This window comes from Pseudoxanthomonas japonensis (assembly GCF_043632995.1).
Classification (GTDB): domain Bacteria; phylum Pseudomonadota; class Gammaproteobacteria; order Xanthomonadales; family Xanthomonadaceae; genus Pseudoxanthomonas_A; species Pseudoxanthomonas_A japonensis.
Genome location: NZ_CP171632.1, coordinates 3,702,422 through 3,817,158, shown reverse-complemented (window position 1 = coordinate 3,817,158; position 114,737 = coordinate 3,702,422). Strand labels below are relative to the sequence as shown.

Sequence of the window (114,737 nt, the reverse complement as noted above, 5' to 3'; positions counted from 1 at the left end):
AGCAGCGCTTCCGGCGTGCTGGCGTCGCTCAGCACGAAGCGGACCTGCTGCTTCACGTACACCGCCTTGGCGAACGGACACAGATTCAGCCCGATCACCGCGCGTTCCACCCAGCGGCGGGTGGCATCGAGCGGATCGGGCATGTCGCCGGGCGTGGTCGGTGCGTCAGTCACGGAAGTTGTCGAACTGCAGCGGCAGCTCGAACTCGGTCTTCTTCAGCAGGGCGATGACGTCCTGCAGGTCGTCGCGCTTCTTGCCGGTGACGCGCAGCTTGTCGCCATTGATCTGCGCCTCGACCTTCAGCTTGGCGTCCTTGATGGTGGAGACGATCTTCTTGGCCAGCTTCTGCTCGATGCCCTGCTGGACGGTGATCTTCTGGCGCGCGCCGGCCAGGTTGGTCTCCACGTCGCCGAAGTCCAGGCAGCGGGCATCGATCTGCCGTGCGATCAGGCGCGCGCGCAGGATGTCGGTCATCTGCTTGAGCTGGAAATCGCTGGGCGCGGACTGGGTGATCAGCTTCTCTTCCAGCACGAACTTGGCGTCCACGCCCTTGAAGTCGAAGCGGGTGGAGAGTTCGCGGTTGGCCTGGTCCACGGCGTTGGTCAGTTCGTGGACGTTGACTTCGGAGACGACGTCGAAGGAGGGCATGGAGAAAATCCTGTAGCGGGGCCGCGGAATTCTACCGCGCGTCGGGAAGCGGCACCGCACCTGCCGAAGCGCGAGCGCGTGCGGATCGCCGCAGACCCGCAAGGCGGCGGACGGCTTCGCACACCAGCAAGGGGACGATCCAGCTGCACCAGAGCAGGGTCGCGATCAGGGTCGGCGACGGCGCGAGTCCGCCGGCGATGGCAAGGGGCAGCGACAGGCGGAAGATGATCGGTGCCAGTGTCACCGCGTAGTTGCGGACCATCCAGCGACGGTGCCGCTCCACCGCGCCGCGCAGGATGGCGGCCAGTCCGGTGAGCGCCGTGGTGAGCCAGGCCAGCGCGGTGGCAGCGAACGCGGCGCGGATGGCGAACGGGGCGGGCGAGGTGGCGATCAGTCCGGTGGCGCCCGTCGCGGCGACCAGCATGCCCACCAGATAGATGCGGCCGGTCAGGCGATGCAGGCGTGGCTGGCGCAGGCGCCACTGGGTCAGGAACTGCACCGGTCCGAGCAGGACGGTGGTGAGGCCGCCGGCAAGATGCAGCCACAGCCAGCCCCGTCGCGTCATGAACATGCCGTACGCGGCCGAATCGAGATGCCGGTACTTGCCGTAGGCGGCGATCAGGAATTCGGCGCTGGCGATCGCGAGCAGCAGCCACAGGCTGGCCCAGGCCAGGCGCAGGGCAAGACGGGAAGGTGGTGAGGCGTCGGTACGCGGAGCGATCCCTGTCATCGGCCTGCCTGCGCGGGTGGGTGCGCGCAGGGTAGCGCACGCCGGTGCCATGCGGTCTTCCAGGGCGATAATGGCCCATGTCCGTCGCCCGTCCCTCGCTCGCTTCCGCCGTCCTGCTGATGCTGGCGGCCGTACTCATGTTCGCCCTGATGGATGCCGGCCTGAAGCTGCTGTCGGCGCACTACCCGCCGTTGCAGGTGGCGGCTCTGCGCGGCCTGTCGTCGCTGCCGCTGGTGACGGTGTGGGTGCTGGCAACGGTGCCCGCGCGTTCGCTTTTGCGCGTGCATTGGCCGCTGCACCTGCTGCGTGGCGCGCTGGGCGTGGCGATGATGGCCGGCTTCGTCTACGGGCTGCGCACGATGCCGCTCTCCACCGCGTATGCGATCACGTTCGTCGCACCGCTGCTGGTCACGGCGATGGCGGGACCCTTGCTGAAGGAGAGGGTCGGCGCCGCGCGGTGGACGGCGATCGGTATCGGACTGGTCGGCGTGCTGGTGATCCTGCGGCCGACCGGTGAAGGCATGTTGACCGGCGGCGGTCTGGCGATCCTGGTCGCGGCGATCTGCTATGCGTTGGGCGCGATTACCGTACGCATGCTGGCGCAGCGCGACAGCACGCAGGCGATGGTGTTCTGGTTCGTCGTGCTGCTCTCGCTGGGTGCGTGGCTGCTGGCGTTGCCGGCGTGGAAGCCGCTGCAGTCGCAGCATCTGTGGATCATCGCCGGCGTCGGCGTGTCCGGTTCGCTGGCGCAGGTGGCGCTGACCGAAGCCTTCCGCCGAGGCGAGGCGTCGCTGATCGCGCCGCTGGAATACACCGCGCTGCTGTGGGGCGTGCTGCTGGACGTGGCGTTGTGGTCGGTATTGCCGGACGGCGTCACCTGGATCGGCGCGGGCATCATCGTGGCCAGCGGGCTCTACCTGTTGAGGCGCGAAAAGGTCCACGTGGAAGCCGAGCATCCTTGACGCGCATTGCGGCATGATGCGGGCATGCCCATCGTCCTCGTCCTGCTGTTCGTCTTCCTGCTGCTCGCCCTGTGGGTGGTCCTGCTGCCGCTGTCGCTGTGGCAGCGCTACCGCTATGGCCGTGCCCGCCGCATGGCGCGACGCTGGCTGCTGACGCTCAATGCCTGGAGCCTGCTGGTGTCGGTTGCCATCTTCGTCGCGGTCAGCGCCTTCGGCCTGTTCTGGTGGCCGGACAGCCTGGTCGGCGCGGGCGTCGGGTTGCTGGCGGGCAGCGTGCTCGGTCTGCTCGGCGTCTGGCTGACGCGCTGGGAGGTGGCGCCGCAGGGCGTGTTCTACCAGCCCAATGCCTGGCTGGCGCTGTTGCTGGTCGCCATCGTCGCCGGCCGCATCGTGCTGGGCATGGTGCAGATGGTGCAGTACTGGCGCTCGGATGCCGCACCGGCGACGCACGCGTTGCTGAGCGGGCACGGCAGCCTGCTGGCGGTGGCGGGTCTGTTGCTGGGCTACTACCTGGTCTATGCGTGGTGCGTGAAGTGGCGCGTCGCCCGCCTGGAGCGGTTGCGCGGGCACTAGCTCGTCGCATGGTCGATATCGCGTCCGGTGGATTCCTGTGCAGCGGAGCGAGCTCCGCTCAAAAAAGGCGGCGGGCCCGGAGGCCCGCCGCCGTATCGACGCGTTGGAGCGATGGATCAGAAGCGCGCGCCGATACCCACACCCACGACCCACGGGTCGATCGTCAGTTCTTCACCGGTGCCCTGGCCGCCGACGCGCACACCGGCGTCGCCCTTCATGTAGCGCGCATCGGCGCGGGCGAACCAGGTCTGGTTGATGTTGAAGTCCATGCCGGCGGTGGCCATGGCGCCCTTGGCGGTCTCCAGGCCCACGTGCGCACCGTCACCGCCGATGCTCTCGTTGCTGAAGTTGGACTCGTAGTAGCCCAGGCCCACGAACGGACGCATCACCTGGTGGGGCGCGCCGAAGTGGTACTGGCCGCTCAGCGCGATCGGCTGCTGGTCGACCGTGCCGATCTTGCCCGGCCCGTCCGCCTTCACGCGATGGTTGAACTTGTCGGCCGCACCCCACAGCTCCACGGCGATGTTGGGCGTGGCGTACCAGCTGGCGCTGATGACCGGCGCCACATCGCCGTCGATCTTCAGGCCGGGTGCCGGATCGCGATCGGGCTTGAGGATGGCGGCGCCGCCGACCACGGCAAAGCGCTTGTCGTACGCGGAAGAGCCGGCGTCGCTGGACGCATCCTGTGCGAAGGCCGCGGGGGCGGCGGCAAGCGCGGCAAGGGCAATCGTGAGGGTTCGAATGGATTTCATGCAGGAATCTCCTGTGTTGTTTTCTTATGGTCCCGTCCCGCGATGCGTTGTGATGCGACATCGCCGTCAGGGCGAGCGCACCGTAACCACCCACGCATGAACGCCTCCCACGTCGCGACGTGAACGAAAAGGGAATCCGCGTCACCTGCGCGCTCGATCCGTCCGTATTTCACTGCGCGTGCATGTTGCTGACCGCATCGGTCTTCATCCTTTGCCGCGCACGTTTCGTCCGGACCGCGACTCGCAGGACAGCGCGCGCCTGTCGATCGGCGGGTGCCGCCATGACGTTGCCCGGCGTGTTGCGCTACTGTGGCGGCCCGAGGGGAGGGCGCCATGGCCACCAGCACCGCCAAGACGGTCGACGAGTACCTGCAATCGCTGCCAGACGCGCGCCGCGCCGTGGTGTCGGCAGTACGCGACCTGGTCAACCGGCACCTGCCCGGCGGCTATGTCGAAACGATGAGCTGGGGGATGATCTGCTGGGAGATCCCGCTGTCGCGCTATCCGACCACCTACAACAAGCAGCCGCTGTCGTACGTCGCGCTGGCCGCGCAGAAGCAGTACTACGCGCTCTACCTGACCACGTGCCATGACAACTCCGCGCAGGACGTCGTGCTGCGCAATGCCTATGCCGATGCCGGCAAGCGGCTGGACATGGGCAAGAGCTGCCTGCGCTTCAAGGCGCTGGAGGACCTGCTGCCCGACGTGATCGGTGTGGTGATCGCTTCCACGCCGGTGGACGCGTACATCGCACACTACGAAGCCAGCCGCGCACGGAAGTGACCCGCATGCCTCCCGCCAAACGCAAGCTGCGCAGCAAGCGCGCCGTGACGGAACTGCCGTCGCCCGGTGGCCACCTGACGATGGCGGACCTGGCGAAAGTGGCCGGCGTGTCCGCGATCACCGTCTCGCGCGCGCTGCGCGACAGTCCGCTGGTCAATGCGGAAACGCGCGAACGTGTGCGCCAGGTCGCGCAGCAGTACGGCTACGCGTTCAACGTCAGTGCCCGCAACCTCAAGCTCCGGCGCAGCATGACGGTGGCGGTGGTGGTGGAAATGAAGCCCACCGTCGAACGGCAGATGTCCGGGCCGTATCCGCTCGACCTGCTGGGCGGCATCACCCAGGAGCTCACGTCGACCGGCTACAGCGTGCTGCTGACGTCGCTGCAGGGCGGTGCATTGCCGAACGTGCAGGCGGCGGACGGCGTGATCCTGCTCGGCCAGGGTGCGCACGAGGACGCCATGCATGAAGTGCAACGCTGGGGGCGGCCGATGGTCGTCTGGGGCGCGGTGAGCCGGCACGAGTCGCAGATCGTGGTGGGCAGCGACAACCGGCGCGGCGGCGCGCTCGCTGCGGAGCGTTTCATCGCGCTCGGCCGGCGGCGCCCCGCCTTCCTCGGCGATCCGGCGCACGGTGAGTTCGCGGAACGGCTGGAAGGTTTCGCGGGTGCGCTGGCGCGGCACGACATCATGCCGCTGACGCCGACCGTCGGCAGTTTCACCGTCGGCGCCGGCGCGGAAGCCGTGCATGCGCTGCTGGACGCGAATCCGCAGGTCGATGCCCTGTTCGCCGCCAGCGACCTGCTGGCCATCGGTGCGATCCGCGCGCTGATCGAGCGCGGCCGCCGCGTGCCGGAGGATGTCTCGGTGATCGGCTACGACGACACCCCGCTGGGGGCCACCTATGTGCCGCCGCTCACGTCGGTGCACCAGAACTTCATCGATGCCGGCGTGCTGCTGGCGCGCAAGGTCCGCGCCCTGATCGAGGGCGAGGCAGCCGTCTCCGAGACCCTGCCGACCCACCTGGTGGTCCGCGCCACCTGAGCGCAGGACGCTGCTGCATTGCAGCGTCCATCCGGTGGACATCCGCGCCGGCGACGCGTGCCGCGATTCCACGTAACCATTTGATTCTGAAAATGATGTCGACGCATGGCGCACGCGTGCAGGCGCTGCTCGACTCACTGTAGCGGTTGCCTGATATCGATAACTTGACATCGATAACAATGACTCCTAGCTTCGCCCCGCCATGGCGCCTGCCGTGGTGACCAGTGCAACGGGAGTCGGGATGTCGGTGGAACAGCAACGGGCGGCGGTGATGCGGACGGGCGAGGCCAACGGAGGCCGCACCGATCCGTGGCGACTCACCCAGCACGGCTTCGACGCGACGCGCGCCGCCCGCGACGAAACCCTGTTCGCGCTGGCCAACGGAACCCTGGGCGTCCGTGGGGCACTGGAAGAAGGCGACAGCACCAGCGACGGCACCTTCCTGTCCAGCGTGTTCGAACAGAACCCGATCCATTACCACGAGCGTTTCCCCGGCTTCACCCGCAGCACCGACACGCGCGTTCCGGTGGCCGAGGGCAAGCACATCCGCCTGCGCCTGGGCGACCAGCCGCTGCGGCTGGCGGAGGCCGACTGGCTCGATTTCGAACGCACCCTGGACCTAGCGGCCGGCGCGCTGGACCGTCGCCTGCGCCTGAAGACAGCGGAGGGGCATACGCTCGAGATCACCGCGCGCCGCGTGGTGCCGCTCGCCGAGCGCGCGCTGCTGGCGATCCGCTTCGAAGTGGCCTCCATCGACTACGAGGGCCCGCTGACGCTGGTCTCGTCCATCGAGACGGGACGCCAGGCGATCGAGCAGGGCGACGACCCGCGCATTGGCGTGCACGGCGGCAAGGGCCTGCTGGTGTCCGACGAACACGCCGATGCCGACGGGGCCCAGCTCACCCAGCGCACGCACCACAGCGGCGTGGCACTGGTCTGCGCGCAGCGGCATCGCCTCTCGCCCGGTCTCATCTTCGAAGGCGCGGGGACCGGAACCGGCCGCGTCGAGCAGCGTTTCGTCGCCACGCTGACGCCGGGCGCGTCGGTGGTGATCGAGAAGTTCGTCGCGTACGACGATGGCAATGGCACCGCGGCCGATGGCGTCGATGCCGTGCTGGTGCGCGCGCATGCGGCGGGTTTCGATGCCGTCGCCGTGGCACAGGCCGGCGCGATGCAGGCCTTCTGGCAGCACGCCGGTTTGTCGGTGGACGGCGATCCCGCCGCCGAGCTCGCGCTGCGCTTCAACCTGTTCCACCTGCTGCAGTCGGCAGGTCGTGACGGCATCACCGGCACGGCGGCCAAAGGCATCACCGGCGAGGGCTACGAGGGCCACTGCTTCTGGGATACCGAAGCCTTCGTGCTGCCGGTGATGGCGTTCACTGCGCCGGACGTGGCGCGCGCGATGCTGATGTACCGCTACCGCACGCTGGACGGCGCACGCGACACCGCGCGTGCGATGAACCATCCGCGTGGTGCGCTGTATCCATGGCGCACCATCGCCGGCCGCGAATGCTCCGCGCACTACCCCAGCGGTTCGGCGGCGTACCACATCAACGCCGCCATCGCGTACGGGATCGGGCTTTATCTCGACGCCAGCGATGATCTCGACTTCCTCAGCGAGGCTGGCGCCGAGATTCTTTTCGAGACCGCGCGCATCTGGCCGCAGGCCGGGCACTTCAATCCGCGGCTCGGCGGTGCGTTCTGCATCCATGAAGTGACCGGCCCGGACGAGTACACCACGCTGGTCAACAACAACTGGTACACCAACCGCATGGCGCAGCGGCACCTGCAGCGCGCCGTCGCGGCCTGGTCGCGCCTGTCCGCCGAGCGTCCGCAGGCGCTGGACGCGCTCGCGTCGCGCATCGGCCTGGACGCCGACGAAGTGGCCCTGTGGCAGCGCGCGGCCGACGCCATGTACCTGCCCGTCGACGATGCGCTGGGCATCCATCCGCAGGACGATGACTTCCTGGGCAAGCCGCGCTGGCCGTTTCCGAAGCGCGAAGGCGCGCATCGTCCGCTGCTGCTCGACTACCACCCGCTCACGCTGTACCGCCACCAGGTCTGCAAGCAGGCCGACGTGGTGATGGCGCTGGTGCTGGCGGGCGACGGCATCGACGCCGGCAGCAAGCGCCGCGACTTCGACTATTACGAGGCGGTCACCACCCACGATTCCACGCTGTCGGCGCCGGTGTTCGGCATCCTCGCCAGCGAGGTCGGGCAGGACGAGAAGGCGTGGCGCTATTTCGACGCCAGCCTGCGCGTGGACCTGGACGACCTGCACGGAAATACCGACCACGGCGTGCACATGGCCGCGATGGCCGGTAGCTGGCTGGGCCTGGTGCAGGGCTTCGGCGGCCTGCGCGTGGTGACGGGCCGGCTGCAGTTCGCGCCCACGCTGCCGGCGGCGTGGAAGGGATACAGCTTCAACCTGCGCTGGCGCGGCTGTGCGCTGCGGGTGGACGTGGACGCGCGTGGCGTGCGCTACCGGCTGGACGAGGGCGACGCGCTCGCGTTCCGCCATGCCGGCAGCGAGGTGGTGCTGGCGCGCGGGCGCGAAGCGCTGTTGCCGCTGGCCGTGCCGGCGCCGCCGAAGGCCGTGTTCCCGCGCGCCTGCGATGCGCTGGTCTTCGACCTGGATGGCGTGCTGACCGACACCGCGCACACGCATTACCGTGCGTGGAAGCGGCTCGCCGACGGGATCGGCGTGCCGTTCGACCTGCAGGTCAACGAACGGCTGAAAGGCGTGGACCGGATGGCGTCGCTGGAGATCATCCTCGAGCGCGCATCGCGCATTTACTCCTCGGATGAGAAGCGCGCGCTGGCCGACACCAAGAACGGCTACTACGTGCAGGAGATCGCCAACGTCGGGCCGCAGGACCTGTTCGATGGCGTGCGCGAGGTGCTGGACGCCGCACGCGCGGCCGGACTGAAACTGGGGTTGGCCTCGGCCAGCCGCAACGCACCCGCGCTGCTCGACAAGCTGGGCATCGCCGACCGGTTCGATTACATCGCCGACGCGGGCCGCATCGTGCGTGCGAAACCCGATCCGGCCATCTTCCTGGATGTCGCGGCCGCGCTCGGTGTACCCGCGCACCGCTGCATCGGCGTGGAAGACGCCGCCGCCGGCATCGAGGCCATCCACGCCGCCGGCATGGCGGCGGTAGGCATCGGCGACGCGCGCGCGCTGCGCCATGCCGATGCCGTGATACCCCGCATCGCCGACTTCGATCTGAGGACGTTCGTTTCGCCTTGACCGTACGTGGCCACAGAAGCCGCGGCGGCAGCCTGTCACTACAACAACAAACGCACTACGTGGAGGGAGAGACCATGAAACACACCAAGCACCCGATGCGCTACGCCCTGTCGGCCGCCATCGCGCTGGCGCTCGCGCCGACGCTGGCCGCTGCCCAGGACGCCGCTCCTGCGGCCGCAAAGGACGACGCGACCACGCTGGACGCCGTCGTCGTCAGCGGTACCGCCAAGTTCAAGGGCCTGCGCAAGCGCGACGCCAGCTTCTCGATCAGCACGGCCACGCCCGAGCAGATCCAGGAAACCGCGCCCACCAGCACCGCCGACCTGCTGAAGATCGTACCTGGCGTCTGGGCCGAGGCCAGCGGCGGCGGTACCGGCGCCAACGTCTTCGTGCGCGGCATGCCCTCCGAAGGCGATGCGCCGTTCTTCACGCTGCAGCTCGATGGCTCGCCGATCTTCCCGCCGCCGACGCTGTCGTTCCTCGAGAACACCACGCTGTTCCGCATCGACGACACCATCGCCCGCGTCGAAGGCCTGCGTGGCGGTCCCAGCCCGATCTACTCGAACGGCCAGCCGGGCGTCACCGTCAACTTCATCCAGAAGAAGGGCGAAGACACGCCGGAAGGCCTGGTGCGCATGACGCTGGGCACCGACAGCCTGCGCCGCGTCGACTTCTACGCCGGTGGCCCGCTCAGCGCCGACAGCGGCTGGTACTACAGCGTGGGCGGCTTCTACCGCGAGACCGATGGCGTGCGCCAGACCGGGTTCCCGGTGGAGAAGGGCGGCCAGCTGAGTGCGACACTGACCAAACGCTGGGCCGAAGGCGAGTTCAACCTCTATGCGCGCCACACCGACGACCAGAACACCTTCTACACCGCGGTGCCGCTGGTCTCGCGCAACGACGGCAAGGACATTTCCAGCTTCCCCGGCCTGGACGCCACCACCGGCACGCTGGTCGGCGACGACTTCCGCCGGGTGACGCTGCCCACCGGCGTGGGCAACCAGACGATGACGCGCGACCTGGCCGACGGCCGTGGCGTGGACATCGACGTGTTCGGCGGGTCGCTGGACTGGTACGTCGGCAACTGGACGATCAGCGACAAGTTCAACTACCTCAAGGGCGACGCGCCGACCACCGCGCTGTTCACCGGCGCCAACCCGCAGACGCTGTCGTCGTACATCACCGACACCTACGGCGCAGGCGTGACCGGCACCGGCACGTTCGTCAATGGCGGCGGCGTGGTCGACCCGAACCAGCAGGTGCTGACCGCGGGCCTCTGGGTGGTGGAGAAGGAGATCAGCTCGTTCAACAACGACCTGCGCTTCAGCGTCGACCTGACCGACCGCAATTCGCTGACCTTCGGCGTGTACTACGCGGACTACTCGTCCAAGGACCGCTGGTGGCTGGGCAACAACATGCTGCTGACGGCGCAGGACAACGCACGCCGGGTGAACCTGGCGCTGTCCAACGGCCAGGTCGCCACGCGCGACGGTTTCGTCGGCACAGCGTTCTACAACATCCGCGGCGATTACGACGGGCAGAACACCGCCTTCTTCATCGCCGACGAGTGGACCGTCAACGACCGCATCCGCCTGGATGCCGGCGTGCGCTACGAGCGACAGGAAGTGAACGGCACCGTCTGGGATCCGGTCACGGTCGACCTGGACGGCGATCAGAACACCCTGTACGACAACACCACATCAGTCTCGACCACGCCGCGCAGCATCGATCAGAACGACAGCGACGTGTCGTGGACGGCGGGCCTGAACTACACGCTCAACGACAGCGTCAGCCTGTTCGGCCGGGTCAACTCGGGCTTCACCTTCCCGCAGTTCGACAACCTGCGCGATGGCGCCAACAACAAGACCGAGATCGACCAGTACGAGCTGGGCCTGAAGGCGGGCGGCGCGACGTACGAGATGTACCTGACCGCGTTCTTCAACGATTTCACCGGCCTGCGTTACCAGGCCTTCGACAACAACGGCAACAACGTCGTCATCATCGGCGACTCGAAGGCGCGCGGCCTGGAGTTCGAAGGCGCGTGGCGTCCGGCGGGCAGGTTCGAGTTGGCGTGGAACGCGACCTGGCTGCGCGCCAAGTACGGCGACTTCGCCGACTACGACGGCAACCAGGTGGTGCGCCAGCCGAAGTTCCGCGCGCGGCTGACGCCGAGCTACTACTGGTCGCTGCCGTGGGGCGACCTGAAGGCGTTCGCCACCTACACGCACGTGGGCGACCGTTACTCCGATCCCGCCAACGGCCAGGTGCTGCCGAAGTACGACACCTGGGACATCGGTGCCAGCGCGCATGTGGGCGATCACTGGGAGTTCACTTTCTCCGGGCGCAACGTCACCGACGAGATCGCGCTGACCGAGGGCAACGCGCGCGTGCTGGGCAATGCGACTAGTGGGGGCGTGTTCATGGGGCGCCCGCTGGAAGGCACGTCGTACCAGGCATCCGTCGCCTACCGCTGGTAAGGCACCGCGGCCCACGCCTGCGTGGGCCGTCGTCCGCCGTCGCGCCGTCTCTCCCGGCGCGGTGGCGGATACTCTTTCGATAAGGAGGGAGGCACCGCAGGACGGTGCCGCCCTCTCCCGCGATCCGACCGGAACCGTCCATGACGCGCACCCGCATGATCCTGGCGATGATCCTGACCTACATGATCTTCGCCATGCTGTTGAATTCCGTGGGCACGGTGATCCTGCAGTCCATCCAGGGCTTCGGCATCGGCAAGACCGACGCCAGCCTGCTGGAGGCGTTCAAGGACCTGCCGATCGCGATCACCTCGTTCCTGATCGCCTCGTTCCTGCCGCGGCTCGGCTACCGGCGCGCGATGATGCTCGGCCTGCTGCTGGTCGCCGCCGCCTGCGCGGCGATGCCGCTGCTGCAGGCGTTCTGGGCGACCAAGCTGCTGTTCGCCACGGTCGGTGTGGCGTTCGCGCTGGTGAAGGTGTCGGTCTACTCCAGCATCGGCCTGCTGACCGAGGACGCGAAGGCGCATGCCGCGCTGACCAGTACGGTGGAAGGCTGGTTCATGGTCGGCATCCTCGGCAGCGCCTGGCTGTTCGCCGCCTTCATCAATGCCGATGCACCGGGCGATCCGGTGTGGCTGGATGTCTACTGGGTGCTGGCCGCGATGTGCATCGCCGTGGTCGTGCTGCTGTCGACCTGCACGCTGGACGAGCGCGCGGCGCAGGACGGCCATGCCGCGGGTGAGTCCTTCATCGACATGTTCCGCCTGCTGGCGCTGCCGCTGGTGGCGGTATTCCTGGTGTCGGCGTTCCTCTACGTGCTGATGGAACAGGCCATCAATACCTGGCTGCCGACGTTCAACCGCGAGATCCTGCACCTGCCCACCACGCTCAGCGTGCAGGCGGCCAGCATCTTCGCCGGCTCGCTGGCGCTGGGCAGGCTGGGCGGGGGCGTGCTGCTGCGGCGGATTCCGTGGTTCTGGCTGCTGTCGGCCTGTGTGGTGGCGATGGCGGTGCTGGTCTTGCTGGCGCTGCCGCTGGCGGCCAACCTGCAGGCGCGCGAGGGCATGACCTGGTGGAACGCGCCGGCGGCGGCGTACGTGTTCCCGATGATCGGCCTGCTGATGGCGCCGATCTATCCGGCGATCAACTCGGTGGTGCTCAGCGCGCTGCCGAAGGCGCGGCATGCGGCGATGACGGGGCTGATCGTGGTGTTCTCCGCGCTGGGTGGCACCACGGGTTCGTACGTGACGGGGCAGCTGTTCGCGCACTTCGACGGCGCGCGCGCGTTCTACCTGCTGCTGGCGCCGATGGCGATGCTGCTGGTGTCCATGGCGCTGCTGCACCGCGCGGTATCCAGACGGCAGGCTCTCCCACACCCTGCGTGACGCCGCCGCATTGACGTCGCGGGCAGGGCGGTCTGGCGTATCGTGCGACCTCCCGATCTGGACGAGAGAACGCATGAACGCGACCGGCGTGGCCCTGGCCCTCTTCATCGGCATGCTGTTGCCGTTGCAGGCGTTGATCAATGCGTCGCTGGGCAAGCAGACCTTCGGTCCGGTGTTCGCCTCGCTGGCATCGTTCATGGTCGGCACGCTGGTGCTGCTGGCCTGGTGGCTGCTGACGCGACCGGTGTTCGTGCCGGCGGCGCTGGCGAAAGTGCCGTGGTGGGCATGGGCCGGCGGTGTGATCGGTGCGGTGTTCGTCGCGTCGGCGACCCTGCTGGTGCCGCGGTTGGGCGCCGCGTCGCTGATCTGCCTGGTGGTGGCGGGGCAACTGGTCGGTTCAGTCGTGCTGGACCATTTCGGCGTGTTGCATGCGCGACAGCCGGTCGATGCACTGCGCGTGGTCGGCCTGCTGATGGTCGTGGCGGGCGCACTGCTGGTGGTGAAGCCTTGGCAGCCTGCGGGCGGCTGAGCGTGGACGATCTGCTGACCGGGCTGCCGCCGGTGGTCGCGCCCGATTGTCGCGTGCTGGTGCTGGGGTCGATGCCGGGTGCGGCGTCGCTGCAGGCAGCGCGCTACTACGCCCATCCGCGCAACCGCTTCTGGCCGGTGATGGCCGCACTGGCCGATGTGCCGGCGAATGCGCCTTACGAGGCGCGGCTGGTCGCGCTGCAGCGTGCCGGCATCGGACTGTGGGACGTCATCGGCGAATGCCGGCGCGCGGGAAGCCTGGACAGCGCGATCGTGCGCGGCAGCGAGCGGCCCAACGCCCTGGTCCCGCTGGTCGCATCGCTGGGACAACTCCGCGCCATCGCGTTCAACGGCGCGACGGCGGCCTCGCTGTTCCGCCGGCACGTCGAGCCGGCGGTGCCCGAGCGTCTGCGCGAGCACGTCGCGCGTGTCGCGTTGCCGTCCACCAGCCCTGCGCACGCTGCCATGGGGCTGGAAGCCCTGCGCGAGGCGTGGGCAACGCTGGCGCCGTGGCTTTCCGGATCAGCCCACGACGGCGCGCGCCCGCGGACGCAGGCGTAGCCAGGCCGTCTGCACCGCCAGCACGACGGCGATCGCGAGCGCGACCAGGGCGGCGGTATCGCTGCCGGGAACGGTCCAGCCGGACTGTTTCACGTACACCGCCGCCAGGGCCCATAGCGCCGCCGCCACGAACGGCAGGTTGTCGCGCATGCGGCGGTTGGCCCACAGCAACAGCGCCGTCGCCGCGCCGAACAGCACCAGCGTCCACGGCAGCATGGCGTCGGTCGGCAGCAGCTGGTATGCCACGATCACCTGCGCGGTGTTGAGGAAGGCCGCCATCGACAGCCAGCCGGCGTGCAGCGACAGCGGAATCCACACCCAGGTGCCCAGGCCGGGCGTCCCCGCACGTGCCGGGGACAGCCGGAGCGCGCAGGCCAGCAGGCAGACCAGCGCCCCCCAGATGATCAACAGCGCCAGCCAGAACAGCTGCTGGGAGAACACCGGCATCCACACCGCCGTCAGGGCGAAGCCAGCTGCGGCCAGGGGACGGATGCGGTCGAGCGAAGCGGCCCGGGCGTTCTTCGCGAACGCCTGCCAGACGCCGAACGCGACGTCCCACAGGAAGATCAGTCCCCAGATGGCGAATGCGTATCCGGCGGCGACGATCAGCGTGGGATAACGATCCGACAGGGCACCATTGGTGGGCCCGAACACGCCCTGTTGGGACAGCCAGGACACGGCAGGCATGGCGAGCGACAACAACAGGACGAGCCAGCGCATGGGAATCTCCGAGGAGGAATGGGCCGCGATGCTAGGTGCGGGCCCGTGAACACCGGATCCAGATACGTGCGGATGCGTTCGCCGGATGAACAATGCGGGTGCGTATTGCCGGAAGGCACATTGCGCGATCGTCCGACCAAAGCGATACCACTGCATGCCATGCACGGCGCAATGTCCCGGAGAGGACAGCAATTAACACCAATGAACGGTTGGCGCATCGCGCCACTGCGGACACAATAGGGGTTCCCCTCTTCACGCCCGCACCGGAGTAATGCCATGTCCGACATCAAGGAAGCCAAAGTCCCCGATATCGGTGACTACGACGGCGTACCGGTGATCGAGATCCTCGTCGCGGTCGGCGATACGGTGAAGAAGGACCAGGGCCTGGTCACGCTGGAGTCCGACAAGGCGACGATGGAAGTGCCGTCGCCGTTCGCCGGCGTGGTCAAGGAGATCAAGGTCAAGCTGGGCGACGAGATCGCCGAAGGTGCCGTGGTCGCGCTGATCGAAGCCAGCGAGGGTGCCGCCGAGGCGAAGCCCGTCGCCGCACCCGCGCCGACCGCCACCGCCGAGACCGGCGCCAAGGTCGAGCCGGTCGCCGTGGCGCCGACGCCGGACAAGCTGGCGCAACGCGAGATCGCGCAGGAGCGCGCCGCACCGGCCGTGGCGCCCGCCGCCTCGCGCGTGCTGGACGACAAGCCGGGCATCGATCCGGAAGCCTCGCCGCCGCGCACGCCGCCGGTGGAATTCAACGCCGACCGCGTGCTGCCCGAGAAGGTCGCCTACGCCAGTCCCGCCGTGCGCCTGTTCGCCCGTGAGCTGGGCGTCGACCTGAACCAGGTCACCGGCAGCGAGCGCGCTGGCCGCATCAGCAAGGAAGACGTGCAGAAGTACGTCAAGGGCGCGCTGGCAGGCGGCGTGGCAGCGCCGGCAGCCGCTGGTGCGCCGGTCGCTGCAGGCGGCGGCCTCAACCTGCTGCCATGGCCGAAGGTGGACTTCAGCAAGTTCGGCGAGACCGAAGTCGTCGCGCTGTCGCGCATCAAGAAGATTTCCGGCGCCAACCTGGCGCGCAACTGGGCGATGATCCCGCACGTCACCCAGCACGACCACGCCGACATCACCGACCTGGAAGCGCTGCGCGTGGCGCTGAACAAGGAAAACGAGAAGGCGGGCATCAAGCTGACCATGCTCGCCTTCCTGATGAAGGCCAGCGTCTCGGCGCTGAAGAAGTTCCCCGACTTCAATGCCTCGCTCGACGCCAGCGGCGAGAACCTCACGCTGAAGAAGTATTTCCACGTCGGCTTCGCTGCGGACACGCCGAACGGCCTGGTCGTGCCGGTGATCCGCGACGTCGACAAGAAGGGCGTCAACGAGATCGCGCAGGAAAGCGGCGAGCTCGCCAAGAAGGCGCGCGAAGGCAAGCTCGGCCCGGCCGAGATGTCGGGCGGCTGCTTCTCCATCTCCTCGCTGGGCGGCATCGGCGGCGTGGCGTTCACGCCGATCGTCAACGCACCGGAGGTGGCGATCCTCGGCGTCTCGAAGTCGTCGATCCAGCCGGTGTGGGACGGCAAGCAGTTCCAGCCGCGCCTGATGCTGCCGCTGTCGCTGAGCTACGACCACCGCGTGATCGACGGCGCCGCTGCCGCGCGCTTCACCGCCTATCTCGCCCAGCTGCTCGGCGACATGCGCCGCGTGCTGCTGTAAGGAGACCGAGACCATGGCGAATACGATTGAAGTCAAAGTCCCCGACATCGGCGATTACAGCGATGTGCCGGTCATCGAAATCCTGGTCGCCGTCGGCGATACGGTGAAGAAGGACCAGGGCCTGGTCACGCTGGAATCGGACAAGGCCACGCTGGAAGTGCCCTCGTCGGCCGCCGGCGTGGTGAAGGAACTCAAGGTCAAGCTGGGTGATGCGCTGTCGGAAGGCAGCGTGGTCGCCGTGCTGGAAACGGAAGGCGCTGCGGCCGCTGCACCCGCACCGGCAGCACCCGCCGCTTCGGCGCCCGCGACGCCTGCGGCTGCACCTGCCGCTGCCGCGCCGGCTCCCGCCGCGCCGGCCGCTGCGCCCGCGCCGTCCGGCGGTGGTGGCCTGATCGAGGCCAAGGTGCCCGATATCGGCGATTACGACGGCGTGCCGGTCATCGAGATCCTGGTCGCGGTCGGCGACACGGTGAAGAAGGACCAGGGCCTGGTCACGCTGGAATCGGACAAGGCGACGATGGAAGTGCCGTCGCCCGCCGCCGGCGTGGTGAAGGAGATCAAGGTCAAGCTCGGCGACTCGCTCGCCGAAGGCAGCCTGGTCGCGATCCTGGAAGGCGAGGGTGCCGCTGCGGCGCCCGCCAAGGCCGCTCCGGTGGCGCCGTCCCCGGCCGCGCCCGCCGCACCGGCGACCTCCGCGCCGAAGCCGGCGCTGGGCACCGGCAAGGCCGCCGACATCGAATGCCGCATCGTCGTGATCGGTTCGGGTCCGGGCGGTTACACCGCCGCGTTCCGCGCGGCCGACCTGGGCCTCGACACCGTACTGATCGAGCGCTACGAAACCCTCGGCGGCGTCTGCCTCAACGTGGGCTGCATTCCGTCGAAGGCGCTGCTGCATGCGGCCGCGCTGATCGAGGAGGCCTCGCACTCCGACGACATCGGCATCAGCTTCGGCAAACCGAAGATCGACCTCGACAAGCTGCGCGGCTTCAAGCAGGACAAGGTCGTCGGCCAGTTCACCAAGGGCCTGGCCGGCATGGCCAAGCAGCGCAAGGTGCGCACGGTCACCGGCGTGGCGAAGTTCGTTTCGCCGAACGAGCTGGAGATCGCCGGCAGCGACGGCAAGACGCAGTTGCTGCGCTTCGAGCAGTGCATCATCGCCGCCGGTTCGCAGGCGGTGAAGCTGCCGAACTTCCCGTGGGACGACCCGCGCGTGATGGATTCCACCGATGCGCTGCAGCTGGCCGAGGTGCCGAAGAAGCTGCTCGTCGTCGGCGGCGGCATCATCGGCCTGGAAATGGCGACCGTGTACCGCGCGCTGGGCGCGGAGGTCACGGTGGTCGAGTTCATGGACCAGCTGATGCCGGGCGCCGACAAGGACCTGGTGAAGCCGCTGGCCGACCGCCTGAAGAAGCAGGGCGTGGCCGTGCACCTGAAGACCAAGGCCGCCAAGGTCGAGGCGTCGAAGAAGGGCATCACCGTCGGTTTCGAGAGCGCGACCGAAGGCCAGACGCCGGAACTCGAATCCGGCACGTTCGATCGCGTGCTGGTGGCCGTGGGTCGTTCCCCCAACGGCGGCAAGCTGGATGCCGGCAAGGCCGGCGTCAACGTCACCGACCGCGGCTTCATCCCGGTCGATGCGCAGATGCGCACCAACGTGCCGCACATCTTCGCCATCGGCGACCTGGTCGGCCAGCCGATGCTGGCGCACAAGGCGACGCACGAAGGCAAGCTGGCCGCCGAAGTGGCGGCCGGCGAGAAGAAGGAATGGGTGGCGCGCGTGATCCCGTCGGTCGCCTACACCGATCCCGAGATCGCGTGGGTCGGCGTGACCGAAACCGAAGCCAAGGCCAAGGGCCTGAAGATCGGCGTGGGCAAGTTCCCCTGGGTCGCGTCCGCGCGCGCGGTCGGCATCGGCCGTGGCGAGGGCTCGACCAAGCTGATCTTCGACGAACACACCCACCGCATCATCGGCGCCGGCATCGTCGGCGTGCACGCCGGCGACCTGATCAGCGAACTGGCGCTGGCGATCGAGATGGGCGCGGAAGCGGCTGACATCGGCGCGACCATCCATCCGCACCCGACGCTCAGCGAGTCGGTGGCGATGGCGGCCGAGGTCTACGAAGGCACCATCACCGACCTGTACATCCCGAAGAAGAAGTAAGCGCCGGCGGGACGGTGGAGACGGAAAGGCCGCGCGTGAGCGCGGCCTTTTCTTTGGATCGGGCGATGCCTCAGGCAGGCAGCGGTGTCGCCTTCGCGGCCCTGCGCGCCTCGATCCGCTTCCACACCTTCTCATGGAAGTGGAAGACGACCGTGTTGCAGGCCGGTTCGATCAGCGCAAGCGCGCCGCCCACCAGCAGGCTGCCCGTGAACAGGTAGCCCAGGGTGAAGGCCACCGCGAAATGCAGGATGGCGAAGCTGAGGGTCTTGTTCACGGCGGGACTCCAGATGAGAACAGGTCTCAAGTATGGGCGCCCCGTCCGTGCCGTCCAATGAAACGTTCCGCTTGTATCGATAATCAAAACCTATCGATCAGCCACATCAGAACCGGAACGTCACGCCCGCCATCGGGCCATGGACCTTGAACTGGCCCGTCAGCTTGCCCGTCACATCAACGTTGCCAACGCCAGACTCGGCGGGCGCCTCGAACGAGCCGCGGTAGTCGTCGCTGAGCTTCAGGCGGAACCAGTCATAGCCCATGTGAATGCCCAGGCGTTCGGTGACCAGATACTCGACGATCAGGCCGCCGCGCTCGAAATGGCCGCGCTCGTCGACGAAGTCACCCCAGCGTGTGTCCAGGTACTGGGCCTGTGCTTCCACGCGCAGGCGTTCGGTGGGCGCCCAGCTGACCCGGGTATGCAGATTGGGTGACGTGCCGTCCTTCTTCCAGCGGAACGACTCCCACTGCGGATCGATCTCGCCGGTACCGGTGCTGGTGCCCGTGCCGCGGGCTTCCAGTACGGCGTGCGTGACGCCGGCGCCCAGGCCCCACTGGAACCGCGGCGTGTCGACGACCGCGAATTCGTAGTTGAGGCTGGCCAGTTCGAAGCTGAGGCGGCCGTCGATGTCCACGGCCGGGATTTCCACCGGCTCGCCGGGGATCTCGACCTCGTCGAAGACATTGCCCGGATCGATCCAGTCGCCGTCGAAGTTCCACGACTGGTTGCGCCGGTAGTCGTAGTAATTGAGGCGCAGCGACTGGCGCGGGGTCATGTTGAAGGCGAACTCGCCGCGTGGCCGCCAGCGGCCGTCCGAATCGATGGTGCCTGCGGCCGCCAGGTCTTCCGAACGCTCACCATCGGTGGCCACGCCGGTACCGGCGAGCCGGATGTTGGCTTCCGGATTGAAGGCCGACAGGCGGATTTCGAAGCGGGCGTCGTCGCTGAAATCCTGCGCGGCAGCGCCGGTGGCGAGCAGTGCCAACGGCAGGCAGGCAAGCAGGGATACGAGGGTGGGGGTATGGCGGGGGCAGGGCCGGTTCATGGGCGCTCCATGCGTCGAGGGGGAGCACTACCTTCATCGCGGACCGGTCGTCGTCAGGTGAATGGGATGAACGACCCGGCGGATCGTCGTCTTCGAACCCTGCAAAAAGTGAAGCCCCGGGGGCAGCCGGGGCTTCGTGGAAGGCCTGTGGCGGAGCATCGGACGAGGAAGTTGAGCAGCAGGCCTTGCAAGGACTGACAGGGAGTTTCCGGCAAAGTTCCGGAAAGCGTCCGGGAGAATTCTGAACAGGGGAAACGGTTACACGCAGGCGCCGCAAGGGCTCCGGCCTGATCGTGCCCGCGGACCGGCTTTCGACCTTTGGCGGTTGTCCCGGAAATTGTCCCGCTGCTATAATTTTGCGGCTCGGCGAGGCGCATCACTGCCTCTTACCCGCCAATTCCGTAGGGCTTTCGTGTGCTGAATTCCGTCGCTGCGGGTCGGCGGCTGGTGTTGCGCGCCGCTGTCTGGCAGACGGGGGCGGTACTGCTGGTCGCGCTGCTGTTCCTGCCCTGGGGCCTGCCCCGAGCGGTTGCGGCGGTCGTCGGAGGGTTGGCGATCGTGGTCGGCGCGCTGCTGGCGGCCTGGATGGCCTTCGGCGGTGGTGTGCTCGGAGCCGTCTCGGCGGTGCTGAGGCTGGTCGCGGGCATGGTGGTGAAGTGGGTCGTGGTGATCGGTGTGCTGGTCGTTGGCGCGGGGCTGTACAAGCTGCCTCCGCTGCCTCTCCTGGCGGGCGTGATCACCGGACTGGTGGCACAGGTGCTGGTCGCGACCGGCAAGCAGCGATAACCCAACTAGAAAGGTTTCCGACTCATGGCGGGCGAGGCTCTTACTCCCACCAGCTACATCCAGCACCACCTGAAGAACCTCACGGCCCAGGTGGGCGGTGACGGTCCGTTCTGGACGATCAACGTCGATACCTTCGTGACCGCCGTGCTGATGGGCCTGGTCATCGTGTTCGCCTTCTGGATGGCCACGCGCAAGGCGACCGCCGGCGTGCCGGGCAAGTGGCAGGCCTTCGTCGAGATCATGCTCGAGTTCGTCGACAAGCAGGCCCGCGACACCTACCACGGGACCAGCAAGCTGGTGACGCCCATCGCGATCACCATCTTCTTCTGGATCCTGATGATGAACCTGCTGAAGATGATCCCGGCAGACTTCATCGCCAAGCCGCTCGAACTGATGGGCGTGCACTACTGGAAGCCGGTCCCCACCGCCGACGTCAACGCGACGCTCGGCATGTCGATCAGCGTGTTCTTCCTGATGCTGGTGTTCGCGTTCCGGTCCAAGGGCGTGGGCGGTTTCGCCAAGGAATTCCTGACGGCGCCGTTCGGCAAGTGGATGATGCCGTTCAACCTGATCCTCAACATCGTCGAATGGGTCAGCAAGCCCATTTCGCTGGCGATGCGACTGTTCGGCAACATGTTCGGCGGCGAGATCGTCTTCCTGCTGATCTGGGTGCTGGGCGGCGCGGGCATCGTGGGCATGCTCGGCGGCGCCGCGTTCGGCCTCGGCTGGATGCTGTTCCACCTGCTGGTCATCCCGCTGCAGGCCTTCATCTTCATGATGCTGTCGATCGTCTACCTCAGTTTGTCGGAAGACAGCCACTAACGTTTCCGCTTCACCGTTTCGCTTCGTACCATCCACCTTTCAAGCACTTAAGTTCCGGAGATCACCATGGAAAGCATCCTCACCAACCTCGCCCAGGTCCAGGCTTCGACCGCCCTCGCCATCGGCATCATGATCGGCCTGGCCGCGCTGGGCGCGGGTCTGGGTCTGGCCATCATGGCCGGCAAGTTCCTGGAATCGGCTGCCCGCCAGCCGGAACTGATCCCGGTCCTGCAGGTGCGCATGTTCATCACCGCCGGCCTGATCGACGCCGCGTTCATCATCTCGGTCGCCGTCGGCCTGCTGTTCGCCTTCGCCAGCCCGTTCATCACGATCTTCACCGAACAGCTGGCCAAGCTGGCGGGCTGATCCGTCGCGTGCACGCCTGACCACGGGCCTCGGCCCGCGGTCAGTCACCAGGCGTAGCTGGGCCGGCGCATCGTGCGCGGGCCCTTCATCACCGGCAGGTTTACGATGAATATCAATCTCACTCTGTTCGCCCAGGCGCTGGCCTTCGCCGGTCTGATCTGGATCATTGCGACCAAGATCTGGCCGCCGCTGCTGGCTGCCATCGAAGAACGCCAGCAGAAGATCGCTGAAGGTCTTGCCGCGGCCGACCGCAGCCAGAAGGATCTGGCGCAGGCTCAGGAAAAGGTCAACGAGGCGTTGAAGGAAGCCCGCGTCAAGGCCAACGAGATCATCGACCAGGCCCATGCGCGCGCCAACCAGATCGTCGATGCGGCCAAGAACGAAGCGATCACCGAAGCCAACCGCCAGAAAGAACTGGCGCAGGCCGAGATCGACGCCGCCGCTACGCGTGCCCGCGAGGATCTGCGCAAGCAGGTGTCCGCGCTGGCCGTCAGCGGTGCCGAGAAGCTGTTGAAGCGCGAGATCGACGCCAACGCCCACAAGGCGCTGCTCGACGAACTCGCCGCCGAAATCTGATCCGGACGATCCGATCGATGAGCCAGGCCCTGACTGTCGCCCGCCCCTACGCCCGCGCCGCCTTCGCGACGGCACGCGACGAAGGCAACTTCGCCGCCTGGTCGCAGGCGTTGGGTTTCGCCGCGCATGCCGCGGCGGACCCGCGCGTGGCCGCGCTGCTGCCGAATCCGCAGTTGCTGCCCGCCGACGCCGTGTCGCTGCTGTCGCCCGACGGCGCCAGTGAGGCGTTCATCCGCTTCCTGGGCGTCCTGGCCGATGCACGCCGCCTGCCGCAGTTGCCGGAAATCGCCGGGCTGTTCGAAGAGCTGCGCGCCGACGCCGAGCATGTCGTGAAAGCGAAGGTCACGTCCGCCGCGGACTTGCCCGCCGGCGAGCTCGACGTGATCAAGGCCGCGCTGAAGAAGCGCTTCGGTCGCGAGGTCGAGGTCGAGACGGCGGTCGACGCATCGCTGATCGGCGGCGCCGTGATCGATGCGGGCAGCGTGGTGATCGACGGCTCGCTGAAAGGCAAGCTGGCGCGCCTGCAGTCCGCGCTGACGCACTGAATTCCCATTGAACCGCCGCGCGCGAGCCGGCACACAGGACTTACCCATGGCTACCACGCTCAACCCCTCTGAAATCAGCGACCTGATCAAGACCCGTATCGAGAAGGTCAAGCTGGCCGCGGAGTCGCGCAACGAAGGCACGGTCACCTCGGTGTCCGACGGCATCGTGCGCATCTTCGGCCTGGCCGACGTCATGCAGGGCGAAATGATCGAGCTGCCCAACAGCACCTACGCACTGGCGCTGAACCTGGAGCGCGACTCGGTGGGCGCCGTGGTCCTGGGCGACTACGAGCACCTGCGCGAAGGCGACGTGGCCAAGACCACCGGCCGCATCCTGGAAGTGCCGGTCGGTCCGGAAATGCTCGGTCGCGTCGTCAACGCGCTGGGCGAGCCGATCGACGGCAAGGGCCCGCTGGGCACCTCGCTGACCGCACCGGTGGAGCGCGTGGCCCCGGGCGTCATCTGGCGCAAGTCGGTCGACCAGCCGGTGCAGACCGGCTACAAGTCGGTCGACGCCATGATCCCGATCGGCCGCGGCCAGCGCGAGCTGATCATCGGCGACCGCCAGACCGGCAAGACCGCGATGGCGATCGACGCCGTGATCAACCAGAAGGGCACCGGCATCAAGTGCGTGTACGTGGCGATCGGCCAGAAGGCCTCGACCGTCGCCAACATCGTGCGCAAGCTGGAAGAGAACGGCGCGCTGGCCCACACCGTGGTCGTCGCCGCCACCGCTTCCGAGTCGGCCGCGATGCAGTACATCAGCGCCTACTCGGGCTGCACCATGGGCGAGTACTTCATGGATCGCGGCCAGGACGCCCTGATCGTGTACGACGACCTGTCCAAGCAGGCCGTGGCCTACCGCCAGATCTCGCTGCTGCTGAAGCGTCCGCCGGGCCGCGAAGCCTATCCGGGCGACGTGTTCTACCTGCACTCCCGCCTGCTCGAGCGCGCTGCCCGCGTGTCCGAGGAGTACGTGGAGAAGTTCACCGAAGGCAAGGTCACCGGCAAGACCGGTTCGCTGACCGCGCTGCCGATCATCGAAACGCAGGCCGGCGACGTGTCCGCGTTCGTGCCGACCAACGTGATCTCGATCACCGACGGCCAGATCTTCCTGGAAACCGACCTGTTCAACGCCGGCATCCGCCCGGCCGTGAACGCCGGCATCTCGGTGTCGCGCGTCGGTGGCGCCGCCCAGACCAAGATCATCAAGAAGCTGTCGGGCGGCATCCGCATCTCGCTCGCCCAGTACCGTGAGCTTGCCGCGTTCGCGCAGTTCGCCTCGGACCTGGACGAAGCCACCCGCAAGCAGCTGGAGCGCGGCCAGCGCGTCACCGAGCTGATGAAGCAGAAGCAGTACGCGCCGATGTCCATCGCCCTGCAGGCGCTGTCCATCTACGCCGTCAACGAGGGTTACCTGGATGACGTGCCGGTCGGCAAGATCCTGGCGTTCGAAGACGCGCTGCACGCGCACTTCACCAACACCCAGGGCGCGCTGGTCGACACGATCAACAGCACGGGCAACTGGAACGACGAGATCGAAGGCGCCTTCAAGAAGGGCATCGCCGAGTTCAAGCAGACCGGTACCTGGTAACGAAGCCGTGATGTGTGATTCGTGATTGGTGATTTGCCGGCGCAACGGCGGATCACTGGACCCACGAATCACCCTTCACGAATCACGAATCACCGCGAGCGAAGCGAGTAGACATGGCAGGCGGACGCGAAATCAAAACCAAGATCAAGAGCGTGCAGAACACCCGCAAGGTGACGCGCGCGCTCGAGATGGTCTCGGCCTCCAAGATCCGCAAGGCCCAGGACCGCATGAAGACCTCGCGCCCGTACGCGCGCGCGATGAAGCAGGTGATCGGCCACCTGGCCCAGGCCAACACCGACTACCAGCATCCCTTCATGGTGGAGCGCCAGGACGTCAAGCGCGTCGGCTTCATCATCGTGTCGTCCGACCGCGGCCTGGCCGGCGGCCTGAACAACAATCTGTTCCGCAAGATGCTCGGCGAGATCCGCCAGTGGAACGAGAAGGGCGTCGAGGTCGACGTGGTCACCATCGGCCAGAAGGCCTCGGTGTACTTCCGCCGGGTCAAGGTCAACATGCTGGCCAGCGTCTCGCACCTGGGCGATGCGCCCAAGCTCGACCAGCTGATCGGCGTGATCAAGGTGATGCTGGACGCCTACACCGAAGGCAAGCTGGACCGCGTGTTCGTCGTCTACAACGACTTCGTCAACACGATGACCCAGCGCGCCGCGTTCGACCAGCTGCTGCCGCTGCCCGCGTCGGAGACGCAGGTCGCGCACCACGACTGGGACTACATCTACGAACCCGATGCCGAGACCGTGCTCGACCACGTGATCACGCGCTACATCGAGTCGCTGGTGTACCAGGCCGTGCTGGAGAACATCGCGTCCGAACATGCGGCGCGCATGGTGGCCATGAAGGCCGCCAGCGACAACGCCAACAAGCTCATCGGTACCCTGCAGCTGGTCTACAACAAGGCCCGCCAGGCGGCGATCACCCAGGAAATCTCCGAAATCGTCGGCGGCGCGGCGGCGGTGTAGGAGCCGTGATTGGTGATTGGTGAGTCGTGATTCGTTGGAGCTGCGCAGCGCGCTTCGACGAATCACCCATCACGAATCACGAATCACCAAGTAATCCAACGGGCGGCCCAGCCGCACAACTGAACAAGTTAAATCGGAGCAGCAAACATGAGTCAGGGCAAGATCGTTCAGATCATCGGCGCGGTGGTTGACGTCGAATTCGCGCGCAACGAAGTGCCGAAGGTGTACGACGCGCTGAAGGTGGAGAACACCGCCATCACGCTCGAAGTGCAGCAGCAGCTTGGCGACGGCGTCGTGCGCACCATCGCCCTCGGTTCCACCGACGGCCTGAAGCGCAACCTGATCGCCGTGAACACCGACAAGGCCATCTCTGTGCCGGTCGGCGCGGGCACGCTGGGCCGCATCATGGACGTGCTGGGCAACCCGATCGACGAAGCCGGCCCGGTGCAGGCGTCCGACCATTGGGAAATCCACCGCTCGGCCCCGTCGTACGAAGATCAGTCCTCGGCCAACGACCTGCTGGAAACCGGCATCAAGGTCATCGACCTGATGTGCCCGTTCGCCAAGGGCGGCAAGGTCGGCCTGTTCGGCGGCGCCGGCGTCGGCAAGACCGTCAACATGATGGAACTGATCAACAACATCGCCAAGGCGCACTCGGGTCTGTCCGTGTTCGCCGGCGTGGGCGAGCGTACCCGCGAGGGCAACGACTTCTACCACGAGATGAAGGACTCCAACGTCCTCGACAAGGTCGCGATGGTGTACGGCCAGATGAACGAGCCGCCGGGCAACCGCCTGCGCGTCGCGCTGACCGGCCTGACCATGGCCGAGTACTTCCGCGACGAGAAGGACGCGTCGGGCAAGGGCAAGGACGTGCTGCTGTTCGTCGACAACATCTACCGCTACACGCTGGCCGGTACCGAAGTGTCGGCGCTGCTCGGCCGCATGCCGTCGGCCGTGGGCTACCAGCCGACGCTGGCCGAGGAAATGGGCGTGCTGCAGGAGCGCATCACCTCGACCAAGACCGGTTCGATCACCTCGATCCAGGCCGTGTACGTGCCCGCGGACGACCTGACCGACCCGTCGCCGGCCACCACGTTCGCCCACTTGGACGCCACCGTCGTGCTGTCGCGCAACATCGCCTCGCTGGGTATCTACCCGGCCGTCGATCCGCTCGACTCGACCAGCCGCCAGCTGGACCCGAACGTCATCGGCCACGAGCACTACGACACCGCGCGCCGCGTGCAGGCCACGCTGCAGAAGTACAAGGAACTGAAGGACATCATCGCCATCCTCGGCATGGACGAACTGTCCGAAGAAGACAAGCAGGCCGTGTCGCGCGCCCGCAAGATCGAGCGCTTCTTCAGCCAGCCGTTCCACGTGGCGGAAGTGTTCACCGGCTCGCCGGGCAAGTACGTCTCGCTGAAGGACACGATCCGCGGCTTCAAGGCGATCGTCGACGGCGAGTACGACCACCTGCCGGAGCAGGCGTTCTATATGGTCGGCGGCATCGAAGAAGCGGTCGAGAAGGCCAAGAAGCTCGCCGAGAAGGCGTAAGCGCAGGGATTGGTGATTAGTGATTCGTGATTCGTAGGGGCGGCGATAGAGGGTTGGCGGGGTTTGATGCTCTTGCCACTCACGAATCACCCATCACGAATCACCTTCCGAACGCAGTGAGGAATACATGAGCACCATCCGTTGCGATATCGTCAGCGCTGAGCAGGAAATTTTCCACGGTGAAGCCACCCTGGTCGTCGCCACCGGCGAGCTGGGCGAGCTCGGCATCGCGCCGAAGCACGCGCCGCTGATCACCCGCCTGAAGCCGGGCAAGGTGGTGGTGACGCTGGCCAATGGCGAGCAGCTGGACTTCGCCATCTCCGGCGGCATCCTGGAAGTGCAGCCGCAGGTCGTCACCGTGCTGGCCGACACCGCGATCCGCGCGCAGGACATCGACGAAGCCTCGGTCCGCAAGGCCAAGGAAGAAGCCGAGCGCATCCTGTCCAAGCAGGACCCGAAGATGAGCATCGAGGAAGCCCAGGCCCAGCTGGCCATGAGCATCGCCCAGCTCAGCGCGCTCGAGCGCCTGCGCAAGAACCTCAAGCACTGAGTTTCATCGCCCTGGCTTCATCGGAACGCCGGCCTTGTGCCGGCGTTTCCGTTTGCAGCGTGCGCCGCGCGCACGACGCACGGCACGGATCACGCGACGTTGTCCGCATCACGCGATGCCCGCATCGTGAGGTCGTGCGTACCCCTCAGCGGTAGACCACGTGCCGCCACAGGAAAAACGCCACCACCGCGAGCGCGCCTTCCACCAGTGGCTTGGCCAGCCAGGCATGCGCCAGTCCCAGTGTCCCGGCGACCCAGGCGACCGCGAGCGTGCTGATCACGGTCAGCGGAATCCAGACCAGCAGGAACCTCGCGAAGCGGCGCCAGCCGAGTCGCGCGCTCCCGGCCTGCGCGAATGTCACCCGCCCGTTCAACCAGAAACCCAGCAACGCACCGCCGACGCGGCCAGCGAGGTTGGCGGGTGCCGCCGGCGCCCCGAGCGCGGTCAGTGCGACGAACAGCGCCCAGTCGACCAGCAACTGCACCGCACCGACGACGAGGAAACTGCCGCCCTGGCGCAGCAGGGTAAGCCTGGAAGAGTGAGGTGCCATGCGGGGATGTTACCCGCAGGCTCGCGTTCGTTGCCGTGTAAGATGCGGGCGCCCGTCGTCGACCCGGACCGTCGCCTTGCGCATCGCCGTACTCATTCCTTGCCATAACGAAGCGCTCACCGTGCAGAAGGTTGTCGTCGATTTCCGCCAGGCGCTTCCGGAAGCCGAGGTGTGGGTCTTCGACAACGCGAGCATGGACACGACGGCGTACCTAGCAGCGCAGGCCGGGGCGCATGTGCGGCATGTGCTGGCCAAGGGGAAAGGAAACGTGGTGCGCGCCATGTTCCGCGACGTCGATGCCGATATCTATGTCATGGTGGATGGCGATGACACGTATCCCGCCGCTTCGGTCCGGATGCTCATCGAAGACGTCGCGCAGGGGCGGGCGGACATGGTGGTGGGCACGCGGCTGGAGTCTCATGACCGTGCTTCGTTCCGGCGCTTCCACGGATTCGGCAATCGCCTGGTGTGCAGGTGCATCGGCGCCCTGTTCGGCCATCCGGTGCGCGATGTCCTGTCCGGCTATCGCGCTTTCTCCCGCCGATTCGTCAAGTCCATGCCGGTGCTTTCCCGTGGGTTCGAGATCGAGACAGAAATGACGGTGTTCGCACTGGCCAATGGTTTCGTGCTGTCGGAGCAGGTCATCGACTACGGCAAGCGGCCCGAGGGCAGCGAATCCAAGCTCAACACGTATCGCGACGGCATCCGCGTCCTCAAGACGATCCTGTTTCTGTTCAAGGACATGCGCCCCTTGCTGTTCTTTGGCACCTTGGCGGCGGCCTGCGTGATGTCGAGCTTGGGATTCGGAGCCATCGTCATCAATGAGTTCGCGCGTACGGGCCTTGTCACCCATCCTTCCACCGCCGTGCTTGCGGTGGCGTTCGCGCTGGTCGGCGTGGTGTCGATGGCGACCGGCCTCATCCTGGACACGGTCAACCGCCGCTCGAACGAAATCCAGCGGTTGATCACGGACCAGCTGGTGTCGCAGCGCAGACCGTCGGCGTAGGCATACGGCGCACCAGCGGACACAGCTCGAGCGCGTCCAGGCTCGTCGGCATGGGAAGGCAGGTGCCCTCTGCCGCCAGGCCGTAGGCGAGGACCGCCTCCGGCATTGGCGATCCGGAGACTTTCCGCAACAGGAAGATCGGACCTGCGTGCTGCCGCACACGTTGCTCGGCGATCGCCTGCAGGCGGGTACAGCGCTCAGGCGTCATGAAGTTGTTCTGGATCGATATGGCCGGTACGGTCCGGGGGAGGTAGGCAACGGCGTAGGCCATGGGGTTGTCGTCGGCCAGCACCACCAGGCTGTCGGCGGGGATCGCCGGAGTATGCACGGTCAGCATGGGACTGCTGAAACGGGTCCTCCCCCAACCTGGTCGATTTGTGCTGATCACCACGAGCACGGCCAGGATGATCACGGCGGCCTGGGCATGGCGGGCCCGCACCCAGCTCGACACCACGCCGATGATGGCGATTGAACAGACGAGCTCAAGTGCGAACAGGTAACGGTAGATGCCGTAGAGCTTGATCCAGACGCCGAGACTGACAAGCACGAACATGAGCGTTGCGCTGGCGACGGCGAGCGCGTTCGCGTCCTGCGTCCTGCTGCGCCATGCGGATGCCCACCAGGCAGCCAGTGCAGCGAGGCCGAGCAGCACGCGGGGGTCCGACAGTTTTCCCTCCGAAAAGCGGTTGCTGTCGGTCAGCAGGCGGAACGGGACCAGCAGGGCGTCAAGCCCGTGGGGAATGAAGCGTTCGTCCTTGTGTCCATGCGGCAGGGCGTCGGGCGACTGGAACCACTCGTTGAAATAGGGAAACAGCGGATTGCCATGTTCCTGCCAAAGATGGAGGGCCCAAGGACCTGCGGTCAGCGCGGCGCCCGCGATGCCGCCTGCGGCGAGCGCGAGGAGCCGCCATGGCGCAGCACGCATCGGGCCGCACACCAGTGCGGCGGCGATGAAGCCCACACAGTACAGCGCACCGGTGAGCTTCAGGCCCGCGCACAGTCCCGCCATCAGGCCCGCCGGCAACCAGGTCGCCCACGGCTGGCGGCAGCCCTGCGAATCCGCGATCCACCAAAGCGACGCCATCATGCCGGCCGCCACGACGGCATCGTTGAAGGTGGTGCCGATACTGGGCATGACGGCAGCGCCCGCCACCGCCATCACGCCGGCCGACGCGGTCCGCGTCGCGCTGCGCCCTGCCGGCCATAGCTGGTCCAGCAGGCGGAGCGCGAACAGCACCGCGAGAAACGCCGGCAGTGCCAGCCACAGCGATACGACCCATCCGGGCAGTTCCGCCCTCACCAGCCATGCGAAGGGAAAATCGATGGTCGGGTTGTGCCATGTCTGTAGTTGCGCGGCGGCGATGTCGTCGCCGAAGCGGCCGTCCAGCAATGCGGTTGGCGTATAGAGGTGGTAGTTGCGCAGGTCCCAGTTGGCATCCTGCCCCTGCATGCGGAGCGCCAGCAGCACGAGCAGCAATGCGGTGATCAGGGGGGCTCGCCACTGCCGGGCGGCGGAGGCGGGGAAGCGGTGGGTCATGGGCGAGTCCCGTTTGCGGACTGAGTTGATACCATCTCGACAGGCTCGAAGGCCGGTCATCATCGTAATGGGAAACCACATGAAGCCACTACACGTCGTCATCCTCGCCGCCGGTGAAGGCAAGCGCATGAAGTCCGCGTTGCCCAAGGTGCTGCAGCCCATCGCCGGGCGGCCGATGCTGGGACACGTGATCGACGCGGCACGCGCGCTGCAGCCGGCGGGCGTACATGTGGTCTATGGGTACGGTGGCGATCAGGTGCAGGCGGCGTTCGCCGACCAGGGCGATCTGCACTGGGCGCACCAGGCGCAGCAGCTCGGTACCGGCCATGCGGTGGCACAGGCGATGCCCGAAATCCCCGATGGCGCGCGCGTGCTGGTGCTGTACGGCGATGTGCCGCTCACCCGCAGCGAGACGCTGCAGCGGCTGCTGGACGCGCCGGGTCGCCTGGCCGTGCTGGTCGCCGAACCGGTCGATCCGACCGGCTACGGCCGCATCGTGCGAGACGAGGCGGGCCGCGTGGCCGCCATCGTCGAACACAAGGACGCCGACGAGGAGCAGCGCCGCATCCGCACCATCAACACCGGCATCATCGCCGCCGACAGCAGCGCGCTGAAGGGCTGGCTGGCGCGGCTGTCCAACGACAACGCGCAGGGCGAGTACTACCTGACCGACGTGTTCGCGATGGCGGCGGAGGAATTCAATCCTGCGGAAATGGTGCTGGTGGGCGAGCCCATCGAAGCCGAAGGCGCCAACGATCCCTGGCAGCTGTCGCAGCTCGAGCGCGCCTACCAGCTGCGCGCCGCGCGCGCGCTGTGCACGCAGGGCGCTCGCCTGATCGATCCCGCGCGGTTCGACCAGCGCGGCACGGTGAAGGTCGGCCGCGACGTGCAGATCGACGTCGACGTGGTGCTGGAAGGCGAGGTGGAACTGGGTGACGGCGTCGTCGTCGGTCCGTTCTGCCGCCTCAAGGATGTGAAGCTCGGTGCCGGCACGCAGGTGCGTGCGCACTGCGATCTCGAAGGTGTCGTCAGCGAAGGCGCCGCCCTGATCGGTCCGTATGCGCGTCTGCGCCCCGGCACGCAGCTCGCCGATGGCGTGCACGTCGGCAACTTCGTCGAGACCAAGAATGCGCGCATCGGCATCGGCAGCAAGGCCAACCACCTGACCTATCTCGGCGATACCGTGATCGGCAGCGGCACCAACATCGGTGCCGGCACCATCACCTGCAACTACGACGGCGTGAACAAGTTCGTCACGACGATCGGCGACCGCGTGTTCGTCGGTTCAAACTCTTCGCTGGTCGCGCCGGTGACGCTGGCCGATGGTGCGACCATCGGTGCGGGCTCGGTGATCTCGAAGAACGCGCCGGCCGATCAGCTCACCGTCGCGCGCGCGCGCCAGGTCAGCATCGAAGGCTGGCAGCGACCGGTGAAGAAGCCGAAGTGACGTAGGGCGGGCTCAAGCCCGCCATCTGCGAAGCCCATCGAAGAAAGCGGCATCGCGGCGGCCAGCCCTCACCCCTTGCCCTCTCCCGGAGGGAGAGGGAGAGTCGGTGCCATGCGGGTTCGGCTCCGGGTGCCGGCGAGTGGCTGTGGTCTCCGCACTTTGGACAGATCAGTTTTCGGGCAGCTGGATCGACACGCACAGCCCGCCACCTTCGCGGTTGTGCAGCGACAGCCGGCCGCCATGGGCTTCGATGATCTCGCGGGTCAGCGCCAGGCCCAGTCCGGTGCCGTTGCGCTTGGTGGAGTAGAACGGCACCAGCGCGTTCTGCAGCACCGCATCGTTCATGCCGGTGCCGCGGTCCATCACTTCGATGCGCAGCCAGTCCGGCAGACGGGTCAGCCGGACCGAGACACCTTCGGCAGTGCCGCCAGCCTCGTGCGCGTTCTTGAGCAGGTTGAGCACGGCCTGCTCCAGCTGGGCGATGTCGATGCGGCCGTCGATCTCCGTCTCCGTCATCACCAAGTCGAACGCGATCTGTCGCTGCAGGCCTTCGAAGAAGGCACGCCAGTGCACCGTCTGCAGTTGCGGCGACGGCAGCTTGGCGAAGCGCGCGTAGCCGCGGATGAAGCCTTCCAGGTGGCGCGCACGGTCCTCGATGGTGCCGAAGACCTCTTCCAGCCGCTCATGGCGTCCACGGCGCACGAGTTCCGCGCCCGAATGCGCGAGCGAGGCCACCGGCGCCAGCGAGTTGTTGAGTTCGTGGCTGATGACGCGGATGACCTTCTTCCACGTCATCACTTCCTGCCGCCGCAGCTCGCTGGTGAGCAGGCGCAGCAGCAGCAGTTCGTGCGGGCGTCCGTTGAGACGGAAATTGCGCCGGGCGAGGTGGTAGACCTGCTCCTCGCCGTCTTCTTCCTCGCTGCCGATGGCGAACAGACTGTCGCCCCCGCGCGCAAGCGCTTCGCGCATCTCGACCGGTGCGGAACCGATCAACCCGTCGTAGTCCTGACCTTCCAGCTTCCAGCCGCTGTGCAGCAGCTTGCGCGCCGCCACGTTGGCGAAGATGACGCGGCGTACGCCGTCGCCGCCGGGGGCGATCAACAGCATGGCGACCGGGGTGTTCTGGACCATGGTGTCGAGCAGCAATTCGCGCTGCACCAGGCTCAGGCGCTGTTCGCGCAGCACCTCGCCGAGCGCGGCGTGCGACTTCACCAGTTCCGCGAGGTCGTCGTTGCCTTGCCAGTGGATGCCGAAGTTGTATTCGCCGTCGCGGTAGCTGTTGACGCTGCCGGCCAGGGCGCGGAACAGCGAGTACGTGCTGCGCAGCCCCCGGCGGATCGCCCACATCGCCAGCGGCAGTACCACGATGGCCGACACGATCACCGCTTCACCCGCGTCGCCCAGCCAGCGCGACAGCACGAGCGGCAACACCAGCGCCAGCACCAGCAGCGGCAGCAGCCAGGACAGCACGCGGCCGGCGAGCGAGCGGCGGATCATGGGGCCTTGATGCCGAAGCGTTCCATGCGCCGGTACAGCGCCTGCCGGCTCATGCCGAGGTCGGCGGCAGCCTGCGCGATGACGCCGCCGGCACGCGCGATGGCGGCTTCGATATCGGCACGCTCCGGTTCCGCCGCGATCACGGTGCGCACCGGGGCGGGACGCGGCAGGTTGAGGTCGGCGGCTTCGATGCGATCGCCCATCGCCAGCAGGCCGGCACGCTGGATGACGTTGCGCAGCTCGCGCACGTTGCCCGGCCAGGCGTGTCGCAGCAACGCGGCACGCGCACTTTCGCTCAGCGGCTTTTCGGGGGGACGGAAGCGCTCGGCCAGCGGCAGGATGTCGCCGGGACGCTCCGCCAATGGCGGCAACGCGAGTTCGATCGCGTTGAGGCGGTAATAGAGGTCTTCGCGGAAGCTGCCATCACGGATCATCGCGGGCAGGTCGGCGTTGGTCGCGCTGATCACGCGCACGGTCACGTGGCGTTCGCGGTTGGAGCCGAGGCGTTCGAAGCGGCCGGTCTCCAGTACGCGCAGCAGCTTCATCTGCCCGGTCAGCGGCAGGTTGCCGATCTCGTCGAGGAACAGCGTGCCGCCATCGGCCGCCTCGAACTTGCCCTCGCGCGCCTTGTTGGCGCCGGTATACGCACCGGCGTCCGCGCCGAACAGTTCCGCTTCGATCAGTTCCGACGGCAATGCGCCGCAGTTGAGCGTGACGAAGGCGCCGGACTTCACGCTGGAATTGGCCTGGATGATCTCGGCGATCTTTTCCTTGCCCGCACCGTTCGGGCCGGTGATCAGCACCGGCAGGTCGGAGCGCGCGACCTGGCAGGCGAGCGCGACCACGCGCTCGCTGGCCGGATCCTCGAACACCAGGTTGCGCAGGTCGTACTTGCTGGAGAGCTGGTCGCGACCACGACGCTCGCGGCTGCGGCGGCGCTCGAGTTCGCTGCGCGCCTCGGCAAGTTCGAGCAGCGTGTTGACCGTGGCCAGCAGCTTGCGGTCGTCCCAGGGCTTGGCGACGTAATCGGCGGCCCCGGCCTTGACCAGGTTCACCGCGACCTCGAGATGCGTCCACGCGGTCAGCAGGATCACCGGCATGTCCGGCCACTGCGCACGGATGTCGGCGAACAGCCGCTCGCCTTCCGCGCCCGACGTGGTGTCCTGAGTGAAGTTCATGTCCTGGATGACCAGGTCGACGTGCTGCTCACGCAACAGGGCGAGGCCGGCGTCGGGCGACTCCGCGTGCAGTGTGTCGATGTCGTGCAGCGAGAACAGGACTTCCAGCGCAGTACTGACGGCGCGGTTGTCGTCGATGACGAGGATGGTAGGCATGCGCTATAGCCTAACCGAAGGGCTGCGGCTGACGAGGTGCGGCGGGATGCGCCGCGTCAGGCGAACGGGCCAGGTGGCGGCGATCTGCACGACCAGCACCGTTACGACCAGAACGGCCACGCAGGCTCCGAGGGACGGCAGCGAGATCGTCCACGCCGGCATCAGGCGATCAAGCAGCGCCGCGGCCGCCATGCCGATCGCGCAGGCGATCACGGCGAGCATCAGGTACTCCCCGCGCAGGCGATGCGCCAGCTGCGTGTCGGTGGCGCCGAATGCACGGCGCAGGCTGATTTCCTGCTGGTGATCCAGCATCCAGCGATGGCCGCCGAGCCCCAGCATGCCCAGCGTCGACAGCCACCAGGCCACGCAGATCGCGAGCGATGTCCACGCGTGCCGTGTTGCGCCCGATGAGGCCTGCGCACGCAGTGCTGCGAGGCTTGCGGGGGCAGCGACCACGACGTCGGGGTAGGCTGCTGCTAGAGCGGCACGGATGCGCGCCGACACTGCATTTGCATCGCCCGTATGACGGATGAGGAAGTGCGCTTCGCTGGCCCGGGTCATGCGCACCGGCAGGATCACGGCCGTACCATCGCGCCGGTGCGCCGTAGCGGGCAACGGAACCCGATGCAGCACGCCGACGACATGCAGTCGCTTGCCGGGCAACAGCTGCAGCGAGCGCCCCAGCGGTTCGACATGGCCGAAGAGCGTTTCGGCGAAGGCAGCGGAGATGATGGCCGGTGCGGGATCGGCATGCAGGCGATGCTGGTCGCCGGTGTAGTCTTGGTACTCCGCGTTGACGAAGCGCCGACCATGCGTGTCATCCATGCCGAGCGTGCTCATGAAATCCTCGTCCGCCAGGTAGAGGGAGACGAGATGTCGGTGTCCGCGGTCACCGGCCTTCCACGCATGCACGCTCCAGGCACTGGTGCCGTAGGGCGACTGGTTGCCGGCAGCGGCTGATCGCACACCGGCCACGCCCCGCAGTGTCCGCAACACCGCCTTGGCGCCGGGATCCTGCCCCTGGGCCGGTTGCATCCAGGGGATGACCAGCACGTCGGCCGCGTCGATGCCGTCCGCGGCCGTCGCCTGCTCGTACATGCGCAACATCGCCTGTCCCGCATACAGGCACAGCATCACGCCGATGGCGATCTGCAGCACGAGCCACCACGCGCCTGTGTGGGGGCGACCCAACAGCAAGAAGGAGGAGGATGGCATCGGGATGTCCCATCAGCCGTGCACGCCGACCGGCGTGCACGGTGTTGAGGCCGCGGGATCAGGCCGTACGTGTCGCCACGGCCGGCGGTACCGAGGCGGCCTTGCGCGCGGGTCCGTACACGGCGACCTGGCCGAGCAGCCACAGCAGTACGGCGCCGACCGGCAGGTACAGCAGCGGCAGGCGCGGCAGTTCGTACTTGCCCATCAACAACTGGTTGATGCCGTACGCCAGGATCATGCCGATGACGATGCCGATGGTGGCCAGCAGGAAGTTCTCGGTCTGGAAGTAGCGCAGGATCTGGCCCTTCGTCGCACCCAGCGCCCGGCGGATGCCGATCTGCTTGGTGCGCTGCTGCACCCAGAAGCTGGCCAGGCCGACGATGCCCAGCGCAGTGACGACGAGCAGCGAGACGATCACGGTCAGCAGCAGCCACGCCATGGCGCGGTCACCGCGGTAGTAGTCGTGCATGATGTCGGTGAACGTGCCTTCGCGCAGCACCAGGCGGCGCGAGCTGTTCTTCTCGAGCGTGGCGATCGCCGCCTTCTGTACTTCGGCACGGCGCTCCGGCGTGGTGCGCAGCACGAAGGTGCCCATGGTCAGGTCCTTCGCCGGCAGGATCATGGTGAAGCCGCCTTCCGCGGGACCGCCGTTGTCGTTGGTGCGGATCAGGCGCTCGACCACGCCCACGACACGGTGCGGCACGTTGTCGGTATTCCATGCATAGATGTTCTTGCCGATCGCACTTTCGCCCGGGAACAGCTTGTTGGCCAGTTCGCGGCTCAGGATCACCGCCGGCATCGTGTACTTGGCGTTCTGCTTGTTGATCTCGGTCCAGTTGACGTACTCGTCCGCGTTGAAGTCGCGGCCTTCGGCCAACCTCAATCCCAGCGTTTCGATCACGGCATCGCCGAGGTAGACGTTCGCCGATGCGCTCGGGCGCTCCTGCTGCGGTGCCAGCTGGATGGAGCTGTTCCACGACGAGTTGTCGAACGGCACATGGTTGACAGTACCCGCGGCCTTGACGCCCGGCAGCGCACGCAGGCTGGCGACGTCCTGCTTCACCAGCGCGTCGGCGTCGGGGTTCTCGCCGAGGTTGCCCATGCTGATGCGCACGATCTCCTCGTTGGCCAAGCCGGTGGGGCGGTCGATACGCTCCAGCCGCTGGGTGATCAGGAAGACCGCGTTGCAGATGATGGCGCACGACAGCGCCACTTCCAGCACGATCAGTGCGGCGGCCGTCTTGTGGCGGGCCAGGGTGGAAAGAATGGGGCGGATGTCCATGACGTGCCTCTTGGATGGATGGGTCACTGGCTCTTGAGCTGGATGGCGGGCGTCACCTGCATCGCCCGCCAGGCGGGGAGCATCCCGGCGAGCAGGCTGGCGATGATGGCGAGCGCGAAGGTGGCCAGCAGCATCTTCAGGTCCATGTGGGCCAGGTCGGCGTAGCCCGCCGGTTGCTGGCGGACCGCCAGCAGGCCGAGCCACGCCAGAATCAGGCCGAGGACGCCACCGACCAGGCCGACGGTGCCGGCTTCCACCAGACACTGCGCGAAGATGGCCTTGCGCGTTGCGCCTAGGGCACGACGCACGCCGATCTGCGAGGCACGGCCGAGGAACTTCGCCAGCAGCAGGCCCACCGTGTTGAGCAGGCAGACGGCCAGGAAGCCGAACGCCAGCCACACCTGCAGGCGCACGTCGCCGGGCACCGCACCCTGCTTGTCCAGCCACTGCATGACGTTGTGCAGGTCGACGTTGGTGGGGCGTTCGAAGCGGCCCGCCGCGCGTTGCTGGTCGGAGTAGTTCGCCAGGTACTGCTTGTACGCCTCGACCTTGGCCGGCGTGCCCAGTTCCACCCAGTACTGCAGCCACGAACACGGCGCATTCGGCCCCTGCGAGCCTTCTTCTTCCTTGCTGGAGTCGCCCCAACAGTTCATGTTGCCCTGCGTGCCCATCTTCAGCGTGCGTGATGTCCAGAACGGCACGAACAGCTGCTCCACTTCGGTGAAGCGGTCCTGCGTCATGTCGTAGAACTTCGGCGCCGGTCGCCAGTCGTCCAGCACGCCGATGATGCGAAAGGTGCTGCCGGATGCCTTGAGGTCGCGGCCGACGCTGTTGGCACCGCCGAACAGCTTGTCGTTGAGCGCCTTGGAAATCACCGCCACGCGGGCGCGCGATTCGTCGTCCGCCGCCGACCAGCCGTTGCCGTAACGGAACGGCACATCGAACATCGGGAAGAAGTCCGCCGTGGTGTAGCGCGCATCGATGCGGAACGGCTCGATCTTGCCGTCTTCCGACTCCACCGACGACGCGCCGCCGGTCATCAGCGCCTGGCGGTCGCCCTTCTTGTCGCGCAGCAGATGCTCGGCGTCGTAGCGGGTGAACTGGTCTTCCGGTTCTTCGCCGGGCGTGAATCCGTTCATCGAGCGGGGATCCACGCGCGGGTAGAACAGCTTGTCGCTCTTCTGCGGGATCGGGTCGCCGGACAGCACGTAGAACACGGTCAGCGTGGTCATGCTGGCGCCGATGCCGAGTGCGATGGCCAGCACCATCAGGAAGGTCAGCGCCTTGTTGCGCTTGAAGCTGCGCAGCGCGAGGGAGAAGTAGTAGCCGAACATGGCGGGCTCCTTACGCGGAGGCGTTGGCATCGGCGGCGTGCGCCGCGCGGATCAAGGCCGGCTCCACCGACAGGTCGGTGGCCATGCCGTCCACGATGTGCACGTTGCGCTGCGCGCGCGCCGCCAGTTCGGGATCGTGCGTGACCATGATGATGGTCGTGCCCTGGCGGTTGATCTCTTCCAGCAGTTCCATCACGCCACGCGCCATCTGCGAGTCCAGGTTGCCGGTCGGTTCGTCCGCCAGCAGCAGGCGCGGACTGCCGGCCAGTGCGCGTGCGATCGCGGTGCGCTGCTGCTGGCCGCCCGACAGTTCGGCCGGGAAGTGCTTCATGCGCGAACCCAGGCCCACGCGGGCCAGTGCGTCCTCGATGCGCAGCTTGCGCTCGGCGGCCGGCATGCCGCGGTAGCGCAGCGGGACGTCGACGTTGTCGAACAGGTTGAGGTCGGGGATCAGGTTGAAACCCTGGAAGATGAAGCCGATCTTCTGGTTGCGCAGGCGCGAACGCGCGTCGTCGCCGAGATGGCTGACGTCCTGGCCGTCGAGCAGGAACTGGCCGCCGGTGAACGTCTCCAGCAGGCCGGCGATGTTGAGGAAGGTGGTCTTGCCGGAACCCGACGGACCGGTGACGGCGACGAACTCGCCCTCGCGGACATGCAGGTCGAGCGAACGCAGCGCATGCGTTTCCACCTGTTCGGTGCGGTAGACCTTGGCGACTTGGCGCATCTCTAGCATGGCGGGCTCCTGGCAGTGATTAGTAGTTGGTGATTGGTGATTCGAGGGAAGCGAAGGCGGTAGTGATGGGGCGAAGCGTGCGTTTGCGAATCACGTCTCACGAATCACCCATCACGGCGTTCAATTGACCGAGACGCGCTCGGCATCGCCGAACAGGTCGCTGCCGGAGACGACGACCTTGTCGCCGGGTTGCAGGCCGCTGAGCACTTCGATGTTGCTCAGGCTGCTGACACCCAGCTGCACCGGCCGGCGCACGGCGGAGCTGCCGTCCATGACGTAGGCATAGCGACCGCCGCCCTGTTCGAGGAACGGGCCGCGCTCGACCATCAGCACGTTGCGGCGCGTGTCCATCAGGATGCGTGCGGACAGGCGCTGGTTCTGACGCAGGCCGGGCGGCTGCTTGTCGGAGAAGCGCAGGCGGGTGACGACTTCACCGCCCACCACTTCCGGCGACACCGCGGAGATCTCGCCGGGGTACGGCTGGCCGGCGCTGGTCAGCGTGGCCGGCATGCCGATGGCGAGGTCGCGGGCGAAGCTTTCCGGCACCTTGATCTCGACTTCGAACACGGACAGGTCGACGACGCTCAGCACCGGCGCGTTGATCGCCACGTTGGAACGCTGCACCGCCTGCACCTGGCCGACCTGGCCGTCGAACGGCGCGCGCAGCGTCAGCGCATCGACCTGGCGCTGCACTTCGGCGACCACGGCGCGCTGCCGTTCGGCGAGCAGCTGCTTGTTGCGTGCGTCCAAGCCGGCGCCCTGTCCCTGCAGGCCGGCGTCCTTCTGCGCGTGGGACAACGCGATCTCGCTCTTGCGCAGGTTGTCCTGCGCCTCCAGTACGTCGACCTGCGGCACGGCGCCGCCGTCGTAGCCGCGCTGGTAGCGCTGCAGGGTGCGTTCGGCGGCCTGGCGTTCGATGCCTGCCTGGTCCAGGGCCTTCTGCGCGTTCGCGCGGGTGACGCTGGCATCCAGCACCGCTCGGCTCGCCTCGGCCTCCAAGCCGGCGAGCGTGGTCTGTTCCTGCGCCAGCTTGCTGCGCAGCTCGGGGCTGTCGATTTCGGCCAGCGGCTGGCCCTTGGTGACCTTGTCGCCCGCGACGACCTTCAGTGTGACCACGCCGCCGGCGACGGCATACAGGGTGGGGCTGTTGGCGGCGATGACGCGGCCGTCCGCGGCGATGTCGCGGACCAGATCGCCGCGGGTCACTTCGGCGATGCGCAGGCGGGCGCCGTCCACGGAGGCCGTGCCCGACAGCCAGCCGCGGGCGGCGAACACGATGCCGGCCAGCAGCAGCGCACCGCCTGCGGCGGGCCACACCCAGCGGCGCCAGGCCGGACGGGTCTGCGAGGCACTGAGTACACGGTCTTGGGCGGAGGTGTCCCGAATCATCGGCGGCATGCGTTCTTTGGAATGACCTGCCTGTCTCAGCAGGATGCGTGCCAAACGCAAGCAGTTGATTTGAAAGGGGGTTGTCCGCTCCGGACGACTGTCCGGGTGTCCGCGGACACCGAGCGGACAGGGCCTGTCCAGTGGCGGACACGTAGAATGTCCACTCGTTTCACTCAGATGGAAGACACAGGCTTATGTGCGGAATTGTGGGCGCGATCGCCGATCGCGACGTGGTGCCGGTACTGATCGAGGGACTGAAGCGGCTGGAATACCGGGGCTACGATTCCGCGGGTATCGCGGTGGTCGACCAGCAGGACGTGCGCCGCGTGCGCCGCACCGGCCGCGTCGCCGAAATGGAGGGCGCCGCCGCCGCCGAAGGCTTCAACGCCAGCCTGGGCATCGGCCATACGCGCTGGGCCACCCACGGCGGCGTCACCGAAGCCAATGCGCACCCGCACATCAGCCACGGCGTGGCGCTGGTGCACAACGGCATCATCGAGAACCACGAGGAGCAGCGCGAGAAACTGCGCGCGCTCGGCTATGTGTTCGAGTCGCAGACCGACACGGAAGTCATCGCCCACCTGATGCACCACCACCTGAAGGGCGGCGACGACCTTCTGGCCGCCCTGCAGCGCACGGTGAAGGAACTGACCGGCGCCTACGCGCTGGCCGTGGTCAGCCGCAAGGAGCCCGACCGCATGGTCTGCGCCCGGATGGGCTGTCCGCTGCTGATCGGCGTCGGCGAGGGCGAGAACTTCATCGCCTCCGACGTCTCGGCGATCCTGCAGGCCACGCGGCGTGTGATCTTCCTGGAGGAAGGCGACACCGCGGAAGTGACGCGCGAAGGCGTCAAGGTGTTCGACGGAAAGGACCAGCCGATTCAGCGCGAGGTGCACGTCTCCGACGTGTCGCTGGCGTCGCTGGAGCTCGGTCCGTACCGCCACTTCATGCAGAAGGAAATCCACGAGCAGCCGCGCGCGATCGCCGACACTATCGAGGCGGTGGTCGACGGCGGCTTCTCGCCGACGCTGTTCGGCGCCAATGCGGAAGCCGCGCTGAAAGACATCGAAGGCGTGCAGATCCTCGCCTGTGGCACCAGCTACTACGCTGGCATGACGGCGCGCTACTGGATGGAGGCGATCTCCGGCCTGCCGTGTAGCGTCGAGATCGCCAGCGAGTACCGCTACCGCGACGCGTACGCCAATCCCAAGCACCTGATCGTCACCATCTCGCAGTCCGGCGAAACGCTGGACACGATGGAGGCGCTGAAGTACGCCAAGTCGCTCGGCCACCAGCACACGCTGTCGATCTGCAACGTGCCCGAGAGCGCCATTCCTCGCGCCAGCGAGCTGGTCTGCTACACGCGCGCCGGCGCCGAGATCGGCGTGGCATCGACCAAGGCCTTCACCACCCAGCTGGCCGCGCTGTTCCAGCTGACCGTCGTGCTGGGCAAGCTGCGCGGGAGGGTCACGCCGGAACAGGAAGCCGATTACCTGGAGCAGCTACGCCACCTGCCGGGCAGCGTGCAGCACGCGTTGAACCTGGAGCCGCAGATCGCCGCGTGGGCGGAGCGTTTCGCGCCGAAGTCGGATGCGCTGTTCCTCGGCCGCGGCCTGCACTACCCGATCGCGCTGGAAGGCGCGCTCAAGCTGAAGGAAATCTCCTACATCCACGCCGAGGCGTATCCGGCCGGCGAGCTGAAGCACGGCCCGCTGGCGCTGGTCGATGCCGACATGCCGGTGGTGGTGATCGCACCGAACGACGTGCTGTTGGAGAAGGTGAAGTCCAACATGCAGGAGGTGCGAGCGCGCGGCGGCGAGCTGTTCGTGTTCACCGACCAGGACAGCCACTTCAGCGAATCCGAAGGCGTGCACGTCATCCGCACCCCGCGTCACGTCGGCGTGCTCAGCCCCATCGTGCACACCATCCCGGTGCAACTGCTGGCTTACCACACCGCGTTGGCGCGCGGCACCGACGTCGACAAGCCGCGCAATCTGGCGAAGTCGGTGACGGTGGAGTAATCAGTCGCCGGCGACGGGGTCGCCGGCCGACCATGCCTGCGCCTGCAGCCGGTCGAGCAGGGCGTTGACGCGTTCGCGCGCGGCGACGCCGTGCACCGGCAGCGCGAGGCTGTCGCCGGGGCGGGCCGCGGTCAGGATGGCGCGCACGGCCTCGGTTTCGTCACGGCATTCGTCGATGGCGGCGTCGGCCACGCCGTGGCGCACCAGCGCGGCACGCAGTACCCGGCCCACCTCGCCGCTTTCGCGTCCACGCATATAGCCTTCCATGTCCTTGAGCACCACGTGGTCGGGGTGGAACGACGCGGCGGTGGCAGCGAGGTCGGCGATGGCCTCGTCGCTGCGGTCGCCGGCCTGGCCGAGCAGCAGGTGCAGACGGCCGCCGTCGTGGTGTGCCTGGCGGACCAGATCGAGAAACTGCGCCAGCCCATCGGGGTTGTGCGCGTAGTCCACGTAGACCTGCACCCCGCCACCCAGCACCCAGCGCTGCAGGCGACCGGGGTTGTCGCGATTGTCGCGGCCGAAGCGGGCGAGCACGGCGGCGATCGTCGCCGGGGCGATCCCCAGTCCGAGGGCGGCGAGCGCGGCGGCGGCGCAGTTCTGCACGTTGTGCGCAGCCAGGCCGCCAAGCGTCAGCGGCATCCCCGCGACCGCGCCCAGATCGTGGGCATGCGTGCCGTCGAACAGCCACAGGTGGCCGTCGCGCACGCCGCAGCTGCGACGGCCCTCGGCGCGCGCCTGGCGCAGCAGTGGGTGGTCATCGTCGGTGGAAAACCAGGCCAGCGGCACGTCGAGACCACCCGCATGGCGTCGCAGCAGTGCGTTGTCGGCGTTGAGCACGACCATGCCGTCGGCGTCGATGGCGCGGGCCACGGTCAGCTTCACGTCGGCCAGGCCGTCGAGGTCGTGGATGCCGTATTCGCCGAAGTGGTCGGGGCTGACGTTGGTGACCACGGCCACGTCGGCCCGTTCGACCGCCAGGCCGCGCCGCAGCAGGCCGCCACGTGCGGTCTCCAGGATCGCGGCCTGGGTCCGGCGGTCGCGCAGCAGGCTGCGTGCGCCGCCGGGGCCGGAGTAGTCGCCGCCTTCGATCAGCGCGCCGTCGAGGTAGATGCCGTCGGTGCAGCTGTTGGCCGTGTGCCAGCCGTGCGCGATGGCGATCGCGGTGAGCAGGCGCACGGTGGTGGTCTTGCCGTTGGAGCCGGTGACAAGCGCCACCGGAATCGCATGCAGCTCCTGCCACGGCACGTCATCGGGCGTCGGCAGGGCGGCGTTGTCCCAGGTGCGGCTGCCGCTGCCCATGCCGATGGACAGTCGCTCGTCGTCGAGCAGCAGCGGCACACCGTGCGCACGTGCGGCTTCTTGCAGGGCGGGCAGTCGCGGCAGGCCTTCGGCCGCGGCGACGGCGCGCAGCAGGCGCAGGTCCGCGTCTTCGTCGACGAACGAAGGATGGCCCGGCTGCAGCGGAGGTTCGCCGATGGCCCTCCCGGCCGCGGTCAGGGCGGACAGCCACGCCCATTCGTCCACGTCGGCGGCGGCGTACAGCATGTCGCCGGGTGCGGCGAAAGCGAGGCTGGCGCCGCTGGCGTGCTCGCGTACCGTCACCGGGCCATCGGGCCAGCCCAGGGCAGCGCGTGCGCGGGCGATGCGTCGCTTCCAGTCTTCGATCAACGCCGCGGGCACCGGCGCACCGATCATCGTTTCCAGCACCGCGCCCGGTCCGGCGAAGTACAGGTTGGGCCCGGTCAGGCGGCGCAGGTCGTCGAACGGCAAGGGTGCGGATTCACTCATGCGGCAGGTCGTGGGTGGAGAGCGTGATCGGGCGGTTGCGGATCGCCATCGCTCAATCGCTGTCCTCGTCATGGCGTGCGAACACCAGGCCGCGTTCTTCGCGGATCACGCCCTCCATCGCCGCCACGGCCGCCTCGTCGGCGCTGGGCGCCGGCGCCAGCGACGGCAATTCGACGGCGCGGGCGCTGCGCGGCTCGGCGCCTTCGGGCGTGAACTTGGTGATCTGCTTCCACGAGCGGGCCAGCGCATCGGCGAACACCAGCACCAGGTCGCCGGGCTTGCCCATGCGCAGCGCGGCGTCGATGGCCTGCTGCTCGTCGGGGATCTGTTCGATCGCCGTGTCGGCCACGCCCGCCGCCTGCAGTGCGCGCGCGATGATCCGCGGCACTTCGTCACCGTCGCGGCCACGCAGGCTGTCGTCGCGCTTGACCACGTAATGGTCGAAGCGGCCGGCCACCGCGCGGGCGATGTCCTGTATGTCCTCGTCGCGGCGGTCGCCGGGGGCGGCCACCACCACGATCCGGCGCCCGGCGACGTCCAGGCGCTGGGCCAGGTCGGCCATCATCCCCACTGCGTGCGCGTTGTGCGCGTAGTCCATGACGACCTTGAACGGATGTTCGTCGTACACGTTCATCCGGCCCGGAGCCTGGAAGAACGTGGTGTCGAAGGTGCGCAGGCCCTGGCGGATCGCGTCGAGCTTGATGCCCAGCGAGAACGCCATCGCCGCGGCGAACATCGCGTTCTGCACGTTGTGCAGCGCGCGGCCTTCCAGCGTGGCGGGGATCAGGTGCGTCCACATCAGCGGGATGTGGCTGCCCTTGTCGTACAGGGTGACCATGTGGCCGTTGACGCCGGCCTCCAGCGCGCAGGCGCGGCCGCCGGCGCGGATGTGCTCGCGCACCAGCGCGTGCGAGGGGTTCATGGTGACGTAGCAGATCGTCTTCGCGTCGGTGTAGCCCGACATCTTCAGCACGTTGACGTCGTCGGCGTTGAGCACCGCGCAGTCCTTCGCCACTTCCACGACGATGCGCTTGATCTCCGCCAGTTGTTCCAGCGTGTCGATGCCCTTGAGGCCCAGGTGGTCGGCGGCGATGTTGAGCACCGCGCCCACGTCCACCTCCGGCACGCCCATGCCGGCGCGCAGCAGGCCACCGCGTGCGGTCTCCAGCACCGCCAGGTCGATGTGCGGATCGGACAGCACCATCCGCGCCGACACCGGGCCGGTCATGTCGCCTTCCACCGTGCGCTGGCCGTCGATGTATACGCCGTCGGTAGTGGTGAGGCCCGGCGTGTAGCCGGCCATCTTGGTGATGTGCGCCAGCATGCGCGCGGTGGTGGTCTTGCCGTTGGTGCCGGTGACCGCCGCGATCGGTACGCGCGAGGGCGTGCCCGGCGGGAACAGCATGTCGATCACCGGGCCGGCGGCGTCGCGCGGCGTGCCTTCGCTCGGCGCGACGTGCATGCGGAAGCCGGGCGCGGCATTCACTTCGCAGATCGCGCCGCCGATGTTCTTGTAGCTCTCGGCAATGTTGGGGCTGATGAAGTCCACGCCGCCGACATCGAGGCCGATCGCCCGCACCGCGCGCACCGCCATGTCGCGGTTGTCGGGATGGATGATGTCGGTGACATCGGTCGCGGTGCCGCCGGTGGAGAGGTTGGCGGTGGAACGCAGGAACACCACTTCGCCCTCCTCCGGTACCGAGTCGGCGGTGTAGCCGACGCGCTCCATCATCAGGTTCGCCTCGCGGTCGAGTTCGAGCCGCGTCAGCACCTTCTCGTGACCGACGCCGCGGCGCGGGTCCTGGTTCACGATCTCGACGAGGTCGGTGATGGTCCTGCGGCCGTCGCCGACCACGTGGCCGGGCGTGCGTCGCGTCGCCGCGATCAGTTCGCCATTGACCACCAGCAGGCGGTGGTCGGCGCCTTCCTGGAAGGTCTCCACGATCACCGAGCGCGAATGCTCGCGCGCGGCATCGAACGCGGCGCGGATCTCGTCATCGCCGCTGATGTTGATGGTGATGCCGCGGCCGTGGTTGCCGTTGTACGGCTTGAGCACCACCGGGCCGCCGAGCCGCTGCGCGGCCTTGACCGCTTCGGACTGGCTGGTGACCAGGTGCTGGCGCGGCACCGGCAGGCCGAGCGAGCCGAGGATCTTGTTGGTCTCCTCCTTGTCGCTGGCCAGTTCCACCGAGATGTACGGCGTCTTGCCGGTGATCGTGGCCTGGATGCGCTGCTGGTACTTGCCGTGGCCAAACTGGATCAGCGACTGGTTGTTGAGCCGCAGCCACGGAATGCCCCGCTCCACGCCGGCACGCACCAGCGACGCGGTCGACGGGCCGAGCGCGCGCTTCTGCGCATAGCGGATGAAGTCGTCGCGCGCTTCTTCCCAGTGCCAGTCCGCCGGCACGCTGCCCGCAGGGCGGGTTTCTTCGGGCATCAACGAACACAGCAGCTTCAGCGCCAGCTCGCCCGCGGCGATGCCTTCCTCGCGCTGGGCGTATTCGTACACCACGGTGTAGACGCCCGGGCGGCCGTCGACGCTGCGGGTCTTGCCGAAGGTGACGTCCTCGCCGGCGATGTTCTGCAGTTCGATCGCCACGTGTTCGAGCACGTGGCCCAGCCAGGTGCCTTCGCCCTCGCGCATGCGGCGCAGGAAGCCGCCGGGCTCGCGGTAGGAACAACCGTGCTCGGCCAGGCTCGGCACCGCGGCCACCAGGCCGTCGATGAAGCCGGGCCCCAGGCGCGCGGTGGGCCACTGTTCCAGTTCGCCCAGGTCCAGCAGCAGCCGGATCACCGGGAAGTGCGCATGCTGCGAGGGGCCAACGTAGACGGAGCGTTCGAGGATGCGCATGCAGGAGGTTCCCTTGTCGTATCAGGTCTTGCGGGTCGCCAGTCGGCCGGCCGAGGCCCGACGCGTATGCAGGTTGAAGGTGGCGCCGGCGATCAGGATATGGACGCCCAGCCCCAGCAGGCAGACGGGGTCGTCCTCGCCGGCCTGGGCCATCGAGGAGAACTGCAGGTCGTGGGCATCGACCACGGTGACCGCGCCGCTGCCTTCGACCTCGAGCGTATCGTCGGGCGAGATGAAGGCGGCGGTGTCCTCGTCCAGGCCGATGCCGATCGCGAACGGGTTGTAGCCCAGCGCCGCGGTCAGGCGGCCGAGGCGGTCGCGCTGGCGGAAATGCTGGTCGATCACGAAGCGGTTGGTCAGGCCCAGCCCGGGCGCCAGGCGCACGCTGCTGGCGCGCGGCGACGAGCCCTCGGCACCGAAGGCGATCATGTGCTCGCTCAGGAATCCGGCACCGGCGCTGGTACCGGCCACCGTCACCCCCTGGGCATTGCGCAGGCGGATGCAGCGCGCCACCTGGGTGCCGCCGAGGATGGTGGACAGGCGCAACTGGTTGCCGCCGGTGAAGAAGATGCCGCTGGCTTCCGCCAGCCGCGCCAGCCGGCCTTCCTCCTGGCAATCGCGGCGGGTGTCGAAGTCCAGCACGTCGACCCGAGTCGCCCCCATGCCACGGAACAGGTCTTCGTAGCGGGTGCCGGATTCCTTCAACCGGCTCGCGGTCGGGATGACGACGATGTCGGCGTCGGCGCCGCCACTGAGTTCGACGAACCGCGCGAGGATGCGCGGGTTGGTTTCTTTCTCTTCTGCGCCGCCGATCGGGATGATCCAGCCGCGGTGTTCCCCGTTGACGGGCTTGCTTGGCATCGAGTGCTCCGGTGTTTCAGGTGTCTTGCGATTCGAACGTACCACGCCGCTGCACCGCGCCATCGCGCAGGTGCAGGTGGCCACCGGCGAACACGTCGGTCACCGCGCCGGTGGCGTCCAGCGCCACCAGGTCGGCGTCGGCGCCCACCGCGATGCGGCCCTTGCCCGGCAGGCGCAGCAGTCCGGCGACGTTGGAGGTGAAGGCCGGCAGCGCGTCCTGCAGGGCGATGCCGCGGTCCAGCAACTCGCGCAGCGTGTCGACCAGCGCGCCGGAGTGGCCGACGTCCATGCTGCACACACGGCCCTGCGCATCGAAGCAGGGCAGGCAGCCACCGGCGTCGGAGCTGATGGTGACGCGGTCGCGCGGGGCGCCGCTGTCGAGGTAGCGGACGAGCGCATCGGCCGCGCTCCACGCGTCCTCGCCCTCGTCCACCGGGAAGGCGGTGATGTCGATGCTGCAGCCGCGTCGGGCCAGTTCGATGGCTTCGTCGAACAGCGCCTTGCGCCGGTTGACGTGGGTCGGGTTGAACACCCGCGGCGGCAGCTCACTTTGATCGAGCGCGCGCCGCACCAGGTCCAGGCCGCGCGGGCCGTCGCCCAGGTGCAGATGGAGGAGGCCGGCCTTGCCGGTCATCAGCCCGGCCACGTGCGCTTCGGACGCGATCCGCAGCAATTCGTCCAGCGTGGGCTGGCTGGAGCGGTGGTCGCTGATCGCCAGCTCGCCCACGCCGATCAGGCAGTCGATGAAGGCCAGGTCCGCGCGCACGCTGCCGGTCAGGGTGGCTGGCGGCAGGTGGTAGCCGCCGGCATATCCCCACGCCGACAGACCCTCCTCGCGCAACGCGTTGACGTGGGCCACCAGTTCGCGCGTGCTGCGGGCGACATCGTCGGTGCCCAGCAGGCCGACCACCGTGGTCACGCCGCTGCGGGTATAGCGCGACAGCGTCGGCGCCGGCACGCGACTGGCGAAGCCGGCCTCGCCACCGCCGCCGGTGACGTGCACGTGGCCATCGATCAGGCCAGGCACCAGCCGGCGGCCAGCCAGGTCCATCACCTGCGCGCCGAAGGCGGCCGGAAGATCGGGCGCATCGGTGCCGATCCACAGCACCTGGCCGCCGCCGAGGAGCAGGTCGTGGCGACCCAGCGATTCGGGCGCGTACACATCCGCGTTGCGGATCAGGGTGGTCGTCATCAGCTGTCGACCCTTCCGTTGGCGTTATCGCTCATCTTCACTCGATCCGCGGCTATCCCGACGCGGTCATCCGCGCGGCGGACCAGTCTAACCGGGCGTGGGCACGTTGGCGGCGCGGAACGGATAGCCGCACGGCGTCCGGGTCGACGGGATTGGCGGCGGTGTTATGTGAGCTGAGCTGGCGTGGCGCAGTGCAGTAGCGTCGACCGGCGCTGGATGTCGCAATCCCTCGATGCCGGCATAGGCCACGGGGAGACGCGCGGGTCGATCTTCGCCTGCCGCGCGTCCCCATCGCATTACGGCGTGGCGTTGCCTGCTGTCGGCAGTGCCAGCCGCTTCTCCAGGTCTTCGCGCATGTCGACCAGCTCGGTGGACAGCTGCTTGCGCCTGGCCATGCCTTCGCGGTGGATCTCGCGGACTTCCTCGACGGTGCGGATCAGCGTCTCGTTGACCGTACGCAGCGTCTCGACGTCGATCACCGAGCGCTGGTTGGCGCGCGCAGTGCCGACGGCGGTGGAATGGACCAGCTCGGCATTCTTGCGCATCAGCTCGTTGCTGGCATCGTCGATCGCATTGGCGAGTTCGACCGCATTGCGCTGGTCGGCCAGCGACAGCTGGATGGCGAACTGGTTGCGCCACATCGGGATGGTGACGTCGCGCACCGCGCTGAACTTCTCGATCAGCTGGATCGCGTTGGCCTGGATCAGGCGGATCATCGGCAGCGTCTGGTCGGCCGCGTGCTGCAGCACCTGCAGGTCGGACACGCGCTTGTCGATCAGGCGCAGCGCGGTGTCGAGCACGGCGCGGCGGGTACGCGACTCGGGATCCTCCTGGACGGACAGCGAGGCCAGTTCCGCTTCCAGTTCGGCGATGCGGACGCGGCCGGCGGCCACGTGCACGCCCAGTTCGCGGCGCTCGTCCAGCACGATGTCGTGCATCTGGTCGTACTCGCGCACGCGCTGCTGCTGGATCTGCTGGGTCTTGCCGACATCGCCCATCAGCTGGTCGATCTGGCGGTTGGTCGAGCTGTAGCGCTGGACCAGGTCGTCCTTGGTGGCGCGCATCTTGTCTATCAGCGGGCCGAGGATCGGCAGCTTGGAGCGGCCGTGGAAGGAGTCGAGGTTCAGCGAACGCGCGATGCGTACGACGTCGCCCAGCTTGTCGCCGCTGCTGTCGAGGTCGGCATTGCGGACCTTGTCCAGCAGCTGCGTGCTGAAGGCGCTGGTCTTCGTCGTGGCTTCGCGGCCGTAGGTGTGCAGATTGCCGGGCGCGATGTCCTGCAGCGCCTTCGCCGCTTCCTGGATGCGCGGGATGTCGGCACTTTCCAGGCCCAGGTCGGTCAGCAACTGTGGCGACAGCGCCGCGGGGACCAGCGTCTGTTCGGGATTCGTCGTCGTCATGGGGCCTCCTGGGGTTGGGTTCGCTGCGTCGCCGGTGGCGTGGCTGCCGGCGAGGGCAGGTGTTCGATGTGGGCTTCCAGCTCATCTATCGTCCGCATGGCGGAGGATAGCTGCATTCCGTGACCTGCACCGGCCGCGACGCCCTGCTGCTGGTCCAGCAGCACGGACAGGCGTGGCAGCTGCTGCGCGTGGCGTTCGGCGATGGCGAGCGCGTTGGCAGCGACGAGATCAAGCTGGCTGGCGGTGATCTCGTAGGCGCTGCGCAGCGTGACGAGATGCGCGAGCCGCGAGGTGCCGGCAGGCGTGCCGCCTTCTGCGGCAGCCTGTCGGCGCGCGAGGCTATCGATCTCCTGCTGTAGCTGCACACAGGCGTCGCGTAGCCGCTGCGCATGCCCGGAGAGTGTCGCATGCTGCCGATGCAGTCGCTCTGCCTCGAAGCCGGCCTGTCGCAACAGAATGCCGCTGCGTTCGCGTAGCGAGCGCGCCTCCGCGGCGAGGCGGATGTCGCGGCCGATCAGGCGACCCCAGAAGCCGACGCTGCGACGCAGTGCACGTGGGTCTGCCGAGAGCAGCACGGTGCGCAGGTCGCGAAGCGTCGTCTGCAGGTCGCCCGCACTGGCCTGCGCCAATGCACGGATGGCCGCGGCGTGGTCGGCCAGGCCTGGAGTGTCGGTGTCCGCGGGAGGCAGGTTCACCTCGGCAAGTCTCCCTCGCCGTCGTCCTGCGTCAACGGCGACACATCCAGCGTCGGCGTCGGACGTTCTTCCTTGAAGGCGAGGCTCGCGATCACCTGGTCGAACTCCGCTTCGCGCGGCGAACGCGGCTTGGCCTTGCGCGTGCCCGCAGGCGCAGGCGCCGTCGCGGTGCTGCGCATCGCCTGCGCCAGCGCGACGAGCGCCGCATTGAGCTGGTCCTGGCGTACCATCGTCTGCTGCAGCGCGTCCAGCACCGGCGCGGTATCGATCATCGGTGCCGGCGTGGGCGCTGGCGCCGAGACCGGTTCCGGCATGCGCAGCGACTGCAGTGCGGACAGCAGTGCTTCCCACGGTGCGGGCGGCGCTGCTTCGACCTGCGCCGGTTCGCCCAGGCGCTGCAGGCCGACGGCGATGTCGGCCAGCTGCGCGACGACGCGGCCGCCGACATCGGCGTCCTCCGCACCCATCGCCTTGTTGCGCAGGAAGTCGGCCTTGATCTGCTGCCAGCGCGCCAGTTCGTCGCCGGCCAGCGTGCCGCGAAGCTCGCCGAGCTTCAGCAGGTTCTCCTCCGCACCGGTGGTCAACAGCTGCGCCTCGCCCAGGTAGTGGTCGGAGATCAGCTGCTGCAGCTCGGCGGCGTTCATCACCGGCGAGATTTTCTCCGCCAGCTTGTTCATGTTGCGGTAGCTGCCCTGCAGGCGGAACGGCGGCTCCACCCGGTACTTGTCGGCCTGCGCGGCGCTGGCGATGTATTGCTGGTTGACGCGATAGACCACGTCGCGCACGGTCAGCAGGCGCTGCAGCACGGCGACGATCTCGCCGATCTCCGCGCCGCTGTACGCGTGCGACAGCTGGTTGGTGCTGACGTCCTTGCCGCGCGCCTTGTCGACCAGCAGGTAGAGATCGACCATGTCGCGGGTCGCGAGCGGCGCCAGTACCGGGTTGGACGTCAGGCAGTTCTCCACGTAGCTCAGCAGGAATGCGTCCTCCATGCCGCCGAGCACGTCGCCCAGGTTGTAGATGTCGGCGCGGTTGGCCAGCATGTCCGGAATCTTGAAGACCTCGCCGGATTCCGTGTACGGGTTGCCCGCCATCACCACCGCGAACTTGCGCCCGCGCATGTCGTAGGTCTTGGTCTTGCCGCGCCAGACGCCTTCGATGCGGCGCGTGCCGTCGCACAGCGAGATGAACTTCTGCAGGAATTCGGGATGCGTGTGCTGGATGTCATCCAGGTACAGCATCACGTTGTTGCCCATCTCCAGCGCCAGGTTGAGCTTCTCCAGCTCCTGCCGCGACGTCGCATCCGGCGCCTGTGCGGGATCCAGCGAGCGCACCTCATGGCCGAGCGCGGGGCCGTTGATCTTCATGAAGACCAGGCCGAGCCGATGCCCCACGTATTCCATCAGCGTGGTTTTGCCGTAGCCCGGCGGCGAAATCATCATCAGCAGGCCCATCAGGTCGCTGCGCTTGTTCTCGCCGACGGTGCCCATCTGCTTGGCGAGGTTGTCGCCAATCACCGGCAAATAGACGTCGTTGATCAGCTTGTTGCGCACGAACGAGCTCAGCGGCCGCGCCTTGAACTCCGACAGGCGCATCGCCGCGCGCTCCCGCTGCGCGACCTCGCCGCGCAGCGTCTGGTAGCGCTGCCACGCCGGCACGAAGTGCTCGCGATGCGCGGTGAAGCGCACCGGCAGGTCGTCGACGGCCAACGAGAGCCGTCCCTCGCGGATGCGTGCGTGTTCGCCGAGCAGTCCTTCGACGGTCGTCATCAGCGTCACGTGTTCGATGATGTGCGTCAGCTGCGCGCCGTGGCGGAACAGCGCGATCGCTTCCGGCACGTACGCAGCCAGGTGGGCCTGGTCGGGCAGTGCGGTCAGCGCGTCCAGCGCCTGCCGCAGCAGCGACCAGGCCGCGGCCGGACGTCCGTCCAGCCGTTGCAGCGCGCTGGCCAGCACGCTGCCGCCGGCCTCGTCGGCCAGGCGTGCGCGGAACGCCGCCACCAGCGATTCGGCGTAGTGGGTGAAGCGGAACGTGGGCGTCGCGCTGGCGACGGTGTCCGCTAGGAACGCCGCGGCGGCCGATGCGTCCGTGGTGGCGAAGGGCAATGCATCGCGCTGCACCCACTCGATGATCGACGTTGCCAGTTCGTCGCGCAGCGTCTGCAGGGCGCGGCCTGCGGGCGACATCGCATCGATCGCGCGGGCCGCCCGGATCCGGTCGATCGTCTCCTGCGGTACCGCGTCGCCGCGGCACCACCAGGCCACCGCCAGCGCACGCGCGGCGGGCGCGTACTGCAGCGTGCCGGCGGCCTGCCGCAGGGGCAGGAAGGCGCGCAGGATCGCGGCAGCGTCGTGGTCGTGGATGCCCTTCTCGTATCCCTCGCGATAACGCGGCGCGGCGTAGTCGCGCACGATGCGGTCCAGCGCTTCCGGATCGGCGAGCGCGTGGTCGAGCTGCTGCGCGGCCAGGCCGCCTTCGCCCGCCAGCGCATCCTGCAGCAGCCGGCAGGCGAGGTACTCGCCGCGGTACAGCGAGGGCGATTCGGATTCGAGGGTGACGTCCCAGTAGGCGCGCAGCGCGTCCAGCGCCGGTTCCTGCAGGGGCTCCAGATAATCGGTGCCGGTCAGGTGCACGGCCAGCGTGTCGCCGCGCGGGATCAGCGTCAGGTCCAGCGGCTGCGTGTTGACGCTGAAACGGTGGCGCGGGCCGAGGCGGATGACGTTGCCCGCGTCTTCGAACAGGTCGCTGCGGTCGCGCAGTCCGCGCACGGCCTGGTCGCGCGCGCCCTTGATGCGCGCCTCGATGTCGTCGGCCTTCACCGAGTCCTTCAGCTCGCGCAGGCGGCCGGCCAGCTCGCGCAGCTTGAGGATCAGCGCGTCGCCAGCGAAGAAGGCGTTGAGTTCGTCCGGCGTGGTGAAGCGCTCGGTGCGCCGGCCGAGGCCTTCCAGGATGCGGTTGGCGGCTTCCTGCACCGACTGCGCCTTGCGCTGGCGGTCGTCCAGCAGCGCCTGCTTGTGCGCCTCGAACGCCTCCAGCATCTCTTCGCGCTTGGACAGGATGTCGCCGAGGAACTGCTCGTGCTCGCCGAACTGGCTCTCCAGTTCCTCCAGCTGCACCATCAGGCGCGACAGCTGCTCGTCGGCGCGCTCCGGCGTGGTCGCCATCGCCAGCGCGTTGCTGACGGCCTGGCCGAACAGGGTGAATTGCGCACCGAACTGCGCCACCGCTTCGGCCGAGCCCAGCTCGCGGCGGCGCTGGGTGGCGCGCGCGCGGGTCTGGTTGAGCTTCGAATAGATCGCGGACAATGCATCGACCACGCGGGTGCGCTGGGTGGCGTCGTCGACTTTCAGCGTCGCCATCAGCTCGGACAGCATGTCGAGCTCGCCGGCCATGCCCTGCATCGCGTCGATGGCCTCGGCCAGTTCACGCGCGCTGGCCGCCTTCTGGGCGCGCGCATCCAGTTCGACCAGGCGCAGCTGGAACGGCGCCAGTGCCTTCTCGCCGGCCAGGAACTGCCCGGTCGCGGTGCCGACGCGCTCATGCGCGTCCTGCAGCGCGACCGTCATCGCGTCGATGGCGGCGGTGTCGATGTAGCGGTAGTCGCGGATGGTCAGCAGGTGGCCGCGCAAGCGCGAGACCGCGCCCAGCGCCTCTACGAACTCGCCGATGCCGTTCCATCCCTCCGGCTGCAGGCGGCCGAGCAGCGCGCGATGGTCGCGCTGTGCCTGCGCCATCGAGGTCTCGGACTGGCGCCGGATCTCCTGCACCTTCTCGTACTCGTCCAGCACCGACTCGCCGGTACCGGCGATCTCGTGCAGCAGCGTGGCCAGGCCCTCGCACTGCGCGTCGTCGATCCAGTGGTGCAGGTCGAAAAGCCGGCGCGTGCCGTGCGTCAGCAACTGGTAGCGCTGCGCAGAGACGTCGTCGCGCTCGATCTCGCGGGCCAGGTCGAACAGGTTCGACACCGCACGCACCAGCTCGGCATTGCCGAGCTTGGCCATGAACGAGGTGCCGGCGGGTCGTGTTGCGGCGAACTCGTCGGAACTGAAGGGCGTCTGCCACACCTGCATCGGGTGCACGCGGGTGGGGTCGTCGTTCTCGGCGCGGAACAGCACCATGCGGCCGTCGTGCAGGCGCGCATAACCGTGCGCGAGCACGGGCGGCTGCAGGCGGCGCTGCACCAGGTTGTAGACCAGCAGCGCGGCCTGGCCGGTTTCGCGCTCGTAGAACACGTACATCACGTCTTCGCCGTTCGGCGAGCGGATCGTGCGCTTGTACTGCATGTCCTGCACGGCGGCATCGAACGCCTTGTGCTCGCCGTTCTGCAGGTAGTAGCCCCCGGGGAAGATGATGCCGTGGTCTTCGGGCAGCTGGATGCAGGCCTGCACGATGGCGTCGAGGCGCGTCACCTTGCCGGTCTGGGTGTTGTAGACCAGACCGCGCCACACGCTCTCGCGGTACGGCAGCACCTTCAGCAGGATCAGCGAGCCAACGCGTGCGAACTCGATCTGCGCATCGTCCAGCGACTGCGTGCGGTCCTCGACCGGTTCGCTGTAGACGCCGGCGCCGGTCTCGGTGTTGTTCTCCACTTTCAGCGTCAGGTCGCCGCCGATGGTCTCGACGAACAGGGTGTCGAGGATGTTCAGGTGCGGATGGCGGCCGCTGACTTCCATGTCCTTGGTCGCGCGCGTCCATTCGAAGTCGAACGGCGGTGGCAGCACGATGTCGCGCTCGCCACGGGCGTCCAGGTAGTTCACCTCACCCTCGGAGGTGAGCGTCCAGCGGAACACGCGCACGTCGGTGTTCTTCAGGCCGATCTGGAACGCCATCAGCAGGCGGCCGTCGCGGACGATCAGCTGCAGCAGCCTCGCGTCCTTGTAGTAGCTGTACAGTTCGCTGAAATCGCGCTGGAACACGCCGTCCGCGAGGAAGCTGGCGGCGATGTCGACCGGTGCCACGTCGTAGCCTTCGCCGGCCTCCACCAGGCGGTAGATGCCGAACACGTCGGCGACCGAGGTGGTCGTCTTCAGGCCCATGTAGACGTTGAAGCCGAACAACAACAGGTCGCCGACCTGCACGATGTCGCGTCCGACCGAGTTGTGCTCGGTGCGGATGCGCAGGCGGCCGATGGCTTCCATCCGGCTGTCGCCGAACTCCTGCAAGCGGCGCGCGTTGAGCGCTTCCACGACGGTGCGCAGCCGGGCGCCCTGCTCGTCGAGGCGGCGGCGCAGCACGTCGTAGGCGCCGCCCTGGGCGACGGCCTGGTCGACCTGCGCGTCGGTGGAGGGGACTTCGGTGTTCGGCGTATCGGACATCGGACCTCATCCTCGCCCGTCCTGGGCGGTCGATGCGGAAATCGGGGCCGGCGGCACGCGCCGCCGGCCCGGCTCAGGCGCGTTGGATCAGGCGTCGGTCGCTTCGGCCTGGCGGCCGGCCACCGGCAGGCCGGAGCCCGCCAGGCGGCCCAGCAGCTGCGCCGCGATCGGGCTCTCGCCGACGATGCCTTCCAGCGCCTTGCCCAGCGACACGCCCTTGGTCAGCGCGTTGAACACGCCGCCGTCGCCGCCGATCAGCTCGATGTTGGCGTTCTTCAGCGCGCTGCCCAGGATCTCGGCGTTCTCGCGCGAGATCGCCTTGCCCGCGTCGATCGAGGCCAGCAGCTGGCGCAGCTGGGTTTCCAGCAGCATGCGGAACTCCTCGTGGCTTCGCGCGTCCGGGCTCATCTTGCCCATGGCGTCGAACTTCGAGGTCAGGCCCTCCGCCTCGGCGGACATCTTCTTGGCGATGTTGCTGGCCTCGGCATCGCCCATCGCCTGGGTGGCGCTGGCGTTGGCATGGCCCAGCTTCTGCGCGCCATCGGCCTCGGCGCTCAGGCGCTCGGTCAGCACGCGGGCGTCGGCGTTGCCCTGCTTGTAGGTCGCATCGGCCTTGGCTTCCAGCACTCGCGCCTCGGCCAGGCCGGTCTTCTCCATCGCCACGGCGTTGGCCTCCTGCACCTGCGCCTGTGCCAGGCCGGGCGCCGCGGTCTCGGCGCGGACGCCGTCGGCCATGACGCGCTTGGCCTCGGCCTGCTTGCCGGCGGCCTGCAGCTCCGCATCGGCCAGCACGGTCAGCTCGACGGCGCGGTGGCGCGCCGCCTGCTCCGCAGCTTCGGCGGCCTTGACGTCCTTGACCAGCGTCTCCTGCGCGGCAGCTTCGGCGGCCAGCACCGTCACCTGCTTGGCGCGTTCGGCTTCGGCGACCTCGCGGGTCTCCTTGATCTTCTCCTCGGCCACCGCGACGGTCTGCTCGATCTGGGTGCGCTCGCGCACGACGTTGGCCACTTCCATGCGGCCCTGCTCGACCACCTTGTCGCGGTCGACCTGCTGCATCTGGACTTCCTTGTCGGTGTTCACCCGCTCGAGCTGTTCGGCGCGGGCCACGCGCTCGAGTTCGATGGCGACCGCGCGGCGACGGTTCTGCTCGGCCACCTCGACCTGGCGCAGCTGTTCCTGCTCGCGGATCTTGATCTGCTCCTCGGTCTCAAGCCGCGCGCGCTCGGAGACCTGGCGCTGTTCCTCGATGACCTTGGCGGTCTCGGCGGCTTCGCGGGCGCGCACGGTCTCGACCTCGCGCTGCTGTCGCGCTTCGGCTTCGGCCTGCTGGCGCTCCAGCGCAAGCATGGCTTCGCGGGCCTCGGTGTTCTTCTTTGTGATCGCGAGCTTCTCGTTCTGCTCCAGTTCGTTGGTCTGCACGTTCTGGCGGGCGGTCAGCTCGGTGATCTTGCGGATGCCTTCGGCGTCCAGGATGTTGCTGGGGTCGAGCAGGTGCTTCGGCGTCTGCTCCAGGTAGTCGATGGCGACGTCTTCCAGCACGTAGCCGTTGAGGTCCTGGCCGATGACGGCGACGATTTCGTCGCGGAATTCCTGGCGCTTGTCGAACAGTTCGGTGAAGTCGAACTTCTTGCCGACGGTCTTCAGCGCTTCGGAGAACTTGGCGTTGAACAGCTCGTCCACGGCGTGCTTGTCGGACGCACGGTCGGCGCCGATCGCCTTGGCCACGCGAAGCACGTCGGCGGGCGTCTCGTTGACGCGCAGGTAGAAGGCCACCGCGATGTCGGCACGCATGTTGTCCTTGCAGACCAGGCCTTCCTTGCCGCGGCGGTCCACCTGCAGCGTGATCAGGCTGATCTTCATCAGCTCGGCCTTGTACAGCACCGGGATGATCAGCGCGCCGGTGAAATGCACCTTGGGGCTCGAACTCATGTCGTTGACGATGAGGGCCGTGCCCTGTTCGACCTTCTTGTAGAAGGCCTTGAAAATGCCGATCAGGCCGAAACCCAGCACCAGCAGGACGGCGAGTCCGATGACGAAGGGAAGGATCGTGGCTGTGCTCATTGCAGAACTCCTTGTAGACGGCGCGGGTACTTACTGCTGGTGGAAGGCGGTTTCGGACATGACGCGGTAGGTGTTGTCGGCTTCGACGTGTTCGATCAGTACGACGCGGTCCCCGCGCGAAAAGCGTTCGCCGGGCAGCGCGCGGACCTGCAGGATCAGGCCGGCGCCGCCGTCGTCGAAGTGGGCGCGTCCGCCGTCGGCGTCCGCGTACGGCGAGATCACCGCGCCGGCGCGCCCCAGCACGGAGGGCGGCACGGGCGGACGCAGGCGTGCGATCACCGCCGCCACCGGGCGCAGCAGCAGCGAGGTCACCAGTGCGCCGGGCAACAGGGCCGCGACCAGCGTGCCGGCACCGGCGATCCAGCGCACGCTGTCTGGCAGGTGCTGGAGCAGGAACAGGTGCACGAAGTAGGTGATCAGCCAGCCGAAGAAGGACAGCACGGTGAGCACCAGCATCATCGGCACGCCGGACAGGCCGAGCCTGGCCACCATGCCGGCGACCACATTGGGTTCTGCAGTGTCGCCGTCGGTGGCCAGCCAGCCGTCGACGGCATCGATATCGACGATGCCGGTGGACGCCATCAGCCAGTACACGGTGCAGAACGCGAGCAGCACGCTGTACACCAGCGTGGGGAAGGTCAGGGCGGTATTCAGGAACTCGTTCATCGTGGCTCCCCCTGGTTCAGCGCTTGCGCGCGGATGACGTGATGCGTTTCTGGGCCCGCGCCAGCACGGCCTGGGCGGGGTCGCTCGTTGTCGCCGCGCTTGTTTCACCCTTTATCGTGCCGGCAACGGATGGGCCACCGGTGCGACGCTTCATCCGTTGTGCCGAAGCGAAGGCCGGCTCCGGATACGTTGCCTCGCCGGGCTGCCTTCGTGCCACGGTAGCCTGTGCGCGCTGGAGGCTGTTGCTGGCACGCAGGATATCGAGCTGGTGCTTCAGGCGCCGCAGCCGGCCTTCCAGCTGTTCGCTGGCATGTGCGAACTGGTGCTCCTGCGCGGCAAGATCACGACCCTGAGCGACCAGTTCATCGCGCCGAGCCTGCAGGCGCACCACGTCGGTGGCCGCCGCGTGCGCCTGCGTGGCGCGACGCTGGCGCAGCGCGCTCTCCACTTTCGCTTCGGCGGTGGCGATGTCGGCCGCCAGTTCCGCCTGGCGTTGCTCGTTCGCGATGCGCCGCGCCTTCGCGGCCGCGTGATCGCCACGGGCTGCGTGCAAACCGTCATCGACCGTCCGGATCTCGCTGTCCAGCAGGCGTTCGGCGCGTTCGCCGAGCACGGCGTCGGCGACGCCCTCCATGCCGTCCTGGATGCGCTTGAACAGGTTCTTCAGTGCGTCCGGCATCAGGTCTTGGCCTTCTGCGCGACGCGCAGGTAGGGGCGGTAGGCGTCGGTGGCGTGGATGACGTTCTCGGCCAGCGTCTCGATCTCGAACATGACGTTGGCCAGGCTGGAGTGGCTGTCGAGCGCGCCGAACATGGAATATCCCGCGACGCCGCCGATCCGTTGCATGCCGATCGTGGAGAGCGGCAGCAGGACATGCGTGCTGAGCACGTGCGCGTTGAACGCGGCGGGGTCCGTCACGTCGTCCACCGGCCATAGATAGGCCTCGACCAGGATCTGCTCGCCGCCCACGGCCAGGAACACGGAAAGATCGCCGTACTCGTGCATCACCAGGTGCAGGCTGGGCTCGGCGCCCTCGATGGTCTCCACGCTGAGCAGGCCGTCACGGACCGCGCTTGTCTGGCCGATGGCATGGCGTATCGCCGGCACCGTCCATCCCGCCTCGATGGGCTGTGTCGGCAGGTAGGGGATGCCGGCCTCGCGCTCGGATTCCCGCATCGATTTCTCGATGGCGGCCAGTTCCTCCGCGTACTCCGGCCGGATCCAGACGTCCTTCTTGACCAGCCCCTGCTCGCGCATGCGCTCGCGGTAATTGCGAACGTGCAGCGTGGAAGCCTTGAGCGCGGGACGTGGAGCTGTCATGAAAGTGAACGTAGTGATTACATGTAATGTTGTCAAGCGGCGGTGCGGCACCGCCTTGGCTGGTGACGCCTGTCGCGCGCGTGTAACAGGCGGCATCGACAATGGCGCCGGCAACGAGGTCCCTCTCTCCTCCCGCGTTGCAGCGAAGCCCGGTCGACGCCGGGCTTCGTGCTTTCCGGGCCGCGCGCCGCGCGTGGTATGGTCGAGACGATGATGATTCGCCGATGCCGCTCCACCGCCTGTTCCTGTTCCTGCTCGCCATGACCGCCGCCCTGTCCGCCGAGGGACGGGCAGAGCCGCTCGTCATCGCCCATCGCGGCGCCAGCGCGCACTTGCCTGAGCACACGCTGGCCGCGTACCGGCGCGCGATCGCCGACGGTGCGGACTACATCGAGCCGGACCTGGTCGCCACGCGCGACGGCGTGCTGGTGGCGCGCCACGAGAACGAGATCGGCGGTACCACCGATGTCGCCCAGCGGCCCGAGTTCGCCGAGCGCAAGCGCACGCAGGTGATCGATGGGGAGACGGTCGAGGGCTGGTTCACCGAAGACTTCACGCTGGCCGAGCTGAAGACGCTACGGGTACGCGAGCGCGTGCCCGGACTCCGAGGCACCGCACACGACGGCCGGCATGAAATCGCGACGCTGGACGAAATCATCGCGCTGGCGTCGGAACAGGCCGTATGCACCGGCCGCACCGTCGGCCTGATTCCGGAGATCAAGCACCCCAGCCACTTCCAGCAGATCGGGCTGCCGATGGAGCATCGCCTGCTGGAGGTACTCGCCGCCCATGCCTACACGCGCGAAGCACCGGTGGTGATCCAGTCGTTCGAGCAGACCAACCTGCGTGCGCTGCGTGGACGTCTGGGGCCTTCGCATCCCAACATCCGGCTGCTGCAGCTGCTCGAGGTACCCGACAGGCAGCCGGGCGATGCGCTGGCTGCTGGCGATCCCACACGCTATGCCGACCTGATGACGCCGGCAGGGCTGCGGGACATCGCCGGGTATGCGGAGATCATCGGGCCATGGACGCGACTGCTGATGCCGCTCAGCGAGGACGGCACGCTCGGAACGCCAACCCCGCTGGCGGCGGACGCGCGCGCGGCGGGTCTGGAAATATGGCCCTACACGTTTCGTCCGGAGAACCATTTTCTCCCGCCGGCGCTGCGCGAGGGCGACGATCCGGGCACGCGAAGCGACGCGGGATCCGTCGAGGAGATCCGCGCCTATCTCGCGCTGGGGATCGGCGGCTTCTTCACCGACGATCCGGCGCTGGGGCGTCGCGCGGTCGACGCCCGCTGAGTCGCTTACACCCGGCCGAACACCAGGCTGGCGTTGGTGCCGCCGAAGCCGAAGCTGTTCGACATCACCGTATCGAGCGTCGCATCGCGGCTCGCCTGCACGATGGGGAACGCTGCGGCGCCTTCGTCCAGCGTCTCGATGTTGGCGGAACCGGCGATGAAGCCGTCGCGCATCATCAGCAGGCAATAGATCGCTTCGTGCACGCTGGCGGCGCCCAACGAGTGGCCAGACAGCGCCTTGGTGGACGAGATCGGCGGCAGGGTGTCGCCCAGCGCGTTGCGGATGGCCTCGAGCTCGATCACGTCACCCAGCGGTGTCGAAGTGCCGTGCGTGTTGAGGTAGTCCAGCGGTGTGATGACGCCTTCCAGTGCCATCTGCATGCAGCGCACGGCGCCTTCGCCGGACGGCGCGACCATGTCGGCGCCGTCGGAGGTCACGCCGTAGCCCAGCAGTTCGGCATGGATACGTGCGCCGCGCTTCACCGCGTGGTCGTAGTCCTCGAGCACCAGCATGCCGCCGCCACCGGCGATGACGAAGCCGTCGCGATCGGCGTCGTACGGGCGCGAGGCATGCGTCGGATCGTCGTTGCGCTTGCTGGACAGCGCGCCCATCGCGTCGAACATCATCGTCAGCGCCCAGTGCAGCTCTTCACCACCGCCGGCGAACACGATGTCCTGGCGGCCGGCGCGGATCAGGTCCGCCGCGGCGCCGATGCAATGCGCGGAGGTCGCGCACGCCGCGGAGATCGAATAGCTGACGCCCTTGATCTTGAACGCGGTTGCCAGCGTCGCCGACACGGTGGAGCACATCGTGCGCGGCACCATGTAGGGGCCGACCTTGCGGATGCCGCGCGCGCGCAGCAGGTCGGCGGCTTCGATCTGCCACTCGGCCGAGCCGCCGCCGGAGCCGGCGATCAGGCCGGTGCGCGGCTGGCTGACCAGGGCCTCGTCGAGGCCTGCATCAGCGATCGCGTCGCGCAGCGCGATGTGCGCGAACGCCGCGGCATCGCCCATGAAGCGCTTCTGCTTGCGGTCGATCTGCGCGTCGAGGTCGATCTCCGGTGCGCCGCCCACGTGGCTGCGGAAGCCGAGCTCGGCGTACTGCGGGATGTGGCGGATGCCCGAGCGGCCTTCGCGCAGCGCGGCCGACACGGTGTCCGCATCGTTGCCCAGGCAGGACGTGATGCCGAGGCCGGTGATGACGACACGACGCATGGTCAGAAGCTCTCCGTCGAGGTGAACAGGCCCACGCGCAGGTCGCGCGCGGTGTAGATCTCGCGGCCGTCGACCAGCATGCGGCCGTCGGCCACCGCCAGCACCAGCTTGCGGTTGACCACGCGGCTGATGTCGATCTCGTAGCTGACGCGCTTCGCCGTCGGCAGCACCTGGCCGGTGAACTTCACTTCGCCCGAGCCGAGCGCGCGGCCGCGGCCGGGCGCGCCGATCCAGGTCAGGAAGAAGCCGGTCAGCTGCCACATCGCATCCAGGCCCAGGCAGCCGGGCATCACCGGATCGCCGAGGAAGTGGCACTGGAAGAACCACAGGTCGGGATGGATATCGAGTTCCGCGCGCACCATGCCCTTGCCATGCGTTCCGCCGTCCTGTCGGATCTCGGTGATGCGGTCGAACATCAGCATCGGGTCGTTCGGAAGTCGGCCGCTGTCGGGGCCGAACAGTTCACCGCGCGCGCTGGCCAGCAGCTGTTCGCGCGAGAAGGAAGCGGGGGCGTTCATTGCGTCGTCCATTCTGCGAAGGCGCAAATAATGCACACATGTGCATACGCTTGTCTTGATGCAGATCAACGGTGTTTTTTCCATACGCCGGCGTACCATCCGGCCAACGCAATTGCGGCAAGGGTTTCGCGCATCCTGTCCGCGACTCCACACGCAGCCGTATCGTTTCCATCCGCATCCATGCGATTGCGTACGGCGGCCGATATCATCGCGTGATGCGCAAGATCATCCACATCGACATGGACGCGTTCTACGCGTCGGTGGAGCAGCGCGACGATCCGTCGCTGCGTGGCCGGCCGGTGGTGGTCGCGTGGCGCGGCGAGCGTTCGGTGGTATGCGCGGCGTCGTACGAAGCGCGCGTGTTCGGCGTGCGCTCGGCGATGCCGGCGGTGCGTGCGGAGCGGCTGTGTCCGCAGGCGGTGTTCGTGCCGCCGGATTTCATCCGCTACAAGACAGTGTCGCGGCAGGTGCGCGAGATCTTCCTGCGGCACACCGATCTGGTCGAGCCGCTGTCGCTGGACGAGGCTTATCTCGACGTCACCGCGCCGAAGTCCGACCTGCCGACCGCCACGGCCGTGGCCGAGACGATCCGCGCGCAGATCCGCGAGGAAACGCAGCTCACGGCATCCGCCGGTGTGGCGCCGAACAAGTTCCTCGCCAAGATCGCCTCCGACTGGCGCAAGCCGGACGGACAGTTCGTGCTGCGGCCGCACCAGGTCGACGCGTTCCTGACGCCGCTGCCGGTCGAGCGCATTCCCGGCGTCGGCAAGGTGATGCAGGGCAGGCTCAACGCCGACGGCATCCGCACCGTCGGCGATCTGCGTGCGTATTCGCAGCATGAGCTGGAGGCGCGCTACGGCAGCTTCGGCGGAGGCCTGTACCGGCGCGCGCGCGGCATCGACGAGCGGCCGGTGGAACCTGACCAACCCGTGCAGTCGATCTCGTCCGAAGACACCTTCGCCACCGACCTGCCGTTGTCAGAACTGGAGCCGCACATCGTGCGCATCGCCGAAAAGGCGTGGCAGGCCAGCCGCAAGACCGAACGCGTCGGGCGCACGGTGGTGCTGAAGCTGAAGACCTCGCAGTTCCGCATCCTGACGCGCAGCTTCACGCCAGAGTCGCCGCCGGCCTCGGCGCAGGAGTTCATAGGCATCGCGCTGGCCTTGCGCGAACGCGTGGGCCTGCCGGCCTCGACGCTGTACCGTCTGGTCGGTGTGGGGCTTTCAGGGTTCCGCGATCGCGACGAGGCGGTTGTGCAGGCGGGATTGTTCGACCCGCAGGAAGTCTAGGCGCCGATCAGGCTGTACGCCACTCGAAGGCGAGGTCTTCGTTGCGCTCGAAGCGGCGCAGGTGCGAGGCGATCACCTCCTGCAGGCGAGCACGCGTTTCCGCATCGGACGTGAACAGTGTGATCGACAATGCATCGCCTTCCGCGGCGAAGTCCGCAGGGCCGAATTCGCCGAACGGAATGCGCGCATGCGCATCGTCGGGGCGCTCGATGTCGAACTTGTGCCGCCAGTGGTTGCACAGCGTGCGCAGGAGCCTGGCGGGATCCGTGGGACTTACGGTGACGTAGGCGGTGGGACGCATGGTCTTTCTGCAACAGGGAGAGGTACCTGTTCACGAGCGCCGCCCGACAACGACAAGGCCGGCAACGGAACAGTCCATTGCCGGCCCCGGATTCGACGTGCGACTCAGTCGCGCGCGCTGTAACGCAGGCTCAGGCCGTACTCGCGACCGGGCTGGTTGTACCAGGCGATCGTTTCGTACTCGCGGTCGAACACGTTGCTGGCGCGCGCCTGCAGCGACCATTCGTCGGTGATCGCGTACTCCAGGCGAAGGTCCAGCGTGCCGTAGCCGGCCAGGCGAACGCTGTTGGCGGCGTTGTCGTAGCGGTGGCTGGCGCCGTAGCCGGTCACGCCGAAGCGGAAGTCGCCGAATGCGCGGTCCACATCGATACGCGCGGTGTTGCGTGCGCGGCGTGCCAGCAGGTTGTCGTAGTTCGCGCCGGCGGTGTGGTTGCGCGGATCGGTGTGGCTGACCTGAGCGGCGATGTCGAAGCCGGCCAGCGTCACCGCGCCGGTCAGTTCGAGGCCGCGGATGCGCGCTTCGTCGGTGTTCGCCGGCAACCAGTTGCTGTCCAGCGCGATCAGGTCCTCGATGCGCGTCTCGTAGACGTTGACGCCCCAGTTCCATGCATCGCCGTACTGAGACAGCCCGACATCGAGGGTCTTGGAGCGTTCGGGTTCCAGCAGCGCATTGCCGGAGAACGGGTAGTACAGGTCGTTGAAGGTCGGCGCCTTGAAGCCGGTACCGGCGTTGACGGTCAGCTTGAAGCCGCCGCCGAAGCCGAGGCCCCAGCCCAGGTTGCCGGTGACGTGGTTGCCGAACTGGTCGTTGTCGTCGTTGCGCACGCTGGCCTGCACCTGCTGCGCGCCGAAGCGGCCTTGGTACTCGATGAAAACGCCGGTGTTGTCGCGGCTGTCCACGGGCACGCCGACGGTGTCGTTGACGAAGTCGACGCTGCTGGTGACTTCGTCGCGCTGCCAGTCGGCACCGGCGCTCAGCAGGTGCTGTTCGCCGAACGCGAAGTCGCCCTGCAGCGAGGCCGTGTCGCGACGCGTGTCGAACGTGCTGACATCCTCACGCGGGGTGCCCGCGCCGTCATTGAAATAGTTGTGCGACTTGTCCGACGCGCGGCCGATCTGCGCGGTGAGCATGGTGGCGGTGGACGGCTTCCAGGTCAGCTTGCTGCCCAGCACCTGCTGCACGTTGTCGGCTTCGTTGCCGCCGTAGATGCTGCCGTCGAATTCGTTGAAGGCGTCGGCATTCAGTGCGTGGCCTTCCAGCGTCAACGCATCGGTCAGCCTGTAGCCGGCGCGGACATTCAGGGAGACGTTGCGGTAGCCGTCGTCATCGGGCTCGTCGGTGAAGCAGCCCTGGAACAGCGTGCCCGACCCGCGGCAGGCGTTGATGCCGTCGGTTTCCTGGTATGCCGCATTTGCGCCGATCCAGCCGCGTTCGCCGCCGTAGGCGAAGCCGCCGCTGGCTTCGCGCAGGTTGTGGCTGCCGCCGCCGATGCGCAGTTCGCGCGACAGGCCTTGGGTGCCCCGGCGGGTGAAAATCTGGATGACGCCACCGATCGCTTCCGAGCCGTACAGGCTGGAGCGCGGGCCGCGCACGATCTCGATGCGTTCGATCTGGTCGACCGGCAGGTCCTGGAACGAGGCCAGGCCGGCGGTCGCCGAACCGATGCGGATGCCGTCGACCAGCACGAGCACGTGGTCGGATTCGGTACCGCGGATGTTGAGGCTGCTCAGCTTGCCCAGGCCGCCCTGGTTGGTGAAGCCGATGCCGGCGCGGCCCTTCAGCAGGTCGACCAGCGAGCGCGACTGGCTGCGCTCGATCTCCTCGCGCGTGATGAGCTGGGTCGGCGCCAGGCTGTCCTGCAACGCGACGTCGGTGCGCGTGCCGGTGACGACCACTTCGTCCAGGTCGGTGGCGTTCTGCGCGTGCGCGGCGAACGGCAGCGCCAGGGCGACCGCGGTGGTCAGAAGGGAAAGGGAATGACGGCTGTACATCGGACTCAACTCCATCGCGCGCCCCGCGCGCATTGTTCGGTGTGGAGTTGCGACGACGGAGAGGAACGTTGCGGACAGCGCAGCAGACGAACGGCGGCGCGGCACGCCGCGACGCCCTCCGCATCGCAACCAGTGGACTCCCAGGCCGGTCTCCGGGCTTGCGAAGGCGTGCGCAATGCACGCTGCCGGGGCGCCTTCCCATGCATGGATCGCACAGTGGCCGATGCCGCGGTTGTCGTCGCCTACCGTTGCGGGGGCAGCGCCGGAATGCCGCCTGCGCGGGTCACCGGCTTCCCGTTTCAACCCATGGCAGGACTGCCGAGGGTCACCTGAAAGCGCGCGCAGTATACGGGAAGCACCCGACGGTCATGTGGAACGGAGCTTGCTCCGCTGCTTTTCTGCAACGGACGGCGTGCGGCGTCGAGCAAGCTCGACGCTACCGCGGTGTCAGTCCTCGCCGCCGGGCGAGTCGAACAGATTGAGCGACGGGCCCGTGTCTTCCTCGCGCTCGGTGTGCGTGGTGGTCACCGGGCCGGCGGCGGGGCGGCCGCGCGGCGGCGGCAGCAGGGCCGCGGCGGCATCGTAGGCCACCAGCAGTTCCGCGCGGCGGTCTTCGGGCAGCTGCTGCCAGTGGCAGTCCAGCAGGGCGCCTTCCAGCGCGTAGAGCAGGTTGAGGCTGGGGCGGAAGCCCGCGCGCTTCACCCGGATGAAGGCTTCCACTGCACCCACGCCCTCCAGGTCCTCCTGCGTGCGCAGGCCGACCTGGCGCAGCCAGGCGGCGGACTTGGGGCCGATGTTGCGCAGCTTGGTGCCTGTCATGTCAGCGAATCCACGAAGATGGCGGCGATGCGTTCCATGCCCGCCTGGTCGTCGGCATCGAAGCGCGCCAGGCGTGGGCTGTCCAGGTCGAGCACGCCAACCAGTTCATCCCCTTTCACCAGCGGTACCACCAGTTCCGAGCGCGAAGCCGAATCACAGGCGATGTGGCCCGGGAAGGCCTCAACATCGTCCACGCGCTGGGTCTGACGGGTGCGTGCGGCGGCTCCGCAGACCCCCTTGTCCAACGGGATCCGCACGCAGGCTGGTAGTCCCTGAAACGGACCGACCACCAATTCCCGGCCATCGAAGAAGTAGAAGCCCGCCCAGTTGAAGTCCGGCAAGGCGTGGTAGAGCAGCGCCGCAAGGTTGGCGGCGTTGGCGATCCGGTCCGACTCGCCGGCCAGCAGGGCCCGCGCCTGTTCGGCCAACTGTGCGTACTGTTCCGGCTTGCTGCCGGTGAGCGTCTGGGAAGTGAATGACATGCGGTCGATTCTACTCCGCGGGTCCGGGAAGGGCCGGATATGATCCCGCTATGAAAGTGCATTACCCGAAAGCGCCGCCTGCAGGACACGGCCGCGCCACGCAAATCCCCGGAACGTGACGGAGCACGCAATGGACAGGCTCTTCGTCACGGGCACCGACACTGGCGCCGGCAAAACGGTCGCCAGCGCCGCGCTGCTGCATGCGTTCCGTGCACGTGGGTTGCGTGCGGTCGGCATGAAGCCGGTCGCCAGCGGTTGCGTGGCGACCGCCGAGGGCTGGCGCAACGACGACGCGCTCGCGCTGCGGGCGGCCAGCGACCCGGTGCCGCCCTACGACGACCTCAATCCGTACGCGCTGCCTGCGCCGCTGGCGCCGGAGATCGCGGCGCGCGATGCGGGCGTGGATGTGCAACTCGGGGTGCTGGTGTCAGCGTTCGAGCGCCTGCATCCGCTGGCCGATCTGGTGCTGGTGGAAGGCGTCGGCGGCTGGGCCGCGCCGCTGACGGCGACGCTGGACCAGCGGCACCTGGTGCAGGAACTGCGCCTGCCTGTCGTACTGGTGGTGGGCATGCGGCTGGGCTGCATCAACCATGCGCGGTTGAGCGCGCGGGCGATCCAGGATGACGGTGCGCGGCTGGTCGGCTGGATCGCGAACGAAGTCGATCCGGAGATGGAGCGCAGGGACGAAAACTTCGCGCTGCTGTCCGCGCGCATGCCGGTGCCGTGCTGGGGGCGCTTGCCGTATGCGCCGGCTGTCGAGGCGCGCGCGCTGGCCGCACACCTGTCGGTGCCTTAGTGACGGGGTGTGCGTGTTGCGCTGATGGCACGGCCAGTGCGACCAAAGCCCGGGCGTCGATCTGATGGGCGCGTTGCGACGCGTTCATCGCCCCCGGTGCTGATGGCTTCAGTGGGCGCATAAAAAACCCGGCAGCGTGGGGGCTGCCGGGTCGGCTGCGCGGAGGGAGGGGGAGCCGCGCAATAAGCAGTGGAACGGGCGGGTCTTACTTGCCCTTGGCGGCCTTGGTCGCCTTGGCCACGGAGGCCTGGACGTTGTCGGTCGCGGTTTCGAACTGGGTCTTCACCAGCTGGCCGAAGGCCTCACCGGTCTTCAGGCTCAGGCCGAACACTTCCTGGCTGGCGGCGACGACGCGCTCGGCGTTGTCCTTGGCAACCTGCAGGCCCTTCGGCCACAGGGTCTTGTAACCGTCGAGGTCGCGCGTCTCGGCCAGTTCGCCGAAGAAGGCGGTGGTGGCGTCGACATTCTTCTCGAAGGTCTTGAGCTGCACGCCGAACACGGTCTCGGCGCTTTCCAGGGCCAGGCGGTTGGCGCGCGAGGCGGCCGCGGCGAACTGGTGGGTGAACTGGCTGAAGCTTTCGTTGAACTGCGTGGTCATGGCGTGCTCCTGAAAGGGGATTTCCATCTGTTGCGGCGCAGCATAGACCTGTCCATGTTGCAGTGCAATAACCGGCGTATGGAAATCCGACGAACGGTCAGGAGCCGTTAAAAATCAAACGCTTGTAGGAACTGGTATGAAACCGGTTCCACGCCTCACTGGCGGGTATAACGGCATCCGGAGGTGCAGGTTTCATGCACCACGATGGCGCTCAGCAGCGGGAGAACGGGTTTGGTCTGGTCCCAGATCCATGTCGCGAGTTGCTCGCTGGTCGGGTTTTCGAGCCCGGGGATGTCGTTGAGGTAGTGGTGGTCCAGCTGGTCGTAAATCGGCTTGAAGGCCGCCTTGACGTCGGCGAAGTCCATGACCCAGCCCGCCTGCGGGTCGACCGGGCCGGACAGGTGCAGTTCGATGCGGAACGAGTGGCCGTGCAGGCGCGCGCACTTGTGGCCTTCCGGCACGTGCGGCAGGCGGTGCGCCGCTTCCACGGTGAAGACCTTGAAGATGTCCATGCGTCGTTGTCCGGATCGGTGGAACGCGCGACTCCCAGCGGGAGCCGCGCGGAGGGTCCAGCTTAGCGGGCCGGGCGCGACTGGCCCTGGCCCTGGCGGGCGCCGCCCGGACGACCGCCGTCACGACGCTGGCCGCCATGCTTCTTCGGACCGGCATGCGCGTGGCGCGGCGCATCGCCGTGCGGACGGCGCGCATGCTTCTGCGGGCCGTTGCGACGCGGGGTGCGTTCGCCGGCGGGCTGTTCGGCCTTGCCGGGGGCGCTGTTGCCCCACCGGATCGGCGTCTGCGGCTCGAAGCCGGGCACGTCGCGGAGGTCCATGTCGCGGTTGAGCAGGCGCACGATCGCGCGCAGGTACTTGGCCTCGTCCTGCGCCACCAGCGAGATCGCCTGGCCGGTCGAACCGTTGCGGCCAGTGCGGCCGATGCGGTGCACGTAGTCCTCGGCCACCATCGGCAGGTCGAAATTGATCACCTGCGGCAGCTGGTCGATGTCGATGCCGCGCGCGGCGATGTCGGTGGCCACCAGCACGTTGATGCGGCCGGCCTTGAAGTCGCTCAGCGCGCGCTGGCGCGCACCCTGCGACTTGTTGCCGTGGATCGCGGCGGTCTTGATGCCGCTCTTCTCCAGAAACGTTGCCAGCTTGTCGCTGCCGTGCTTGGTACGGGCGAACACCAGCGTCTGCAGGCGGCTGTCCTGCGCCAGCAGGTGCAGCAGCAGGTCGCGCTTGCGGCTGCCGTCGACCGGGTGTACGCGGTGCGTGATGGTCTCGGCGACCGTGTTGCGCGGTGTCACCTGGATCTGCTTCGGATCGTGCATGAACTCCAGCGCCAGCTCGCGGATCGGGTCGGCGAAGGTGGCGGAGAACAGCATGGTCTGGCGGTTCTGCCGCGGCAGCTTGGCCAAGATGCGTTTGATCGACGGCAGGAAGCCCATGTCGAGCATGCGGTCGGCTTCGTCCAGCACCAGGATCTCGATGCCCGACAGGTCCACGCTGCGGCGCTCGAGGTGGTCGATCAGGCGACCCGGGCAGGCGATGACCAGGTCCACGCCACGGCGCAGCGCGTCCAGCTGGTTGCCCATGCCGACGCCGCCATAGATGGTGGTGCTGGGGATGCGCAGGTACTTGCCATAGCCACGCAGGCTGTCATGGACCTGCACGGCCAGTTCGCGGGTGGGGGTCAGCACCAGGGCGCGCGGCTTGCGCGGGCCGCCGCGCTGCACTTCCTGCGGGGTGGTGGCCAGGTACTGGATCAGCGGCAGGCCGAACGCGGCCGTCTTGCCGGTACCGGTCTGCGCGCCCGCCAGCAGGTCGTGGCCGGCCAGGGCCAGCGGGATGGCCTGTTCCTGGATGGGGGTGGGCTGGGTGTAGCCCTGTTCGTCGAGTGCGCGCAGCAGGGCGGGCGCCAGGCCCAAGGTTTCAAACGTCATGATGAAAGCTCCAAAGCCGGTCGGCCGGAACACGCACGCCACGCCGGCACAGCGGATGTGCGGCAACGTGGGACGCGCGGAATGCGGCAGGACCGTGACTCGAAGCGTTCCCTGAAACCGCGCTGCGAGAAGGGGTGCGGAGGCGCCAAAACGGCGCTACCGAGCTTGCGCAACGAAAGAAGTCGGAGCGGGGCGGGCGCGGGAGTTCGCATGGAATTCCCTGCGCCGGCGGACCATCGGGGAAACGAACGGCCGCAGGCAAGCGGCGCGCACTGTACCTGAATTGGCGGAGGAAAGGGGGACCGGCCGCTGAAGCCGGCATCTGCGACCGATTGTCGCACCACGGAAATCAGTGACTTGCGGGCGTATGATGGGTCCTGAAGCCCCTCGCCGCCGCCGCCATGAGCAGCCTTCGCATCCTTCGCCAGAACGACACCCCGGTGGCCAGCGCGCCCGCCGACGGTGTGGTGTGCCAGGCCGCGCGGGGTTGCAGCGGTTGCCTGGTGCGCCATCTGGCGGTCTGCGCCGCCCTGCCGGTCTCCAAGGCCCACGCCATGGAAGCGCTGGCCGACGACACGCGGCTGAAGGCGGGCGAAGCGCTGGTCCGCGAGGGCGAGGCGCGACGGGGCGTGTTCACCGTGACCAAGGGCGCCCTGCGCCGGATCCGGCTGCTGCCGGACGGTCGCCGGCTGGTGGCCGGCTTCCTGATGCCGGGCGACTTCATCGGTTTCTCCGGCACCTCGCACTACAAGCACACCATCGAGGCCATCACCGACAGCACGCTGTGCGAGTTCTCGATGGCCGACATGCGCAGCCTCTGCCATGACCATCCGGAGCTGGAACGCGAACTGCTCGAGCGCGCCTGCGTGGAGCTGGACGCCACCCGCGGCAACCTGATGGCGCTGGCCCGCCTCAATCCGATGGAGCGGCTGGCCGGCTTCCTGGTCGACATGGCGCAGCGTCGCCGCCGCCAGGGCCAGGACGACACCGAAGTGATCCTGCCGATGACCCGCACCGACATCGCCGACTACCTGGGCCTGACCGTGGAAACCGTCAGCCGCAGCTTCACCCGCCTGCGGCAGGAAGGCAGCATCGCCACCGACGACCCGCACCATGTGCGGCTGCTCGATCGCAGCCGGCTGGACGCGCTGGCGGAAGCGCGGGCCTGAGGCCTCTAGCGTGTGAGGGTGTCAGTCGTGGGAGCGACGTAAGTCGCGATGTGGCTCGACCGGGAGGTCATCGCGACTTACGTCGCTCCCACATCCATGTCGGTCGGCTACTCCTTCAGTAATTTGCCATCCCGCAACCGGTAGTGCGCATCCGCCATGCCTTCCGGCAACACCGCATGGCTGATGATCAGCATGCTGCGTCCTGCGCCTGCCTCTGCGACGTCGCGCATCAGCGCATCCGCCGTGTCCTGGTCGAGGCCTTCGGTAGGCTCGTCGAGCAGCAGCAGCGGTGTGTCGCGCAGCAGGGCGCGGGCCAGCGCGAGGCGGCGTGATTGGCCGGCCGACAGCGTCGCGCCGTTTTCGCCCACCCAGGTATCCAGGCCGGCATCGCGAAAGCGGGTGTCCAGCTTCACCTGGGCCAGCGCGCGCCATAACCGTTCGTCGTCGGCATCGGGGTCACCAAGTCGCAGGTTCTCGCGCACGCTGCCGGAGAACACCGGTGCGTCCTGCGGCAACCACGCGATGCGCGCATGCCAATCCGCCGGGTGCAGGGTCGCCAGATCGTCGCCAGCGAAGGAGACCCTTCCTGCCTGGGGTGCTTGCAATCCAAGCACCAGCGCCAGCAGCGACGACTTGCCTTCGCCGCTGTCGCCCGCGACCAGCACGCGTTCGCCGGGCGCGATGCGGAGGCTGGCGCCGCCCAGCACTTGCCGCGTCGTGCCCGGCCAGGCGAATACGACATCCTCCAGCGCCAGCGCACCCTGCGATGCCGGTACTCGCGGGCCGGCACGCATGGCGTCCACGGTGGACGACGCATCGACCACCGCTTCCAGTCGCCGTCCGGCGACCGTCGCTGCCCGCCATGCCTGCCACGCCGGCGCGATCGCCGCGCAGGCCTCCAGCATGGCGACCGTAATGAAGAACAGTCCGCCTGCCGTGGCGGCACCGATGCGAGCGGCGTGCACGGCCGTCAGCAATACCCACAGCATCGACGGCAAGGCGACCGCGGTGACGAGCGCATGCGCCAGCGTGGCCAGTGCGAGTCGCTGCTTGCGCCGGTCTTCCCATCGGGCAACCTCACGGCTCCGCTCATCCAGCGCCACCCGCCATGCCGCGGTGGCGTCCATCGCCACCAGATCCTGCTGGCCCTCGACGCCTTCCTGCACGGCGGCACGCAGGCGCATGCGTGCCATCGCGCGTTCGTCTTCCAGCGCTGCCACGCTGCGCACGGCCAGCCAGGGCGCCAGCGCCGCGATCAGCGACAGCGCCGCCAGCAGCACAAGGCCGGCCGCCGGCAGTACCGCGAGCGCCACCAGCGTCGCCAGCAGGCACAGCGCCAGTACCGCGAGCAGGGGGCCGATAGCGCGCACCAGCAGGCCGTCGACCGCATCGATGTCGGCCATCAGCCGCGCCATCAGTTCGCCGATGCGGAAACGGCCGAGTCCCAGCGGCGCCAGCGGCAGCGCGCGGGCGAAGAACCAGGTGCGCAGGTCGCGCGCGATGCGCAGCGTCACGTCGTGGCCGAGCAGCTTCTCGCCGTAGCGCGACAGAATGCGCACGAAAGTCAGCGCGCGGATGCCGGCGGATGGCCCGAAGAAGTTGAAGCCGACCGCGGCGCTGCCTGCCAGTGCGGCGGCCGTGAGGAAGTGCCCGGACAGGCCGAGCAGGGCGGTGCCCGCGAGCAGGGTCAGCAACAGCAGGCCGACCGACCAGGCGATGCGCAGGCGATGACGCGCAAGTACGTCGCGCAGCGTGGTCGTGCGGTCGTCCTTGTGCGCGTTCATGGCGCGTGTCTTCCCCTGTGCAGGCGACCGTCGCGCACGTGCCAGACCTGCATCATCGTCGCCTGTGCCGCGTCGCTGTGGGTGGCCATCAGTACGCCGCGGCCCTTCGCGAACCGGAGGATCGCCAGCAGTACGGCGGCCTCGGTGTCGGGATCGAGGAAGGCGGTGGGCTCGTCGAGCAGCAGCAGGTCGGGGTCGCGCAGGAACACGCGCGCCAGCGCCACGCGTCGCGCTTCGCCGCCCGACAGGCCGAAGCCGCGTTCGCCGATCACCGTGTCCAGCCCGTCCGGCAACCGTGCCGCGAAGCGCATCACCTGCGCCGCCTCGGCAGCCTGTTCCAGTTCCGCATCGGAAGCATCGGTTTTCGCCATGCGAAGGTTGTCGCGCAAGGTTCCGGCGAACAGGAACGGGCGCTGCGGCGCGTAGCCGATGCGCAGGCCTGACGCGCGCTGCACAGTGCCCGCGTGCGTGGGCAGCCAGCCGGCCAGCGCTTCCAGCAGCGTGCTCTTGCCGTCGCCGCTGGCGCCGGTCAGCGCGACATGCTGGCCGCGTTGCAGGTCCAGCGTGACGTCGTGCAGCACGTCGCGCGTGGCGGCGGGATGGCGCAGCGCGATGCCGCGCGCGCTGACGAGCGATGCCGAGGGGGCCGGCGTCCCGACGCCGTCGTCCGTGACGACAGGAACGTCGTCTTCCAGCACCACCGCGATCTCGTCCATCGCCGCCAGCGCAGCGGCGCGGTCGTGGTAATGCGTGGCGAGGCGCCGCAGCGGCGCGTAGAACTCCGGTGCCAGCAGCAGGCAGAACACGCCCATGCCGAGCGTCAGCGGCGTGGCGCGCAGGTCCAGCATGCCCAGGTAGCTCAGGCCCAGGTACAGCGCGATCATCGCGACGCTGAGCGATGCGAAGAACTCCAGCACCGCCGACGACAGGAAGGCGATGCGGAGCACGCGCAGGCTGCGCACGCGCAGTTCCTCGGCGGCGGCGCGGATGCCCTGCAATTCGGTGTCGCCACGGCCGTACAGCCGGATCAGCCCGAGGCCACGCAGGCGATCGGCGAAGTGGCCCCCCATCCGTGTCAGCGCCTGCAACTGCCGTTGGCTGGCTGCCTGCGCGCCCCAGCCGACCAGCATCATGAAGACGGGCACCAGCGGCATCGTCAGCAGCAGGACCAGCCCGACGGTACGGTCGACGAAGAACACGGCGAGCAGGATCGCCAGCGGCACGCCCACCACTTCCGCCCGCAACGGCACGAAGCCGCCGAAGTACCCTTCCAGCGCATCCACATGCGCACCCATCCGTTCGGCCAGCGCGCCGCTCTGCTGCGACCGTACCCAGACCGGCCCGCGCGCGACCAGGCCGCGCGCGATGCGCGCGCGCAGGTCGATGCGGATGGTTTCGACCGCGCGGTCGGCGAGGCGCCGGCCCGCCCACGCCAATCCGGCCCGGAGCAGCAGCGTCGCGAGCAGCGCGAGGAGCAGTGGCAGCAGCGTGGCGGGCGGCGCATGGTCGACGAGCGCACGCTGCAGACACGCCGCGATCAGCGCGGCCTGCGGCAGTACCAGCACCCCGCCGGCCACACCCGATGCAGCGGCGGCGCGCAGCGGCGTGCGCGCGACATCGCCGATGGCCCGCAGGCGCGCTTTCGCCGAGGTGCCCGTCGGCGGCGCCGTTGCTTCGCGGCTCATGTGGCCAGTGGCTGGCAGCCGAGCGCGGCGAGCACGCCGTGCAGCGCGGGATGCCGCATCAGCCACGGCGAGGCGATCGTCAGCACGCCAGCAAAGAGCACGAAGCCGGCCGCCGCGCGACGCACCGACGTGCGCTGCCAGTGGCGGCCGAGGCGTGCGCCGGACCAGGTCAGCGTCACCATCATCGGCAGCGTGCCCAGGCCGAACATCGCCATCGTCAGCGCGGCATCGCGCGCATTGGCCTGCAGCCACGCCACCGTCAGCAGGCTGAGGCTCAGTCCGCACGGCAGCCAGCCCCACAGCGCGCCCGCCGCCAGCCTGCGCGGCAGCGTGTCGGCCGGCAGCACGCGCGCATGCAGCGGACGCAGCGCCTGCCACAGCTTCGCGCCTGGACGGGCGAGGAAATCGAGCCGGCCACGCTGGTCGAGCAGGCGCAGCGCCAGCACCACCAGCGCCAGTCCCACGCCGACGCGCATAGCGAGCACGGCGGTCTCGTGCCGCGCCAGCGACAGCAGGCCACCGCCGAACGCACCGACCAGCGCACCCGCCAGCATGTAGCCGGCGACGCGACCGAGGTTGAGCTGCAGCGCGCTGCCCCAGCTCTGGCGCGAAGACACGGCGGAAAAACCGGTGGCGATGCCGCCGCACATCACCGCGCAATGCGTACTGCCCACCAGGCCGGCCAGCAGCGCGGCGAGCAGGACCGGAACGTCAGGCGCCATCGTCGCCTTCGCGGACGGGCGGCGCGGCCTGCGCACGCGGCTTCGCAGGTGCGTCGTCGAGGATGTCCAGCGCGGGCGTGTCGAGATCGTCGAACTGGCCCTTGCGCACCGCCCACGCGAACGCGGCGATTGCCAGGCCCAGCAGGACCAGGCTGATCGGCAACAGCATCAGCAGGATGTTCATGCCGCCATCTCCGTGGACGTGCGCGCCAGCCGCAGCGCGTTGAGGGTGACCACCAGCGAGGATACCGCCATCCCCAGCGCCGCGATCCACGGCGTCACCATGCCGGCGGCCGCCAGCGGCACGGCGAGCAGGTTGTAGCCGGCCGACCAGGCCAGGTTCTGCTTCACCAGCCGGCGCGACAGGCGCGCGATGCGCACGGCGTCGGCGATGCGCAGCAGGGAAGGTCCGGTGGCCACCAGATCCGCGGCCTGTTGCGCCAGCGGCGCGCCTTCGCCCATCGCGACCGACACGTCGGCACCGGCCAGCACCGGCGCGTCGTTGAGGCCATCGCCGACCATCGCGACGATGCGGCCTTCGGACTGCAGTTGCCGCACGCGCGCCAGCTTGTCTTCCGGTGATTGGCGGGCGAGCGTCGCATCGATGCCGAGCGCCTGCGCCAGCCGCTGTACCGCCGCGTCGCCGTCGCCGCTGGCCAGATGGATGCGCATGCCCTGCGCGCGCAGCGCCGCAAGGGCGGCCGCGGCATCGTCGCGCGGCTTCTCGTCGAGGGTGAAACGGGCCACGCCGCGTTCGCCATCACCCAGCCACAGCGCGCCGTCGTCATCGCGGCCCGCGGCCCAGTCGGCGCGGCCGAAGCGCCAGTGGCGGCCGTCGACATCGCCTTCCACGCCGAGGCCTGCACGGGCGACGACGGACGTGGCGGCATCGCGCGCGTCGACATCGGCGAAGGCGGTGGCGATCGGATGGCCGCTGTCCTGCTCCAGCGCGGCGACCACCCGCGTGGCCGCCTCCGTGCCCAGTTCGCCGAACACGTCCACCGCGACGCGTGCAGGACGGCCGTCGCTGAGCGTGCCGGTCTTATCGAACACGACGTCGGTCGCGCGTGCCAGCGTATCCAGCGCTTCGGGTCGCGTGGCGAGCACGCCGCAGCGGGCCAGCGCGCCGTGCGCGGCCGCCAGCACCGCCGGCACCGACAGCGACAGCGCGCACGGGCAGCTGATCACCAGCAGGGCCAGCGTCACTTCGAACGCGCGCTCCGGCTGGTAGAGCCGCCAGCCCGTGTAGACGGCCACCGCGAGCACCAGCAGCGTCAGTACGAAATGCCGCCCGATGCGGTCGGCGGCGCGTGCCAGCGGCGGGCGGTGGCCCTGTGCGCGGTCCACCAGTTCCGCCAGCTGCGACAGGCGTGTCGATGTGCCGGTAGCGGTGACGCGCAGCCGCGCGGGCCGTTCGCGGCAGGTGGTGCCGGCGTAGACCGTCTCGCCCGCGTGGCGGCGCACGGGCCGGGATTCGCCGGTCAGCAGCGCTTCCTCGAAATCCGCTGCGCCGTCCAGCAGTACGCCGTCGGCGGGCACGCCTTCGCCGGCCGGCACGCAGACCACGTCGTCCCTCCGCAGTGCGGACGGCGGTACCGATTCCCGGGTGCCGTCGTCGCGCTCGCGGATCGCGAACACCGGCTGCGCCCGCGCCAGCGCGTCCACCTGCGCGGTGGCGACGTTGCGTGCGCGCTGTTCCAGCATGCGCGCGGCCAGCAGCAGGAACACGAACATCACCGCCGCGTCGTACCAGACGTGCGTGCCGCCGCGGATGGTTTCGACCAGGCTGGCGAAGTAGGCGAGCAGGGTGGAGCTGGCGATCAGCGTGTCCATGCCCACGTGGCGTGCGCGCAGTTCCCGCGCCATGCCTGCCAGGAACGGCCAGCCGCTGTAGAACACCACCGGCGTGCTGACCAGGAAGGTCAGCCAGCGGAACAGGTCGCGCGTCGGCAACGGCATCGTCGCGTTGACGTCGAGGTACAGCGCTTCGGCCAGCATCATCGCCTGCAGCGAACCGAGGCCTGCCACGCCCAGCCGCAGCAGCCAGCGCCGGCGTTCGGACAGGCGCGCCTGTTCGCGTGCATCGCCGGTGGCGAGATACGGGCGGTAGCCGAGCATCGCCAGGCGCTGCAGCAGCGCCGACAGCGGTGTGCGTGCGGGGTCCCACGCGATGCGGATGCGGCCGGTGACCGCGTTGGCCGTGGTATCCAGCACGCCGGTCTCGCGCGCCAGTGCGCGGTCGATCAGCCAGGCGCAGGCGGCGCAGCGCATGCCGTCGGTCAGCAGCACGATTTCGCGGCCGCCCTCGACGACGCGGCTGTGCTCGTCCAGCAGGTCGGCGCGGTCCCAGCTTTCCAGATCGAGCCGGTCGGCCTGCACGCGGTTGGCGTTCGCGCTGCGCAGGCGGTAGTAGCTGCCGAGGTCGGCGTCCTCGATCCACGCGGCGGCGGCGGCGCAGCCTTCGCAGCAGAACGCATGCTCGCCGGCAGTCACCGGATGCCCGCTGGCGACGGGCTCGCCGCAGTGATGGCAGGACACCACGGGCACGTCCATCGGAAGGCTCAGCCGCCCCCGATGGCGGGGGCGAGGCGCGAGGCCTGCGTGTCTTTCTGCAGGCGGCCGCGGATGCGCCAGTGGTTGTTCTCGGGCGCGAGCTGCACGTTCCAGTCGTGCCGCGTATCGATCTCGGCGGGCGCGGTCCAGCCGGTGGTGGTGCGCGCCAGCGGCAGGCGCAGGTCCTGCGCGGCTTCGGTGGGATGGGTCAGCACCAGCACGAGCGCGGTCTCGCGCTCGAATTCGCCGGTCACCGCGGTCAGCTCCACATGGTCCGGACGCACCTGCACGATGGCGCTGAGCCTGCGCTGCGCGGCGCGTTCGTCGGGACCGAGGTCGGTGGTCTGGATCTGCGACACGCGCTGCACGTCGTCGATGACGGGATCGGCGCCGCCGGCGCGCACGGCGGTCACCACCAGCCAGATGCCGGCGACGACCGAGGCCAGCGGCAGGCCCCAGACCAGCCATACCATCGGCTCTTTCCAGAACGGGCGGCCGTTGCCGGCGGGAGGGGGGGGCGTGGTCATTGGATCGGTCCGAAGTAGCTGCTGTCCACGGTCTTCTCGGCGCCGCTGTCGGCGTCGCGGACGGTGAACGTCACGGCGTGGCGACCACGCAGGGTGGCAGGGGCGGTGGCGGTGACGGCGAGCGAGAGGACTTCCTCGGGCGCCGCGCTTACCGACAGGTCGCCGTCGCGCAGGCGGATGCCGGGCGAACCCGACGCCAGCGTCACGACGTAGCGATGCGATTGCTGGTCCTTGTTCACCAGCTTGAGCGTGTAGCTGTTCTCCACCTGGTCGCCCGCGACTTCACGGTACAGCGCATTGCGGTCGCGCAGGACTTCCGCGATCAGCACGTCGCGGTTGAACACGCCCCAGCCCCACGCGGCCACCAGCGCCAGCAGGATCGTGCCGTAGACGAAGATGCGCGGGCGCAGCACCTTCGACGGCTTGCCGTCGATGGCGTTCTGCGTGGTGTAGCGGATCAGTCCCTGCGGATATCCCATCTTGTCCATCACGTCGTTGCAGGCGTCGATGCAGGCGCCGCAGGCGATGCATTCGTACTGCAGGCCGTTGCGGATATCGATGCCGGTGGGACAGACCTGCACGCAGATCGTGCAGTCGATGCAGTCGCCCAACTGGTCGGGCGCGAACTTCGGCAGCGGTTCGACCACCGCACCGGCGCCGGAGAAGGTGATGGTGCCGTGCGCGCCGAGGCGCTGGTCGGCCACGCTGGGGTGCGCAGCGGCACGCATCACGTAGTCGTAGGCGGTGGTCGTTTCCAGCAGGCCGCGCGCGCGCTCCAGCACGCTGCCCAAGCCGCGCTTGCGCGGACCCCGCGGTTCGCCGCGCATCGGGTCGTAGGCGATGATCAGGGTGTTGCGATCGAACATCGCGGCCTGGAAGCGCGCGTACGGGCACATGTACTTGCACACCTGCTCGCGCAGGAAGCCGGCGAAGCCCCACGTGGCCAGCGCGTAGAACAGCACCCAGAACGTTTCCCAGCCGCCCCACGCGAACGGCCACAGGCGGGCGCCGAGATCGAGGATGGGGGTGAAGAAGCCGACGAAGGTGAAGCCGGTCCACAGCGCGAACACGGCCCACAGCACGTGCTTGCCGCCCTTGCGCAGCAGCTTGTTGGCGCTCCACGGCGCGGCATCCAGCTTCATGCGCGCGCTGCGGTCGCCTTCGGTCCAGCGCTCCATCCACAGGAACACTTCCGTCCACACCGTCTGCGGGCAGGCGTAGCCGCACCACAGCCGCCCGGCCAGTGCGGTGAAGAAGAACAGCGCCATCGCCGCGATGATCAGCAGCACCGCCAGCAGCAGGAAATCCTGTGGCCAGAACACCAGCCCGAACACGTAGAACTTGCGTGCCGGCAGGTCGAACAGCACGGCCTGGCGGCCGTCCCAGCTCAACCACGGGAACACGTAGTACATGCCCAGCAGCCACCACACCGCGACCACGCGCAGGCGGTTGAGCGGGCCTGCCACGTCGCGCGGATAGACCTTGCGTTCGCTGACGTAGAACGAGTTGCCCTGCGCATCGACCACATCCAGCGGGATGCGGCGTTTGCCGTCGGGAGCAGAAGAAGGAGGCGAGGCTGGCGTGGACATGGCGGTGTCTGTCTTGGCTGGCGTCATGCTCGCGCCGGCGGCGCGCAGCGGGGAGCGACGGTTTGTCGCAGGTCGCGCCACCGGCGCGCAGCGGCAGCCGTGGTGGCGCGCGGACGCGCGCTCAGTCCGGTGGCAGCGCGCGGTTGAAGCGGCTGGCGGGGCGCAGCAGGATCCAGGTGAACAGGCTGCTGGCGGCAGTCGCCAGCCAGAACACGAAGAAACCCAGCGTGTAGCCGAGTTCGCGGCTGATCGCCAGGTCGGGGAAGGTCATGTCGCGCAGCGTCAGCGGGTCGACGAAGGCGAAGAACACCATCGTCGCCACGCCGGCGGCGAAGAAGCTGGGCCAGAGCACCGCCCCGACGCGCTGTGCGAGCGGCCGGGGCGGATGGTCGAGCCGGGGTTCGGTGAAATCGGTCATTTCGCGCCGGCTGCCGCCTGACCCTCCTTGTGCGACAGCGACCAGACGTAGGAGGCGACAAGGCGCGCACGCGTCTCGCCCAGCAGTTCGCGGTGGGCGGGCATCACGCCATGACGGCCTTGGGTGATCGTCGTGCGCATGCTTTCCTTGCTGTTGCCGTAGAGCCAGTAATCGTCGGTCAGGTCGGGCGCGCCCAGTTCCTGGTTGCCCTTGCCGTCCACGCCGTGGCAGGCGACGCAGAGACCATCGTACAGCGGCTTGCCCTGGGCGGCCATGAAGTTGTTGCTCATGCCGTCCTGCGGATCGTTCAGCACGTTGACGTAGGCGATGACGTAGTCGACGGCGTTGGGGCCGCCCATGCTGGTCAATGCGGTGCCCCATTCCGGCATCACGCCCTCGCGGCCGTCCAGTACCGTCTGCAGTACCAGGTCCGGCGTACCGCCCCAGTGCCAGATGCCGTCGGTCAGGTTGGGGTAGCCGGTCGCGCCCTGGCCGGTGGAGCCGTGGCAGGTGGCGCAGGTGTTGTTGAAGATCGATCGGCCCAGTGCCAGCGCCTTCGGATCCTTGGCCAGCTGGTCGATCGGCTGGTTGGCGAACGGCGCGAACGTGGCTTCCAGCTTCTTGTCCTGCACCGCCTTCACTTCGTCGTGTTCGCCCGAGGAGGACCACTTGGCGTAGCCGGGAATGACGCCCAGGCCGCCGTACCACGCGATGTAGCCGATGCTGAAGACGATGGTGAGGTAGAACAGGTTGATCCACCAGCGCGGCAACGGCTTGTTGTACTCGGTGAGGTCGCCGTCCCACACGTGCGAGGTGTCTTCCGGCGCCGGGTCGCCCGGGCGGCGGCGGCCGGTCCACCACAGCAGCCACACGCAACCCAGGATGTTCAGTACGACCAGCGCGACGATGAACCCGATCCAGCCTGCGCTCATGGGTTGTTCTCCCCTTCCTCACCCAGCGGCATGCGCGCCGCATTGTCGAAATCCGCCTTGCGGCGCGGGCTCCACGCCCACGCCCAGCCGGCGATGAAGAGCACGATCAGCGCCCCGGTCACGATCCCCGATACCATGGCTCAGCCTCCCCTCGGCGCGGCCTTGCCCAGCCCTTGCAGGTAGGCGACCACGGCGTCCAGTTCTGTCCTGCCTTCCACGTCGGTGGCGGCGTTGTCGATGTCTTCGTCGGTGTACGGGTCGCCGATGCGCTGCAGCGTCTTCATGCGCTGGGCGATGTCCGCGCCGTCGACCTTGGCGTTCTCCAGCCAGGGGAACGACGGCATGTTCGACTCCGGCACCACGTCGCGCGGATTGATCAGGTGCACGCGGTGCCAGTCGTCGGAGTAGCGTCCGCCCACGCGGGCCAGGTCCGGCCCGGTGCGCTTGCTGCCCCACTGGAACGGACGGTCGTAGACCGATTCGCCGGCCAGCGAGTAGTGGCCGTAGCGTTCGGTTTCGAACCGCAGCGTGCGCACCATCTGCGAGTGGCAGTTGTAGCAGCCCTCGCGGATGTAGATGTCGCGGCCGGCCAGTTGCAGCGCCGGATAGGGCTTGACGCCTTCCAGCGGCTTGATCGCCTCGGCCTGGAACATCAGCGGGACGATCTCGGCCAGGCCGCCGAACGACACCGCCACCGCGATCAGCACGGCCATCAGGCCGACGTTCTTCTCGACTTTCTCGTGTGAGTTTCCGTTGCTCATGTCGTCAGGTCCTCAGGCGCGCGCCTGGCTGGCATCGGGTTGCAGGATAGGCTGCGGCGCGAGGGACTTGGCCGCCTGGAAGGTCTTCCAGGTGTTCCAGGCCATCAGCAGCATGCCGACGAAAACCAGCAGGCCGCCGCCCAGGCGGACCAGGTAGTAGGGATAGGTGGCGTTCAGCGCTTCGACGAAGCTGTAGGTCAGCGTGCCGTCGGCGTTGGTGGCGCGCCACATCAGGCCCTGCATCACGCCGGCGATCCACATGGAGGCGATGTAGAACACCACGCCCAGGGTATGCAGCCAGAAGTGGGTGTCGATGGCCTTGACCGAGAACATCTGCTCGCGGCCCAGCAGCTTGGGCAGCATCGCGTAGACCGAGCCGATGGTGATCATCGCCACCCAGCCCAGCGCACCGGCGTGCACGTGGCCGATGGTCCAGTCGGTGTAGTGGCTCAGCGAGTTGACCGTCTTGATCGACATCATGGGACCTTCGAAGGTCGACATCATGTAGAACGACAGCGAGACGATCAGGAACTTCAGGATCGGGTCGGTGCGCAGCTTGTGCCACACGCCGGAGAGCGTCAGCACGCCGTTGATGGCGCCGCCCCAGCTGGGCGCCAGCAGGATCAGCGAGAACACCATGCCCAGGCTCTGCGCCCAGTCCGGCAGCGCCGTGTAATGCAGGTGGTGCGGGCCGGCCCACATGTAGATGGCGATCAGCGCCCAGAAATGCACGATCGACAGGCGGTACGAATAGACCGGGCGGCCGGCCTGTTTCGGCACGAAGTAGTACATCATCCCGAGGAAGCCGGCGGTCAGGAAGAAGCCCACCGCGTTGTGGCCGTACCACCACTGCACCATCGCATCGACCGCGCCGCTGTACACCGGGTAGGAGTGCAGTAGGCCGCTCGGCAGCGCCAGGCTGTTGACGATGTGCAGCAGGGCCACGGCGATGATGTAGGCACCGAAGAACCAGTTGGCCACGTAGATGTGCTTGACCGCGCGCTTGGCGATGGTGCCGAAGAACAGCACGGCGTAGGACACCCAGACCACCGCGATCAGCACGTCGATCGGCCAGATCAGTTCTGCGTACTCCTTGCCCTGGGTCAGGCCCAGGGGCAGCGAGACGGCGGCGGACACGATGACCAGCTGCCAGCCCCAGAACACGAAGGCGGCCAGCTTGTCGGAGAGCAGCCGTACGTGGCTGGTCCGTTGCACCACGTGCAGGCTGGTGGCGAACAGCGCGCAGCCGCCGAACGCGAAGATCACCGCATTGGTATGCAGCGGGCGCAGCCGGCCGTAGCTGAGCCACGGCAGGTCGAAATTCAGGGCCGGCCAGTACAGCTGGGCGGCGATCAGCACCCCCACCAGCATCCCCACGATGCCCCAGACCACGGTCATCACCGTGAACTGGCGCACCACCTTGTCGTTGTAAGTCCCCTGGACGCCTTGCATGCGGCCTCTCCTATTCTGGTACGGTGGATTTTCGGGTCCGGCCAGCCGGGCCGCATTGATCAGGATCAACCCCCACCCGCCGGCCGGTGGCCGCGGGGCGCGCAGGATGCCGCAGGGCAGGGCGAAGGGGGGTGCGACAGATGGTCGCCCCCGTCCATGACAGTGGGAGGGCTAGAATCCCGCCAGACAACCGGGAGCCGCATCCCCATGCCGGACATGACCGTCGTCGAACTGTCCCGTCTGCAATTCGCGCTGACGGCAATGTACCACTTCCTTTTCGTGCCCCTGACCCTGGGGCTGTCCTTCATGATCGCCATCATGGAGAGCGTCTACGTCATGACCGGGCGCGACATCTGGCGGCGCATGACCCTGTTCTGGGGCACGCTGTTCGGCATCAACTTCGCCATGGGCGTGGCCACCGGCATCGTGATGGAGTTCCAGTTCGGCATGAACTGGTCCTACTACAGCCACTACGTGGGCGACATCTTCGGTGCGCCGCTGGCCATCGAGGGCCTGATGGCCTTCTTCCTGGAAGCCACCTTCATCGGCCTGTTCTTCTTCGGCTGGGACAGGCTGAGCAAGGTGCAGCACCTGGTGGTCACGTGGCTGGTGGCGCTGGGGTCGAACTTCTCGGCGCTGTGGATCCTGGTGGCCAACGGCTGGATGCAGAACCCGGTCGGGGCCGTGTTCAATCCCGAGACCATGCGCATGGAGATCACCGACTTCATGGCGGTGATCTTCAACCCGGTGGCGCAGGCCAAGTTCGTGCACACGGTCTCCGCCGGCTACGTGACCGGCGCCATGTTCGTCATGGCGATCAGCGCGTTCTACCTGCTGCGTGGGCGCAACGCGGATTTCGCCAAGCGTTCGATGGCCGTGGCCGCCAGCTTCGGCCTGGCCGCGGCGCTGTCGGTGGTGGTGCTGGGCGACGAGAGCGGCTATGCCACCAGCGAGCACCAGAAGATGAAGTTGGCCGCGATCGAGGCGATGTGGGAGACCGAGCCCGCGCCGGCCGGTTTCAACGCCTTCGCCATCCCCGACCAGAAGACCCAGACCAACCACTACGCGCTGCACATCCCCTACGTGATGGGGTTGATCGGCACGCGCTCGTTCAACACCGAGATGCCGGGCATCCTGGACCTGGTGGAGCGTGCCGAGGGCCGCATCCGCAACGGCCTGCTCGGTTACGAGGCGCTGCAGAAGCTGCGTGCCAACAAGCACGACGGCACCGCGCGCTACGTGTTCGAGGCGCACTGGCGCGACATCGGCCATGCCCTGCTGCTGAAGCGCTATCGCGAGGACATCGGCAACGCGACCGAGGAGGAGATCGTGCGTGCCGCGCACGACACCGTGCCGCACGTGGCGCCGCTGTTCTGGAGTTTCCGCCTGATGGTGGGCCTGGGCTTCTACTTCATCGCCTTCTTCGCCGTCGCGTTCTACCTCGCCAGCCGGCAGCGGCTGGACCGCTACCGCTGGTTCCTGAAGCTGGCGTTCTGGAGCCTGCCGCTGCCGTGGGTGGCGATCGAGGCGGGCTGGCTGATCGCCGAGTACGGGCGGCAGCCATGGATCATCGACGGCGTGCTGCCGACGTTCCTGGCCGCCTCCGGCCTGAAGCTGCACCAGATCATGATCACGCTGACCGGCTTCGTGCTGGTCTACACGGTGCTGGCGATCATCGAGGTCTGGCTGATGCGCAAGCTGATCCTCAAAGGCCCCGAGCATCTGTCCGAACCCGCGCCGGACGCGGACGGCGTGCCGCAACCGGCCCCGGCGGGCTGACGGGAGACGACGCATGGACACCATTCCCCTCGACTACGCCACGCTGCGCCTGGTCTGGTGGCTGCTGCTGGGCATCCTGCTGATCGGCTTCGCGGTGATGGACGGCTTCGACCTGGGCATCGCGACGCTGCTGCCCGCGGTGGCGCGCACCGACGAGGAACGCCGCATCGTGCTGAATGTCATCGGCCCGGTGTGGGAAGGCAACCAGGTGTGGCTGATCCTCGGCGGCGGCGCGATCTTCGCCGCGTTCCCACCGCTGTACGCGGTCAGCTTCTCCGGGTTCTACATCGCGATGTTCCTGATCCTGTTCGCGCTGATCCTGCGGCCGGTCGGCTTCAAGTTCCGCAGCAAGGTGCCCGACCCGCGCTGGCGTGCGGCCTGGGACTGGTCGCTGTTCGTCAGCGGGCTGGTGCCGTCGCTGGTGTTCGGCGTGGCGATGGGCAACGTGCTGCTCGGCGTGCCGTTCCATTTCGACGACACGCTGCGGATCTTCTACGAGGGCGGGCTGTTCGGCCTGCTGACGCCCTTTGCGCTGCTGTGCGGCCTGGTCAGCGTGGCGATGCTGGTGATGCACGGCGCCGGCATGCTGGCGATGAAGATCTCCGGCGACATTGCCGCGCGCGCCCGGCGCTACGGCAGCATCGCGGCGCTGGCCACGGCGGTGCTGTTCGTGATCGGCGGTCTCTGGGTCGCGCGCATCGACGGGTATGCGCTGCAGGTGGCGATGGATCCCGCCGGTGCCTCGAATCCCCTGGCCAAGGTGGTGGTGGCGCAGCCCGGTGCGTGGATGGAGAACTACGCGCGTTGGCCGCTGGCGTGGCTGCTGCCGGTGCTGGGCGTGGTGGGGGCGCTGTCGAGTGCGGCGCTGCTGCGCACCGGTCGCGCCGGCCTGGCCTTCCTGTCGTCGTCCTTGAGCATCGCGGCCATCATCCTGACGCTCGGGGTGGCGGCGTTCCCGTTCCTGTTGCCGTCGTCCACGCAGCCCGGCTCCAGCCTGACGCTGTGGGACGCATCGTCCAGCCACATGACGCTCTTCATCATGTTGCTGGCGACGGTGGTCTTCCTGCCCATCGTCCTGCTCTACACCGCCTGGGTCTTCCGCGTGCTGCGCGGCAAGGTCGACCAGGACGGCATGGAGCGCAACCCCAACGCGTACTGAGGAGCACCCCCATGTGGTACTTCAGCTGGATCCTGGGCGCCGGCCTGGCGGCGAGCTTCGCCATCCTCAACGGCATGTGGTACGAGATGCGCGAGAACGACCGCGAGAACAACGACCGCGAGGATCGCGACGCATAGCGGCACGCGTCAGGCGAGTGCGCGGTAACGGAAGTCGCTGAACGCCACCGCGCCCGCGCCTGCGCTGTACAGCGCGACGCGCAGGCTGAGGAAGCCGCCGAACACGTTGTGGTGCAGGCCCGACACTTCCATCCGCGTATCCAGCCGCGTCCAGGTGCGGCCGTCGTCGTGCGAGTGATGCCAGGTCACGACGTGGTGGTCGTTGGTCAGGCGCAGGCGCACCCGTCGCGTCGGCAGTGCCTGCCGCGCCCAGGTCTGTTCCTCCGCGTACTGGAACACGCGCAGCCCGTACGCGGTGAAGCCGAGGCCGACGAAGGCCTTGTGGTTGTAGAACAACAGCAGACCGCCTTCTCCGCCGTCGACCAGGGTCAACGTGACTTCGGCCTGATAGCTGCGGTCGCCGACGATGCAGGTCAGGGGGCTGCCGTCGGCAGGCGACGTGCCGGCACCGGCCAGGCGTATCGATCGCGGTCCGTAACGCACGCGCTGCATCTCCTCCGGCCGCGGCGCATGGAACGTCCATTGCGTCCCGAGCCGGTTGTTCGAGAAGTCGTCCGACAATGCGATGCCCGCCCGGCTTTGCTCGCCGCCGCGAGGTGACGGTAAAGGTTTGGAGAGATCGCCGCCGCGTGCGCGGAACCAGCCATCGTTCGTCCATTCGATCGGCTCCAGCAGCGTCTGCCGGCCGAGCGTGCGATAGCCGTTCTCGTAGCCGTGGTAGACCATCCACCCGTCGCCGGCGGGACCTTCGACCAGCGTCGCATGGCCACGCGACCACCATGGTTCGTCTTCGCTCAGGGTGCGCACCAGCGGATTGTGCGGACAGTGTTCCCAGGGGCCGTGGATCGAACGCGAGCGCGCGGCGATCACCATGTGGCCGGTAACGGGACCCGCGGTGCCGCCGACCGCGGTGACCAGATAGAACCAGTCGCCACGCCGCGTCAGCTTGGGGCCCTCCGGCGCGAAGTTCTCGGTGATCCAGTCGTCCGGATAGCGCCACGGACGGTAGGCGTGTTCCAGCGCGCCATCGGTCGCCAGGCCGTCGTCGGTCAGGCGCACCTTGCGGATGCCGTTGACGAACAGATAGCGCTTGCCGTCTTCACCGACCGCATGGCCGGGATCGATGCAGCCGTCGATGCGCAGATCGACCGGCGCGCTCCACGGGCCGCGGATGTCGTCGGCCCAGATCGCGTGGATCTTCCATGCGCCACCCGGCGCCAGCGTCGGCAGGTAGATGAAGTAGCGGTCACCGTGCCGGCACAGGTCAACCGCCCACACGGTCCCCACGTTCGTGTGCAGCGCAGGACCCAGCGGCGTCCAGTTGACCAGATCCGTCGAATGCCAGATCACCAGCCCGGGATAGGCGTCGAACGACGAGAACGTCATGTAGTAGTCGTCGCCATCCTTGAGGATGGTGGGATCCGGGCGATCGCCGGCGACGATGGGGTTCAGGTAGGTGCCGTCGCCGAGCTCGGCCTTGCGCTGACCTTCGACGCCGGTCGCATGCGCTGGCGATGTCGCCACGCAAGCGGTGTCCGTCATCGCGCGCGACGACAGCGGCCAGGTGGCCAGGCCGGCGAGTCCGGCCTTGAACAGGGCGCGGCGCGAGGTGCCTGGCATGCGGATTCCTTGATCGTGCGATCAGCGACGTACGGCGTAAGGGCCGAACGTGTTGCCGATGAAGCCGCCCGCCGTCTCCACGCTCAGCAGGCTGGCGTCCAGGCCGGTGGCGACGGGCTTCCACTCGCCGGACGCCATCGCGTAGTCGGCCTCCAGCCGCGGGCCGTCGAGACGGAAGCGCAGCGACACGGGCCCCTGTTTCCCGTCCAGCGGGATCCGCGCCAGCCGGTCGCCCGTCTTCGTGCCCTCGCGGCTGCTGCGCCGGTACAGCGACACGGCCAGTCCCTGCGCGTCGCGTTCGACGCCGAGCACGTAGTGGCCGTACTCGTTCTGCAGCAGCGCGAGTCCCGCCAGTTCACCCTCGACCGGTTCGAACGAGGCGAGCGTGGTTTCCAGCGTCGCCTTGTGGTGCTGCAGGCGATGCGCAAGATAGGACGGCTGACCCGGCGCCGTACCGAACGCGCCCAGCGGCATCGTGCCGGGCGTGATCGTGAGGCCGCTCTTTCCCGTGGTGTACCAGTTCGCCTGCGGCGGATGCAGCGTCATCCACGACAACGGCAGCGTGGGCGCATCGAAACGTTCGGTCCATGCCATCGGGCCGCTGGTCGGCAAGGGCTGTGGATTGCGGGGCAGGTCGGGCCGCTGGGCGACCATCGGCACGCGTTCGCCGCGCGGCAGGATCACCGGCCAACCGTCCTTCCACGTCACCGGCAGCAGGAAGGTCTCGCGCCCCAGGTTGTACTGGTTGCCGCGGTACGGACGCGTGGCCAGGAACACCGCCCACCAGGTGCCGTCCTTGAGCTTCACGAACTGCGCATGGCCGGTGGAGGTCACCGGATCTGGACGTGCCGGGTTGAGGTCGCGCTGGGTCAGCGACGGGTTGGAGGGCGACGGCACGTAGGGGCCGGTGAGTGCGCGGCTGCGCCACACCATCTGCGCATGCTGTTCGCCCGTGCCACCCTCGGCGGCGGTCAGGTAGTACCAGCCGTCGTGCTTGAAGACGTGCGGCCCCTCGATGTGTTCCGGGTTCGTCGCCGGAGCGGCCCCGCCGTCCACCAGCAGGATGCGCTCGCCGACGCGTTCGCGCTTGCCGAAATCGAAGCGCTGCAGCCAGATCGCGCGGTGGCCGTCGTAACGCAGCTTGCCGTCGGGCACGTCGTTGTGGACCACCCACGCGCTGCCGTCGTCGTCGAAGAACAGCGAGGGATCGATGCCGCTGACGCCCAGCCAGATTGGATCCGACCACGGTCCGGCCGGGTCCTTCGCGGTGACGACGAAGTTCCCGCGGTCGCAGTAGAAGCAGGTATTGGCGATGTAGAACGTGCCGTCGTGGTGCGCGAGCGTGGCGGCGAACAGGCCGCGCGTCAGTTCTTCCTTCTCGCCATAGTTGATCTGGTCCGGACGATGGATCGCATTGCCGACCTGCGTCCACGACACCAGGTCGGTGCTGTGGAAGACCGGCAGGCCCGGGAAGTAGCCGAACGTCGAGGTGACCAGGTAGAAGTCGTCGCCGACGCGAATCGCCGAGGGATCCGGATAGAAGCCGGCGACCACCGGATTCCTGTACTGCGTGGCATCGATCGGCGGGCCACCGTCGTCGCCGCTGTAGCTTACGTCGCGGAAGACCGCGTCGCCGGCCAAAGCCGGAGCCATCATCGACAGCGTCATCACCAGTGTCAGCGCGCACCGCTTCAGCATCGGGTATTCCTCAGGTCGTGGCGGCGCTCATGCGCCGCGCCCACAGGGCATGCAGGCCGCGTGCAGCCAGGTCTTCGGGGTGGCGCTGCACGCCCACCCCGAGCGTGGTGAGTGCATGGGCGTACGACGCCAGCAGGCGGTCGTTGCCGATCAGGTGGACCTGCGCCGGCCGTGGTGCGTGCGAGAACAGGCCCGAGGCGCGCAGTTCGTGTCCGATCAGCAGCCCGGAGAGGTACGACGGCAGCGCGGGCTCGGCGAACTGCTGGAACAGGCCGGTCGTGCGCACGCCGAACAGGTGGTGCAGCAGGCCGCCAGCGTCTTCGCTGCGCTTGAGGCCCGCGTCGAACGCATAGCCATCGAAGCGCACGTCGCCGGCCGGCATCAGCCGACCCAGGATGCTGTGCTGGCGCAGCAGCGCATACAGTTCGCCGGTCATTGCGGTGGCGATGCGCCGCACCTGGCCGTCGCGCACCGTGACCCACTTGCTGTGGGTGCCGGGCAGACAGACCAGGTGGGTGCCGGCGGTGAGCACGTCCAGCAGGGCGGCCAGTTGCGTTTCCTCGCCGCGCATCACGTCGGGCACGCGGTCGGAGTCGCCGTCGCGCAGGCCCGGCACCAGCCAGAGCGCGCGTCCGTCGAACCCCGGCGGCTGGAAGCGCTGCATCCCGAGCGCGAGTGCATGGTTGCCGGCGGGGCAGGGCAGATACGGCATCTCGTGCCAACCGCCGCGCCCGCCCACCATGCCGCACAGCAGGACATCGCCATCGTCCCAGCCGGCGATCTCGCGTGCGAGCACCTCGCCGAAGCGGCCGTCGCAGGCCAGCACGCCCTGGTCGCTACGGCGGCGCTCGCGGACCTGGCCGTCGTCGGCCAGCCGGTACAGGCGCAGGCTGCTGGTGCCCCAGTCGACCGCGATCATGGCAGGCGCACCCGGTCTGCCGAACGGGCGAGCGCTCGCCCGGCGTCATGCACGAATACCCCGCCGGCCAGCGGCTGGTCCGCCAGCGCGGCGTCATCCAGACCGACCCGCGCGCTGGTGAGGTAGAGCGTGCCGCCCGCCAGTACGCAGCACGACGGCTGCGACGCCGGCGTGCGCACGATGCGGTCGAGTCGCCCGTCGGGCAGGTAGCGCACGACGCGCCCCGCGCCCCATTGTGCGTTCCACAGCGCGCCTTCATGGTCGATGATCGAACCGTCGGGCTCCGCGCCCGGCGTGTCCAGGTCGACGAACACGCCGATGTCCGACACCGTCGCAGTCGCCGCGTCGTAGCGGCAGCGCAGGATGCGCGGCACCACCGAGTCGCAGAAGTACATCGTCGTCCCGTCGGCGTCGAAGCAGATCGAGTTCGGTATCGCCGCGCGCGGCAGCGCGAGTTCGCGCAGACCGTGCGCGGCGGTGTACTGGTGGAAGCGGCCGATGGGCCGCAGGTCCGCGTGCTCGCTCTTGGTGCCGAAGACGAAGCCGCCATGGCGGTCGGCGCGACCGTCGTTGACGCGGGTCAACGGCTCGTCCGCCTCGACGTCCGCGAGCTTCGTCGTCAGCAGGTCGCGCCGGTCCAGCTGCGCTTCGACATCGCTCGCATGCAGCGCCTTGGCCAGGCCGAGGAGCAGCCGCCCATCCCGGGCCAGCGCCAGGCAGCCGAGCGGCGCCGGCAACGACCACGTGTGCGTGTGTCCGCTCGCGGGATCGTGTCGCCACAGTTCCGCGGCCAGGATGTCGGTCCAGTACAGCACGCGCCGACGCTCGCACCACAGGATGCCTTCGCCCAGCGCACAGCGGCTGTCGACGGCCAGGGTCGCCAGCGCCGCGGTCACGGGCTCACCACTCGGCCACGCTGCCATCGGCATGCCGCCACAGCGGGTTGCGCCAGCGCGGCGGCTGCCGGTTCGCGTCGACCAGGCGCGCCTCGTCGATCTCCACGCCCAGGCCCGGTTTCGGCAGCGCGGCGATGCTGCCGGTGGCGTCGCAGCGGAAATCGTCCTTGTTGACGACGTAGTCCAGCAGGTCGGCGCCCTCGTTGTAGTGGATGCCGATGCTCTGCTCCTGCAGCATCGCGTTGTGGGCGACGAAGTCCACCTGCAGGCAGGCGGCCAGCGCCACCGGGCCGAGCGGACAGTGCGGCGCCAGCGCCACGTCGTGGGCTTCGGCCATCGCCGCGATCTTCACGCATTCGGTGATGCCGCCGGCGTGCGACAGGTCGGGTTGCAGGATGGCCAGGCCGCCGGCTGCGAGCACCGGCTTGAACTCGGCGCGGGAATACATGCGCTCGCCCGCGGCGAGCGGAATCGAGGTCGCATCGGACAGTGGCCGGTAGTACTCCCACTGCTCCGGCAGCACCGGCTCCTCGACGAACAGCGGCTTGAACGGTGCCAGTTCGCGCAACAGCACGCGCGCCATCGGCGCGCTGACGCGGCCATGGAAGTCGATGCCGAAATCGACGCGGTCGCCCATCGCCTCGCGGATCGCCGCGACCTTGGCGACGGCGGCATCGATCGCGCGCGGGCTGTCGATCAGCTTCAGTTCCTCGGTGCCGTTGAACTTAAACGTGTCAAAGCCCTGCGCCTGGTAGCGCTGCATCTGCGCGACGATGTCGGCGGGGCGGTCGCCACCGACCCAGCGGTAGGTCTTCATGCGGTCGCGCACGAGTCCGCCGAGCAACTGGTACACCGGCACGCCGAGGGCCTTGCCCTTGATGTCCCACAGCGCCTGGTCGATGCCGGCGATCGCGCTCATGAGGATCGCGCCGCCGCGATAGAAGCCGCCGCGGTACAGCACCTGCCACAGGTCGTTGATGCGCGCCGGATCCTGGCCGACGAGATAGTCGCCGAGTTCGTGCACGGCGGCTTCCACCGCGTGCGCGCGTCCCTCGATGACCGGCTCGCCCCAGCCGCTGATGCCCTCGTCGGTCTCCACCTTGAGGAACAGCCAGCGCGGTGCCGCGTGGTACGTGGTGAGGCGGACGATCTTCATGCGGCGTGGTCCAGGTAGGCCTGGCGGAAGCGTCGCGCGTGTTCGCGCGTGCGTTCGACCGCCTGGCCGGGCGTGTAGAGTTCGCCGCCGATGCCGGCGCCCTGACAGCCGGCTGAGAGGTAGCCGGAGAGGGTGTCGGGCGTGACGCCACCGACGGCGAATAGGGGAGCCGGCGGCAGCACGCTGCGCAGGGCGCGCACCATCGCCGGTCCGTAGACGGAAGCGGGGAACAGCTTGAGCATCTGCGCGCCCGCCTCGAGCGCATCGAACGCCTCGCTGGCGGTGGCGACGCCGGCGGCGACCTGCAGGCCGCGGTCGACGGCATGCCGGATCACTGGCGGCCGCGTGTTCGGCGTCACCATCAGGCGGCCACCGGCGGCCACCAGCGCATCGACGTCGCCGGTCGTCAGCACGGTGCCGGCACCGATCAACGCGCGATCGCCGAACGCGTCGGCCGCGATGCGCACGCTGCGTTGCCACGCCGGCGAGTTGGCCGGAATCTCGATGGCGTCGTAACCCTCGTCCACCAGCGCGCCGACGTGCGCATGCGTCTCGTCGGGCGTGATGCCGCGCAGGATCGCAATCAGCGGCAGGGCGAAGGGGAGGGTAGGCGCGTGCATGCGGTCAGTCGTGGTAGACCTGCGAACGGCCGCCGTCGATGGTGATGTCGGTGGCGTTGATGAAGCGCGCTTCGTCGCTGGCCAGGAACAGCGCGGTGTAGGCGACTTCCTCCGGCGTGCCGATGCGCTGCGGCGGCAGCAGCGCCGTTTGTTTCTCGCGCATCCCGGGTTCGCGTTCGAACCACGCTTCGATGCGCGGCACCAGGATCAGGCCGGGCGAAATCGAATTCACCCGGATGCCGTGCGCGGCGTATTCGATGCCGAGCGAGCGGGTCAGCCCGATCAGCCCGTGCTTCGCGACCGGATACGGGAAGCAGCCGGCGATGATCTTGTGCGCGTGCACCGACGCGATGTTGACGATCGAGCCGCCGCCCTGCGCGAGCATCGCTGGCAGCACCGCGCGGCACAGGTGCCATGCGCCCTTGAGATTCAGCGCCAGGCAGCCTTCCCAGTCGTCATCCGACAGCGACAGCGGGTCGGAGAACACGTCGGCACCGGCATTGTTGACCAGGACGTCGATGCGGCCGTGGCGTTCGCGTGCCGCATGCACGGCGGCGTCGACGGCGGCGGCATCGGTGATGTCGGCGAGATGGTGGGCCACGCCGTCATCGGCGGCGGGTGCGGGCTGGCGGTCGAGGCCGATGACCGTGGCGCCTTCGCGTGCGAACAGGCGCGCGGTCGCCGCACCGATGCCGTTGGCGGCACCGGTAACCAGCGCGACCTTGCCGGACAGGCGACGTGTCATGGGCGCCGGTGTCCGTGCGACGTGGACGCGGCGATGGCGGCGGCGCGCGGGGTGCCGTCGGACTGCGGTGTCGCCATGGGACCCTCCTCCCGGCGGTGATCGGATGCGGGACCTCCCGTGGCGGACCTGTGCCGGCCGTCCCCGGGCATCCCCTACGCAGTCGGGCGGGCATGGCCGCCGGGCCGCGTTCGAAGCGTGGCATAGCCTCGCGTGGGCATCTATGTACGACAAATGAAATTTTTGTCATAGGCTATTCCGCACGCGAATAGGTCATCCGCTCGGAGGCTTCCATGGTCCATCCCACCACCGGCTGGTTCGGCGCCACCCGCCTGAAGACCCGCCATCTTTCCCTGCTGCTGCACCTGTACGAACAGCGTTCGGTGCTGCGCGCCGCCGAGGCCGCCAACATGACCCAGCCTGCGGCGTCCAAGCTGCTGGCGGAGATGGAGAGCCTGCTCGGCGTGCCGCTGTTCGAGCGGCATGCGCGCGGCGTGGAGCCCACCTGGTACGGCCAGGTGCTGATCCGGCGGGCGCGCTCGGCGCTGTCCGAGATCGGCCGCGCCCATGACGAGATCGCTGCGCTGCGCAGCGGCCGGATGGGGCAGGCCGCCATCGGCACGGTGGTGAATCCGGGGACGACGCTGGTGCCCCAGGCCATCGCGGCGGTGAAGCGCGACTTTCCCGACATCCTGATCCGCGTGGAGATGGACTACAGCCGGCCGCTGGTCGCCAAGCTGCTGGACGGGCAGCTCGACATCGTGGTCGGCCGCATCATGGGCCCGGAAGGGGCCGGCGAGCTGGATTTCGAGCCGCTGGCCGACGAGCCGCATGCGGTCATCGTGCGCGCCGGCCATCCACTGACGCGGCGTCAGCGCATCACCCATGCCGACCTGGCCGACTACGGCTGGATCATGCCGCCGTCCGCCAGCGTGCTGCGCTCGCGGCTGGACGCGGTGTTTCTGGAGCACGGCCAGCCGCCGCCGCAGAACATCGTGGAAACCGCCTCGCTGCCGGTGATCATCCACCTGTTGCGGCACAGCGATCTGCTGACGGCGCTGCCGGCCGAATCGGTCGGTCCGTACCTGCAGACCGGGCAGATGTGCGTGCTGCCCATCGAGCTGGGCGTGCGCATGGAGTTTTTCGGCATCGTGCGCCGCCGCGACCAGTTGCTGTCGCCGGGGGCCGAGCGTGTGCTGGAGGCGCTCCGTGCCACCGCACGCCGGCTGTATACCGAGCCGGACGCCTCCCGTGCCGGCGACGCACCGCCGGTCGGCGAGGGCGCCGGCGACTGAATGTCCTCCATGTATTCGTGTTCGATATAGCTTGCGATCAATATTTCATTGGTCCGGCATGTCAGCGCCGCCTATGCTCCCGCCGCAGTCACACAACGGTGGTCCCAAGGCCACCGCCTGATCGCCCGTAGCCGGCGTGACTTCCGCCACGGAGGCGATCGCATCACCGACGACCACGACCAAGGGGGCGGGGTTGCCGGACGCTTCATCCGGCCACGCGATGCGCAGACATCCGCGGGCCGGGACCACAACTCCATCGCTTGTCATGTGTCCTGGGAGGGAACATCCATGTCAACGCTCCAGCGTCGCCCCGCGGCGGCCGTTCGTGCCGGCCGTTCCGACGGCCGCAAGCTGCAACCCACCCTGCTGGCGCTCGGCATCGCCGTGATGCTGGCGGCACCTGCCTACGCCCAGGATGCCGCGCCGGCGCAGGAGGCCGAGAAGGCCACCGAACTCGACGCCGTCGTCGTCACCGGCATCCGTGGCTCCGTGTACAGGGCGCAGGACATCAAGCGCGATGCCGACACCTTCGTCGATTCGGTCACTGCACTGGACATCGGTGCGCTGCCGGACCGCAGCGTCACCGAGACGCTGTCGCGCATCCCGGGCGTGACCATCGACCGCTTCCTGACCGTCGGCGATCCCGAGCACTTCTCCGCCGAGGGTGGTGGCGTGCAGGTGCGCGGCCTCACCCAGGTGCGTTCGGAACTCAACGGACGCGACAGCTTCTCCGCGTCGGGCGGTCGTGCGCTGAGCTTCCAGGACGTACCCGCCGAGCTGATGGCCGGCGTCGACGTCTACAAGAATCAGAAGGCCGACATGATCGAAGGCGGCCTGGGCGGCAGTGTCGACCTGCGCACCTTCATGCCGCTGGACATCGAGGGCCGTCGCATCGGCATGTCGTTCAGCGCCAACCGCGGTGACTTCGCCAAGCAGGTCAAGCCCGCGGGCTCGGTGCTTTTCAGCAACCGCTGGGACACCGATGCGGGCGAGTTCGGCGTGCTGGTCAACGTGGCCCATTCCGAACTGGCCACGCGCACCGACGGCATGTTCGTGCGGCCGTTCTTCAACACCGCCAACTCCGACCTCAACAACGACGGTACCAACGAGAACCTGTGGCTGCCGCGCGGCGCCGACTGGCGCACGCTGGAGTACGAACGCGAGCGCCAGGGCGCGTACGTCGCTCTGCAGTGGCGCCCGAGCGACAGCCTGGAGCTGTCCGCCACGGCGTTCCAGAGCCGCTACGACGAACTCTGGTACGAAGACGCGATCTTCGTTTCCAACGACCCGCTGCAGGTACGTGTCGACGCCAGCCAGCCCTACGAGATTAACGGCAACGTCTTCGTCTCCGGCCGCCTGCGCTCGAACGGCGACATCCCCATGGGCACGGACATCCGCGCGTCGCACCGCAAGTCCGACACCACCGACTACTCGTTCGGCCTGAAGTGGCTGTTCAGCGACCGCACCGAGTTCTCCACCGATCTGCAGTACATCAAGGCGAACACCAAGGCGCTGGACTCCACCGTCTCGCTCGGCCTCAACGTGCCCTACATCGACGTCGACCTGGGCCACGGCGTGCCGCGCATCGGCGTGGACAACCAGTTCACCGCGAACCCCGCGAACTACTACTGGGGGTTCACCATGGACCACCAGGACGACAACACCGCCGACGAAGTGGCGTGGCGCGCGGACCTGAAGCACAGCTTCGACAGCAACTTCTTCGACTCCTTCAAGGTCGGCGTGCGCGTCACCGATCGCGATGCGCACAGCATCGATACCGGCTACGACTGGCAACCGGTGTTCCAGCCGTGGATGCAGTGGTGGGCGCTGCCGGGCGACCAGCCGCTGCCGGGGCTGGACCTCAACGGCACCATCAATTCCAGCCTGACCAACCTGATCACGTTCGACAACTTCTACCGCGGTGGCGCAACGACGCCGGGCTCGTTCTATTCGCCGGTGCTGGCGACCGCGCTCGGTTTCCCGAACAGCTATCTCGACATCCACGGCGCGGCCATCCCGTATTACGACTGCTGCTACGGGCAGATCACCCCGCGCAACCTGGCGGACCCGCAGTGGGGCAACGTGCAGAACGAGAAGACGTACGCCGCCTACGCGATGGTGAACTTCGCGATGGACGATGCACGCATCGACGGTAATTTCGGCGTACGCGTGGTGCGCACCGAGAACAGCGCGAGCGGCTACCTGGTGTATCCGAACAACGAATTCGCGCCCTACCTCGGCAACGGTCAGTCCGAGCCGATCTCGGCGGAGAACTCCTACACCGACGTGCTGCCCAGCGCCAACGTGAAGTGGGAACCGGCGGAAAACTGGATCGTGCGATTCGCCGCGTCCAAGGCGATCGCGCGCCCGGCTTTCAGCGACATGCAGGCCTACCAGTTGCTCAGCGTGGCAGTCCGCGACGGGGTGAATCCCGATCCGGGCGATCTGCTGCAGCCCGGCGATCTGGACCTCACCGGCAGTTCCACCGACAACCCGTACCTGACGCCGATGAAGGCCAACCAGTTCGATCTGTCGCTGGAGTGGTATTTCGCGCCGGACAGTGGCGGCATGGCCTGGGTGAACTTCTTCTACAAGGACATCAAGGACTATTTCCGCCAGCAGACCCAGCTCCTGACCTATCCCGGCATCGATGGCAACGACTACGACTATCGCGTGTCGCGCCTGGTCAACGTCGGCAAGGCGAAGATCCAGGGCGCGGAGATCGGCTGGAACCAGTTCTTCGACTTCCTGCCGGCGCCGTTCGACGGTTTCGGCATGTCGGCCAATTACACCTACATCGACAGCACCACAAAGATTCCGGAGGCATCGAATGCGGTGCCGGTCGATACCGACGGCTCGCTGTTCAGCGATCTGCCGGCCGACGGCCTGTCGAAGAACTCCTACAACGTCGCTGCCTTCTACGAGAAGGGGCCGTGGCAGATCCGGCTGGCCTACAACTGGCGCAGCGAGTACCTGCTGTCGATCGGGCCGAACGGCTACAACGGCGGCGATGGCGGCATCCCGTGGAAGCTGCCCGTCTACAGCGACAGCTTCGGCCAGTTGGATGGATCCATTTTCTACAAGATCTCCGACAACGTGCAGTTCGGCTTGGAGATGAACAACCTCAACAATGCCGAGCAGCGCACGCTGATGGACCAGAACGGCGCCGGCAAGCGCATCACCTCTTGGTACGTCAACGATCGGCGTTACGCCGCGACGCTGCGCTTCACGTTCTGACGCTGCATCGCGCGGGACGGCCGGGCACTCCGGCCGTTCCGTCGCAGGGTGCGCATCCTGCCGGCGCACCGGCTGTTCCCCCCGACAGGAGACACCGTGCTCACGCTTCGCCTGATCCTCGCGCTTTCCGTTTTCCTGCTGGTGCCCGGCGCGGCGGCGAAGGATGACGTGACCGGCTACCGCTGGCGCAGCGTCGCCATCGGCGGCGGTGGTTTCGTCAGCGGGCTGGTGTTCCACCCGCACGAGAAAGACCTGCTGTACGCGCGCACCGACATCGGGGGCGCCTACCGCTGGCTGCCGGGCGAGCGCCGCTGGCAGCCGCTTATGGACTGGATGGGTTACGAGGACAGCGGGCGCTTCGGCGTGGAAAGCCTGGCGCTGGATCCGTCCGATCCGGACCGTCTCTACCTGGCCGTCGGTACCTATCTGCATGAGCGTGGGGCGGATGGCGCGATCCTGCGCTCGCGCGACCGCGGTGCGACGTTCCAGCGGACCGCGTTGCCGTTCAAGTTTGGCGGCAACGAGCAGGGGCGCGGCAACGGCGAGCGTTTTGCCGTCGATCCGAATGATGGCCGCGTCGTGATGTTCGGCACGCGCGCCGACGGCCTGTGGCGCAGCGACGATGCTGGCGCGCAGTGGCACGAAGTGAAGGGCTTTCCTGCCGTGGCGAAATCGCGCTCGGCGTGGGCCGCCGGCTGGCGCGACCTGCGCCCGGTCGGCATCGCGTTCGTGGTGTTCGATCCCGCCAGCGGCACACGCGGCAGCGCATCGAAGACGTTGTATGCCGGCGTGTCCACGAAGGAGACCAGCCTGTTCCGTTCGCGCGACGGCGGCGCGAGCTGGGAGGCGGTGCCCGGCCAGCCGGTCGGCCTGCGGCCCAGCCACATGGTGCGCGACGCGCGCGGGCGCTGGTTGCTGAGCTATGGCGACGAACCCGGCCCGAACAACATGGCAGACGGCGCGGTCTGGCGCTTCGACCCCGCCGGCGACCGGTGGGAGGACATCACGCCGGTGCGGCGCGCGAAGACCGACGCCAGCTTCGGCTGGGGTGCGGTCGCCGTGCAGGCCGACAACCCGGACGTCATCATCGCCAGTACGTTCCGCCGCTACCAGCCGCACGACGACCTTTACCGCAGTCTCGATGGCGGGCGCACGTGGACGGCGCTGTTCCCGCGTTCGCGGTTCGATCATGCCTCCGCACCGTGGACCTCCGATGCCAAGCCGCACTGGATGGCCGACATCGAGATCGATCCGTTCGATCCCGACCGCCTGCTGTTCGTGACGGGCTACGGCGTGTGGGCGTCCACCAATGCGCGTGCGTTCGACGGCGGTGCCGACCTGCGGTGGCGCTTCGAACAGGCCGGCTTCGAGGAGACCGTGCCGCTGGCACTGGCCAGCCCGCCGCAGGGCGCGCACCTGGTGAGCGGGCTGGGCGATGTCGATGGCTTCGTGCACGACTCACTGGACGTCTCGCAGCAACGCTTCGCCGGCGTGCGCTTCTCCAACACCGAGAGCCTGGCGTTCGCCGGTCGTGCGCCGCAGGTGATGGTACGCACCGGCTATTTCCATAACCGGCCGGAGGGTGCAGTGCGTGGCGCGTGGTCGAACGATGGTGGGCGCACGTGGACGGCGTTCGCGAGCGAGCCGCCGGATGGCGAGGGCGCCGGACAGATCACGCTGGCGGCCGATGGCAAGCGTGCCATCTGGCGTCCGCGCAATGGCGAGCACCACTGGATCACCGCCGACATGGGCGGACGCTGGCAGCAGGTAAAAGGCCTGCCGAAGACAGCCGTGGTGGAAGCCGACCGCGTCGACGAAGGCATCTACTACGGCTTCGATGCGATCAGCGGCAAGCTCTATGTCAGCGGCAACGGCGGCGTCGCCTTCGAGGAAGTGCGCGCGCCCGTCGGCGAGATCGGCGACTGGTACCGCGCCGAGATCCGGCCGCATCCGGACAGGTCGGGCGAAGCCTGGATCGCCGCCTCATGGCGCGGGCTGCTGCATCTGTCGCCCGGCAAGCTCCAGCGCGTACCCGGCGTGGACAACGTCATGTCGGTGGGCCTGGGCAAGCCGGCGAAGGACGGCGATGCGCCGGTGCTGTTCGTGTTCGGCGAAGTGCGGGGCCAGCGTGGCCTTTACCGCTCCGACAACGGCGGGCGGCGCTGGCAGCGGATCGACAGTGACGCACTGCGGTTTGGCGGCATCATCCGCCATGTGACGGGCGATCCCCGCCTGCACGGTCGCGTCTACTTCGGCACCGAAGGACGTGGCATCTGGTACGGAGATCCCCTGTGAAACGAATCGCCATGTTCCTTTCTGCCCTGCTCGCCCTGCCTGTCGCACACGCGGTCGAACTGCCGCGGCTGTTCTCCGACGGCATGGTCGTGCAGCGCGACCAGCCCGTGCAGGTCTGGGGCCACGCGGCCCCCGGGGCCCGCGTCGCCGTGAGCTTCGCCGGCGCTGCGGCCATCACCGCCCAGGCCGACGACGCCGGGCGCTGGTCGCTCGAACTGCCGGCCCAGACCGCCGGTGGGCCGTACACGCTGCGCATCGACGACGGCACGCAGCCGCGCGTGTTGCAGGACGTGCTGGTCGGCGACGTATGGCTGGCCAGCGGACAGTCCAACATGGAGTGGTCGGTCGCGCAGTCCATGGACCGCGATGCCGAGATCGCGCGCGCGACCGACCCGCAGATCCGGCATTTCAAGATTCCCAAATCTTGGGCCGGCGCGCCGCAGGACCAGCTGGCGGGTGGCGAATGGGTGGCGTCGTCGCCGCAGGTCGCCGGCCAGTTCTCCGCCGTCGCGCATTTCTTCGCCCGCGAACTGCGCAAGGTCACTGGCGTGCCGATCGGCATCATCGACAGCACCTGGGGCGGCAGCCGCATCGAAGCGTGGATGGACGCGTCGTCGCAGGGACTGGATGACGCGGCGCTCGCGCGACAGGCGGAGACGCTGCGTGCGGACGACGAACGTGCGCTCGCCCAGACGCGGCGCAATCTCGCGCAGTGGCCCACGCTGCCCGTCGACGATGCGGGCTGGCAGGTGCCGGACCTCGCGATGTCCACATGGGCGCCGATCGCCGTGCCTTCGTTGTGGGAGGCGGCCGGCTGGAACGGCATGGACGGCGTGGCGTGGTACCGCACGACGTTCACCCTGACCGGGGAAGAAGCGGCGGCGGGCGTGCTGCTCGGCGTGGGTCGCATCGACGATTCCGACGCCACTTGGGTCAACGGCACGCAGGTCGGGGAAACGCGCATGCGCTACAACCAGCCGCGGCGCTACAGCGTGCCGGCAGCGGTGCTGCGCGCGGGCGTGAACCACGTGGCCGTGCGGGTGACGGACACCGGCGGCGGCGGCGGTATCCACGGCGAGGTGGGCGAGGTGTTCGTGCAGCCGCAGGGCGGAACACCGCGCGCGCTGGCGGACTGGCGCTTCCGGCCGAGCGACGTCAGCCTTGCCCTGGTCGACGACAAGAACCAGCATCCCGCGCTTCTGTACAACGCCATGATCCACCCGCTGCAACCTTATGCGTTGCGCGGCGTGATCTGGTACCAGGGTGAGTCGAACGCGAACACCGTGGCCGATGCGCTGCGCTACCGCCGGCAGTTCCCCGCCCTGATCGAGCAATGGCGCACGCAATGGCGCACGCAATGGGATGCCCCCAGCCTGCCGTTCCTGTGGGTGCAGCTGGCGAACTTCTCCTCCGGTGTCGACAAGGGCGATGAAAGCCCGTGGGCGACGCTGCGTGAGGCGCAGTCGATGACGTTGTGGATGCCCGGCACCGCGCAGGCCGTCGCCATCGATATCGGCGATCCGGCCGACATCCACCCGCTCAACAAGCAGGAAGTCGGTCGGCGCCTGGCCTTGGCGGCACGCCATGTGGCCTACGGCGAGGCGCTGCCGTTCCACGGGCCGGTGCCGCAGTACACCCGCTTCGAAGGCAACAAGGCGCACGTCGAGTTCGGCACCTCCGGCGGCACCCTGGCGGTGCGCGGCGGCGGCACGCGCGTGCATGGATTCGCCCTGGCCGGTACCGACCAGGTCTTCCATCCGGCGGAGGCCACGCTGCAGGACGGGCGTGTGGTCGTGCGCAGTGCGGCCGTGCCGCGACCCGCAGCCGTGCGCTACGGCTGGTCCGACAACCCGGCCGATGCCGACCTGATCAATACCGACCAGCTGCCGGCCTCGCCGTTCCGCAGCGACAACTGGTGAACCTGGAGTGTCCCCGATGATGCCTCGCCTGTTCCGCTCGTCCACGTTCCTTGGCGTTCTGGCCGCCAGCGTGCTGCTCGCTGCGTGCCGACCTGCCGATGACGCGGCGAAACAGGGCGGGGCAGAAACGGGCGACGCGCGTAGCGCCGCTGAGGCGCCGGTCCCGAAGATCGTCAGCAAGGACGGTCGCCATGCCCTGATGGTGGACGGCGCGCCGTTCCTGATCCTCGGCGCGCAGGTCAACAATTCCAGCAATTGGCCGCAGGCGCTGGACGACGTGTGGCCGGCCATCGACGTGGTCAAGCCGAACACGGTGATGGTGCCGGTGGCGTGGGAGCAGGTCGAGGCGAAGGAGGGGACGTTCGACTTCTCCTTCGTCGACGAACTGCTAGCGCAGGCGCGCGGGAAGGACGTGCGCCTGATCCTGCTGTGGTTCGCGACCTGGAAGAACAACGGACCCAACTACGCCCCGGCGTGGGTGAAGCTGGACAACACACGCTTCCCGCGCGTCATCACTGCCGACGGGCGCACGCTGAACTCGTTGTCGCCGCATGCGCAGGCCACGCTCGATGCGGACCGCAAGGCGTTCGTCGCGCTGATGACCCATCTCAAGGCGGCGGACCCGCAACGCACCGTCATCATGGTGCAGCCGCAGAACGAGCCCGGCACCTACGGCAGCGTGCGGGATTTCTCGCCGCTGGCGCAGCAGGTGTTTGATGGTCCCGTGCCGGAAGCGCTGCTGAAGAAGCTCGGCAAGTCGCCCGGTATGTGGCGCGAGGTGTTCGGTGCCGATGCCGACGAGTTCTTCCACGCCTGGCATATCGCGCACTACATCGACCAGGTCGCCGAAGCGGGCAAGGCGGTGTATCCGCTGCCGATGCTGGTCAACGCCGCGTTGCGCGGACCGTTCAACCCGGGCCAGCCCGGCCAGTACGCCAGCGGCGGGCCCACCGACAACGTGCTGGACGTGTACAAGGCCGCCGCACCGCACATCGACCTGCTGGCGCCCGACATCTACATGCCGGAGTACACGCACTACACCACGGTGCTGGACCGCTATTCGCGCCCCGACAACCCGCTGTTCGTGGCCGAGACCGGCAACCGCGAGGAATACCCGCGCTACTTCTTCTCCGCGCTGGGCGAGCAGGCGATCGGCTGGTCGCCCTTCGGCATCGACTACTCGCGTTATTCCAACTGGCCGCTCGGTGCCAAGAACCTGGACGAGAAGGCGCTGGAGTCGTTCGCGCTGAACTACGCCATCGTGCGTCCGGCGGCGCGCGTCATCGCGCAGGCCAGTTTCGAAGGCAAGGTGCGCGGCACCGCCGAGCAGCCCGGCCAGGCCGTGCAGACGGTGAAGATCGACGGCCGCTGGAACATGGTGGTGACCTACGGCGTGCCGCAGTTCTGGTTCCAGGGTGAACCACCGGGCAATCCCGAGCCCATCGGCCGCGCGCTGGTGGTGCAGCTCGGGGCAGACGAGTTCCTGGTCGCGGGCGCGCATGCGCGCATCAACATCGAGGCGGCGGACCCGGCCGTCGCCGCGCGGCAGATCTACGAGTACGTCGACGAAGGCACCTACGTCGACGGCACGTGGGTGTTCCGTCGCCGCTGGAACGGCGACCAGACCGATTACGGCCTCAATTTCTCCAGCGTCCCGCAGCTGCTGCGGGTGAAGCTGGCGACGTACTGATCGATCCGCGGACCGGCCTCGCCGGTCCCAGAACCCGGGTGCCCACGCACCCGAACGAGGAGCAAGCGATGGGTTATCTGAAGACGTTGACGGTGCCGCTGCTGGCCCTGGCCGCAGCGGGCGCCAACGCCGCCGACACCGGTGCGGTCGAGAAGACCGCGCATGGCGTGATCGTGCGTCCGACCGAGTCGGCCGCCGCCGACGTCAAGGTCGAAGCGGTCGCGCCGGGCATCCTGCGCGTGATGGCCGATCCCGATGGCGACTTCGCGCGCACGCCCAGCCTGATGCGTGCGGAGACCGGCGCGCCGCCGGCGGTGAAGGTGGGCGAGTCCGGTGGGCAGGTGACGATCAGCACGCAAGGCATCTCGGCGACGGTCGATGCGCGCACGGGCCAGGTCAGCTTCTTCGACGCGGCCGGCAAGCCGCTGCTCGCCGAGCGGGCACGCACCTTCACCCCGACAACGGTCGAAGGCAAGCCGTACTACAGCATCCGCCAGCGCTTCGATTCGAAGGACGACGAGGCCTTCTACGGCACCGGCCTGCACCAGCAGGGCTGGATGAACCTCAAGGGCCGGGATGTCGAGCTGCTCCAGCACAACATCGACAAGGCGATTCCCTACCTCGTCTCCACGCGCCACTACGGCATCCTCTGGGACAGCAACGCGATCACCCGCTACGGCGACCCGCGCGGCCTGCAGCCGCTGGGCGCATCGCTCGACCTGTTCGATGCGCAGGGCAAGCCGGGCGCGCTGACCGCGCGCTACACCGTCAACGGCAAGCAGGTGGTCGAGCGCCGCGAAAGCGCGGTGAACTACCAGTACATCAAGGATCTGGCGAACTTCCCGGAGAAGGGGAAGAACCTGGCCGCCGGCGGCCGCAGCGACGTGGTCTGGGAAGGCGAGATCGCCGCACGCAGCGACGGCCGCCATACGTTCTCGCTCTACAACAGCGAGTACGCCAAACTCTACGTCGACGGCAAGCTGGTGATCGACCGTTGGCGCCAGAACTGGAATCCCTGGCACCATGAGTTCGCGCTGGAGATGAAGGCCGGCCAGCGGCACAAGGTCAAGCTGGTGTGGGACCGCATCGAGCCCGCCTACATCGCGCTGCTGCACCGCGATCCGCTGCCGGCCGACGAGGCGAAGGACCTGTCGATCTGGTCCGAGGCCGCGCAGGCCATCGACTACTACGTGGTCGCCGGCGACGACGCCGACCAGGTGCTGGCCGGCTACCGCACGCTGACCGGCAAGGCCGTGCTGCTGCCGAAGTGGTCGTACGGCTTCTGGCAGAGCCGCGAGCGCTACAAGACGCAGGCCGAACTGACCGGCGCGCTGGACGAGTACCGCAAGCGCAAGCTGCCGATCGATGCGATCGTGCTCGACTGGTCGTACTGGCCCGAGGACGCCTGGGGGTCGCACGATTTCGATGCGAAGAACTTCCCGGATCCGGACGGCATGGTCAAGCACGTGCATGACCAGCATGCGCAGATCATGATTTCGGTGTGGCCGAAGTTCTATCCGACCACGGCGAACTACAAGGAACTCGATGCGGCCGGCCACATGTACCACCGCAACGTCGAGGTCGGTGAGCTGGACTGGATCGGCAAGGGTTACCTGAATTCGTTCTACGACCCCTATTCGAAGGAGGCGCAGGACATCTTCTGGCGCCAGGTCAACGGCAAGCTCAACCGCAAGGGCTTCGATGCGTGGTGGCTGGACGCCAGCGAGCCCGACCTGCACAGCAACATCGACATCGGCGAACGCAAGGCGCGCACCACGCCGACGTCGCTGGGCCCATCGACGGAATTCTTCAATTCGTATCCGCTGGTGCATTCGGAAGGCGTCTACCGCGGCTCGCGCGAGCAGGATCCGGACAAGCGCGTCTTCATCCTGTCGCGCGCCTTCTTCGCGGGCCAGCAGCGTGCCGGCGCGGCGTTCTGGAGCGGCGACATCGTGCCGCGCTGGGACGACCTGCGCGAGCAGATCTCCGGCCTGGTCAACGCCTCGATGGCAGGCGCACCCAATGTCAGCTTCGACATCGGCGGCTTCTCGCCGGAGAAGCGCTACGAAGACAAGGACCCGGCGCACCTGGCTGAATGGCGCGAGCTGAGCCTGCGCTGGTTCCAGCATGGCGCGTTCGTGCCGATCTTCCGCCTGCACGGCCAGTTCCCGTACCGCGAGATCTGGGAGATCGCGCCGGAAGGCACGCCACACTACGACAGCTTCGTGCACTACCTGAAGTTGCGCTACACGCTGCTGCCCTACATCTACACGCTGGCCGGCGATACCTGGCAGAAGGACGGCACGATCCTGCGTACGCTGGCAATGGACTTCCCGTCCGATCCGAACGTGCGCGACATCGCCGACCAGTACCTGTTCGGCCCGGCCTTCCTGGTGGCGCCGGTGACGTCGTTCCAGGCGACCACGCGCAAGGTCTACCTGCCGGCCGGCACCAGCTGGATCGACTTCGAAACCGGCACGCGCCATGACGGCGGCCAGACCATCGAGGCCGCCGCGCCGCTGCAGCGCATGCCGCTGTTCGTGCGGGCAGGGTCCATCGTGCCGCGCACGGTCGTGCAGCAGTACGTGGACGAAAAGCCGGATGCGCCGCTGACGATCGAGGTCTACACCGGTGCCGACGGCACGTTCTCGCTGTACGAGGACAACGGCCGCAGCTACGGCTACGAGCGTGGCGAGTCCAGCCGCATTCCGCTGGCGTGGAACGAGCAGGCGGGCGAGCTGCGCATCGGTGCGCGCGAAGGGCGTTATCCCGGCATGGTCGCGGCGCGCGAGGTGCGGGTGCGTTTCATCGATGGTCCGCGCGCCGATGCCGGCACGCTGGAGCCGGCCGCCGACGTCACCGTGCGCTACGACGGCAAGGCGCTGGTGGTGAAGAAGCGCTGATCGCCCCGTGACGCTGAAGCGACGCGAACTGCTGAAGGCGACGGCGGCCGGCCTGGCCGTCGCTGCCGCGCCACTCACGCGCGCGGCGCGATCCGCCGACGCTGGCCGCCGCGCGCCGTCCACCGCCGACCTGCGGCTGTGGTACCGCGACCCCGCACGCGTCTGGGTGGAAGCCCTGCCGGTAGGCAACGGCCGCCTGGGCGCGATGGTGTTCGGCGGCGTCGCACTGGAGCGGCTGCAGCTCAACGAGGACACGCTGTACGCCGGGGGGCCGTACTTCGCGATCAATCCCCGGGCGAAGGAGAATCTGCCGCGCGTGCGCGAGGCGGTGTTCGCCGGTCGCTACGCCGAGGCCGAGGCGCTGGCCAATGCCACGCTGATGGCGGAGCCGCTGAAGCAGATGCCGTTCCAGCCGCTGGGCAACCTGTGGCTGCAGTTCGACCGGCTGGACGGGGTGTCCGACTACATGCGCGAGCTGGATCTCGATGCCGCCGTCGCGCGCACGTCGTTCCGTGTCGGTGCCGGCCTGCACCGGCGCGAGGTGTTCGTGTCGCCAGTCGACCAGTGCCTGGTCATGCGCTGCACGGTCGAGGGCGGCGATGCCCTGATCGGCCGCATCCGCACCGCCAACGAACACGCGACCACGACCCGCGTCGATGGCGACGGCTGGCTCGTCAGCGGCCGCAACGTAGACAAGCATGGCATCGCGGGTCGGCTCCGGTTCGCGTTCCGCGTGCAGGTCCGCCACCAGGGCGGCCGGGTGCGCGTCGAGCAGGACCAGATCATGTTCGATGGCGTGCGCGAACTGGAACTGCGACTGGTCGCGGCAACCAGCTACGTGCGCTACGACGACGTCAGCGGCGATCCCGATGCCATCACGGCGCGCCATCTGGCCCTTGCCCAGGCGAAGTCGTTCGCTGCGCTGCAGGCCGATCATCTCGCCGAACACCGCCGCCTGTTCCACCGCGTCCGCCTGGACCTCGGCCGCACGGCGGCCGCCGACCTGCCGACCGACGAACGCATCGCGGCATTCGCGCATGGCGACGATCCCGCACTGGTGTCGCTGTACCACGCCTACGGGCGCTACCTGCTGATCTGCAGCTCACGGCCGGGCAGCCAGCCGGCCAACCTGCAGGGCATCTGGAACGACCTGATGGATCCCCCGTGGGAGAGCAAGTACACCATCAACGTCAATACCGAGATGAACTACTGGCCGGCCGAAGCCAATGCGCTGGCGGAATGCGTCGAACCGCTGGAACGCATGATCGGCGAGCTGGCGGAAACCGGCGCGCGCATGGCGCGCGAGATGTACGGCGCGCCCGGCTGGGTGGCGCACCACAACACCGACCTGTGGCGCCAGACCGGTCCGATCGACGGCGCGCAATGGGGCCTGTGGCCGATGGGTGGCGCCTGGCTGCTGCAGCAGCTGTGGGACCGCTGGGACTATGGCCGCGATCCGGCCGACCTGCGCCGACTGTGGCCATGGTTGCGCGGCGCGGCGGCATTCTTCGCCGCGACGCTGCAGCGCGATCCCGGCACCGGCGCGATGGTCACGGTGCCGTCGATCTCGCCGGAGAACGTGCACCCTTTCGGCGCCACGGTCTGCGCCGGCCCGACGATGGATGCGCAGATCCTCCGCGATCTGTTCGGCCAGTGCATCGAGGCTGCGCGGTTGCTCGGCGAGGATGCAGATTTCGCCGCGCAACTCGCCGTGCTGCGCGAGCAACTGCCACCCAACCGCATCGGTAAGGCGGGCCAGCTGCAGGAATGGCAGCAGGACTGGGACATGCAGGCACCCGAAATCCACCACCGCCACATCTCGCACCTGTACGGCCTGCATCCCAGCGCGCAGATCAACCTGCGCGACACGCCCGATCTCGCACGCGCCGCGAAGCGCACCCTCGAGATCCGCGGCGACGATGCGACCGGCTGGGGCATCGCATGGCGGCTGAACTTCTGGGCGCGCCTGTGGGACGGCGAGCACAGCCTGAAGATCGTGCGCATGCTGCTGTCGCCGCAGCGCAGCTACCCGAACCTGTTCGACGCGCACCCGCCGTTCCAGATCGACGGCAATTTCGGCGGCGCCGCCGGCATCGTCGAGATGCTGGTGCAGAGCTGGGGTGGATCGGTCTTCCTGCTGCCTGCGTTGCCCGGCGCGTGGCGCGATGGCGAACTGGAAGGCATCCGCGTACGCAATGCGGCCCGCCTGGATCTGTCGTGGAAGGGCGGACGCCTCGCGCAGGCGACGCTGCACTCGGACAAGGGCGGTCGTTACCAGCTGGTGCACGCGGGCCGCACGCTCGATCTCGACCTCGCCGCGGGCGCGTCCGCCACGGTACGACTGCGCGATGGCGCGCTGGTGCACGCATGAAGAAGGAAACGGCATGAACCTGGTCGCTGGTATCGACGCAGGCACGCAGAGCCTGAAGGTGGTGGTCTACGACCCGGCCACGCGCGGGCTCGTGGCGACGGCCAGCATGCCGCTCGAGTTGATCAGTGGCGACGATGGCAGCCGCGAGCAGCAACCGGCCGACTGGGTGGCGGCGATGCGGGACTGCTTCACCCGCATCGATCCCGCACTGCGTGCACGCATCACCGCACTCGCCGTGTCGGGCCAGCAGCACGGCTTCGTGCCGGTGGATGCGCAGGGCCAGGTGCTGGCCCCGGCCAAGCTGTGGTGCGATACCAGCACCACGGCCGAGTGCACGCAGATCATGGACCGCCTGGGCGGTGCCGAGCGCACCATCGAACTGGCCGGCAACCCGATCCTGGCCGGCTACACCGCCTCCAAGCTGCCGTGGACGAAGACGCACCGCCCCGAGGCCTACGCCCGGCTGGCGACCATCCTGCTGCCGCACGATTACCTGAACTTCGTGCTGACCGGCCAACGCTTCTGCGAGTGGGGCGATGCCTCCGGCACCGGCTGGCTCGATGTGCGCACGCGCACCTGGTCGAAGGACCTGCTGCGTGCGACCGATGCGGACCGCGACCTGGCCGACTGCCTGCCGCCGATCGCCGCGCCGGACGCGTTGTTCGATATCGATCCGGCCATGGCGGCGCAGCTCGGCCTGCCGGCCACGGTAAAAGTCGCCGTCGGCGGCGGCGACAACATGATGGCGGCCATCGGCACCGGCTGCGTCGAAGAGGGACGCCTGGCGATGAGCCTGGGCACCTCGGGCACGCTGTTCGCCTATTCCGATACGCCGGTGGTCGATCCGGCCGGCGCCTGGGCCGCGTTCTGCTCCTCCACCGGTGGCTGGCTGCCGTTGATCTGCACGATGAACTGCACGGTGGCCACCGAGCAGGTGGCCAAGGCCTTCGGCTTCAGTACGCGCCAGGGCGATGCGCACCTGCACGCCACCCCGCCCGGCGCCGACGGGCTGGTGATGCTGCCCTTCCTCAACGGCGAACGCACGCCCGACCTGCCGCTGGGCAAGGGCGTGCTGGCCGGGCTGGATCCGACGAACTTCTCGCCGGCGCATCTCTACCGCGCCGCGATGGAAGGGGCGACCTACAGCCTGAAGTACGGCTTCGATGCCTTCGTCCGTGCCGGCATGCGCTTCGAGCGGATCGTGTTGACCGGTGGCGGCAGCAACAGCGCGGCCTGGCGCCAGCTGGTGGCCGACGTGTTCGGCCTGCCAGTCGATGTGCCGGCGCAGTCCGAAGGCGCGGCCTTCGGCGCGGCCTTGCAGGCGCTGTGGGCCATCGGACGCGCTGGCGGCGATGGCGCGTCCATCGCCGATATCGCCCGCACGCATGTGGCCGTTGATCCGGCCCTGTCCGCCACCCCCGATCCCACCCGCGCCGCTGCCTATGCGGCGGCCTATGCCCGCTTCCTTCGCTACCTCGATGCCGTCACCCCGCTGCAACGCGGCTGACGTCCCTCACGCACACCCACAGGATTACGCACCATGAGCACCCAACCCTTCATCGGCGCCCAGGAATACTTCCCCGGCATCGGCCGCATCCCGTTCGAAGGGCGCGGCTCGGACAACCCGCTGGCCTTCAAGGTCTACGACGCGAACAAGACCATTGGCGGCAAGACCATGCAGGAGCATCTGCGCTTTGCGGTCTGCTACTGGCACACCTTCTGCAATGCCGGCCACGATCCGTTCGGTCCGGGTACGCGCCACTTCCCGTGGGAAGCGGGCAGCCCGATGGCCACGGCCGAGGCCAAGGTCGATGCGGCCTTCGAGTTCTTCACCAAGCTGGGCGTGCCGTACTGGTGCTTCCACGACATCGACCTGGCGCCTGATGCGGATGACATCGGCCAATACCAGAAGAACCTCACGCACATGGTCGGTCTGGCCAAGGCGCGCCAGGACGCCACCGGCATCAAGCTGCTGTGGGGCACGGCCAACCTGTTCTCGCATCCGCGCTACATGAACGGTGCCTCGACCAATCCCGACTTCGCCGTCGTGGCCCGTGCCGCGGTGCAGGTGAAGGCGGCGCTGGAGGCCACCGTCGAACTGGGCGGCGAGCATTACGTGTTCTGGGGCGGCCGCGAAGGCTATGCCTCGCTGGTCAACACCGACATGAAGCGCGAAGTGGCGCATTTCGCCCGCTTCCTGACCATGGCGCGCGACTACGGCCGCAGCATCGGACTGACCGGCAACTTCCTGATCGAGCCCAAGCCGATGGAGCCGATGAAGCACCAGTACGACTTCGACAGCGCCACCGTGGCCGGCTTCCTGAAGGAGCACGGGCTGGAGAAGGACTTCAAGCTCAACATCGAGGCCAACCACGCCACGTTGTCGGGCCATACCTTCGAGCACGACCTGCAGGTGGCCTCCGACCATGGGCTGCTGGGCAGCATCGACGCCAACCGCGGCAATGCGCAGAACGGCTGGGACACCGACCAGTTCCCGACCGACCTGTACGACACGGTCGGCGCGATGCTGGTCGTGCTGCGCCAGGGCGGGCTGGAAGGCGGCCTGAACTTCGATGCCAAGGTGCGCCGCGAGTCCAC

The 114,737-nt window shown here is 68.2% G+C and carries 94 protein-coding genes and 1 riboswitch (2 of these 95 running past the window's edge); of the genes, 39 read left to right on the top strand and 55 right to left on the bottom strand.

Annotation, left to right across the window (positions count from 1 at the left end; genetic code table 11):
- The 3 genes in view from ACGHX3_RS17890 to ACGHX3_RS17880 are tightly spaced (at most 31 nt apart) and all read right to left on the bottom strand, a layout consistent with a single transcriptional unit that may run on beyond the window.
- Positions 1-143, bottom strand: the 5' portion of a protein-coding gene (locus ACGHX3_RS17890; RefSeq protein WP_394697327.1) for a DUF1415 domain-containing protein. Its footprint begins 391 nt before the window's first position; only the first 143 of its 534 coding nucleotides appear in the window; the start codon lies at positions 141-143; its stop codon lies off the left edge, out of view.
- A 22-nt stretch (positions 144-165) separates the two neighbouring features.
- Positions 166-648, bottom strand: coding sequence for a YajQ family cyclic di-GMP-binding protein (locus ACGHX3_RS17885; RefSeq protein ID WP_056880778.1), 483 nt, complete (start codon positions 646-648; stop codon positions 166-168).
- Between the two features lie 31 nt (positions 649-679).
- Positions 680-1,378, bottom strand: a complete 699-nt coding sequence (locus tag ACGHX3_RS17880) for a DUF2306 domain-containing protein (RefSeq protein ID WP_394695750.1) — start codon at positions 1,376-1,378, stop codon at positions 680-682.
- Between the two features lie 77 nt (positions 1,379-1,455).
- Here ACGHX3_RS17880 and ACGHX3_RS17875 point away from each other — a divergent pair, with 77 nt between their 5' ends.
- Positions 1,456-2,340: a DMT family transporter gene (locus ACGHX3_RS17875; protein WP_394695749.1), complete on the top strand. Its 885-nt coding sequence runs from the start codon at positions 1,456-1,458 to the stop codon at positions 2,338-2,340.
- Between the two features lie 24 nt (positions 2,341-2,364).
- Positions 2,365-2,913: a DUF4175 domain-containing protein gene (locus tag ACGHX3_RS17870; protein WP_162338057.1), complete on the top strand. Its 549-nt coding sequence runs from the start codon at positions 2,365-2,367 to the stop codon at positions 2,911-2,913.
- 116 nt (positions 2,914-3,029) lie between these two features.
- On the opposite strand, the gene ACGHX3_RS17865 is transcribed toward ACGHX3_RS17870, so the two are convergent.
- Complete coding sequence (locus ACGHX3_RS17865; protein ID WP_394695748.1) at positions 3,030-3,665, bottom strand: OmpW family protein; 636 nt, start codon at positions 3,663-3,665, stop codon at positions 3,030-3,032.
- Between the two features lie 333 nt (positions 3,666-3,998).
- Between ACGHX3_RS17865 and ACGHX3_RS17860 the strand changes: the two genes are divergently transcribed.
- The 7 genes from ACGHX3_RS17860 (at position 3,999) to ACGHX3_RS17830 (ending at position 13,689) form a co-directional block, all read left to right on the top strand.
- Entirely contained in the window at positions 3,999-4,448 is a 450-nt protein-coding gene (locus ACGHX3_RS17860) for a DUF1801 domain-containing protein (RefSeq protein ID WP_394695747.1), read from the top strand.
- A gap of 5 nt (positions 4,449-4,453) precedes the next feature.
- Complete coding sequence (locus ACGHX3_RS17855; RefSeq protein WP_249720394.1) at positions 4,454-5,488, top strand: LacI family DNA-binding transcriptional regulator; 1,035 nt, start codon at positions 4,454-4,456, stop codon at positions 5,486-5,488.
- A 364-nt stretch (positions 5,489-5,852) separates the two neighbouring features.
- Positions 5,853-8,741 carry a beta-phosphoglucomutase gene (gene pgmB / locus ACGHX3_RS17850; RefSeq protein WP_394697326.1) on the top strand — a complete coding sequence of 963 codons (2,889 nt, stop codon included), beginning with the start codon at positions 5,853-5,855 and terminating at the stop codon, positions 8,739-8,741.
- Positions 8,742-8,815: 74 nt separating this feature from the next.
- Positions 8,816-11,218: a TonB-dependent receptor gene (locus ACGHX3_RS17845; protein ID WP_394695746.1), complete on the top strand. Its 2,403-nt coding sequence runs from the start codon at positions 8,816-8,818 to the stop codon at positions 11,216-11,218.
- A gap of 140 nt (positions 11,219-11,358) precedes the next feature.
- Positions 11,359-12,600, top strand: a complete 1,242-nt coding sequence (locus tag ACGHX3_RS17840) for an MFS transporter (protein ID WP_394695745.1) — start codon at positions 11,359-11,361, stop codon at positions 12,598-12,600.
- A 73-nt stretch (positions 12,601-12,673) separates the two neighbouring features.
- Positions 12,674-13,129 (top strand): DMT family transporter, encoded by a 456-nt coding sequence (locus ACGHX3_RS17835; protein WP_162338061.1) that lies wholly within the window; start codon positions 12,674-12,676, stop codon positions 13,127-13,129.
- Positions 13,126-13,689 carry a DNA-deoxyinosine glycosylase gene (locus tag ACGHX3_RS17830; protein WP_394697325.1) on the top strand — a complete coding sequence of 188 codons (564 nt, stop codon included), beginning with the start codon at positions 13,126-13,128 and terminating at the stop codon, positions 13,687-13,689. The genes ACGHX3_RS17835 and ACGHX3_RS17830 overlap by 4 nt, the downstream gene beginning before the upstream one ends.
- Here the strand turns inward: ACGHX3_RS17830 and ACGHX3_RS17825 are convergent.
- On the bottom strand, positions 13,651-14,409 hold the full coding sequence (locus ACGHX3_RS17825; protein ID WP_394695744.1) for a hypothetical protein: 759 nt from the start codon (positions 14,407-14,409) through the stop codon (positions 13,651-13,653). The genes ACGHX3_RS17830 and ACGHX3_RS17825 overlap by 39 nt on opposite strands.
- A 276-nt stretch (positions 14,410-14,685) precedes the next feature.
- Between ACGHX3_RS17825 and ACGHX3_RS17820 the strand changes: the two genes are divergently transcribed.
- Positions 14,686-16,113 (top strand): dihydrolipoyllysine-residue acetyltransferase, encoded by a 1,428-nt coding sequence (locus ACGHX3_RS17820; RefSeq protein ID WP_394695743.1) that lies wholly within the window; start codon positions 14,686-14,688, stop codon positions 16,111-16,113.
- A 13-nt stretch (positions 16,114-16,126) separates the two neighbouring features.
- Positions 16,127-18,274: a dihydrolipoyl dehydrogenase gene (gene lpdA / locus ACGHX3_RS17815; RefSeq protein WP_394695742.1), complete on the top strand. Its 2,148-nt coding sequence runs from the start codon at positions 16,127-16,129 to the stop codon at positions 18,272-18,274.
- A 70-nt stretch (positions 18,275-18,344) separates the two neighbouring features.
- Here lpdA and ACGHX3_RS17810 read toward each other — a convergent pair whose 3' ends face one another.
- The gene (locus tag ACGHX3_RS17810) at positions 18,345-18,548 is read right to left on the bottom strand and encodes a DUF2061 domain-containing protein (protein WP_394695741.1); all 204 of its coding nucleotides are present in this window, start codon (positions 18,546-18,548) and stop codon (positions 18,345-18,347) included.
- A 106-nt stretch (positions 18,549-18,654) separates the two neighbouring features.
- Positions 18,655-19,596 carry a hypothetical protein gene (locus ACGHX3_RS17805; protein WP_394695740.1) on the bottom strand — a complete coding sequence of 314 codons (942 nt, stop codon included), beginning with the start codon at positions 19,594-19,596 and terminating at the stop codon, positions 18,655-18,657.
- A 414-nt stretch (positions 19,597-20,010) separates the two neighbouring features.
- On the opposite strand from ACGHX3_RS17805, the gene ACGHX3_RS17800 reads away from it, so the two are divergent.
- The 9 genes from ACGHX3_RS17800 (at position 20,011) to ACGHX3_RS17760 (ending at position 27,366) form a co-directional block, all read left to right on the top strand.
- Positions 20,011-20,382 (top strand): hypothetical protein, encoded by a 372-nt coding sequence (locus tag ACGHX3_RS17800; protein WP_162338067.1) that lies wholly within the window; start codon positions 20,011-20,013, stop codon positions 20,380-20,382.
- Between the two features lie 24 nt (positions 20,383-20,406).
- On the top strand, positions 20,407-21,204 hold the full coding sequence (gene atpB, locus ACGHX3_RS17795; protein WP_394695739.1) for a F0F1 ATP synthase subunit A: 798 nt from the start codon (positions 20,407-20,409) through the stop codon (positions 21,202-21,204).
- A gap of 66 nt (positions 21,205-21,270) precedes the next feature.
- Positions 21,271-21,570: a F0F1 ATP synthase subunit C gene (atpE, locus tag ACGHX3_RS17790; RefSeq protein WP_055939490.1), complete on the top strand. Its 300-nt coding sequence runs from the start codon at positions 21,271-21,273 to the stop codon at positions 21,568-21,570.
- A gap of 105 nt (positions 21,571-21,675) precedes the next feature.
- Positions 21,676-22,146: a F0F1 ATP synthase subunit B gene (locus ACGHX3_RS17785; RefSeq protein ID WP_162338069.1), complete on the top strand. Its 471-nt coding sequence runs from the start codon at positions 21,676-21,678 to the stop codon at positions 22,144-22,146.
- A 17-nt stretch (positions 22,147-22,163) separates the two neighbouring features.
- The gene (locus ACGHX3_RS17780; RefSeq protein WP_394695738.1) at positions 22,164-22,691 is read left to right on the top strand and encodes a F0F1 ATP synthase subunit delta; all 528 of its coding nucleotides are present in this window, start codon (positions 22,164-22,166) and stop codon (positions 22,689-22,691) included.
- Positions 22,692-22,737: 46 nt separating this feature from the next.
- Positions 22,738-24,285, top strand: coding sequence for a F0F1 ATP synthase subunit alpha (atpA, locus tag ACGHX3_RS17775; RefSeq protein WP_162338071.1), 1,548 nt, complete (start codon positions 22,738-22,740; stop codon positions 24,283-24,285).
- A 113-nt stretch (positions 24,286-24,398) separates the two neighbouring features.
- Positions 24,399-25,262: a F0F1 ATP synthase subunit gamma gene (gene atpG, locus ACGHX3_RS17770; protein WP_162338072.1), complete on the top strand. Its 864-nt coding sequence runs from the start codon at positions 24,399-24,401 to the stop codon at positions 25,260-25,262.
- A 147-nt stretch (positions 25,263-25,409) separates the two neighbouring features.
- The gene (gene atpD, locus ACGHX3_RS17765; protein WP_213603504.1) at positions 25,410-26,816 is read left to right on the top strand and encodes a F0F1 ATP synthase subunit beta; all 1,407 of its coding nucleotides are present in this window, start codon (positions 25,410-25,412) and stop codon (positions 26,814-26,816) included.
- 127 nt (positions 26,817-26,943) lie between these two features.
- Positions 26,944-27,366 (top strand): F0F1 ATP synthase subunit epsilon, encoded by a 423-nt coding sequence (locus ACGHX3_RS17760; protein ID WP_162338073.1) that lies wholly within the window; start codon positions 26,944-26,946, stop codon positions 27,364-27,366.
- Between the two features lie 145 nt (positions 27,367-27,511).
- Here ACGHX3_RS17760 and ACGHX3_RS17755 read toward each other — a convergent pair whose 3' ends face one another.
- Positions 27,512-27,916, bottom strand: coding sequence for a GtrA family protein (locus tag ACGHX3_RS17755; RefSeq protein ID WP_213603502.1), 405 nt, complete (start codon positions 27,914-27,916; stop codon positions 27,512-27,514).
- A gap of 76 nt (positions 27,917-27,992) precedes the next feature.
- Between ACGHX3_RS17755 and ACGHX3_RS17750 the strand changes: the two genes are divergently transcribed.
- The gene (locus ACGHX3_RS17750) at positions 27,993-28,922 is read left to right on the top strand and encodes a glycosyltransferase (protein ID WP_249720388.1); all 930 of its coding nucleotides are present in this window, start codon (positions 27,993-27,995) and stop codon (positions 28,920-28,922) included.
- On the opposite strand, the gene ACGHX3_RS17745 is transcribed toward ACGHX3_RS17750, so the two are convergent.
- Positions 28,882-30,459, bottom strand: a complete 1,578-nt coding sequence (locus ACGHX3_RS17745; RefSeq protein ID WP_213603479.1) for a glycosyltransferase 87 family protein — start codon at positions 30,457-30,459, stop codon at positions 28,882-28,884. The two genes, ACGHX3_RS17750 and ACGHX3_RS17745, sit on opposite strands and share 41 nt — an antisense overlap.
- Before the next feature lie 79 nt (positions 30,460-30,538).
- Here ACGHX3_RS17745 and glmU point away from each other — a divergent pair, with 79 nt between their 5' ends.
- Complete coding sequence (glmU, locus tag ACGHX3_RS17740; RefSeq protein WP_394695737.1) at positions 30,539-31,906, top strand: bifunctional UDP-N-acetylglucosamine diphosphorylase/glucosamine-1-phosphate N-acetyltransferase GlmU; 1,368 nt, start codon at positions 30,539-30,541, stop codon at positions 31,904-31,906.
- Positions 31,907-32,074: 168 nt separating this feature from the next.
- On the opposite strand, the gene ACGHX3_RS17735 is transcribed toward glmU, so the two are convergent.
- The 7 genes from ACGHX3_RS17735 to ACGHX3_RS17705 all read right to left on the bottom strand — a co-directional run bounded on the left by ACGHX3_RS17735 (position 32,075) and on the right by ACGHX3_RS17705 (position 40,690).
- Complete coding sequence (locus ACGHX3_RS17735; RefSeq protein ID WP_394695736.1) at positions 32,075-33,403, bottom strand: sensor histidine kinase; 1,329 nt, start codon at positions 33,401-33,403, stop codon at positions 32,075-32,077.
- On the bottom strand, positions 33,400-34,737 hold the full coding sequence (locus ACGHX3_RS17730; RefSeq protein WP_213603460.1) for a sigma-54 dependent transcriptional regulator: 1,338 nt from the start codon (positions 34,735-34,737) through the stop codon (positions 33,400-33,402). Before ACGHX3_RS17730 ends, ACGHX3_RS17735 begins: the two co-directional genes overlap by 4 nt.
- A 3-nt stretch (positions 34,738-34,740) precedes the next feature.
- Positions 34,741-35,952, bottom strand: a complete 1,212-nt coding sequence (locus tag ACGHX3_RS17725) for an ABC transporter permease (protein WP_394695735.1) — start codon at positions 35,950-35,952, stop codon at positions 34,741-34,743.
- Between the two features lie 58 nt (positions 35,953-36,010).
- Positions 36,011-37,234: an ABC transporter permease gene (locus ACGHX3_RS17720; protein WP_213603456.1), complete on the bottom strand. Its 1,224-nt coding sequence runs from the start codon at positions 37,232-37,234 to the stop codon at positions 36,011-36,013.
- Between the two features lie 23 nt (positions 37,235-37,257).
- On the bottom strand, positions 37,258-38,568 hold the full coding sequence (locus tag ACGHX3_RS17715) for an ABC transporter permease (RefSeq protein ID WP_213603454.1): 1,311 nt from the start codon (positions 38,566-38,568) through the stop codon (positions 37,258-37,260).
- Between the two features lie 10 nt (positions 38,569-38,578).
- The gene (locus tag ACGHX3_RS17710; protein ID WP_213603452.1) at positions 38,579-39,301 is read right to left on the bottom strand and encodes an ABC transporter ATP-binding protein; all 723 of its coding nucleotides are present in this window, start codon (positions 39,299-39,301) and stop codon (positions 38,579-38,581) included.
- Positions 39,302-39,421: 120 nt separating this feature from the next.
- Entirely contained in the window at positions 39,422-40,690 is a 1,269-nt protein-coding gene (locus ACGHX3_RS17705) for an efflux RND transporter periplasmic adaptor subunit (RefSeq protein WP_213603755.1), read from the bottom strand.
- Positions 40,691-40,884: 194 nt separating this feature from the next.
- Here ACGHX3_RS17705 and glmS point away from each other — a divergent pair, with 194 nt between their 5' ends.
- On the top strand, positions 40,885-42,711 hold the full coding sequence (gene glmS / locus ACGHX3_RS17700) for a glutamine--fructose-6-phosphate transaminase (isomerizing) (RefSeq protein WP_213603450.1): 1,827 nt from the start codon (positions 40,885-40,887) through the stop codon (positions 42,709-42,711).
- On the opposite strand, the gene ACGHX3_RS17695 is transcribed toward glmS, so the two are convergent.
- The 11 genes from ACGHX3_RS17695 to ACGHX3_RS17645 form a co-directional block, all read right to left on the bottom strand.
- Positions 42,712-44,499, bottom strand: a complete 1,788-nt coding sequence (locus ACGHX3_RS17695; RefSeq protein WP_394695734.1) for a Mur ligase family protein — start codon at positions 44,497-44,499, stop codon at positions 42,712-42,714.
- Positions 44,500-44,551: 52 nt separating this feature from the next.
- Entirely contained in the window at positions 44,552-47,350 is a 2,799-nt protein-coding gene (cphA, locus tag ACGHX3_RS17690) for a cyanophycin synthetase (protein ID WP_213605037.1), read from the bottom strand.
- A gap of 21 nt (positions 47,351-47,371) precedes the next feature.
- Entirely contained in the window at positions 47,372-48,211 is an 840-nt protein-coding gene (locus ACGHX3_RS17685; protein WP_162338085.1) for a cyanophycinase, read from the bottom strand.
- A gap of 16 nt (positions 48,212-48,227) precedes the next feature.
- Positions 48,228-49,403, bottom strand: coding sequence for a beta-aspartyl-peptidase (gene iadA / locus ACGHX3_RS17680; RefSeq protein ID WP_213605036.1), 1,176 nt, complete (start codon positions 49,401-49,403; stop codon positions 48,228-48,230).
- 296 nt (positions 49,404-49,699) lie between these two features.
- Positions 49,700-50,803 (bottom strand): toxic anion resistance protein, encoded by a 1,104-nt coding sequence (locus tag ACGHX3_RS17675; RefSeq protein ID WP_394695733.1) that lies wholly within the window; start codon positions 50,801-50,803, stop codon positions 49,700-49,702.
- Positions 50,800-51,498 (bottom strand): hypothetical protein, encoded by a 699-nt coding sequence (locus ACGHX3_RS17670; protein WP_213605034.1) that lies wholly within the window; start codon positions 51,496-51,498, stop codon positions 50,800-50,802. Before ACGHX3_RS17670 ends, ACGHX3_RS17675 begins: the two co-directional genes overlap by 4 nt.
- On the bottom strand, positions 51,495-56,813 hold the full coding sequence (locus ACGHX3_RS17665) for a DNA repair ATPase (protein ID WP_213605033.1): 5,319 nt from the start codon (positions 56,811-56,813) through the stop codon (positions 51,495-51,497). The genes ACGHX3_RS17670 and ACGHX3_RS17665 overlap by 4 nt, the downstream gene beginning before the upstream one ends.
- Before the next feature lie 87 nt (positions 56,814-56,900).
- The gene (locus tag ACGHX3_RS17660; RefSeq protein ID WP_213605032.1) at positions 56,901-58,874 is read right to left on the bottom strand and encodes a hypothetical protein; all 1,974 of its coding nucleotides are present in this window, start codon (positions 58,872-58,874) and stop codon (positions 56,901-56,903) included.
- Positions 58,875-58,904: 30 nt separating this feature from the next.
- Complete coding sequence (locus ACGHX3_RS17655; RefSeq protein WP_213605031.1) at positions 58,905-59,540, bottom strand: hypothetical protein; 636 nt, start codon at positions 59,538-59,540, stop codon at positions 58,905-58,907.
- 16 nt (positions 59,541-59,556) lie between these two features.
- Positions 59,557-60,219: a PspA/IM30 family protein gene (locus tag ACGHX3_RS17650; protein ID WP_213605030.1), complete on the bottom strand. Its 663-nt coding sequence runs from the start codon at positions 60,217-60,219 to the stop codon at positions 59,557-59,559.
- Complete coding sequence (locus ACGHX3_RS17645; protein WP_213605029.1) at positions 60,219-60,860, bottom strand: DUF2170 family protein; 642 nt, start codon at positions 60,858-60,860, stop codon at positions 60,219-60,221. The genes ACGHX3_RS17650 and ACGHX3_RS17645 overlap by 1 nt, the downstream gene beginning before the upstream one ends.
- Positions 60,861-61,084: 224 nt before the next feature.
- On the opposite strand from ACGHX3_RS17645, the gene ACGHX3_RS17640 reads away from it, so the two are divergent.
- Positions 61,085-62,161, top strand: a complete 1,077-nt coding sequence (locus tag ACGHX3_RS17640; RefSeq protein WP_213605028.1) for a glycerophosphodiester phosphodiesterase — start codon at positions 61,085-61,087, stop codon at positions 62,159-62,161.
- 5 nt (positions 62,162-62,166) lie between these two features.
- Here ACGHX3_RS17640 and fabB read toward each other — a convergent pair whose 3' ends face one another.
- Positions 62,167-63,375: a beta-ketoacyl-ACP synthase I gene (gene fabB, locus ACGHX3_RS17635; RefSeq protein ID WP_213605027.1), complete on the bottom strand. Its 1,209-nt coding sequence runs from the start codon at positions 63,373-63,375 to the stop codon at positions 62,167-62,169.
- Between the two features lie 2 nt (positions 63,376-63,377).
- Positions 63,378-63,893 (bottom strand): 3-hydroxyacyl-[acyl-carrier-protein] dehydratase FabA, encoded by a 516-nt coding sequence (fabA, locus tag ACGHX3_RS17630; RefSeq protein WP_056880816.1) that lies wholly within the window; start codon positions 63,891-63,893, stop codon positions 63,378-63,380.
- Between the two features lie 215 nt (positions 63,894-64,108).
- Here fabA and dinB point away from each other — a divergent pair, with 215 nt between their 5' ends.
- Positions 64,109-65,182 carry a DNA polymerase IV gene (gene dinB, locus ACGHX3_RS17625; RefSeq protein WP_213605026.1) on the top strand — a complete coding sequence of 358 codons (1,074 nt, stop codon included), beginning with the start codon at positions 64,109-64,111 and terminating at the stop codon, positions 65,180-65,182.
- Positions 65,183-65,189: 7 nt separating this feature from the next.
- On the opposite strand, the gene ACGHX3_RS17620 is transcribed toward dinB, so the two are convergent.
- The 4 genes from ACGHX3_RS17620 to ACGHX3_RS17605 form a co-directional block, all read right to left on the bottom strand.
- Entirely contained in the window at positions 65,190-65,483 is a 294-nt protein-coding gene (locus ACGHX3_RS17620; RefSeq protein ID WP_213605025.1) for a DUF2218 domain-containing protein, read from the bottom strand.
- 104 nt (positions 65,484-65,587) lie between these two features.
- Positions 65,588-67,474 carry a TonB-dependent vitamin B12 receptor gene (gene btuB / locus ACGHX3_RS17615; RefSeq protein WP_213605024.1) on the bottom strand — a complete coding sequence of 629 codons (1,887 nt, stop codon included), beginning with the start codon at positions 67,472-67,474 and terminating at the stop codon, positions 65,588-65,590.
- Between the two features lie 125 nt (positions 67,475-67,599).
- Positions 67,600-67,822, bottom strand: a riboswitch (cobalamin riboswitch).
- A 99-nt stretch (positions 67,823-67,921) separates the two neighbouring features.
- Positions 67,922-68,293 (bottom strand): TfoX/Sxy family protein, encoded by a 372-nt coding sequence (locus tag ACGHX3_RS17610; RefSeq protein ID WP_162338100.1) that lies wholly within the window; start codon positions 68,291-68,293, stop codon positions 67,922-67,924.
- Positions 68,290-68,775 (bottom strand): GAF domain-containing protein, encoded by a 486-nt coding sequence (locus ACGHX3_RS17605; protein ID WP_213605023.1) that lies wholly within the window; start codon positions 68,773-68,775, stop codon positions 68,290-68,292. Before ACGHX3_RS17605 ends, ACGHX3_RS17610 begins: the two co-directional genes overlap by 4 nt.
- Positions 68,776-68,905: 130 nt before the next feature.
- On the opposite strand from ACGHX3_RS17605, the gene bioD reads away from it, so the two are divergent.
- Positions 68,906-69,571 carry a dethiobiotin synthase gene (gene bioD, locus ACGHX3_RS17600; protein WP_213605022.1) on the top strand — a complete coding sequence of 222 codons (666 nt, stop codon included), beginning with the start codon at positions 68,906-68,908 and terminating at the stop codon, positions 69,569-69,571.
- Between the two features lie 205 nt (positions 69,572-69,776).
- On the opposite strand, the gene ACGHX3_RS17595 is transcribed toward bioD, so the two are convergent.
- The 3 genes from ACGHX3_RS17595 to ACGHX3_RS17585 form a co-directional block, all read right to left on the bottom strand.
- Entirely contained in the window at positions 69,777-70,169 is a 393-nt protein-coding gene (locus tag ACGHX3_RS17595) for a phasin family protein (RefSeq protein ID WP_162338103.1), read from the bottom strand.
- Positions 70,170-70,324: 155 nt separating this feature from the next.
- Complete coding sequence (queD, locus tag ACGHX3_RS17590; protein ID WP_213605021.1) at positions 70,325-70,681, bottom strand: 6-carboxytetrahydropterin synthase QueD; 357 nt, start codon at positions 70,679-70,681, stop codon at positions 70,325-70,327.
- Positions 70,682-70,743: 62 nt separating this feature from the next.
- Entirely contained in the window at positions 70,744-72,111 is a 1,368-nt protein-coding gene (locus ACGHX3_RS17585) for a DEAD/DEAH box helicase (protein ID WP_162338105.1), read from the bottom strand.
- Positions 72,112-72,512: 401 nt separating this feature from the next.
- Between ACGHX3_RS17585 and ACGHX3_RS17580 the strand changes: the two genes are divergently transcribed.
- Entirely contained in the window at positions 72,513-73,280 is a 768-nt protein-coding gene (locus ACGHX3_RS17580; protein ID WP_213605020.1) for a Crp/Fnr family transcriptional regulator, read from the top strand.
- Positions 73,281-73,387: 107 nt separating this feature from the next.
- Here ACGHX3_RS17580 and cydC read toward each other — a convergent pair whose 3' ends face one another.
- The 12 genes from cydC to ccoN form a co-directional block, all read right to left on the bottom strand.
- Positions 73,388-75,064 carry a thiol reductant ABC exporter subunit CydC gene (gene cydC, locus ACGHX3_RS17575; protein ID WP_213605019.1) on the bottom strand — a complete coding sequence of 559 codons (1,677 nt, stop codon included), beginning with the start codon at positions 75,062-75,064 and terminating at the stop codon, positions 73,388-73,390.
- Positions 75,061-76,749, bottom strand: coding sequence for a thiol reductant ABC exporter subunit CydD (gene cydD, locus ACGHX3_RS17570; RefSeq protein WP_394695732.1), 1,689 nt, complete (start codon positions 76,747-76,749; stop codon positions 75,061-75,063). Before cydD ends, cydC begins: the two co-directional genes overlap by 4 nt.
- Positions 76,746-77,471, bottom strand: coding sequence for a sulfite exporter TauE/SafE family protein (locus ACGHX3_RS17565; protein WP_394695731.1), 726 nt, complete (start codon positions 77,469-77,471; stop codon positions 76,746-76,748). The genes cydD and ACGHX3_RS17565 overlap by 4 nt, the downstream gene beginning before the upstream one ends.
- Positions 77,461-77,655, bottom strand: coding sequence for a cbb3-type cytochrome oxidase assembly protein CcoS (gene ccoS, locus ACGHX3_RS17560; RefSeq protein WP_394695730.1), 195 nt, complete (start codon positions 77,653-77,655; stop codon positions 77,461-77,463). Before ccoS ends, ACGHX3_RS17565 begins: the two co-directional genes overlap by 11 nt.
- Positions 77,652-80,024 carry a heavy metal translocating P-type ATPase gene (locus ACGHX3_RS17555; protein WP_394695729.1) on the bottom strand — a complete coding sequence of 791 codons (2,373 nt, stop codon included), beginning with the start codon at positions 80,022-80,024 and terminating at the stop codon, positions 77,652-77,654. The genes ccoS and ACGHX3_RS17555 overlap by 4 nt, the downstream gene beginning before the upstream one ends.
- A gap of 8 nt (positions 80,025-80,032) precedes the next feature.
- Positions 80,033-80,551 (bottom strand): FixH family protein, encoded by a 519-nt coding sequence (locus ACGHX3_RS17550; RefSeq protein ID WP_213605015.1) that lies wholly within the window; start codon positions 80,549-80,551, stop codon positions 80,033-80,035.
- Positions 80,548-82,140, bottom strand: coding sequence for a 4Fe-4S dicluster domain-containing protein (locus tag ACGHX3_RS17545; RefSeq protein WP_394695728.1), 1,593 nt, complete (start codon positions 82,138-82,140; stop codon positions 80,548-80,550). Before ACGHX3_RS17545 ends, ACGHX3_RS17550 begins: the two co-directional genes overlap by 4 nt.
- Before the next feature lie 121 nt (positions 82,141-82,261).
- The gene (locus ACGHX3_RS17540; RefSeq protein WP_213605013.1) at positions 82,262-82,558 is read right to left on the bottom strand and encodes a hypothetical protein; all 297 of its coding nucleotides are present in this window, start codon (positions 82,556-82,558) and stop codon (positions 82,262-82,264) included.
- Positions 82,555-83,490 carry a cytochrome-c oxidase, cbb3-type subunit III gene (gene ccoP, locus ACGHX3_RS17535; RefSeq protein ID WP_213605012.1) on the bottom strand — a complete coding sequence of 312 codons (936 nt, stop codon included), beginning with the start codon at positions 83,488-83,490 and terminating at the stop codon, positions 82,555-82,557. The genes ACGHX3_RS17540 and ccoP overlap by 4 nt, the downstream gene beginning before the upstream one ends.
- Positions 83,487-83,627, bottom strand: coding sequence for a cbb3-type cytochrome c oxidase subunit 3 (locus ACGHX3_RS17530; protein ID WP_213605011.1), 141 nt, complete (start codon positions 83,625-83,627; stop codon positions 83,487-83,489). Before ACGHX3_RS17530 ends, ccoP begins: the two co-directional genes overlap by 4 nt.
- A gap of 3 nt (positions 83,628-83,630) precedes the next feature.
- Positions 83,631-84,251: a cytochrome-c oxidase, cbb3-type subunit II gene (gene ccoO / locus ACGHX3_RS17525; RefSeq protein WP_162338127.1), complete on the bottom strand. Its 621-nt coding sequence runs from the start codon at positions 84,249-84,251 to the stop codon at positions 83,631-83,633.
- A 12-nt stretch (positions 84,252-84,263) separates the two neighbouring features.
- On the bottom strand, positions 84,264-85,703 hold the full coding sequence (gene ccoN / locus ACGHX3_RS17520) for a cytochrome-c oxidase, cbb3-type subunit I (protein WP_213605010.1): 1,440 nt from the start codon (positions 85,701-85,703) through the stop codon (positions 84,264-84,266).
- A gap of 207 nt (positions 85,704-85,910) precedes the next feature.
- On the opposite strand from ccoN, the gene ACGHX3_RS17515 reads away from it, so the two are divergent.
- From ACGHX3_RS17515 to cydX, 3 genes are read left to right on the top strand one after another with little or no spacing between them, the layout of a single operon-like run.
- Positions 85,911-87,482 (top strand): cytochrome ubiquinol oxidase subunit I, encoded by a 1,572-nt coding sequence (locus ACGHX3_RS17515; protein WP_213605009.1) that lies wholly within the window; start codon positions 85,911-85,913, stop codon positions 87,480-87,482.
- A 13-nt stretch (positions 87,483-87,495) separates the two neighbouring features.
- Positions 87,496-88,641 (top strand): cytochrome d ubiquinol oxidase subunit II, encoded by a 1,146-nt coding sequence (cydB, locus tag ACGHX3_RS17510; RefSeq protein ID WP_394695727.1) that lies wholly within the window; start codon positions 87,496-87,498, stop codon positions 88,639-88,641.
- Positions 88,642-88,652: 11 nt separating this feature from the next.
- Positions 88,653-88,778 carry a cytochrome bd-I oxidase subunit CydX gene (cydX, locus tag ACGHX3_RS17505; protein ID WP_162338131.1) on the top strand — a complete coding sequence of 42 codons (126 nt, stop codon included), beginning with the start codon at positions 88,653-88,655 and terminating at the stop codon, positions 88,776-88,778.
- A gap of 9 nt (positions 88,779-88,787) precedes the next feature.
- Here cydX and ACGHX3_RS17500 read toward each other — a convergent pair whose 3' ends face one another.
- The 7 genes from ACGHX3_RS17500 to ACGHX3_RS17470 are packed head-to-tail and all read right to left on the bottom strand — an operon-like array spanning position 88,788 to position 96,432.
- Entirely contained in the window at positions 88,788-90,398 is a 1,611-nt protein-coding gene (locus ACGHX3_RS17500; RefSeq protein WP_394695726.1) for a family 43 glycosylhydrolase, read from the bottom strand.
- A gap of 21 nt (positions 90,399-90,419) precedes the next feature.
- Positions 90,420-92,096, bottom strand: a complete 1,677-nt coding sequence (locus ACGHX3_RS17495; RefSeq protein WP_394695725.1) for a glycoside hydrolase family 43 protein — start codon at positions 92,094-92,096, stop codon at positions 90,420-90,422.
- Between the two features lie 10 nt (positions 92,097-92,106).
- Positions 92,107-93,015, bottom strand: a complete 909-nt coding sequence (locus tag ACGHX3_RS17490; RefSeq protein ID WP_394695724.1) for a 2-dehydro-3-deoxygalactonokinase — start codon at positions 93,013-93,015, stop codon at positions 92,107-92,109.
- Positions 93,012-93,938: an SMP-30/gluconolactonase/LRE family protein gene (locus tag ACGHX3_RS17485; protein ID WP_213605005.1), complete on the bottom strand. Its 927-nt coding sequence runs from the start codon at positions 93,936-93,938 to the stop codon at positions 93,012-93,014. The genes ACGHX3_RS17490 and ACGHX3_RS17485 overlap by 4 nt, the downstream gene beginning before the upstream one ends.
- On the bottom strand, positions 93,916-95,067 hold the full coding sequence (dgoD, locus tag ACGHX3_RS17480; protein ID WP_213605004.1) for a galactonate dehydratase: 1,152 nt from the start codon (positions 95,065-95,067) through the stop codon (positions 93,916-93,918). Before dgoD ends, ACGHX3_RS17485 begins: the two co-directional genes overlap by 23 nt.
- The gene (locus ACGHX3_RS17475) at positions 95,064-95,687 is read right to left on the bottom strand and encodes a 2-dehydro-3-deoxy-6-phosphogalactonate aldolase (protein WP_213605003.1); all 624 of its coding nucleotides are present in this window, start codon (positions 95,685-95,687) and stop codon (positions 95,064-95,066) included. Before ACGHX3_RS17475 ends, dgoD begins: the two co-directional genes overlap by 4 nt.
- 4 nt (positions 95,688-95,691) lie before the next feature.
- Positions 95,692-96,432: an SDR family oxidoreductase gene (locus ACGHX3_RS17470; RefSeq protein ID WP_394695723.1), complete on the bottom strand. Its 741-nt coding sequence runs from the start codon at positions 96,430-96,432 to the stop codon at positions 95,692-95,694.
- Positions 96,433-96,722: 290 nt separating this feature from the next.
- On the opposite strand from ACGHX3_RS17470, the gene ACGHX3_RS17465 reads away from it, so the two are divergent.
- The 9 genes from ACGHX3_RS17465 to xylA form a co-directional block, all read left to right on the top strand.
- Positions 96,723-97,724 (top strand): LysR substrate-binding domain-containing protein, encoded by a 1,002-nt coding sequence (locus ACGHX3_RS17465; protein ID WP_213605001.1) that lies wholly within the window; start codon positions 96,723-96,725, stop codon positions 97,722-97,724.
- Positions 97,725-98,012: 288 nt separating this feature from the next.
- The gene (locus tag ACGHX3_RS17460) at positions 98,013-100,961 is read left to right on the top strand and encodes a TonB-dependent receptor (protein ID WP_394695722.1); all 2,949 of its coding nucleotides are present in this window, start codon (positions 98,013-98,015) and stop codon (positions 100,959-100,961) included.
- 96 nt (positions 100,962-101,057) lie between these two features.
- The gene (locus ACGHX3_RS17455) at positions 101,058-103,256 is read left to right on the top strand and encodes a cellulase (RefSeq protein ID WP_394695721.1); all 2,199 of its coding nucleotides are present in this window, start codon (positions 101,058-101,060) and stop codon (positions 103,254-103,256) included.
- A gap of 11 nt (positions 103,257-103,267) precedes the next feature.
- Positions 103,268-105,175, top strand: a complete 1,908-nt coding sequence (locus ACGHX3_RS17450) for a sialate O-acetylesterase (protein ID WP_394695720.1) — start codon at positions 103,268-103,270, stop codon at positions 105,173-105,175.
- Between the two features lie 16 nt (positions 105,176-105,191).
- A complete protein-coding gene (locus tag ACGHX3_RS17445) occupies positions 105,192-106,865 on the top strand; it encodes a DUF5597 domain-containing protein (RefSeq protein ID WP_213604999.1) in 1,674 nt (557 codons plus the stop codon).
- 68 nt (positions 106,866-106,933) lie between these two features.
- Complete coding sequence (locus ACGHX3_RS17440; protein WP_213604998.1) at positions 106,934-109,768, top strand: TIM-barrel domain-containing protein; 2,835 nt, start codon at positions 106,934-106,936, stop codon at positions 109,766-109,768.
- Positions 109,769-109,775: 7 nt separating this feature from the next.
- Positions 109,776-112,139 (top strand): glycosyl hydrolase family 95 catalytic domain-containing protein, encoded by a 2,364-nt coding sequence (locus ACGHX3_RS17435; protein WP_394695719.1) that lies wholly within the window; start codon positions 109,776-109,778, stop codon positions 112,137-112,139.
- A gap of 13 nt (positions 112,140-112,152) precedes the next feature.
- Entirely contained in the window at positions 112,153-113,646 is a 1,494-nt protein-coding gene (xylB, locus tag ACGHX3_RS17430; protein ID WP_394695718.1) for a xylulokinase, read from the top strand.
- Positions 113,647-113,679: 33 nt separating this feature from the next.
- A protein-coding gene (gene xylA, locus ACGHX3_RS17425; RefSeq protein WP_394695717.1) for a xylose isomerase crosses the window boundary here: on the top strand, positions 113,680-114,737 show its 5' portion. 277 nt of this gene lie beyond the right edge of the window; the window shows 1,058 of its 1,335 coding nt (coding positions 1-1,058); the start codon lies at positions 113,680-113,682; its stop codon lies off the right edge, out of view.

Excerpts from the sequence above, each read along its gene's own strand:
- ACGHX3_RS17610 (WP_162338100.1), bottom strand. The coding sequence starts at position 68,293 with ATGACAGGCACCAAGCTGCGCAACATCGGCCCCAAGTCCGCCGCCTGG.
- fabA (WP_056880816.1), bottom strand. The coding sequence starts at position 63,893 with ATGAACGCCCCCGCTTCCTTCTCGCGCGAACAGCTGCTGGCCAGCGCG.
- ACGHX3_RS17685 (WP_162338085.1), bottom strand. The coding sequence starts at position 48,211 with ATGCCAAGCAAGCCCGTCAACGGGGAACACCGCGGCTGGATCATCCCG.
- ACGHX3_RS17710 (WP_213603452.1), bottom strand. The coding sequence starts at position 39,301 with ATGCTAGAGATGCGCCAAGTCGCCAAGGTCTACCGCACCGAACAGGTG.
- ACGHX3_RS17760 (WP_162338073.1), top strand. The coding sequence starts at position 26,944 with ATGAGCACCATCCGTTGCGATATCGTCAGCGCTGAGCAGGAAATTTTC.
- ACGHX3_RS17450 (WP_394695720.1), top strand. The coding sequence starts at position 103,268 with ATGTTCCTTTCTGCCCTGCTCGCCCTGCCTGTCGCACACGCGGTCGAA.
- ccoS (WP_394695730.1), bottom strand. The coding sequence starts at position 77,655 with ATGAACATCCTGCTGATGCTGTTGCCGATCAGCCTGGTCCTGCTGGGC.
- ACGHX3_RS17460 (WP_394695722.1), top strand. The coding sequence starts at position 98,013 with ATGTCAACGCTCCAGCGTCGCCCCGCGGCGGCCGTTCGTGCCGGCCGT.
- ACGHX3_RS17855 (WP_249720394.1), top strand. The coding sequence starts at position 4,454 with ATGCCTCCCGCCAAACGCAAGCTGCGCAGCAAGCGCGCCGTGACGGAA.
- ACGHX3_RS17515 (WP_213605009.1), top strand. The coding sequence starts at position 85,911 with ATGCCGGACATGACCGTCGTCGAACTGTCCCGTCTGCAATTCGCGCTG.
- atpE (WP_055939490.1), top strand. The coding sequence starts at position 21,271 with ATGGAAAGCATCCTCACCAACCTCGCCCAGGTCCAGGCTTCGACCGCC.
- glmS (WP_213603450.1), top strand. The coding sequence starts at position 40,885 with ATGTGCGGAATTGTGGGCGCGATCGCCGATCGCGACGTGGTGCCGGTA.
- ACGHX3_RS17860 (WP_394695747.1), top strand. The coding sequence starts at position 3,999 with ATGGCCACCAGCACCGCCAAGACGGTCGACGAGTACCTGCAATCGCTG.
- lpdA (WP_394695742.1), top strand. The coding sequence starts at position 16,127 with ATGGCGAATACGATTGAAGTCAAAGTCCCCGACATCGGCGATTACAGC.
- ACGHX3_RS17540 (WP_213605013.1), bottom strand. The coding sequence starts at position 82,558 with ATGACCGATTTCACCGAACCCCGGCTCGACCATCCGCCCCGGCCGCTC.
- ACGHX3_RS17585 (WP_162338105.1), bottom strand. The coding sequence starts at position 72,111 with ATGACGTTTGAAACCTTGGGCCTGGCGCCCGCCCTGCTGCGCGCACTC.
- ACGHX3_RS17640 (WP_213605028.1), top strand. The coding sequence starts at position 61,085 with ATGCCGCTCCACCGCCTGTTCCTGTTCCTGCTCGCCATGACCGCCGCC.
- ACGHX3_RS17870 (WP_162338057.1), top strand. The coding sequence starts at position 2,365 with ATGCCCATCGTCCTCGTCCTGCTGTTCGTCTTCCTGCTGCTCGCCCTG.
- ccoO (WP_162338127.1), bottom strand. The coding sequence starts at position 84,251 with ATGAGCAACGGAAACTCACACGAGAAAGTCGAGAAGAACGTCGGCCTG.
- ACGHX3_RS17675 (WP_394695733.1), bottom strand. The coding sequence starts at position 50,803 with ATGACGACGACGAATCCCGAACAGACGCTGGTCCCCGCGGCGCTGTCG.
- dgoD (WP_213605004.1), bottom strand. The coding sequence starts at position 95,067 with ATGAAGATCGTCCGCCTCACCACGTACCACGCGGCACCGCGCTGGCTG.
- cydB (WP_394695727.1), top strand. The coding sequence starts at position 87,496 with ATGGACACCATTCCCCTCGACTACGCCACGCTGCGCCTGGTCTGGTGG.
- ACGHX3_RS17715 (WP_213603454.1), bottom strand. The coding sequence starts at position 38,568 with ATGTTCGGCTACTACTTCTCCCTCGCGCTGCGCAGCTTCAAGCGCAAC.
- ACGHX3_RS17730 (WP_213603460.1), bottom strand. The coding sequence starts at position 34,737 with ATGCCTACCATCCTCGTCATCGACGACAACCGCGCCGTCAGTACTGCG.
- bioD (WP_213605022.1), top strand. The coding sequence starts at position 68,906 with ATGGACAGGCTCTTCGTCACGGGCACCGACACTGGCGCCGGCAAAACG.
- ACGHX3_RS17490 (WP_394695724.1), bottom strand. The coding sequence starts at position 93,015 with ATGATCGCGGTCGACTGGGGCACCAGCAGCCTGCGCCTGTACCGGCTG.
- ACGHX3_RS17605 (WP_213605023.1), bottom strand. The coding sequence starts at position 68,775 with ATGTCATTCACTTCCCAGACGCTCACCGGCAGCAAGCCGGAACAGTAC.
- ACGHX3_RS17580 (WP_213605020.1), top strand. The coding sequence starts at position 72,513 with ATGAGCAGCCTTCGCATCCTTCGCCAGAACGACACCCCGGTGGCCAGC.
- cydD (WP_394695732.1), bottom strand. The coding sequence starts at position 76,749 with ATGAGCCGCGAAGCAACGGCGCCGCCGACGGGCACCTCGGCGAAAGCG.
- ACGHX3_RS17880 (WP_394695750.1), bottom strand. The coding sequence starts at position 1,378 with ATGACAGGGATCGCTCCGCGTACCGACGCCTCACCACCTTCCCGTCTT.
- ACGHX3_RS17705 (WP_213603755.1), bottom strand. The coding sequence starts at position 40,690 with ATGATTCGGGACACCTCCGCCCAAGACCGTGTACTCAGTGCCTCGCAG.
- atpD (WP_213603504.1), top strand. The coding sequence starts at position 25,410 with ATGAGTCAGGGCAAGATCGTTCAGATCATCGGCGCGGTGGTTGACGTC.
- ACGHX3_RS17555 (WP_394695729.1), bottom strand. The coding sequence starts at position 80,024 with ATGGACGTGCCCGTGGTGTCCTGCCATCACTGCGGCGAGCCCGTCGCC.
- btuB (WP_213605024.1), bottom strand. The coding sequence starts at position 67,474 with ATGTACAGCCGTCATTCCCTTTCCCTTCTGACCACCGCGGTCGCCCTG.
- ACGHX3_RS17665 (WP_213605033.1), bottom strand. The coding sequence starts at position 56,813 with ATGTCCGATACGCCGAACACCGAAGTCCCCTCCACCGACGCGCAGGTC.
- ACGHX3_RS17695 (WP_394695734.1), bottom strand. The coding sequence starts at position 44,499 with ATGAGTGAATCCGCACCCTTGCCGTTCGACGACCTGCGCCGCCTGACC.
- ACGHX3_RS17785 (WP_162338069.1), top strand. The coding sequence starts at position 21,676 with ATGAATATCAATCTCACTCTGTTCGCCCAGGCGCTGGCCTTCGCCGGT.
- ACGHX3_RS17650 (WP_213605030.1), bottom strand. The coding sequence starts at position 60,219 with ATGCCGGACGCACTGAAGAACCTGTTCAAGCGCATCCAGGACGGCATG.
- ACGHX3_RS17530 (WP_213605011.1), bottom strand. The coding sequence starts at position 83,627 with ATGGTATCGGGGATCGTGACCGGGGCGCTGATCGTGCTCTTCATCGCC.
- ACGHX3_RS17735 (WP_394695736.1), bottom strand. The coding sequence starts at position 33,403 with ATGATCCGCCGCTCGCTCGCCGGCCGCGTGCTGTCCTGGCTGCTGCCG.
- queD (WP_213605021.1), bottom strand. The coding sequence starts at position 70,681 with ATGGACATCTTCAAGGTCTTCACCGTGGAAGCGGCGCACCGCCTGCCG.
- ACGHX3_RS17445 (WP_213604999.1), top strand. The coding sequence starts at position 105,192 with ATGATGCCTCGCCTGTTCCGCTCGTCCACGTTCCTTGGCGTTCTGGCC.
- ACGHX3_RS17550 (WP_213605015.1), bottom strand. The coding sequence starts at position 80,551 with ATGACCACGCCCCCCCCTCCCGCCGGCAACGGCCGCCCGTTCTGGAAA.
- ACGHX3_RS17655 (WP_213605031.1), bottom strand. The coding sequence starts at position 59,540 with ATGAACGAGTTCCTGAATACCGCCCTGACCTTCCCCACGCTGGTGTAC.
- ACGHX3_RS17595 (WP_162338103.1), bottom strand. The coding sequence starts at position 70,169 with ATGACCACGCAGTTCAACGAAAGCTTCAGCCAGTTCACCCACCAGTTC.
- glmU (WP_394695737.1), top strand. The coding sequence starts at position 30,539 with ATGAAGCCACTACACGTCGTCATCCTCGCCGCCGGTGAAGGCAAGCGC.
- ACGHX3_RS17465 (WP_213605001.1), top strand. The coding sequence starts at position 96,723 with ATGGTCCATCCCACCACCGGCTGGTTCGGCGCCACCCGCCTGAAGACC.
- atpG (WP_162338072.1), top strand. The coding sequence starts at position 24,399 with ATGGCAGGCGGACGCGAAATCAAAACCAAGATCAAGAGCGTGCAGAAC.
- atpB (WP_394695739.1), top strand. The coding sequence starts at position 20,407 with ATGGCGGGCGAGGCTCTTACTCCCACCAGCTACATCCAGCACCACCTG.
- cphA (WP_213605037.1), bottom strand. The coding sequence starts at position 47,350 with ATGCGCATCCTCGAACGCTCCGTCTACGTTGGCCCCTCGCAGCATGCG.
- ACGHX3_RS17495 (WP_394695725.1), bottom strand. The coding sequence starts at position 92,096 with ATGCTGAAGCGGTGCGCGCTGACACTGGTGATGACGCTGTCGATGATG.
- ACGHX3_RS17825 (WP_394695744.1), bottom strand. The coding sequence starts at position 14,409 with ATGCGCTGGCTCGTCCTGTTGTTGTCGCTCGCCATGCCTGCCGTGTCC.
- ACGHX3_RS17500 (WP_394695726.1), bottom strand. The coding sequence starts at position 90,398 with ATGCCAGGCACCTCGCGCCGCGCCCTGTTCAAGGCCGGACTCGCCGGC.
- ACGHX3_RS17875 (WP_394695749.1), top strand. The coding sequence starts at position 1,456 with ATGTCCGTCGCCCGTCCCTCGCTCGCTTCCGCCGTCCTGCTGATGCTG.
- ACGHX3_RS17885 (WP_056880778.1), bottom strand. The coding sequence starts at position 648 with ATGCCCTCCTTCGACGTCGTCTCCGAAGTCAACGTCCACGAACTGACC.
- ACGHX3_RS17645 (WP_213605029.1), bottom strand. The coding sequence starts at position 60,860 with ATGACAGCTCCACGTCCCGCGCTCAAGGCTTCCACGCTGCACGTTCGC.
- ACGHX3_RS17820 (WP_394695743.1), top strand. The coding sequence starts at position 14,686 with ATGTCCGACATCAAGGAAGCCAAAGTCCCCGATATCGGTGACTACGAC.
- ACGHX3_RS17475 (WP_213605003.1), bottom strand. The coding sequence starts at position 95,687 with ATGCACGCGCCTACCCTCCCCTTCGCCCTGCCGCTGATTGCGATCCTG.
- iadA (WP_213605036.1), bottom strand. The coding sequence starts at position 49,403 with ATGACGACCACCCTGATCCGCAACGCGGATGTGTACGCGCCCGAATCG.
- ACGHX3_RS17440 (WP_213604998.1), top strand. The coding sequence starts at position 106,934 with ATGGGTTATCTGAAGACGTTGACGGTGCCGCTGCTGGCCCTGGCCGCA.
- ACGHX3_RS17835 (WP_162338061.1), top strand. The coding sequence starts at position 12,674 with ATGAACGCGACCGGCGTGGCCCTGGCCCTCTTCATCGGCATGCTGTTG.
- dinB (WP_213605026.1), top strand. The coding sequence starts at position 64,109 with ATGCGCAAGATCATCCACATCGACATGGACGCGTTCTACGCGTCGGTG.
- ACGHX3_RS17745 (WP_213603479.1), bottom strand. The coding sequence starts at position 30,459 with ATGACCCACCGCTTCCCCGCCTCCGCCGCCCGGCAGTGGCGAGCCCCC.
- ACGHX3_RS17565 (WP_394695731.1), bottom strand. The coding sequence starts at position 77,471 with ATGGCGCCTGACGTTCCGGTCCTGCTCGCCGCGCTGCTGGCCGGCCTG.
- ACGHX3_RS17865 (WP_394695748.1), bottom strand. The coding sequence starts at position 3,665 with ATGAAATCCATTCGAACCCTCACGATTGCCCTTGCCGCGCTTGCCGCC.
- ccoP (WP_213605012.1), bottom strand. The coding sequence starts at position 83,490 with ATGAGCGCAGGCTGGATCGGGTTCATCGTCGCGCTGGTCGTACTGAAC.
- ACGHX3_RS17845 (WP_394695746.1), top strand. The coding sequence starts at position 8,816 with ATGAAACACACCAAGCACCCGATGCGCTACGCCCTGTCGGCCGCCATC.
- ACGHX3_RS17840 (WP_394695745.1), top strand. The coding sequence starts at position 11,359 with ATGACGCGCACCCGCATGATCCTGGCGATGATCCTGACCTACATGATC.
- ACGHX3_RS17470 (WP_394695723.1), bottom strand. The coding sequence starts at position 96,432 with ATGACACGTCGCCTGTCCGGCAAGGTCGCGCTGGTTACCGGTGCCGCC.
- ACGHX3_RS17805 (WP_394695740.1), bottom strand. The coding sequence starts at position 19,596 with ATGAACCGGCCCTGCCCCCGCCATACCCCCACCCTCGTATCCCTGCTT.
- atpA (WP_162338071.1), top strand. The coding sequence starts at position 22,738 with ATGGCTACCACGCTCAACCCCTCTGAAATCAGCGACCTGATCAAGACC.
- ACGHX3_RS17620 (WP_213605025.1), bottom strand. The coding sequence starts at position 65,483 with ATGCGTCCCACCGCCTACGTCACCGTAAGTCCCACGGATCCCGCCAGG.
- cydX (WP_162338131.1), top strand. The coding sequence starts at position 88,653 with ATGTGGTACTTCAGCTGGATCCTGGGCGCCGGCCTGGCGGCGAGCTTC.
- ACGHX3_RS17485 (WP_213605005.1), bottom strand. The coding sequence starts at position 93,938 with ATGGCAGCGTGGCCGAGTGGTGAGCCCGTGACCGCGGCGCTGGCGACC.
- ACGHX3_RS17780 (WP_394695738.1), top strand. The coding sequence starts at position 22,164 with ATGAGCCAGGCCCTGACTGTCGCCCGCCCCTACGCCCGCGCCGCCTTC.
- xylB (WP_394695718.1), top strand. The coding sequence starts at position 112,153 with ATGAACCTGGTCGCTGGTATCGACGCAGGCACGCAGAGCCTGAAGGTG.
- ACGHX3_RS17545 (WP_394695728.1), bottom strand. The coding sequence starts at position 82,140 with ATGTCCACGCCAGCCTCGCCTCCTTCTTCTGCTCCCGACGGCAAACGC.
- fabB (WP_213605027.1), bottom strand. The coding sequence starts at position 63,375 with ATGCGTCGTGTCGTCATCACCGGCCTCGGCATCACGTCCTGCCTGGGC.
- ACGHX3_RS17720 (WP_213603456.1), bottom strand. The coding sequence starts at position 37,234 with ATGGACATCCGCCCCATTCTTTCCACCCTGGCCCGCCACAAGACGGCC.
- ACGHX3_RS17660 (WP_213605032.1), bottom strand. The coding sequence starts at position 58,874 with ATGAGCACAGCCACGATCCTTCCCTTCGTCATCGGACTCGCCGTCCTG.
- cydC (WP_213605019.1), bottom strand. The coding sequence starts at position 75,064 with ATGAACGCGCACAAGGACGACCGCACGACCACGCTGCGCGACGTACTT.
- ACGHX3_RS17755 (WP_213603502.1), bottom strand. The coding sequence starts at position 27,916 with ATGGCACCTCACTCTTCCAGGCTTACCCTGCTGCGCCAGGGCGGCAGT.
- ccoN (WP_213605010.1), bottom strand. The coding sequence starts at position 85,703 with ATGCAAGGCGTCCAGGGGACTTACAACGACAAGGTGGTGCGCCAGTTC.
- ACGHX3_RS17725 (WP_394695735.1), bottom strand. The coding sequence starts at position 35,952 with ATGCCATCCTCCTCCTTCTTGCTGTTGGGTCGCCCCCACACAGGCGCG.